The sequence below is a fragment of the Thermodesulfobacteriota bacterium genome (assembly GCA_035559815.1).
GTDB lineage: Bacteria > Desulfobacterota_D > UBA1144 > Nemesobacterales > CSP1-2 > DATMAT01.
Map to the genome: position 1 here is coordinate 1 of DATMAT010000034.1, position 115343 is coordinate 115343.

Below are 115343 nucleotides of genomic sequence, written 5' to 3' on the forward strand. Positions count from 1 at the left end.
GGTATGTGATTTGGACAGCATATGCAGAGTAAACAGACAAAAGAGGGGTAACCTGGTTTTGAAAAGGAGGTTTTATCTGTCTAAAAGCCTTGTTTTACGGGGATGGATTTCTTGATACCTGATTATTTTGGACAGCAGTGGGTCAAGGCAAATTAAAAATTTCTAATGAAGCATTAGCAACTTTTACGATAGGATGGACGATACGGCATCTTTTTCTCGGTCACAGTAGGAGTTCAAAATTTTAAACCCCTACCCGCTTCTGTCCCCGCAGATATGATAAGGTAATCATGGAATATTTAAGTAATATTAGATAGCGGAAGAAGAATACGCATAATTGACGGAGATGAGCAAAATTAAATTGCTGCACGAACCGAAAGAAAGACCGATGAGCATGGCCGTTCTATTATCCGGGTCCGGAACGAACTTCGTTGCCTTACACCGGGAGCAAAAGAGGTTAGAAGGGCTGGGAGACAAAAACTATGGAAGAATCGATGTGGTTTTTACCAATATGCCTGGCTGTAAGGGAGCGGAGATAGCCAGAGAGTTGGGGATACCGGTCGTCAGCCTGAGCTCAAAATCCTATTTTCAAATCCTAGAAAAGAACCCGGACGACGATGAAATTAGAGATTTTTATGACGCTTCCGTCATCAGTCTTTTAGAGGATGTCTGCACGCCGGACCTGGTAGTTTTATCTGGTTATAGGAGAAGATTGGGCAGCTTATTCATGAATAGATACAGGGACAAAATAGTAAACCTATATCCCGGAGACACGACAAAAACTTACCGGGTAAGGGGAGTTGATGCGTCCATTCAAGCACTCAGAGCCGGTGAAAAGGAGATTAAATGCACCGTATTTCTGGCAAGAGAGGGTGAGCGGTTCGGGCCGGCGATAGTTCAATCACCACCCATATCGCTCGAGGAATTCAGTGAAAAGGATTCAAGAGAGATGCAGGAAAAAATAAGGAGAGAGGGGGAATGGAAGATATTTCCATATACCGTTCATCACCTTATTGCTAAGGGAAGGGTGGGCATAGACGAGGAAGACAGCATTTATATAGACGGCATAAAAATGCCGAAGGATGGGTATCAATTCGTGAATATAATTTCCTAAAGCTCAATCTTAATCGAATTACCATCGGTGATAACTTTGTATGTTTTTATGGGATAAGAGGATTTGGTTAAACAATGGCCGGTCTTCACATTAAACATATATCCATGGTTCGGGCACATGATAGTATCGCCGAAGACCGGGCCGTAAGTAAGTGGATACCCCTTGTGCGGGCATACGTTACTCATAGCGTAGAGCTCTCCGTCAAGGTTGAATATTACGACCTCAGCCCCGTTGACCGTAACCACCTTCCTCTGCCCCGGCCCGATTTCTCCGAGTTTTGCTACCTTGACTAATTTTTTACTTGATTGCTTTTTTTCACTTCTTCTAGCCAAGATAGATTTATATTAACACAAGAAACGGTATGTGCTTTTATCCCCACAAAGTAGAAATACAAGTGAAGAATAGAGACAAACGCCCACCCGCCCATACATCCACACACCCACACCATTTGACTTCAATACTAACTCCTTGCCTTACTCCCTAAAAAGATATAAATTCTAGTATTCAAAAAAGTTAATCAGGAGGATGACATGGCAAAGCTTGTAGAAGTGGCTAAAACAGATGATATCGAGCCGGGCCAGGGCATGCTCATAGAGGTAGAAGGAAAAGAGATAGCCTTGTTTAACTGCGACGGGACTTTCTATGCAATTGATAACGAATGCACCCACGTCGGCGGCCCGCTATGCGAGGGAGAGCTGGAAGGGGACAGGGTCATTTGTCCCTGGCATGGTGCCGAATTCAACGTGAAGACGGGGGAAGTGCTAGGGCCTCCTGCACAAAAAGGGGTCAACGCATACAAAGTGCATGTAGAGGGGAATACGATAAAGATAGAGGTTTAAACAATCTACCGATGATCGGTCATGATAGAAAGATAATTGGTCGATGCTCGAAGCTTATACTACAAGTGCAGTTCCTCGAACAAGTCCCCGGAAGGTCTATCCCTGGACAGGTCCTTTGCATGTTTAAGCTCCTCCCTAAACTTGCCTTCCAGAATCAGGTCGGAAAGAGCAGTTCCTGCGCCGTATGAAATCATCAATCCCCTTCCGGTGTGTGCGCCGCATTCATATATATTTTTGAACCCAGGAACTTTCCCCAAATAACCGGAACGGTCCGGGGTTTCCGCATATAGTCCGGCCCACCCTCTCAAGAATTTAACCCTCTCGAATTTGCTGATCCGCTGGTATAGGGGAAGCCAAATATGCCTGACGAAAAGGCTATCCTCCTCCAACCCACCGAAACCGTATTCGAGATTGTATCCATAAGGCTCGTCCATGTTGGAATAGCCGGCAAGTATATTCTCCGCATCCTTGTGAAAATAAACGTCAGACGTATCTATTAATATTCCATAAGAGGATAAATCCACTTCCGGGCACTTTATAACCACCATTTGTCTACGGCGCGGTTTAATCTCTTCGTCATTAAATCCGTAAAGCCTCGAGATTCGGGGAGACCAGGCCCCGGCGGTATTTATTAGGGTACCGCACTTGAACGAAATCTCTTCCTTGGAAGCTTCTACCTCTCCGTTGATCAAATACTTTTTGATTTGCTCGGATTCGTTATCGCCCGATTTTTTCAATTGGTCCGCGATTACCTCTCTTGCTTCACTATTATTAACCACTATCTTTTTGACAAAGCACCGGTCAAGAAACACAACACCCCTCTTTCTTGCCTGTTTCCGGTAATACTCTCTCAAGGAATAATGGTCGATTAGCCCTGCCTTTCTGGATATGGAAAGTCCGGCTATGCCTTCCAGGTTATCTACGAATGGTAAAAACTCCGGAACTGCCTTGGGGGGATGAAGCTCTACCGGAAGCCCGTATTCTTTGTAAAGCGGGTAATTCTTGTTTATCTCCTCCCACCATTCCCGGTCGTGCATCCAGAAGTATCCAAGCTCGCGAAACTGAACTTCATCTCGAATGGTTTCGTAGAAATCTATCGAGTACCTGCAGAGTTCTATATTCGCCCGGTTTCGCCAGGTAGCCCTTACCCCGCCGGCATTTTTTAGCGTGGATGAGTGTTCTCCCTCCAGGTCCAGGTCGATAACCGCTATACTAGCGCCTTGCCCCATCTCCTCCAGCCTCTGAGACAGCGCCATCGCCCCGGCTGACCCCAGGATACCCCCGCCAATGAAAAGGAAATCAAAACTATAATCTGACATTATTTACTCGTTTTCGATCGATCTCCGCCGAACAAATTTGGAATCACCCAATAACTACTAAGAAATATAACTTTTATCGAATATTTTATCATATAGCGGTGCTAGAACTTGTATTGTCCCAAACTTGCCCAAGATAAGAGATTGCTTCGCGGGGGAGCTGATGTACTTATTCCAAACCCTATGCAGCGAGTGGAAGTACTCAAGGCCTGCCATAATAACCCCCCGAAGGGATAAATTCCACGACCGAAGCAATCTCATTCCTACAAACTACTGTTAGCAGGACTTACATCGCTTATTCGAACAGATATGATTTGGACAGCGTTTACATAAAACGTAAAAGAAAAAAGGGAACCTGATTTGAAATTAGCCTTTTATACATCTAAAAGCCTTATTTCATAAGTATAGATTTTTTGATTTCCGATTATTTTGAGCATCGGTGGTATTGCCCATTTAACCAAAACAGGATAAAGATTTTATTGACAAGGGTTCATTCCTCGTGGGACAATTGTTATTGTAGAAAAAAGATAGATAAGGGATAAAGATGCAAGAAGATACCAAGACCAGCGATAGCAATTTCAGGATAGCCGTCCTGATAGACGGAGAGAATGCCCAGCCCAACCTCTTAGGGCATATTATGAGCGAGGTGGCAAAAAAGGGGATTGTCACCATCAGAAGAATCTATGGAGACTGGACCAGCCCTCACATGAAGGGATGGAAGAGCATCCTCCACACCTACGCAGTCCAGCCTATACAACAGTTCAGATACACCTACGGAAAAAACTCTACGGACAGCTCTTTAATCATCGATGCAATGGACATTCTTCATGAAAAAGTAGTCGACGGCTTCTGTATAGTCTCCAGTGACAGCGACTACACTAGGCTGGCCACCAGGATAAGAGAATCGGGGGTTTTCGTGATGGGGATAGGTCAGAAAAAGACCCCGCAGCCCTTTGTGAAAGCGTGTGAGTTGTTTGTTTATACAGAAAATCTAGGTGATAAAGCGGATGTATTAACAGAGGAATCGGAGAAGGATTTGAAGAAAACAGGGGTTGCCACCAAGGAATTGATCGGCTTACTCAAAGAGGCGTTCAATATGGTAGTTCAGGAAGATGAGCTAGCCTATCTGGGTAAGATCGGTGAAGCTCTCCGAAAACTGGACCCGAGCTTCGACCCCAGGAGCTACGGCTTCAGAACTATGACCCCCTTATTCCGTTCCCTACCCGAACATTTCGAGATAGTCACCAAGGATGCCGGAAAATCGGTTTATATAAAACTAAAATAGCCTGACTTCGCAGATGACCTAGGCCTTTCTTTGGATTTCGAGCTTTTGGATTGCCTTCTCACTTTGCTCAGCTATCTTGCCCACCGGGAAAACAAAGAGATACTGGCCGGTGTCCCGTAGCACGTCGAGCGCCCGGGATGAGACTTTGTCGAAGAATTTGATGGAGGTACCGTCGGTGATCAAAACACAATTCTGGGGCTTTTTAAGAGCATCGGGCATCTTCTCCTTGAGAAACTCGATAACTCCCCTAAAGCGCTGGACCGAAACCCCTTGCCTTTGAAGCGACACCAACCACCTCAGCATAATAAAATCCTCGACCGAATATAACCTGGGTATTCCCCTACCCTGGCTTTTTCTTATGCTTGGAACTATCAACCCGATTTCTTCATAGTAATAAAGGCGGTCGAGGCCTAGTTTAACCCCTTCAAGCGCCTCCAGAAGCTCGATAACATCCTTACTTTTCAAGCCGTTAAGAATTTTTACCCTTGCTTTGGTTGTGTTCTTTTTGCCCACGGATGCCTCGGTAATAACCTGGAGCATTAAGGTCAATCTACATATGAGTCAATGAACCCCAATTTCATCTTCAAAATAGCACAAATAGATGGCCGATTCAATCCAATAGCCAATACCTAACCTATTCAATTACACTGTAAACTTTTTATACTACTTGAATCTAAAGACTTAAGCCTAAAAGTGAGGAGACTGTCATTAACAAGACACTGATTTTCGCTGCCATTTTGACCCTGACGTATCCTTTCCTACTCCCATCTAGCTACGGAGCTACCGAGCTAAAGCTGAACCCCAGCCTCGATTACTCCAGTGATTCAAACGACGGGCCTTTGATAACCAGGGTCAACATGGCCGACGGAAAGGTTAATCCCGGTAAGCCCGCCCACATAATCTTAATCATCGTGAGTGCTACAACTCCAAGCGCCAGGCGAGGAGGACCGTCGAGCTTTACCGGAGCTATGAGGGAAGGGTAGATTTCATAGCCATCCACCTGGATACTGAAATATCCGACGACCGGAAGAAGCTCAAGAGCCGTTTCTATCGCAATTACATTCCTCATGTAACCATAATTGACGGACATGGGAAGGTCCTTTATGACAGTAATGGGGAGGTCGGTACAGATAACCTTTCAAGAATACTAGATAGAGCTCTGCAGGACTCAGATGGAGAAGCACAAAATTAACTTTTTATCCACAATCCCTCCCTTCAAAGGAGTCTACACCGACTAAAGCCGAGGTGCTCATGACAGGATTGATCCCCGACTGGATTGGGTGTTCCTCTCTGTATGTCATCCCCGAACGCATTAATCGGGGATCCATAATTAAAATACTGGATTCCCGCTTCCGCGGGAATGACAGATCGGTGGAGTTCCACTCCCCGCCTAGGCCAGGACAAAGCTTCACGTGAATGACGGGAAGGAAAAAATCTCTGGAACCGAATAAAATTCCTCATAAGCTCCCTCACGGGAGTTTATCCTGAGGAAGCCGAAGGATTCAGGACAGGATTCGGAATGATAAAATTGGTCTACCTCATATTATTCAGGACAGGACTCCAATAGCACGTGAGACTGCTTACACTTTTATTAATGCCCTACGGTTTGGAGCTTCAATATAGTTTCACAAAATGACTCATGCAGTAAGGTACCTTCAGAAATTGGTTTATAAAAATCGTGCCACCCATCGTGTATATTTACAAAAGGATGAGAGTGAGGTTGAGACTATTCGCATATCTTAGAGAGGCCTTCGGTATCGACGAAGAAGAAATCGAAGTTGAGGATGGAACAACTGTCAGTGCACTTTGGGACCAATTCAAGGATAAGATTCCACAAAACCGTAACTTCCGCGTGCTCTTTGCCATAAACGGAGAATATGTAGAGAAGGACACCGAATTAAAGGAAGGCGATGAAATAGTCTTCATTCCCCCTGTAAGCGGTGGATAACCGGGAGAACGCCATTCCCCAGAAGCCATTAAGGAAATAGCAGAAACCTCTCCCTTTCCCAGGACCTATTCCCGAAGAGAGGAGTAAACCTCCTTGGAATAGACTAATGGACAGCGGTTTGCCGGTTTCGGTATGGGCTTTTGATTTTCCTATACTAAAACAGTGGGAAAACCTGCTCAGATCGCCGAGTCGGGCACTGCCTCAAGCACCTCTATTTTCCCCGCAACGAGATGCATACCGTATATTCCGTTCGGGTTTACTATCAGGCTGGGTAGCCCGTTCCGGAAGTAAGTATTTTTACTGTTGGGAGGCAGGGTAACCGGTATAACCACCGTTGCACTGTATGGTTCTGTAGGGTAATAGGATAGGTAATAATCTATCTTTACTTTGAGTCCCTTATAAGCCACGTCGGTTGGGTTCTCGATTGTCACATTATGCATAGTAGCCATTCCCCAAGCCGCATAGAAGGAATAGTCAGTGATATTAATACCTGGAACATTTTTCCCTTCCTGCTCCGCCCTGACCTTACCCTCAAGAAAAACTGAAAGCACGGAAAAGATGATAAAAGCCAATAAAAGGATTGATCTAACCTTATTATGTCCTTTGCAACTCATTTTTGTTTCCTCCCGGCATAGTTTTTTCAATAGACAGGCAAAGTATATACCGTCGAGAGAAAAACCACCATCCCACCTAACGAACTGGAAACCCACCAATTTTTGTCGGCTCCATAATCCTTAGATGGATCGAGGTAGGAGCGAGTCGGCATAAAATAGTCTTACATGACGAAAATTGTCATTTGATTCCGCCTGGTTTATAGGTCCCAGAAACTTGTTTAAAGAAAATAAGGAACACCTCTTTAATTCCCCCTGCTTCGACTTCCTCAGCACAGGCTTAGCAAGGGGGGTAGAAAAGCTGTTTGAACGGATAAGATTTGGACATAGATCATATAATTAGAAGGTCCTGACTAGGAAGTAAACCGCGAAACTGATCAAAATCATTTACTTCCTGATTTCTCGAAATATTCCCCTTCCAGCCACTTAATTAGACACTCGTGGGAGCAAGCCTAACCCAGATCAGTCCGTGTCGGTCAATCCGCCCGAAGCACAAAAATTTATATGCATAGAACCCTGGTACTTAATCTGCCGCAATTTGTAGCATTCTTCTATCCCTTTTATGTATCCAAGTCCTTGAAAACATTCAAGCGGTGATTAAATTAACTAATGGCATGTAATTTGCATAATAAATTATCGTGACGTTTAAATTGCACAAGGAGGTTCAAGTAAGATGACAATAACAATCGCTCCTTTTACGGTCGACCCGGGTTACGATTTCACGGCACCGGTGGCTAGATATGGAAAGGAAGAAGAGTTAAAGAAGGCACAAGGCCCGATTACATACTGGAGAATATATATAGACGACAAATACGTGTCCTATACTTCTAGCAAGGAATTGGCCGAGAAGACTAAGGCCTGGATGGAAAAGTGGTTAAATGGAAAGTCTTGAATCGTGGCGAGGTAAGCCAAAGATGCTAATGGTAGAAGAAAAGGGCTGGCTTAAAAAACCACATCCGGGAATAATATTCCGAGGTGTGCTTCCGCCGCTTTTTTCGATAAACAAAAAACCGGAGGTAATGAATTACATAGATTTAAACAAGTACCAAAACTATCTGTAATAAATTAACCCCCTAATCCTCACCGCTCTGTAACCGGGTTTATCCCGCTTTCCTAAGAACATTTAAATCCTAAAAATTACCGGAACCCACCAAACCTCATAAACTGCAATAGTCAAGAATTAATGTCGGAGGCGCCGAGAGAAGCTGCATCTTCCCGATAAATTGTCACCACTGTCATTCTCAGCAGTGAAACCCCAAAAAATCTAGACCCTTCGCTGCCGCCCAGGATGGCAGAAAAAAATGTGAAGAGACTCCCCGACAAGTCTATTCCTTCGCGGGGTTACACCGGGTTTATCGAACGTGCTGACGGTTCGACGGAGTTTATGCTGAGTTTGCCGAGGCGCTCACCATGAAGGAGGGGGAAAAACTCAAAGTATTATCCCTTCACCCTGAGCGGAGACGAAGGGTGACGGAAAGACCCGTGGTTCGACGGAGTTTATTACTTCGCTCGGTACTCAGAGGAACATTTGGACAATTGAGGGTTTTCCGTTACATCCGACTCGCTAACACAGTGTCTGTTTGGTTAAATACTGACTATTACACATATCCATAAATATCTCCAGGACCAGGCAAACCTTGGAGAAATTATGTATTTTATTAGAGACTAAAGACCGGGGTTTGTATAGATGAAATTTGGTGCTCACGTTTCCATCGCCGGAGGGATAGAGAAATCGCCATCGCGGGCCCGAGAACTCGGTTGCGAGTGTTTTCAAGTTTTTACAAGACCGCCCCAGGGTGGAAGCCCTTCCAGGCTCGACCAGGAGACGGTTGACGCCTTTTTCGAGGAATGCTCCCGGTACAAACTTTTTGATTATTACATACATACGCCCTATTTCATAAATCTGGCCTCGGAAAACAAAGAGACATGCTGGGCATCGGTCTCCATAATCAAGGAAGAGCTGGCAAGAGGAAGCATAATAGAAGCAAAATACGTCGTGACCCACATCGGGAGCGGGAAGGTATCCGGTAAATCAAAGGCGATCATGAAGGTTACAGATGGGTTAAAAAGGGTTTTAGACGGACACTATAATAAAACTAAACTACTTCTGGAAAATTCCGCCGGCCAGGGAAGTATAATTGGCGATACCTTTGAAGAACTAGCCGAGATACTGGAAAAGGTGGGGAATCCCGATTTAGGGATATGCCTGGACACCGCGCACCTGTTTGCATCCGGCTACGACATTAGAACCGAAGAGACGTTCAGAGCCACACTAAGACGGTTTTCCTCGATTGTTGGCCTGGACAAGCTTAAACTGCTCCACGGCAACGACTCGAAGGTTGGGCTTGGGGAGAGAAAGGACCGGCATGAGCACATAGGCAAGGGCAGGATTGGAATCGATGGCTTTGCAACTATAGTTAATAATCCTCATCTTAAAGACATAGACCTGATAATCGAGACCCCTCTCGAAAAGGTGGGAGACGATATAATGAATTTGAAGAAGTTGAGGAGCCTTAAGAAAAAGTAAATTCCAAGGACAAAAGGTATTCTTGAATGAAAGCACTATCCATAATCGCCCTGATAATCGCCGTCCTTACTCTGGCCATAACCGGCTATCTTATAAGGGAACTGCAAAATGAGCAGAAACTCATAGCCGAAGATGTGTTGAAACTAAAGCAGGAAATGGCAAAGTCCTGGCAGCATGCGCCGAAATCCGCAGGGGAAGAGTGGCCCAAATATCACCATGCCACCGGTACATTAAAGCTCATTACCGGAAACCGAGTTGTTATCGACCAGGATGAGATGCCCGGATTTATGAGGGCCATGATAATGAGCTATGAGGTCGAGAGCCCGGAACAGCTCAGCACTCTCCGGCAAGAAGACAGGGTGAAACTAAAACTCAAGGAAACGGAAACAAGCCTCACCGTAGTAAGCATAGAGAAACAGTGAAACCTTATAATCGCCGGATCACATTGCCTGTTTCCTTAGGCGGGCCTATAATTTCGTCGTAGTCTTTTAAATGAACCACCCTGGAGCAAGACACAAGGAATTCTCAAGTTACGGGAAGGTCGAATGAGGGTTATTCTGATCTTCGTTGCATTAATCGTCCTGGCAGTGGTTGGTACGACCTACTGGTTCGGTGTAGAGGCGGAGAAGACGTACAAAAACATCCAGGAAGGGCTTTCCCAATACGGGAATGTCGAGATAATTAAAAGAAAATATAACCGAGGTTGGTTCAGCTCAGAAGCCGAGACGGAATTGGGAATACGGGTAGGGACTAAAAAAATAGCAAGTTTAATATTAAACGACCGCATCAGCCATGGGCCAATACCTATAAGGGAGCTGATTGGCCGGGATTCCCGGCTGAAACCGGTACAGGCAATAATCAACAGCACCATAAGGACCATCCCGGGGACCGGGAATGAACTAACCGATTTATTAGCCGAGATGCCGCCGCCCCAGATAAAAACAACGGTCGAAATCAAAGGTCACGGGGAAAGCCTAATATCCATGCCGCCATTCGCCCATCAAGACCGGGAGGGAAACGGCTCTATAAAGTGGCAAGGGGTTTACGGCTCGGCTAAGTTCAGCCCGAACTTTAGACAAATAACCACCGATATCAAATCTCCCGGTCTCGAATTAACCAGCGATGAATTTGAATTATCCATAAAAGGGATTGAATTTGATTCCCAACTCCGTAGCCATGTACCCGACCTCTATAACCCGACCGGTGATATGAATCTTACGATCGGGAATGTGAACGTAGAAAACAGGAAGCCCCAAGAGCGCTACTCGATTGAGCAGTTGAAACTCTACGGCGGGACTGAGCTAACCGGGGACAACCTGGTTGCCAAGAGCACATTCTCTTTTGAGAATCTCAATACCGGGGCGGAAAACTATGGGCCCGGTTATTATGAAATAATCATACGGAACATCGACCCCTCGGCATGGGCAAAGCTTCAAAAGATGCTCAGGGAAACCCAGGGTATGGATACATCCAACGAGACGGAGCGGGATTTACTCATAGGTAAGATAATAGACATTCTGCCTGACCTTATCAAAAATTCCCCGGAGGTCGAGCTGGCCAAACTGAGCTTAAAAACGGACAAGGGAGAAGCTTCCGGCCGGGCAAAAGTAACCATAGATGGCAGTAACCCGAAGATAGCTAAAATCCCTTTCCTCCTCCTTATGTCCGTGAAGGCAGAGGCCGGGTTTACCATTCCAGAAGCCCTTACCGAATCTATACTCCAAAATCTAGCCCGAAAAAACCTGTTAGAGAAAATTGAGGACTTAGACGAAGTTCCAAAGGGTGAAGATATAAACGAGTTGTCAAAAGCCGCTGCCTCCGAGCAAGTCAAGAAGCTCATCGAGCAAAAGATACTAATACCCGAAGGCGAGAATCTTAAATTGGACGCAAGCTACGAGAGGGGCGTGTTTAAACTAAACGGCCAACCCATGGAAACGCCGTTTTCCGGATAGCCAAGATACCTCATATAAAGGGTGATCATTCCGTTTCCTTCTTAACCGGTGCATCGGCAAATGCACTAAACCTCTCCTCCAGTTCCCGATATCCTGTAACCCCGACGAGTTCTTCAAACTCTCTGAATGAGTAGCTATTGGTAAAACCTGATGTAGTGCCTTTTTCCCTGAGATGACGGAAGCAAGCCTCCATTGCCCTCGTGGCCGCGAATAACCCGGAGAGCGGGAATACGGCTATCTTGAACCCCAACCCTTCTAATTCCCCAGCGCTAAGTAAAGGGGTTTTCCCGCCTTCAACCATGTTGGCAAAAAGAGGGATGTCCGGAAACGACGAGGCTATCTTCCTAAGCTCATCCACCGATTGTGGGGCCTCGATAAAGACGATGTCCGCACCGGCATGGAAGTAGGCCCGGCCTCTACGAATCGCCTCATCCAGTCCGAGAGGGGCGCGTGCATCGGTCCTGGCTATAATCACCAAGCCGCTATCCTCGCGGGCATACACCGCCGCATGAATTTTCTCAACATGCTCCTCCATCGGAATTACCGCTTTCCCCTCGAAGTGGCCGCACTTCTTGGGCCACTCCTGGTCCTCCAATATTATTCCGGCCGCGCCAGCCCTGACTACATCCGTCACCGTTCGGATAACGTTAAGGGGGTTTCCATAACCGGTGTCGATATCCGCCACCAGTGGGACACTCACCGACCTGGCGATACGCTCGACGCTCCATAGCATCTCGGTTGCGGTAAGAAAGCCGTAGTCGGGTCTACCCAGCGTCGAGCCGGATACGCCGAACCCGCTGGTGAACACCACCTCAAACCCAATTCGCTCGGCGAGCCTGGCTCCGATACAATCGTAAACCCCGGGGAGAACCAGTATGCCCGGCCTCTTTAGTATTTCCCTTAGCCTATGTCCTTGAGTCAAAGCGAGAGCTCCAACGATTTATATCAGCTAGTTCTGAATACTAACCAGAAAGGTTGTCAGGTCAAGTCTTTTTCAGGTTGGCGATCATAACAATTCCTTCCCTATTCAGATAAGCAATCGTTAACCGGCTCGACGGCTGCGTCCGCAGCGACTTGCTGGCCGGGTCAGTCCAGTTGACGCTTGAGGTCGTCGAAGTCAAACCAGACATTTTCCTTCTCGATGAACCCCTCCCTGAGCTTAAAGACGTGGAGGAGCCGGAGGCGCACCCTACCGGCCTTGCCATCCAGTTTGAAAGGCCGTCCATCCACCAGATAGCCGGTCCAGATACTCTCGTCGACCAGAAAGTCGTCCCCGTAGAGGCGCATTACCGGCTCGACGCTGCCGTCTTTGAGGCAGGGAAACAACCGTTCATAAAAGCCACGAATCGCCGCTTTCCCTCGAAGCGGGCCATCCGGCCCCCCTATCAACTCGTGCTCGGCATCTTCTGTAAGGGTTCCAAGCACTCCCTCGACATCGTCGGCCGCCTCGTACATGAAGTGGTCGCTGACGAGCTTGTCCATCATCTCTCGGTTCATAGTTTTCATCTCATAACCTCCTGCAGTAGCCGGTTGAACTGTTATTAGCCTGTAAACATCCGTCATGATATCCCAAAAAGGATGTTATACTGCAAACCGCCGATTTATCCTATGCTAAAATAAGTGGAATTTCAAACCAGGAGCAAAAAGAAAAAACTGCTTGAAGACTGCCTAGAGTCCGGGCCAGAGGAGAATTTGCGAATGAAACCGGATAATGTAAGGAATTGTGAATGAGGCCTAAGATAAAAATTAGCACACTATTCGCAGCAGGAATTATTTGTTATATCATAGGGCTTTATGTTATAGGGTTTATGAATACCCCTTTCCTTTTTATCTTATTTTTTGCCATTGCCACGTTTTGTTTGTTAATTACTTTCTTCTTGCTCTTGACAGACCTTTTTTGGGAAATACTCCCACCGGATAAGGCAGGTGTTTATGGAAATGATAAGTGGACATATAGGGTATATATTCTGGCCTATCTTATTTTTTTCCTCATAGCTGGCTGGACAATCAACCACTACTTTTTGCCCTATAATAAATTTCATCCCGTAAGCTTACTGGGAAATGCGGGAATATTGCTTTTCTCAGCATTTTTAGGATGGAATCTGTTAAAGCCGAACGGGAAGAGTATATTAATAGGCACAGCTTCATTTATTTTGTTCGTCTCTCTACTGACAATCGTCGGTTCAATTAGCGATAAAGATGTCGTGCCATCTTCTCATGAAGAAATCAAGTCTTTGCCATACCTGACCTGGGTTCCCGCGGAGAAAACCATACAAAAATCCGGGGTCACTATTCACGACCAAAGGCAATCCTTTAAAGGCGTGAACATATATAACTCTACGAACTTGTCAAAAGCCTACCTTATGGATATGTCCGGAGACATATTACACACCTGGTCGGCAAAAATGAACGAAGATGACACCTGGCATCATATAGAGATGGATAATAACGGCGATTTATTATCCATCGTCGAGGACGCTATGCTCCTAAGATTAGATTGGAATTCCAATATCAAGTGGGTTGTGAAAATGCCTTTTCATCACGATATAGCTATTGCTCAAAATAAAGATATTTATGCCTTGAGAAGAAAAGAAGAGATGGTTTTCATATCCGGCTTGCCCGTGCCTATTCTTAATGATTATATCGTGGTCTTATCTCCGAATGGTGAGATTAAAAGAGAGATCTCTCTTTTTAAAGTTTTAAAAAAAGGAGTTCCCTTTAATGTGGTAACTAAAATATACCTTTGGATAATTAACCCTAAAAATCTATGGGAAATAGTCCGGCGAAAGTTAGAAGGTGATTATATTTTTTACGGTGCTGACCTCGTCGATATTCTTCATACCAATACTATTGAAATAATAAACAGAAGCATCAACGGGTTGTGCAAAAAAGGAGACATATTGATTGCCGTCCGGAATTTGAATCTTATCGGGATAATAGATTTGGAGAATGAAGACCTCATCTGGAGCTGGGGGCGGAGGAGGCTAAGCAAGCCGCACCACCCCAGTTTATTAGAAAACGGAAATATCCTGATTTATGACAACGGCCAGAAAAGAGAATATTCTCGCATAATAGAACTCGACCCGCTCACAAAAAAAATTGTATGGAAATATAGGGCAAATCCCCCAGGTCAATTTCACTCTCCGACCAGAGGGGCTAACCAGCGGTTGCCAAATGGGAACACCCTTATTACCGAGAGTGACAGCGGGCGTGTTTTTGAAATTACCAATAATGGACAAATCGTATGGGAGTTCTACAACCCGGAGATAGACACCGAGGAAGGGACAAGAGCGGCAATATACCGCATGTTGAGACTTACCCACCCTAAAGATTATGCTATCCTTGGTAGGCTAAAATAATATGTAATAACTAGAAGTTAACCAAACAGACACTGCCTTGCCAGTCGCATCTAACAGGACGATTTTAATTGTCCAAATCTCACTCTGAATACCAATCGAAGTAATAAACTCCGTCAAACCATGGGTCTTTCAATCACCCTTCGTCTCCGCTCAGGGTGAAGGGATAATACTTTGAGTTTTTCCCCCTCCTTCATGGTGAGCACTTCGGCAAAGTTTATGCTGAGGAATCGAAGCACTCAGCATAAACTCCGTCGAACCATGAGCACGTTCGATAAACTCAGCGTTAATTCCACGAAGTAACGAGCGGACTTGCATACGCTGAAGGTGATTGTGGTAATTTATTGGAAAAATGTAACTTATCCCGGCCTCGTCCGACAAATCAAATCTTGATTATTACCAATAACGCAGCTCCTTACATTTAGAGATGATATCCGGACATTACCGGGAATTAACCATATAATTCCGAAGCCACGAGGACATAGTGCTTATTAGGAGATAAAACAAGGTCGAAAATATAAGCCAGTTAAAGACCTCGTCTATACCGGAAAGCACCGGCCGAGGGATTAAACCCCTGAACCATATTGTCCAGCAAGAAACGATTATCCCGGTTAAAGTTAACACCGAAATAAATCTCCTTTCCGGGTCATCTTTCCAGGATACCAACTGCGGTATCGTAAAGATTAAAAACATAAGCCGGTAAGCCCAATTATTGCCCAAAAAAAATGTGCCGACGTAAATTCCTGCCCCGACCCTGAAGGCATCAATATAACTAACATCGTCCTGCGAAACTCCTTTTGAATTTATCTTATAGACGTGTAGCATCAAACAACCGGCCATAATTGTGGCGATGGGAATAAACGAGGGCAATAAACCTATAGAAAAGTAGCTTCTTGACCCATAGGCTAAAACACCCGAACCTTTTTGAGTGGTACGGAAGATCTGGGCTAAATCCGGCCAGTTAATGGCCAAATATAGCACAAAAGCTCCCACGAAACTCAGGAACATCAGCCAGAACCTTCTCCGGTCATATTTCAGGAAATAAGGCAGGGCGAAGACCGGATAGAATTTGATGAAAGAAGCAAACAACAAAATACTCATAGATATTATCGCGAAATTGGAGGTGGAAAGTGCTAAAGACACCAGAAAAAATATGAAAAGGTCGTGGTTGCCACGCTCGACTCCGAGCATAACCGCAGGAGAGAAAATAACCACGGCCAGTAGTAAGGCTGTCATAATATTGATCGCCTTGAACGATATGAAAACTCCCAAGAGGAAAAGGGAGATAAAAAGAATGCCAATGAAGGCGGTATGACTTTGATTGAGTTCTAAGTTGGAAATTATGTATTGAACCAGCCTTGGCTGATTCATTCTTCTTCCCCATGGGTCACCCGGATTTCTATATAACGGGTCATAATCGGCGGCCAAAGACTCCGCCCCTCCGGTCAAGTTTCTCAAGTCGGCAAAATTAAGCTCCATTAGCGGGATTCGCCAGATAGTCCAAATAGAACGATAGTCTTTGGAAAGGCCAAGAAAGGCAGAAGCCGCTATTACTCCCGTAACGATGAGGATAAGAGTAATCTTTCCTTTCATGGGCAATCAGGGAAATAGCGGCATCCCGCTGTAATATCCGGGTTTAGTCCCACAGTTAACCTCCAATTGGACTGTAAAAAAACGTATTATGCCGAAATCGCTGGATTTCCGTGATGCTACAACAAGTCCGGTATTACGTCAAGGCAAGGTTTTACTCCCTCACTTTTTGCCAAATCATTTATAATTACCATAACTCGTTTCGCCGGGGGGCAGAACAATAAGAGGGTTGTCAAAGAGCAATGAATAAAGGACATCACGGAGAAAGATATCTGTAAAATGTAAGAAAACTCAAACCTCATGGATTCGATACATGAAAAATAAAGACGAAATCGAAGAGTTAATGAACAAAGAATTAAGCAGGCTCTCCCATGATTTTGAGCTCGACCTGATTCGTCTTATCAAGACCCTTAGCCTCATCTCCCAGTCAAAATCTATTTTGGAGAAGCACACCGAATACCTTAGAGCCAGGTCAGCAGAGTTTCAGAAAAGTCTGTCTAGCTTTACCATAACCCTCCTTGAGCTGGAGAAAGAAATCGATGAATCAACCCAGATACTTTCTGAAGTAGGTAAGGACCCGAATTATAAATTAAATAAAAAAATTGAACGCTTAAGGGTTATTCTCGGAGATTATTTGGCTTATGCAAGAGAAATGAGCGACAATCTAAAGAAAACGAGCGAGGAGCAAATAAATAGCCTGGAATTGGCGCACAGGCTCTATACACAGGAGCTCTGTTCAAACCAGATAGAACTGGATTCCCGGCTAAAGGAACTCCAGAGCAACTTATCTAAGACATTTGCGGAGTTCGGAGCCTTAACAAACGAGAAGAAAATCACTCCCCTGAAATCAGAGGAAGGTGAGCCAAAGGGTATATCCCCTGCTGACAAACCACCGATAACACCCCCCGAAGGACAACCAAAGAACATTACAGGGGGAAATAAAGGAATAACAATTGGACTCGCATCTTTGATTTTTGTTGCACTCCTTTTCGGGCTATGGCTCTTCTATAATCAAAAGGAGCCCCAAGAAATCGGGGAAGAACTGAGGCCAGAGGCCGTACTACCGAAGGAGCCGTCAGAAGAAGTTGTCGTTGAATTTAGTGAAGAGAAGGAAAGAACAGGCGAAGAGACAATCAGCCAGGAAGAGATGAAGGAAATTCCGGAAACTAATCCGGCTGAGACAGAAGAAGTTGAGGAGAAAATCGAACAACCGCCTTCTCAGAAAAAACTCTTGACTGTCATCGGAGCAGGCGCTTACGTAAGGGGCGGGCCGGGAATAGATTATCCCGTTTTCTCCGTAGTTAAAGAAGGTGAAATATTTGAAAGGCTCGACGCGGAGCGCGGCAACTGGATAAAAATTCAGACCTGGGACGGAACAGTTGGCTGGATTTCGAAGAAGGTGGTGAGGGAGGTTAGGTGAATAAATTTGCGAATTTTTATCACCAATCGATAGAAGTAACTGTCAATTCCGAACCCTGCCCCGAATCCTTCCTAAATGAAACGAAGGAATAAAATCCGGTGAGGGAACTGGTGAGGAATTCAGTTAAGTTCCAAGGGTTCTCACTTTCTTGTCATTCCGAACGCATGTGAGGAATCTTAAATCATAACTAGGAAATATGCCCTAATTGCTAATTACCAAACACTACTCCGCTAAGATTTCTCCCTCCGGTCGAAATGACAGGTAAAGAAAAGTTAAAATTGTTAAATTGATTTCTTTTCCATTTGTAAAAACGATATTTCCGAAATGTGAGCCTGCTTTTTTGCATGCTCAATGGTCATGCTTACCAGATTGCCATTTTTATCTAAGTCAATATAAAGGTTTTCCGTAATCTCTTTCGTTTCAGCTACCGGTGCATCGGAAAATTCTATTAGCGCTGTATCCGTATCCGAAAAATATCCAATTTTCATCATTCTTCCTGCTTAATTATAAAAGCATGGAGAGGGTCGGGTCTCAAAATTCAATTTTTTCTACTTTATCATGGTAATGTCAAAAGTTGAGACCAGACCCCAAACCAAAAAACCAAACAAACATTCTTGTGTTTCTAGACCCATTCCGCTTTTTCAATTAAATGTTGCCATGCTTTTAGGTCTGTACCTACTTCCTCCTCTATCTTACGTGCTAAACAGTATTCTCCGATACTGTTGAAAATCTCCCAGTCATTGCAACTATAAAAATTAACGTCACGCATGGCTATATCTACAAACGCTAAAACTTTGCGCTTTAATTTATCATCTCTTCTTTCAATTTCGGAGAATAGAGAAAAACGACCTTCTATTCTATCGCCTTTCTTTGTAGGAAAAATTATTTGTTCCTGCCAGAAAGGAAACTTTTCCACAATTTCTTTTGTCTTTCGCTTGATAGGATTTGCTTGTTCCGCTCTGATTGTCATTTCTACAAAATACATATCCGACGCATCAGTCCCACCCCTTTCAAAAGCTTCAGATAGCTTTTGCGAGTGGTATGAATAATTTTTTTTGTAATATTGATGCTCAAGGGCCCGCCCAATAATTGCATCTATTACCATTAGCATATCCCTACTTTGTTTCAAAAGCTCAGACTCCTCAAATGATATTACTACAATGGGAATATCAGAGAGAAAGCAAGCTTCTAGTTTTCTTTCTATCTTTAATTTTCTATAAGGATCGTTCAGTGGAACTACTTTGGAAATATACTGAAGATCTTGCGAGAATCCTTGCCCAATTCCATCAAATTCAACAGCCAATATGGGTACTGCGGTATGCAATTCACACACAACAATATCGAATGCGGCTTTTAATAAATACTCTATGGCCTTTTTAGGCATGTCAAACGATTTAATTTGTCGGTATCCAATAACATTTTTTACAGGAATCTGAGGATATACTTCAACATACTTACTCCAACGTGACTTTAATTTCTTATAAAGCTTTTTCTCTTCTTCACTATCAAAAATCGACCGATTCATCTGTTCTATGTTAATAGTTGTAGCTAGAACTATTAATTTGACGAACTAAAGTTACTATAGTTACCGCAATATGGGGTGTTATGTGAACAGGCATATCACTTTTCCATCTGTTTAGGAGTATAAATAAAAACATTTTCTAATTAAAGGGACGCAACCATTTTATTTACAACATTCGATTTCGCTCCACCTTATCATGGTAATATCAAAAGTTGAGACCACGCCCAGACTCCAAACAAAAAACATTTTCCCTGGTGGCGTTCAAGACGAGCCTAGTAACTCCAGCACCGCTGCGGTATCGAAGTAGCCGTAGACCTCCTTGATGGTTTCGCCCTCTACCTGTATCACCCAGCAATAATCCTGGATATATGGTCGCCCGGAGTGGGTTGGGGTCTCCCCGTGCCACTGGACCACTACCGTGTCCCCCTCAGCAATAATCTTCTTCACCTGGCACCGGACCGGTCCTGTGAACAAGGCAAAGAGCGGGTGATAGACTTTCTCAAAGTATTCTGTCCGGCTCGTGTAAGTGCCCGAAATCGGGGTGTTCCCAATAGCTGTCCAGTGCACGTCCTCAGCCAGGGCATCGAAAAAGCTCTGCCCATCTTCTTGTTCCCAGCGGTGGAATAGTTGACTGACGAAGTCCTTGGCGGTCATAACTGTTTCCTCCTACTTAGATATGCATTCGTTCACCGGTTACGCTTGGGGCCGGCATTCCTGATTTAGCTGAGCGCCGATCAAGCGGTGAACTTTCAACGGGGTTAAGACTTTGTAGCATGGACACTGTTTAAAGGAAGTAATAGTGGACAGCTAGTTCACGCCAAAAGGGACGACTTATACTCCATCGCTACTTTTATGAAATCCCGGAAAAGCGGATGCGGATTTAGGGGGGTGGACTTGAATTCGGGATGGAATTGGCATCCTACGAACCAGGGATGATTTCGTATCTCAATAATCTCCACCAGCTTTCCATCAGGTGACATACCGCTTAGAACCAGGCCGTTTTTCTCAAACATTTCATGGTAACGGTTGTTGACCTCGTACCGGTGTCTGTGCCGCTCGGAGATTTCATCGGCATTGTAGGCGCTGTAGGCGAATGTATCTTTTTTCAGAACACAGGGATAAGCCCCTAACCTCATCGTTCCCCCTTTCTCCCTTATAGACTTCTGCCCTTCCATGAGGTCGATAACCGGATTAGCCACATCAGGGCCAAATTCACTCGTATGGGCATCTTTAAGACCGCAGATATTCCTGGCAAATTCGACGACGGCCATCTGCATTCCCAGGCATATCCCGAAAAAGGGCACGTTACGCTTCCGGGCAAAACTGACCGCCTGAATCTTTCCCTCAAAGCCGCGCTTCCCGAAGCCACCGGGAACTAGAACCCCGTGAACATCGCCGAGGAGCGCTTCCGCTCCCTTAGACTCTATTTCCTCAGAATCGACATACTTTATCACCACCCTGGAATCATTGGCGATGCCGCCGTGGGCGAGTGCCTCATGAAGACTCTTGTAGGCATCCTTCAAGCTAACGTATTTACCCACGACCCCAATGGTCACGTCGGAGCCGAGGTTGTTAGCCTTATCCGCAATTGCCTGCCAGTGCGATATATCCGGCCTTCTCGTCCACATATTGAGAGACTCGACTATAATCTCGTCAAGGCCTTCCTGGTGAAAGATAAGCGGAACCTCATAGATGGTTTCCACGTCCTTTGCGGTTATTACCGCCTCTATCCTGACGTTACAGAAGAGGGCGATCTTCTCCTTTATCCCTTTTGAAAGAAACCGGTCCGTGCGGCAGAGGATGACGTCGGGCTGTATTCCTATCTGTAGTAACTCCTTCACGCTGTGCTGGGTAGGCTTTGTCTTCAGCTCGCCGGCTGCGGAGATATAGGGGACATAGGTAAGATGAATAAACAAGGTGTTTGTCCTTCCCAGGTCAGACCTCAGTTGTCTCACCGCCTCAAGAAATGGAAGGCTCTCGATATCTCCGACCGTCCCGCCTATTTCTACGATAACCACGTCGTTGTCGTCGGCTACATCCAGAATCCTCGATTTTATCTCGTCGGTGATGTGGGGTATGACCTGTACGGTTTGACCCAGATAATACCCTTCCCTCTCTTTGGATATCACCGAGTTATAAACCTTCCCGGTGGTGAAGTTATTCTTCTTGGTCAGATTAGCATGGGTAAAACGCTGATAATGCCCCAGGTCTAAATCGGTCTCGGCGCCGTCGTCGGTGACGTAAACCTCTCCGTGTTGAAAGGGGTTCATCGTCCCCGGGTCGACGTTTATGTAAGGGTCTAATTTCTGTAGGGTTACCCGGAGCCCGCGGCTTTCCAGAAGCGCACCTATCGATGCGGCGGCGAGTCCTTTTCCCAGAGAAGACATGACGCCGCCGGTGACAAAGATGAATTTGGTTTTATTCATATTGAGGAGTTCACCTTCAAGAGATTTTCAAAGTCGGGGTGTGGGAGCATCCTGAAAATTAGATTAAAGAAAGAATTTCCATTAAATATATTCAAAACTAAACATTCTTGCAACTTGCCTTCTATTATTAAGATAAAATTCCGTATCCCGACTAAAGCGGTATAAACGTAAAACTTAATACAACCCAAGCTTTACTTTTACCTGTTCTCCTATAAAGTATCTTGTTTAAACCTCGAATCGAAGAAATATCATCATTATGGAAGCAGAAGAGCTGACCGAACAGATATCCAGGAGTATCGAAGAAGGAAACCTCGAAGAGGTCAGGAGCGTCCTATCTTCTATCCACCCTTCCGAGATAGCCCACGTAATTCACTCCATAGAATCGGATAAACGTTCCAAGCTGCTAAACACCCTGGATAATGAAACGCTTTCCCAAGTTATTCTGGAGATAGAGAGCGAGCAGAGACAAGAGATCTTAGAGGAGTTAGGCCTCGAGAAAATCGCAGACATCGTCGGAGAAATGGACTCGGACGATGCCGCGGACCTCATCGCCGAATTACCCGAGGACAAGGCTAAAACCGTACTGGCCAAGCTGACGCCCGAGGATGTCCGGGAAGTGGAGACCCTGCTCAAATACCCGGACGACACGGCCGGCGGAATCATGCAGACCGAGCTGGTCGAGGTTACCAACGACTCCACCGTAAAGGACACGATTAACTGGGTAAGGCTCATTGCCAACGATGTGGAGGACTTCCACGAGATTTATGTGACGGAGAACGGCGAGAGACTGCTGGGCGTGGTGCCGCTAGAGAAACTGATTCTGGCTAACCCGATGACCAGGGTGGGAGATATAATGGAGCCGGTCGAGGTTACGGTAACGCCTTTTATAGACCAGGAAGAGGTGGCCAACATATTCAAAAAATACGACATAGTTTCGCTTCCGGTTGTAGATGATGAGGGAAGGCTTTTGGGCCGCATCACCGCCGACGATGTCATAGACGTAATCACCGAGGAAGCCTCGGAAGACATATACCGTTTTGCCGGCGTCCAGGAATATCTCCATCCCATCTTTACACCCACCATAACCAGGATAAGACTGCGGGCCCCCTGGCTTCTTTTAACCCTTTTCGGAGAACTGCTCATTGCATTCGTGATCATTTACGCCTTCAAACCTACCCTGGAGAAGGTGGCCATCCTGGCCGCATTCATGCCGGCGATAATGGCCACCGGGGGAAACGTGGGGCTACAGACCACCACCATCGTGGTAAGAGGCCTGGGGATGGGGACGATCAACGTTGGACATTTGTTCAAACTGATTCTCTCCGAGGTCAAAGAAGGGTTTTTCCTGGGAGCGATATGCGGCACAGTGGCCGCTGTATTAGGCGCAATCATAAGCATGAACGAGCCCGAGGTCATAAGACTGGCTTTTGCCATCTTCGTGTCCATGCTCTCCGCTATCATCGCCACATCGTTCATCGGAGCCGCTGCACCTCTCGTTCTTTACAAGCTGAAGTTCGACCCGGCCGCCGCATCCGGCCCTTTTCTGACCATGTTTAACGATATCTTCGGGTCGGTATTTTATCTTTTCATCGCCATGTTGATTTTTTGATGAAAACAACTTTAGACCACAAAGACACGGAGAAAAAACTGTTTATAGGTTACCGTGTTACGGGTTAACTGGTTTAAAAATAAACCCGTGAACACGATAACCAGCAAACTCGTTAACAATTTCCTTAGTGTCATCGTGCCTTAGTGGCGAAGTACTCACTTTTAGGCAATAATATCTTCGATGCAAACATCCGAGGCCTTTATTCTCCGGAAATCCGAATACAGCGAGGCGGATTACATTGTCTCCGCTTTTACCCGGGACTTTGGAAAGATCCGCGGGCTGGCAAAGAACGCCAAGAAAAGTAGGAAGCGCTTCGGCGGAAGGCTCGAACCATTCGTTCATCTCCGCATCAGGTTCAGCCAAAAGCCGGGTGGTATGAAGTTTATCGAAGACGCCGAGATGATAAGAGTCTTCTCCAATATCATGGAAGACATCGAGCTATTCGCCTGGGGCAACTTCGTGCTGGAGAATGTAGATATAACCCTCCCCGAAGAGGAGCCGAACAATAATATATTCGAGCTACTTGTTCATACCCTATCAAGCTTGAGCAAGGACAACCACCTCCCCTCCAAGATTTTGAATTTTCAGGTCTCGCTCCTATCCTACTCCGGATATAAGCCCAATTTTGATAATTGTGCCGGTTGCGGAAAGCCGGTTGACGAAGGAGTCTTCAGCATAGCCAAGGGAGGGGTTCTTTGCAGTGAATGCAGAGGAGATAAATCAAACGGGTTTTTACTTTCTAAGAATTCTCTCTCAAGCATAGGCTCGAATGAGATGAATGCGGAAAGGGCCTTTGATTTTATCAGAATGCTCTACAGATTTACCGAGTACCATACCGGCAAGGAGATTAAATCGTCCAAATTCATAGAGGAGATGATGCGATGATAAAGGTTCCGGGCTTCCTCGGCTCTGGAGTATCCTCAGGGGTAAAGAAGAATGGCAAGAAGGATTTAGGGCTTATATTCTCAAAAATACCGGCAAAGGCGGCGGCCGTTTTTACCACCAATATAGTAAAAGCCGCACCGGTCCTGGTGGGAATGGAAAGGATCAAAAGCGGTTTGTGCCAGGCCGTCGTCATAAATAGCGGGAATGCCAACGTATCGACCGGGCAAAGGGGATTAAAGGATGCAAAGCTTACCGCAAAAACGGTCGCCGATGAGCTGAAAATCCAGGAAAACCTGGTAATTCCATCCTCGACCGGCGTAATCGGTGTATACCTTCAGATGGACAAAATCGTAAAGGCCATTCCTGAGCTTACATCAAACCTAAGCGAAGAGGGATTAATCCACACCGCGGAAGCCATAATGACCACGGATAAGTTTCCTAAGTATGCGTCGGCCCGGGTGAAGATCGACGGAGGAAAGGTAGGCACCATCTGCGCTATCGGAAAAGGCGCGGGGATGATCGCCCCCCAGATGGCCACGATGCTCTGCTTCATCCTTACCGATATCGACATGGAGAGTAAGACATTAAAGAAAGCTCTCCGAAACTCGGTGGACAACTCTTTCAACCGAATAATAGTCGACGGAGACACTTCCACGAACGACACGGTGCTCATGCTGTCAAATGGCTTCCTTGGGAATAAGCCGGTAAAAGAAGGGGATAAGAATTACAAGAGGCTCGAAAAAACCCTGAACGAACTGACCGGTGAGATCGCCGAGATGATAGTGCGGGACGGAGAGGGAGCGACGAAGGTGGTAAAGATAATAGTGAAAGGTACAAAGACCCAAAAAGACGCCGAGAAGATTGCCAGGGTTATAGGTTCATCACTTCTGGTGAAGACCGCTTTTTACGGGGAGGATGCAAACTGGGGTAGAGTGCTGGCGGCAGCGGGAAGAGCGGGGGTCAGGTTCAACCCTTCGAAGGTGGACTTATACTTCGGACAGCATAGGGTGGTGAAAAACGGGGTCGAGGTGATGGATGAGAGAGAGGTTAACCATGTCCTCAAAGAGCCTAATTTCCCCATTACCTTAGACCTTAAGGATGGTAAGTCGAGCCACTTCGTCATCGCCAGCGACATCACCATGGATTACCTGAAAATTAATGCGCACTATAGAACATAAGATCAACTACGGATTGCCGGACATGATACAAAGACGGCTTAGCTAGAGTCGAACTTTCAGGAAATATGGGAAGGATGGACGAAAAATCTTTTCTTCGGCCTGGGCAAGAAATGGAGCCTGGTGTCATTGTCCATAGCAATTCTCCTTGCCCGGGGAATTGTTCCTCCCGTGCTTTTTGTCTGGTCGTTTGTTAATTTGGTCTTTCTAGGAGCCCGCACTCTTGCAACATTCTTAATTTTTGGGGAGAGTATCTTTCTTCCGGCTTTAATCGTTTATCTTGGCTGGCAAACTACCCCGCTCTTTGCTGTTCCTCGCTATTACTCCTTTTCATTTCCATTAGGTGCGGCAATGTACATAGCCATAATACTCTCATCCGCCTACAAGGTTGTGAGTGGGAAAGGCGTCGCCTGGAAGGAGAGGGTTTATAGGTTGTGAGAATTAGCAATTTTTCCAATGCGGTAATCCTGATAAGGGCGAATCCTGTATTCGCCCTGTTTCTTATTAAGGGGTGAACACAAGGTTCACCCCTACAATAAACACTTCTTCCCTAACAGTGTCATGCCCAGTCTTTCTACCAACCCCACTTGATTAATCTCTCAATTCCTCACGCATATTTTATTAATCACTTAAGCGGATGTAAATCCGCTCATGCTGAGCCCCGAGCATCGTCGAAGGGTCGAAGTATGGTCTTTTGTTTAGTAAGGGAGGTGTTCGTCCTTCCCTCGGTTAAACCGGAGGATCTGCTCAGGACGAACGGAGCTTTATTTTGAACGTTTTTCCACCGGTTGCATGCATCCGCTCATACTGAGTCTAATCGAAGTATGAATTTAAAGCGTAAAACATTCGCCCTTCGATAGTTCGACAGGCCTGTCCTAAGCCTGGCAGGGCTCACTACTCAGGGCGAACGGATTCCCTTTTTCTCCTACTCGGCATGGAAAGGGAGTTGGATTCATCCTCAAGCATCAACCCCGACTATTTCATCGAGGCTCTTGATGCCTTCTTTCTCCATGTATTCCACTATGCCCCTGTTTATTCTTCCGGCCACAGTGGTGCCCTCGGCACGGATAGCCGTGACGACTTGAAGAAGCTTTGCCCCCGACCTTATCTTCTCCAAAGCCGTTTCCGTGTCATGAACCCCACCTACACCCATGATTTCGAGCCTGTCACCGGCCTGTTTATGAATATAAGCGATTTTAGCGGTAGCCATTTTTCTGAAGTCCCCATCGTTCCCGCTGAGCCCGCCGGGTTTCTTCCTCCACTTCTCGCCGTATTTCGCCTTGATGTCCGGATCCTCGGTGGTGTTGGTGGCGATAATTCCGGCCAGACTGTTGTTGATAGCCACATCGATTACATCATCAACCGCCTCATTAGTTAGCTCCGGTGAAATCTTAACAAAGACGGGTTTTGTACCCGTAGTCATTCCGGACAAGTTAGAAGCAACCTCTTTTATGGCCGCATTCACTGCCCGAACGATATCGGTAAGGGGTCCCTTATCCTGTAGCTTCCTCAACCCGGGCGTGTTGGGCGAGCTTACGTTAACGGCAAAGTATGATGCGTATTCATAGAGCCTTCTCACCACGACGGCATGGGCTTCAGGGGCGTTTTCTGCATCTACATCCCTATTCTTTCCGATGCTAATGCCTATCGGGATGTTACTGTTTTTATATCTCTCCAGGTTTTTGGCCACGGCCTCCATCCCCGGGCTGTTGAAACCGAGCCAGTTTAAAGCCACTTCTGGCGTAAGCATGAACTGCCGGGGCTTGGGATTACCCGGCTGGGGCTTGGCCAGGACTGAACCCACCTCCACTCCGGCAAAACCCAACTGCCAGAGTGCCTTCACTGCGCGGCCGGCTTTATCCCAGCCGGCCCCTACAATCAAAGGGTTCTCGAATTCAATACCGACTACATTAACCCGTAGCCTTTCGTCCTTGTATCTTCTACGCCCATGGGCAAATTGTTCCAGGATTTTTAGGGTAGCTGGAGAAACCTCCGCTAGGTGAAGGGCTTCACGCGCTATGTCATGCCACGTCTCTGAATCGAGTCTATCCAGAATAGGCCTGATTATCTCTTTGTACATAAAAGGAACTCGGCATACTGCAGGTCTGACCGAGAAATATTCAAAGGCTACGTTTAATTGTACCTGAGAAAGAGCTCAATTTAGGAAGGTGTTAACAGACAAGAATGTCTGTTCTACCAAAATATTTAAATTGATTTGTAACGGTAGGTAAGACATTCCTGTCTGACCTACGGGGTAATGATATCTTTCCCCCGTTTAAACAAATTAACTTCTACACATTAAACCTGAATAACATTATATCGCCGTCCTGAACCACGTAATCCCTGCCCTCGGAACGCATCTTTCCCAATTCTCTGGCTGCTGCCTCCGAGCCGAGTTTGATTAGGTCATCGAATTTTAGCGTTTCCGCCCTGATAAAACCCCTCTCAAAATCGCTATGAATAACACCGGCGGCCTGGGGCGCCTTAGTGCCGGATTGAATCGTCCAAGCCCTGACTTCTTTGGGACCCGCGGTGAAGTAGGTGAGGAGGCCAAGCTTTTCATAAGCTACCTGGATAAGCTTATCCAGGCCCGAGCCGGCGAGCCCAAGCTCGTTTAAGAATGGGCTTTTTTCCTCTCGGTCAAGCTCGGCAATCTCCGCCTCTATCTTGGCGCATACCACAATCACGTCCGAGCCTTCGCCTTGGGCATAAGCCTTCACCTTTTTAACCTCCGAATTGGCCGCCGCATCGGGGATATCGACTTCCGAAACATTGCAAACGTATAGGACCGGTTTTGACGTCAATAAGCATAATTCTTTTATAATCCTCTCCGACCCATTCTCCAGAGGAAATTTTCTTGCCTTGTTTCCCTTCTCCACGAATTCTCTTAGCTCCATCACCAAATCCAGTTCTTTTTTAATTGCCGTAGCACCGCTCTTTGCCTGAGTGCTGAGGCGTTGCTCCCTCTTCTCGATGGTCTCAAGGTCTTTCAGTATTAGCTCATCTTCGATGATTCTTATATCCCTTAGAGAATCGACCGAACACTCGACGTGCATGACGTTTTCATCCTCGAAGCAGCGCACCACGTGAAGAAGCAAATCGACCTCGCGTATACGCGATAAAAAGGCATTGCCCCTACCCTTTCCCTCAGACGCGCCCTTTACCAGGCCGGCTATATCCACTACCTCTAAAAAAGCCGGTGTTATCTTATGAGGCTTGACCAGTTCGGCAATTTTATCAAGCCTCTCATCAGGCACCGGGACCACTCCGACATTAGGCTCTATAGTGCAAAAGGGAAAGTTAGCCGCCTCTGCTCCGGCGCCGGTCAAGGCGTTAAAAAGGGTGGACTTACCCACGTTGGGCAGGCCTACAACTCCGCACCTAAGATTCATGCTTATCTTTCGGTTTCCAGGTCTTTAATGGATTTTTCCCGATTAGGGTGTGTAAATTTGAGGGATTAAAGCTACCCAAAGGTTTAAAACTGTCAAGCCCTTACTAGGGAAATCAAGGGGTGGATGACCGGACTTGAACCGGCGACCTCCAGGGCCACAACCTGGCGCTCTAACCAAGCTGAGCTACACCCACCATCAGATCTCGCGCCCAGAGGGATTCGAACCCCCGACCCACGGCTTAGAAGGCCGTTGCTCTGTCCAACTGAGCTATGGGCGCAAATGAATGATTTCATAGGGTTACAACACCCTATTAACTAATATCTTAGTTACTTTCTAGTTATTTTCCAGTTGGGCAGAGAAGAATTGTACCCAACCCCTTTTAGCCGTGCAAGAAAACCGTCCTAGAAGCAGGATTGGAGAACGGCCCAAGCTGCCGATCCTTTTCCGAAGATATCGGATGTATAACCTATAAAATTTGGATGGAAAGAGGATATCAATCCCCGTTGGCTGAAAAAGCGGGTTTTTCCAACCGGGCAGTAAATACGCTATCAAGAACCTTTTTTATCTTTACCAAATCTTCCCCCAGGAAATCCTTCACTTCAGCCCCTTCTCTTTTCTTTCTCATAATAAGAATAACCTCACTAAACTCATCGGAAGTACAAACCGGATAGGCGATCATCTTTTTAATCGAAACATCGCTATTTTTCATAGCAAGATATCTCAGGTAGGCGGAATCCATTTCCTCGTCGCATTGGTTCAATATAATCGGGCTTCTATGTATTAATGCCTTGCCTAACAAGTTTTGATTTATAATCGAGATCGTGGAGCCTCTTAGTTCATAGGGATAGGAAAACGCGAGCAAGCTGTCATATCCTATTTTTTTGAGTACGAAAATAGAGCCTTCTTCAAGGTTTAAGACCTCTGAAATCAGTCTATCCAGTTGGGTGTATCTCATTAGCTAATCCTAGACTAAATTAGATATATACATCTCCGGAAAAGACAATCCTACTTTAGTATGATTTTTTTGAAAAATGGGCTAGTTATTAAGGACAAAAACAAAGTTAAAGCCCACTATGATCAACGGTAATGAACAAAGTATCTTACTTGCCACTAAGGCAGAAAGAACACGAAGAAATTAACATTTTTCTTTCTGTCCTTTGTGTCTTTGTGGTTACCTTTATCAAAGATGGTCGGGGCGAGAGGATTTGAACCTCCGACCTCGGCGTCCCAAGCGCCGCGCGCTCCCATCTGCGCTACGCCCCGATTAAGAATTTGAAATTATACCCATGAATAGGAAAACAACAAGTTTGTCTTTAAACCCGCTCCGTATTATAGTATTACTTAAAATCCAGTTTTAACAATGCGTCGACAAATTGAGTGGATTGCCGGTTTTCGAAGCAGCGACGAATCGAGGGGTGGGTAGTTGAGGGTTCTTATCACTGGTGCTACCGGACAGCTAGGTCATGATTTGCTCCGTCTTTTGGAGACCACTAAAGATTACAAGGTCATAGCAACAGGGCGACCCGACCTAGATATAACCGACTACGCTAAAGTCAAAGGATTTATCAGTGAGGCGAGACCGGATATCATCATCCATGCGGCTGCCTTCACCTCCGTTGACCAGTGTGAAAGCCAAATGGATTTGGCTTTCAAGGTAAACGCCCTGGGGGCGCGAAACGTCGCCTCTGTCTCAAGCCATATCGGCGCCAAGCTCGTTTATATCAGCACCGATTATGTTTTTGACGGGGCTAAAGAAGGCCCCTACCGGGAATTTGACACCCCCAATCCTCTAAACATATACGGCCAATCTAAATTACTGGGTGAGCAGTTCGTGAAGGAGCAGACCAGCCGGTTCTTCATAATACGCACGGCGTGGCTTTACGGTATAGAGGGTAGGAACTTCGTAAAGACCATGCTTGAGTTAGGGATGAAGGGAGAAGAGTTAAGAGTGGTGAATGACCAGAGGGGCACGCCTTCATGCACGACCGACCTGGCTAGAGAAATCATACAAATAATGACAACCGAGCTTTATGGTACTTACCACTGCACCAGCCAGGGGGAGTGCACCTGGTATGATTTTGCCGTAGAAATATTCAGATGCGCAAACCTGGAGGTTAAGATAAGGCCCGTATCTACCGAGGACTACCCCAGGCCGGCAAGACGACCCAAAAATTCGGTATTGGACAACTATATGCTCCGGCTTCAGGGACTAGACACTATGCCGGACTGGCGGGATGCCTTAAGCCTTTTCATGCGTGAGAATAACATACTGGAGAGGGTTTTTCGATGAAGGCTCTGGTACTGGCAGGGGGTAAAGGAACAAGATTAAGGCCTCTAACTTATACAATGGCTAAACAGCTTTTCCCGGTAGCCAATAGGCCTGTGCTCTATTACGTCATGGAGCATCTAGAACAGGCCGGAATCAAGGAGGTCGGAGTAATAATATCTCCGGAAACCGGCCACTTGATAAAGGAGAGTTTATCAAAGAGGAACTGGAATCTTGATCTGACTTATATACTCCAGGAGGAGCCTTTGGGGTTGGCGCACGCAGTAAAAATTTCCAAGGACTATCTGAAGGACGAGCCTTTCGTGATGTATCTGGGCGATAACCTAATCGGTCAGGGTATCGAACAGGTGGTCAAATCCTTCACCGACTCTCAGGCCGATGCAGTCATTCTGTTGAAAGAGGTAGTAGACCCTAAAATGTTTGGAGTGGCCGAGGTGGATGCGAGCGGTCGGGTCCTCCGCCTGGTGGAAAAGCCCAAAGAACCGCCGTCAGACCTGGCCTTGGTTGGGGTCTATGTATTTTCCCCCACAATTCACGACGCCATTTCCAGAATAAAACCCTCCTGGAGAAACGAGCTAGAGATCACCGATGCCATCCAAAATATAATGGAATCAGGCGGTAAGGTGGAAAGCTTCAAATTAAATAGCTGGTGGCTCGATACCGGTAAAAAAGACGACCTCTTGGAGGCCAACAGCGTTGTACTGGATGAGTGTATAAAAAGAGAAATCAAGGGCCGGGTTGATTCGAGAAGCGCGATTACCGGCAGGATTTTTGTTGACCAAAACGTCCTAGTTGAAAACAGCAAGATCCGCGGCCCCGCAATTATAGGTGCTAAGACACTTGTCAAAAACTCCTTCATCGGCCCTTATACCAGCATAGGAGAGGGCTGCTTGGTCGAAAATTCCAGCCTGCAGCATTCCGTAATTCTGGATGGAGCAAGGATTTCCAACGTACAACGCTTGGAGGATAGCGTCATTGGCCGTAACGCCGTGGTTAGAAAGGGAACGGATAATCACCAGGCATTTCGCCTTATGATTGGGGACGATTCGGAAGTAATACTCTAGTGTAGGTTTGGGAGGAGCCATGGCCTTAAGCAAGGAGCTTATACACGGAGCCCAGGTAAAACAACTGAAACTCATCCCGGACGGAAGGGGTTTTCTCATGGAGATGCTGCGCTCAGACTGGAAGGAGTTTGACCGTTTTGCCCAGAGTTATATCACCGCCTGTTACCCCGGCGTTATCAAAGCATGGCACTACCACAAGAAGCAGTGGGACCATTTCGTATGCGTCTCGGGAATGGCTAGGGTGGTGCTTTACGACCCTAGGGAAGACTCGCCAACCAGGGGCCGGGTCAACGAATTTCACATCGGCATCATGAATCCGATGCTGGTTAAGATTCCCCCTTTTGTCTATCACGGATTTACCGCAGAGGGCGGACAATTAGGACTGATAGTCAACTTCCCAACCGAGCTTTACGACTATACCGAGCCTGATGAATACAGGCTACCCTACGATGACCCCTCTATACCCTACAATTGGGACGTAAAGCATGGGTAAGCTCAAACTCCTGGTCACCGGCGGTGCTGGCTTTATCGGGAGTAACTTCATCCGTTACGCCTTGAACGAACACACCAACTGGCAAGTTTGTAATCTGGACAAGATTACCTATGCCGGCAACCTGGAGAACCTGAAAGACCTGGAGGGCGACCCGCGCTACCGTTTCATTAAGGGAGACATTGCCGATCGCTCTCTCGTCGGTGAAATTTTTAAAGAGAGCCCCTTTGATGTGGTGGTTAACTTTGCCGCAGAGTCTCATGTAGACCGGAGCATCTTGGACCCCCTACCTTTCATAAAAACAAACGTCGAGGGTACCCAGGTTTTACTGGAGGCGGCAAGGACCCACGGTACAGAGCGGTTTGTGCACATCTCCACGGATGAGGTTTACGGTTCTATCGAAGAGGGAAGGTTCTCAGAAAATTCTACCCTTAGCCCTAACAGCCCTTATGCGGCCAGTAAGGCCTCTGCCGACCTGGTCTGTCGAGCCTACTACCGGACCTATGGCTTACCGGTGATTATCACCCGGAGCTCGAATAACTACGGCCCATACCAATTTCCGGAGAAGCTAATCCCGCTTATCATCAATAACGCCTTTCAGGGAAAACCCTTGCCGGTTTACGGCCGGGGTGAAAACATTAGGGACTGGATCTATGTAGAAGATAACTGCAGGGGGATCGCTTCCGTCATCGAAAAAGGCCGGGCTGGAGAGGTGTATAACATCGCCGGAGGCAATGAGTACCGAAATATCGAGGTGGTCAGACTGATATGCGCACTACTGGCGGAGAACTTAGCAAAGCCGGTTAAAGAACTGGAAAAGCTTATCTCATTCGTAGAAGACAGACCCGGCCATGATTTCCGCTACGCGCTAGACTCTACCAAAATTCAGAAGGAATTAGCCTGGAAGCCCCGGGTCAGTTTTGAAGAGGGACTTTCCCGCACCATACGCTGGTATCTGGAGAATAAAGAATGGATTGCGCGTGTAATCTCCGGGGAATATCATGACTACTACGCGCAGGTTTACGAGCGGGCGTGGAGACGGTAAGGGTTAATCAACATAGTAGTTTTTATCCCTTTTTAAAAGAACGGCGTACCCGTAAAAAGCCCGCCACAACTTTCTATTTGGCGCTAAGAACCTGGTGTAAGGTATTCAAAAGCGTGTCAGCCGTATAAGGTTTTGATAGAAAAGCACTTACATCCGTTTCTCTGATCCTAGTCAGTATGTTCCTCTCCATTAATCCGCTGGCGGCAATAATTTTAGCCCTCGGGTCGATCGTGAGGAGGGCACGAATGGTTTCTGGTCCATCCATAATCGGCATCACCATATCCAGAATAACCGCTTCTATTTTTTCTGCGTCCTGTGCATAAAGCGCCACGGCTTCTGCACCGTCGTTGGCCGTGATCACATTATAACCATGGGCCTCCAATGTCACCCTGGTTATCTCACATATAGAATTCTCATCGTCCACAACCAGTATCAACTGACCCTTGCCCGGTGGAAGCTCTTCCGTTTTCTTCTTCTCTCGGTCTAATGTTTCCGTCGTTTCGATTGCCGGTAGGTATATCTTAAAGCTCGTTCCCTTCCCTACCTCACTACGAACATTTATAAACCCACCGTGATCCTTGACAATTCTATAGGCCGTCGAAAGTCCCAGTCCTGTTCCTTTGCCTGCCTCTTTAGTGGTGAAGAACGGGTCGAATATCTTTTCCAAGTGTCCAGGAGGAATACCAATACCTGTATCGGAGACGGTCACAACGATGTATGGACCGGTTTTAGCTTCTATATTAATAATCGTATAGCTGTCATCGATGAAGAAATTCTCTGCGGATATGCTCAGTCTTCCCCCGTTGGGCATTGCATCCCGAGCATTCACACATAGGTTCATTAGGACTTGATTTAGCTGTGTCTTGTCTCCCGAGATTAGCCAGAGGTCCTTGGGGATATCGGTATTGATTTCGATCGATTTGGGAAATGTCTCTAACAAGATGCTTTTGGTTTCAGAAATAAGGTATCCGAACTGTATAGGAGTGCGGACCCCTTCAGAGCCCCTGGCAAAGGCAAGAATCTGCTTTATCAAATCGGCTCCCCTCTGGACACTGGCATCGAGAGTGTCAAGCCACCTTTTGCTGTGTTCATCGGTAAACTTCTGCCGAAGAAGCTGCAATGCCATCATTATTGGTGTCAGGACATTGTTGAGGTCATGGGCTATACCACCAGCAAGTGTACCTATACTTTCGAGCCGCTGCGCCCTGAGGAACTGGGCTTCCAGTTTCTTCTTCTCGGTGATGTCGGTGTTAACGATGAGTATTGATTTCGGTGTTCCATCGCTGTCACGCATGAGAGTCCAGCGACTCTCCACAATTACTTCTCTTCCGTCTTTTGTTACCTGAGGTAACTCTCCTATCCATTCTCCTCTTTCCATCACAATCTTTTGTGCTTCCATGAGCTCAGGTGAACCCTTTCTATACAGGAGTTCATTTGCATTTTTGCCTATGGCTTCTTCTGCTTTCCAACCGTATAAGCATTCTGCGCTTTTATTCCAGTAGATGATTCGGTGTTCCATATCTCGGACACCAATGGCGTCCTGTGATCGGTCGAGCAGGGCAGCTTGTTCTTTTATCCTATCCTGCGCCAGCTTTCGCTCGGTTACGTCACGTGTGATACTAAGAAGTGAAATGACTTCGTTTCGCTCATTGCGGAGCGGAACAGCGTGGGTTTCAAGCCAGCGGCGTGTTCCTTTTAGCCCGATGATTTCAAACTCAAGGATACCGGTGTGGCCCTGAAAAACCTCTTCCATAAGTCGACGGAATGCCTCACGGTGTTCTGGAGCAACTATAGGATATATCGATTTCCCTATGACCATCTCCACGCTATCTGCCTCGATCATGTTAATCCCCGCTGGGTTCATCTGAACGAGCGTGCCGTCGGGCGCTACCACCTTCACGCACTCTGGTTCGTTCTTGAAGATGGCTTGTAAACGCTCTTCCCTATCGCGTATTGACTCTACTAACCGTGCATTATTGATAGCAATTTCTATTTGTAGTGCCACGGCTTCCAGCAGTTTTAGTTCTTCTTCATTAAAGACATTTTTCTTAAGGGAGTTTATATTTATAACCCCTATTGTCTTGCCTTCATGGTTGATAGGCATGGATACATAGCTCTTCGTACCCATTTCCCTCCCAGCCGGGCCAATAACCATATCCTGGTCTACATCTGTAACGTACCTGGGTTTTCCTTCCATGATTACTTTCCACGTAAAGCCTTTGGGATAAGGGATTCTGCTCACTTTTTTGATCCACCAACTAGGATAGCCTCTGTAAGCTTTTAGAACCGCTTCTTCACCTTCTACCAGGTAGATGGAGACGTTGTCCACTCCATCTATGTTTTTGCTCATGACTTCAACGGCGTCCTCCAGAATCTCTGCTAAGTTAATTGACTGATGGATGGTTAGGGCCACGGCGCTAATGATTGTTTCGTAACGATTTTTTTTCTCCAACTCAAGCAATTTGTCTTCCAGCTTCTTGATGAGACGTTCATTGTACTCCTTAAGATAAACGGCCTCCTCTTCAACCGGAGCCGTAGGTGTGTTGAGCGTTCCCGCCTCGTAGCTTCTGATGACCTCTTTTAATATTCCTATAAAGACATCCGGCTCCTGCGGTTTGATGATGAACTTCTCTGCCCCCAGGCTAAGGGCGAATTCCTCATCCTTGGGGTCGGTGTAAGTAGCCGTATAAAAGACAAAAGCCGTATGTTTCAGCCTTTCATCCATCTTAACTTCATGGCAGAGCCGGAACCCGTCCATCCGGGGCATCAGGATGTCGGATATTATCATTTCAAACCTGTCCGCATGGAGTTTTTCCAGGGCTTCGATACCATCGGCAGCGGTATCAACCTCGTAGCCGCTACCCGAGAGCAGTTTTTCGAGCATGTAAAGGTTCTCTTTCTTATCATCAACAATCAAGATTTTCATTGCCTAACCCCTTATGTAAGCGATCAGCGGCCAGCAAATCTTTAACCGCCGAGAGTGCAAAGATTACATTCAAGGCTTTTTCTCTGTGTTCTCCGCGCCCTCCGCGGTAAACTTCAATTCTACTCCGGCAAAGAGCCATTCCGGAAGTTCCCCTACACACCCCTAAATCCCCTCTCCAGAGGGGACTTTCTTGGAGTAATCCCCTCTTCAAGAGGTGAATTTCTCGGGATAATCCCCTCTTGAGAGGGATGTCCCGAAGGGACGGGGTGCGTAAACCATCTTTACTTATTCCCATGTGCAGTTCCCTCAGCTTATAGCTGATAGCTGACTGCTATTAAATGTTCCTCTCAATCTCCGATACAAAGGTGTCCGGCTCAATGGGCTTTTCTATGTATCCCACACAGCCGGCGGCCAGCACCTTTTCTCTATCACCTACCATAGCATAAGACGTTACTGCTATGATGGGTATGCGGCTGATCTCGTCAATCCCCTTTATCAGTTTGGTTGCCTCATATCCGTCCATCTCCGGAAGCTGCATATCCATGAGTATAAGGTCGGGTCTTTCCGCTTTGGCTTTTTCTATTCCCTCAAACCCGTTTCTAGCTGCGATAACCTCATAGCCGTTCTTTTTTAGAAGAAAAGTGGCTAAATACAAATTCTGCTCGTCGTCCTCCACTATCAAAACCCTTTTTCTCATTTATTCCCTTACCTTTGGCCCAAGAGGTAACGTAAAAGTAAACCTGGAGCCCTTGCCGTACTCACTTTCGACCCAAATTCTGCCCCCCAACAAATCCAACAACTTCTTGCAGAGATAGAGTCCAAGCCCCGTCCCTTCATATCTCCGCCTCGACGACCCGTCCACCTGCCGAAACGCCTCAAATAGCAGGTCCATATTCTCCTTTTTTATACCTATGCCCGTGTCGGAAACGCTCACTTCAAGGTTGTTATTATCAGTCTTACAGGCAATCTTTATCTCACCCCTGTCGGTAAACTTCACCGCATTGTTGACCAGATTGAGGAGTATCTGGAAAAACTTCTTTCGGTCACTCCAAATTTCCGGGATTTCATCCGGTATCTCGGTTATGAGTCGCAAACCCTTCTGAGAAACCATAGGATCCAGACTCCGAACGACTTCGGAAATAACTTCATCAACCTTGAACTCACTCATCGAAACGTCTACCTTGCCTGATTCAATCCGGGAAAGGTCCAGGATGTCATTAATAAGACTCAAAAGGTGCTTTGCGGAGTTATAAACCATGGAGAGCTGTTTCTTCTGTTCTTCGTTAATCTCACCGGCCATACCCTGGAGTATCATCCCGGTAAAACCGATTATGGAGTTTAAAGGAGTTCGCAGCTCGTGGCTCATGGTGGCCAGAAATTCCGCCTTAAGGCGGTCTAGCTCTTTGAGTTTGATATTAGCCTCCGTTAGTTCTCTGGTTCGCTCATCCACCCTCTCTTCCAGTTCGCCGTATGCCCTCTCAAGCGCCTCCTCGGCAAGCTTGCGGTCGGTAATGTCTATCCCCATTCCTATGAGACAAGGTTTGTTATCTATCTCGATGCGTAACCCAGTAAAATAGTAGGGTGTTCTTCTTCCATCTTTGGAGACAAAATTCGCTTCAGCGCTGGACTCGCCATTTGTGAGGACCTCTTGTATCTTCTCTTCGATAAGCCTTCTCTCATCCCCAGTAAAGAAATCCAGGGGGCTCATTCCAGCTATCTCGTCGGCCGAGTATCCTGAAACGTGCTCAAAGTTCTTATTCCACCGCAGGAATTTTTGGGTATCGTCATAAAGGTAAAATATCCCCGGCAGGCTATTTATCATCGCTTCGGAGAAATCCCTTTCTCTCACCATTCTTTCTTCCATCAGTTTGCGTTCGGTGGTTTCGACCACAACGCCACGCATCCGAAGCGGCTGACCGTCCTCGGCGTAAGTAAATTCTCCTCGACCCATCACCCAATGCACAGTGCCGTCCGGCGTCAGGAGACCGACAAACATATAGGGACCAAGGCTATCAATCACCTTTCGCAGGAGTTTCTCGCTTTCTTTTATTGCTTCCTCCGCACGCTTACGCTCGGTGATGTCCCGGGCGACAGCAAAGGTGAGTTGTTCAGCAGGAAGCGGAAAAGTGGTCCATGAAATCCAGCGATATGAGCCGTCCTTGCACCGGTAGCGGTTCTCGAAATCGTATACGGGTTCGCCCGCTGACAATTGTGTGAGCGCTTGAACCGTCCGATCGCGGTCGTTAGGATGGACAAAATCCAGCCACGGACTGCCCAGCAATTCGGTCTCGCTCCAGCCGAGTACCCTGCCCCAGGACGGGTTTATTTGTTTGAAGAACCCGTCAAAGCCAGCTACACACAGCATGTCAATGGAAAGATTGAAGAGCCGATCCCGTTCGGCCATCGCCATTTTGTGCTCGGTGATGTCCATCATAACACCCTGAAGGTAGAGAGGCTGACCGGTAGAGTCACGCACGATAACCGATTCATCACGGAACCACACCACCCTGCCGTCTCGCGCCAGCAGACGGTATTCAGACCTGAACGGTTCACCTTTAGTATAGGCACGAGTGTATTCGGCCAGCACGCGCTCACGGTCATCAGGGTGCAGTTGTTTGGACCAAAGTGCCGGGTCTTCCAGCCATTCGGCCTGAGAGAAACCCAATTGCTCAATTCGCTTGCTGACATAGAAAGTACTGCCGATTTCGTCTAGCCTCGCCGTGTAAATAATGGCAGGAACTTGCTCTACCAGTGTGCGGTATTCGATTTCACTCTCGCGCATTGGCGCCTCGGCAGGTAATGGCACTTTCATTCTCAGCACCTCTCCCCTGGCAAGTAACCTAAAACATTCCGGGCTTAGTGCTACTATTTATCCTTTGGAGGGTAGGTGAGCCCCCTCCGGCAATCCTCAGTTTCTTACTCGGCTGTTTTTTTGACAGAGTTACCTATCCTCCAGGTATTTCCAGAATAAATCCTTCAGCCGGGTTTCCGCCTCCAAATTAAGCCCCATTTCCTGGGCTTTTTCTAAAGCGTCCTTCAAAGTCAGGCCGCTCTCTACCGCAAGATAGAGTATGGCCATTGCCGCCGCCCGCCTTCCCCCTCCGCAGTGAATGAAAACAGGACCGCTGTTTTCTCTGAGTTCCTTTATCTTCTCGAAGACGCTGTTCACAGTCTCGCTATTTACTTCTTCGATAACCGGGATATTGGCATACTCAAACCCCATTTCCCCGGCTTTGCTTTTTTCATCCTCCGGGCTGAGAATACTTTCTTCAGAAGATGTCCTGAGGTTGATGATGCTCTTAAACCCTTTTGCCTTTATGGCGCTCAAATCCGCTTCGCTGGGCTGGCCTCCGATAAAGATATCGTCGGTTACTTTCTTGGGCTGGTTTATGGCATCGTGCCACCAGGGCCCCCATTCCTGGTACTCCGGGCAGCCGGGCTTTGAGCATGTCTCTCCCCCGGAGTTCTGCCATGCCACCATCCCGCCCAGGAGGTTGGACACATTCGTGAACCCATTTTGCTCCAGTATGCTCGAAGCTATGCTTCCTCTGTGGCCGCTCCTGCAGGTTACGACGATGGGTGTTTCACTTTTTAAACCAAGCTCCTTGTATTTTTCCTGAAGCTGTCCCGCATGCATGTGAAGTGCGAACGGATAGCGGAAGGAGTTCCATTCAGAGTCCGTCCGGACATCTAGAACCACGACACCTTTATCCTCAGCCATCTTTTTCCGAAGCTCTCCTGCCGATATCTGGGGAATCTCCGCTATAGGATACCCCTCCATCAGCCAGGCCCGAACGCCGCCGTCCAGGTATCCGGCAATCCGGTCGTAGCCTACCCGTATCAGGTGTCTGACTATTTGTTCTATATCCTCCTTCCTCTCAACAATAAGCAAGATGGGCGTGTCGGGCGGTACGATATAGCCCACCCAGGTGGGAAAGGACGAGTCTAGCGGAATACTGTATGCACCCTTTATATGCGCTCCGCCAAAGGCTTCGGGGGAGCGCGTGTCTATGAGCACGGCGCCTCCGTCGAGTGATTTTTCCACTTCCTTGGGACCCATCGGTGCCGGTTGGGGAAGCGTACCCAGAACCTTGGGACCCTCTTTATTGATCTTTTTCATCCGGCGAAAATAAGCGGGGGCGGGCGGCTGCTCTTGAAGTATGGCTCTCACAAAGTCCCTCTTAGACATAGGCTTCAAGGCATAGTTGAATCGCCTCTCGAACCCGATAGTGGTGCTACGCTTGCTGCCCAGATTTTTCCCGCATAGTGACCCCTCTCCGTGGGCCGGGTAAACCTCAACCCAATCCGGTAATGCCAGGAGTTTAGTGTGTATGCTGTCGTAGAGCTTATCTGCAAGCTCCTCCGAGAACCTGTCTCCCAGGAGGTCGGGGCGCCCAATGTCCCCGACAAAAAGAAAATCCCCGGTAAATGCCATCCAAGGTTCTTCACTGCGGCTGGTATCGGTTAGCGTAAAAATCACGTGCTCGGGTGTATGCCCGGGCGTATGAATGACCTTGATTTTGTACTGACCCAAATATAACTCCATACCCTCGGTCATGGGCACATGCTCGAATTCGTACTGCCAATCCTTACCGCCATGGGAGCTCAGGTATATCTTTGCGCCAGTTTTCTGGGCAAGCTCCCTGGACCCGGAGACGAAATCCGCATGTATATGCGTCTCGAAGATGTGGGTGATGTTTACACCCTCTTGCCTAGTGGTCTCCAGATACAAATCTACGTCCCTGATCGGGTCGATAACCGCCACTTCTCCCGGAGACCTGTTTCCTACCATGTAGGACATTGCCGCAAGCCCTTCGATATAAAATTCTCTGAAAAACATTTCTTATCCCCTTATTATTGTCTTCAAATGAACTCTATCTTTTATTTTCTCATAAAATCGGGGTTGTATAAACTATGAATTTTGGGAATGGGTGCTGGCTGCTCTCTATAACTATAAAACACTGCTGTCCAAAATAACTAGGAACCAGTGGTTCACATTTGTGAAACAAGGCCTTTAGATGTATAAAAACGTCTTCTTAATATCCGTTCCCATCTTTTATGTTTGCTATGCAATCGCCGTCCCATCCCTATTCATTCAAATTGCCTTTGTAACCCAATTAATTCCTTCCCCCCTTTGTGGGGGTAAGGATGGGGGGTAATAAATACACCCCCACCTGTATCCTCCCCCCCATCAAGGGGGAGGATAAATATTGTTAGGACGGGGACCTGGGTTACAGAATAGACCGGGGACATAGGTTACACAAATCGATAAGAACCCCCGTCCATGCAAAAAAAACCAACTCGGATTTTCCCTCGGTTTTGGTTAATATTAATCTACGGAGGAATAATACATGAACATCGGAGACATAAAGTTCGACGAGAAGGGGCTGGTGCCGGTCGTGGTCCAGGACGCCGAAAACGGGCAGGTTTTGATGTTCGCCTATGCCAACAAAGAGGCGATTGAAAAGACCCTGGAAACGAGGAGGGCTCACTTCTGGAGCAGGTCTCGGAACAAGCTCTGGCGGAAAGGGGAGGAGTCAGGCAATTTTCAGGAGGTAAACGATATCTTTCTTGACTGTGACGGGGATACGGTCCTGCTACTGGTTAATCAAAAGGGAGTGGCATGCCATACCGGAAAGAGAAGCTGTTTCTTTACCCGCTTAAATGGAGATGAAAAAGATGCCCCATCATTCGGCAAAGCAGGCACGAAGAAAACTTTGGAGGATGTATATCAAATAATCGATGATCGGAAGCGAAATCCCAGAGATGGTTCCTATGTAAGCGGTCTCTTCGATAAGGGATTGGATGCTATTCTGAAAAAGGTTGGTGAGGAAGCCGGCGAGACAATCATCGCAGTCAAAAACAGGAATAAAGATGAAGTTGTTTATGAAGCGACGGATCTCTGGTTTCATACTCTGGTAGCCCTCGCTTACTTTGGAATAACCCCCGATGACATATACCAGGAGCTGGGAAGGAGGTTTGGCAAAAAGAAAGAGGCATACGGCCAAAACAAATCTGATTGAAGCTAACGGTTCTTTGTTAACCCGATACTAACGGTTCTTCTTGGGCCTGTCCTTTTCCTCGATATAATCGCTTATTACCGTCCTGGCCCTGACCTCCGGCGGAAGGTTCGACAGGTCCGGTTTTGGCATGTTTGTAGAAAGGTCGTGGGTGTAAGCAAAGCTGGAGACAACCCTCTCGATCTGCTTGGTCTCACCGCAGTAGCACTTAAGATTCTTCTCATCTTCCTTATCGTAAATAAGCTCGGCGAAGCGGTACCTTCTTGTATTAAAGAGCACCCTGGTATTTCCATCGTTGATATAAAAGTCGAGTTCGATGCCGTTTCTGTCCCTGTTCCCATGCTTAGCCAGAGTTTTGTTCTTGTCTAAATCGGTAACTTCAATGTAATGAATATTGTCATATTTCTCCACCAGATTAGACACCGTCTCCGGGTCGATTTTTTTCTGTAGTTTCTTGACCGAGTCCTCTATATTCTTCCTGCATTTGATGCACTCGTACTCGTATAAAGGCATTTTGGCTCCCCCCTATCTGTTGAAGTACTGGTTAAGATAATCGTATCCGACCCACTCGCTGGCTATTTCCTCATCCTTCTGCTGCTTGTATTCCAGGTGCCAGCGAAGCTCGTCCTTCGGTCCGGGCGCCCTCTTGCTCTTGTCGTCAAAAATAGCCTTGAACGTCGAATAAACCCGGCGGATCTTGCCGCCTTTGTTACAGGCAGGGCAAATTAAATCCTTTTCTTCCTCTTTGTCATAGATCAGTTCGGAGAATTTAAAGTTTTTTAATTCCAGATATAGGATTTTATTATTCTTCAGTTTATAACGAAACCTCCTGATGTAGGACTTCCCCTTTTCCCCGAGGGTAAAAACCATTTTATCCTTTTTATCGTCGTAAACCTCGATGTAATAGAACTTGGGGTTTTTTTTCATTATCTTTGAAGCATTTGACTTGGTCAGCTTCTCGACCAGCGCGGATATATCCGCGTTGAACTCGTCTATGCAAGCATCACACTCGTATTCAAATAGCGGCATGGCTAATCTCCCTCCTGTTATTAACTTAAAATATTAACAAATAATTTCTGATTCTTCCAGTTAGGAAGATTGTGAGTGGTTTTTACCCATTAACGAGCCACCCCCATTGGGGAGTATGTCCAGTGAACCGTTGGACAAACCAATCCTTCTCCGCATTCTGGCCGGCTCAAGCTGTTTGGGCCGCGGTCGAAGCGATAATCCCCAAACATTCATAGGGAATTTGACAAAGAGGGGTCAAGGATGATACTAGTTTCAACCCTTCTTGAGGAGAGAAACAATGTCTGAGCTGGTTATCGAAGAAAATGAAAGAACCTGCACCATCATATTTAACAGGCCGGAAAAGAGAAATTCACTGACTCCGGAGATACTCCTCCAACTGGGTTCTGAGTTAAACAGGCTAAAAGCTGAGCAGAAGGTGAGGTGCGTCGTTATCCGCGGCTCGGGGGACAAGGCTTTCTCCTCCGGCTACGATATATCGGCAATCGGTAAGATAAAGGATGATATGATGAGGGATTACCTGGATAACCACCCGCTCATGATCGCATCGAATGCCATAGAGCGTTTCCCCTATCCGGTGATTGCCCTGTTAAACGGCCACGCCTTCGGCGGCGGTCTTGAGCTGGCGGTTACCTGCGACCTTAGAATCTCAGCCGATCATGCCCTATTCGGTATGCCGCCGGCAAAGCTTGGAGTTGTTTATACCTATAGCGGGATCAGAAAGTTCATCAACTTGGTCGGACTGGGTTATGCAAAGGAGCTCTTTCTTACGGGGAAAAATATCAATGCGCACAGGGCAGAAAAAATCGGCCTCGTTAACTACACTTTACCGCAGCCTGAGCTTGAGGAGTTCACCTATAAGCTAGCCTCGGAAATCTCAGAAAACGCACCTCTCTCCATGAGTACGATGAAAGAAATGATGAACTCCTGGCAAAGAAATCAATTAATGAACCAAAAGGACGAAGCCTCGGTTAAGGATATGATCTCAAAGGTCCAGGAAAGCGAGGATTATAAGGAAGGCCAGAGGGCTTTCTCCGAAAAGAGAAAGCCAAAGTTCGAGGGAAGGTGATGTAGGATACAAGATACAGGATGCACGACGTAAGATGCAGGATAAATGACTAAAAAGTAATCAAATCACAAATATCAAATTACAAACAAATCAAAATGACCGAAAGCCAAAACTCCAAACAGTATGACCTAGAGGAACGAACTTTAAAATTTGCCAAAGAAGTAATCCAGTTTATCAAAAACAGCCCTCGAACTTTAGCTAATATCACATCGCCCTAAATCCTTGGATAACTAAGGCCTACCCATACGAAGCGTCGTAATAAACTCCGTGCGGAGTCATGCTGAGTCCTTCGCTAAACTCCGCGAAGCATCTATCTTTTCTAGATTTTTCACTTCGTTCAGAATGACAATTCTAGAAGTCTCTTCGCAATGTGTAACTTTACTAACCGTCTGAAAGAACAGGTTTTGTCTATAACAATACTTAATTGGAATTTGTTTGTGATGAGATTTGGTATTTCACAATCACAGGGCTTAGAACTTAGACCTTGGCCTCTTATTTATGCCCGTATTTCTCCCAATGAAATATCTCTTCGGCCGGTTTCCTTATCTTTTTCCTCTTTACCGTGAATTCTTCGGGATAGCCGAATGGAAGAATGGTCAGAATATGCAGTTTTCTGGGAATACCCAACATCTCCTTTACCTTGTCTCTATCAATAGCTCCGATCCAGCAAGTGCCCACTCCTTCGTTCCAGGCGGCAAGGGACATATTTTGCACCGCTCTGGCCCCGTCTATCTCATGCCATTTGTTGACCGGGTCGGTAACTACCACTACAGCAAATGACGCACCAGCTATAAACCTGCCGCTTGTGCAAAATTTCTCCAATCCTTTGATCGTTGCCTTATCCTTTATTATTACGAACTGCCAGGGCTGGAGGTTCATGGCGCTCGGGCCAAGTCTCCCCGCCTCGATAATCTTCCTAATCACCTCGTCCGGCACTTCTTTTTTAACATAGCTTCTTATATCCCTTCTCTTTCTTATGCACTCGAACGTGTCCATTAGATTTACCCCTTGTGGGACTAAAGTTGTGTTTAATAAAAGTATAACCGGTGCGTGACTCTTCTAGTTTCTAAGAAATTGACTTGCGGTTGTAGGGAACGCATATATCTTGGCCGAGTCTACACCTAGTCCTTCGGCTTTGTTCCGAGCTTGCCCTGTGCGAAGCGTGGGAACGAACTATTCCGGCGTTCTTAGTATAGAGGTGTTCGCCCTTCCCCCGGTTAAACCGGGGGACCTAGCTCAGCGAACGGTATAACTAGGGATTTAGCTTATAAACATTCGCTCATCCTGAGCCCGGTCGAAGGATGCTAATTTTGTTATTACGAATCCCATCCAGTGAGTCGAAGTGTCCAGTATAAAATTCGCAACCGAAATTATCCCATTTCTGGAAATAAGTTGTTTAACCAAGGCTTTCGTAGGCTAATTGGATGAACATAAACTGGACTACATTTACGTAAGCAACATGAAGATAGGAACCAGGTTTTAAAAAAGCACTTTTATCTTTCTAAAACCTTATTTTACAAGAGTGGTTCCATTAATTTATTGACTTCTAATTATTTTGGATAGCCCTATTAACGGGCGATTTTTTACCGTAGAGACGCATAGCAATGCGTCTCTACAAATATGAATTGATGAACGAAAAAACAGCCAGAGTGGTTGTCCACCCTGGCTGTTAAATAGGTTTAATCTCAAAGGGAATAGCTCTTCTCGTTATGCTGGCTCAGGTCTAGTCCCATTATCTCCTCTTCTTCAGTTACTCTCAGTCCCATGATAGCCTTGAGGACGGAAAGGATAATGAGAGTCCCAACAAAGGCAAAGACCCAAGTGGCTATCACGGCTATAACCTGAATGAGAAGTTGCTTGGGGTTGCCAAAGAATAAACCGTTGTTACCGGCGGCATTGATGGCGGTGGATGCAAATAGACCGGTGGCGATTGCTCCCCAGGTTCCCCCTACGCCGTGTACACCTACTACATCCAGTGAGTCGTCATAACCCATTTTGGTCTTAAGGGTGCAGGCGGTTGAACAAAGTATCCCCGCTATTAGACCGATGATTATTGAGGAAAGCGGCCCGACGAACCCGGATGCCGGAGTGATTGCTACAAGACCGGCCACTGCTCCGCTGGCAGCCCCCAGGACCGTTGGTTTACCCCGAAAGATCCAATCCATGAACATCCAGGAAAGCGCCGCCGCCGCGGTGGCGATATGAGTTACCACAAAAGCGCTTGTGGCTAGGGCGCCGGAGGCCAATGCGCTCCCGGCGTTAAAACCGAACCACCCCACCCATAGAAGAGATGCTCCGATGACGCTGAACGGCAGGTTGTGGGGCGGCATGGGCTCTTTTCCATAACCGATTCTTCTGCCAAAGAAAATGGCAGCGGCAAGGGCCGATACCCCAGAGCTTATATGAACGACTGTTCCACCGGCAAAGTCCAATGCTCCGAAATTCCGCATCCACCCGTTCACCCCCCAAACCCAGTGGGCTAAAGGATCGTATATGAACGTTGCCCACAGCAGTATAAAAATTATAAACGTGCTGAACTTGGCCCGCTCCGCAAAAGCGCCGGTGATCAGGGCCGGCGTGATAATGGCGAACATCATCTGGAAAATCATGAATGCCTGGTGGGGAATGGTAACAGCATAATCCGGGTTTGGGTCTAGCCCTACGCCTTTTAGTCCTACCCAATCCAGACCCCCTATAACGCTCCACTTGTCCGGCCCGAATGCCAGACTGTACCCGAAAAGTACCCATTGTATGGTAATTAGGCCGACAATAATAAAGCTCTGCATGATAGTACCAAGGGTGTTTTTTGAACGAACAAGACCGCCGTAGAAAAGGAATAAACCCGGAATCGTCATCATCAATACGAGGGCCGAAGATACGAGTATCCAGGCTGTGTCACCGGTATCTACTGCCAGTGGTGCGGATTCCTGAGCAAACGATAAATCCGCCAGAAAAATCAAGGTCAGAAATAAAACCGGGTACCCTAATATCGTTCTACTCTTTAGCACTTCCATTGCCTTCCTCCTTTTCAGAGCATATTAATTGCGAATCTTGTTTTTGTTTGAATGAACCACCCTACAGCAAGCTGCAGGGTATCCGAAAATTTCCCCTCCCTTGATGGGAGGGGATGAAGGGGAGGGTGAATCACCCCCACTCCTTCGGCTTCGCTCAGGACAGGCTTAATCTTCCCCCATCGAGGGGAAGGATGGATAAGGTAACCCTGTGGCAAGCCACGGGAAATTCTCAAGTTAAGCGGATTCATGTCCCTGACGTCTATACTCGACCTAGAGCATTGGTAGGGTAAATTGAATATATAAACGGTGATTGATTAGGGGTTAAAACCGGTCTCATTTTTACTCTCTCCTTACGGGGCGTTGCTATCTGTACTTTTCGCAAATAATGTGCCAGCTAAACATACGCTTATTTGTGAAAAATTGCGGTAGGAAAAAGAGGTTTTGCCTAAAACTTAGGCAGACGTGCTGATTTTTTAGTCAGAGATACCGCTGTCCAAAATAATCAGAAGCCAGCGGTCCACATTAGTAAAACAAGGCCTTTTGATACATAAAACGTCTTTTTAAAATCAGCTTACACTCTTTTATGTTTGCTATGCAGGTGCCAACTTAATTCTATTTGTTGAAACAGCTTTTTAACCCTACTCACCCTTCGTCTGGCCTAACCTCTCACTTCCTCAAGCATACATTGGAGCAATTCGGGGTGAGTCCTTCCATAAACTGGACAGGCCTGTCGAACCATGAACGGGTTTTTACTTCTCTTTACCAACTGATGCTAATCCGTTCATACTGAACTTGTCGAAGTATGAATTTAAAGCATGAGGTGTTCACCCTTCCACCGGTTTAACCGGGGGACCTGCTCAGGGCGAGCGGGTTTCTACTAATCGTTTCAGCGGATGTAAATCCGCTCATTCCTTCCCCGATTTAATCGGGGATCGACTCAGGACAGGCTCTGAGTCTAATCGAAGGATGATTTGGAGAAGGGTGAATTTGTCCTTGCACCTTTCAGCCCAGCTCAGGGCAGGCTAGGCTTAGGGCAAACGGATTTCCCCCGTTCTCCTTCTCCTCAAATTGGGGCAAAAGAATAAATACTTTCTTGCCGTCATGGCGTGCCCCCTTCTTTTAGCAGTGTTGGAATCTATCAAGATTCCTCCCTCTGGTCGGAGTGACATTTGAGTCAGGCCTATCGTTTTTGGAGAGATTCGGCTTGAGACAAGACCGACTAACCCGCCGGAATTCTATCCAGCTTTCAGGAAAAGGCCTCGTTCAATTGTTTTATCTGCTCTTTAGACAACCGCCAACCGGAGGCCAGGCAGTTTTCAACAGTCCGGTCCACACTATTAGACTTGGGTATGGCTATGACGTTAGGGCGGGCAGTGCACCAGTTGAGTGCCACCTGGGCCATAGTTTTACCAACCTGGTCTGCTATTTGGCCCAAGACCTTCATACCTTTATTTCTTGAGAGCCTGGACTTCACCGCTAAATTACCGTTGTCTAGGGGTGTATAAGCCAGGATTGTTATTCGGTGTCTCTCGCAGAAGGGTATCAGGTCTTTTTCTATCTCCCTGCTGTTGAGGTTGTAAAGCACCTGGTTCGAGACAATCGGATATTTGCTCATGGCAGCCATTGCCTCTTCTAACTCATCAACGTCAAAATTACTTACCCCGATGTATTTGACCATTGCGGAATCTACCAGTTTTTCCATGGCCCGCATAGTCTCCCGGATTGGGACACTGGGGTTGGGCCAATGTACCTGGTAAAGATCGATACAGTCTATTCCGAGCCTCCGCAAACTCCCTTCCGCCGCCCGGAGCACATCGTCGTAGCGGAGGTGTCCGCCGGATACCTTTGTGGCGATGAACACTCGATTGCGGATACCCTTTATAGCCACACCCACCACCTCCTCGGTATTATATCCTTCCGCCGTATCAACCAGATAAGCTCCCAATTCAATTCCCCTGCGCAAGGGTTCCACCCCACCCGAATAATTCCAGGTACCGAGCCCGATTTCAGGAACCATTACTCCAGTACTTCCAAGAGGCTTTAGCTTCATCGAGATCACCCTTTTTCTATGAATAGGCTTCGGTACATGATTATTAAAGCTAACTAAAACCGGTTAGATTTCAAAAAAGTATCAATAGCGAAGCTTAAAAACGGTAACTCATCTCAAGCAGGTGGCGGTTCAGTCCATTTCCGCCAAAGATCCCGCCGTCAGAAATATGGAAAAATCGATATCCCAAAGCCAGGTTCCATGGAAGTCTATAGCTTACACCTCCGTGGGCAATAAACTGAAAGGGGCCCCCGAAGCTATGGTCGCCCACTTTTTCCTCACTGATTAGAGCAAAACCTACACCGATATCAAGGGTAACACGACCTCCGGGACTGCTGAAGGATGTGACCGGACCAAGGGTGGCCAATAGGGCTGTGTCGCCTTCCTGTATTAGGACCCCAACGGAGCCGTTAATCCCGGTACCAAGTATCCATTCAAAAGGTGTTCTCCAACTCCATGGCAACCCATAATTGCCAAAAACTTCGAAAGATTCGAAATCAAACTCCTCACGAGGGTTTGATATACCGACACGTATGCCCAGATCCATAACCGTTTCATCACTTGCACTGATTTCCATAGGATCAATTAGCATGAATAGCAGTGCCAATATCAACCAGGTCGCATTTACATTTAATCGAATGATTCAATCTCCTAGCATCCGAGCTAATATGAGATGACTTGTACGCCAAGGCTTTAAGTTTTTAACTCAGCCTATCAGTCGAACCATATCTTACGATTTCGCCGTCGTGAAAGTTAAGTTATCTAAGAAAGAACAAAATCTAGCTATCATGCTAGATGTCATCAGTTTTTAAATAATATTATTTGATTGTCGCTTGCAGTCAATTCTAAGGCGATGAAAAGTAGGCAAGGTTCTTATCTTGAGAAGCGTGTCCGATCAATAAGAGCGCGCTTTTCAGTGATGATGAAAGCTTTTTGGAGAGACCAGGAAAGAATCGTCCGTCCTGGCCTCTTTAGAATCAATCTAAATGACCGATAAACATCCTCTGTGTGGAGACGACCCGCCGGGCCGTCTCCGGTAACGAAACTGAATGTATCGAATTAGTATCTGAAAGATTGTATTACCTGTGGTGAACCGAGTAGCCCTCTTGCCGGGGTAGTAGTCCCTTGGCACCAATTCCGCTAGTCCCCTCTTTGGCCGGCTTGGCCGCACTTTGTTCGGCCATGATATCCCTTTCAGCCAGTATCGCCATGAAAGGTGCGGCTATGTAGTCAAAGCTTCTTAGTAGCACTCCTATCAATAGAATGAAGTGTACGCCGACTTGGGGGAAGAGCGATAACATAACTCCGGTGAAGAGCAACATGGCAACGCCAATCATCAACTCGGTCTGAGCGGAGTTAAGAGCGGCTAAGCCTAATGGAAGGCTCTTAAACTTGTTCGTCCTCTGCCATGGGATTTGCTTGGTGAATAATCCCATTATGCTAGCCATTATGTAAGTGTGGTTAAGTGCCCTGCTGGCGACTAAGGCGCCGATGCTGTCCCTGAGCGAGCACTTCAAAAAGACCCGATATATGAGCAAAGATAACGCTAGAGTGCCCGTGAGCAATACGGAAGAGGAAATCCATAAGGCATTGGGTATGTGCACTACCTCTCCATGCATGGTCATCGATATGATCGCTGCTATTGCGACCGGTATCAGTAGAAAACCCAAACCAATATTCAAATAGCCTAACCCGTGATTAAGGTGGTGAATCTTTTGTAGAGGAGTAAGCGCCGAGGTCTTGGCAATAAGTTTTGGAAGGTAGAGCTTGATGTGACGCTTAAGCTCCTGGACTGGTCCATAGGTCCAGCGGAAGCGTTGCTTCTTATAGCCGTTAAAGGTTTCCGGTATAAGCCCGCGGCCAAAGGTAACGTTGGTATAGACAGAGGAATAACCGAGGGCATGGATACGGATGGACAACTCCGAGTCCTCGGTGGCACACCACTCGGCCCAGCCTCCGGCCTCTTCGAGCGCCTTCCGGCGAATTAAGCACATGGTCCCCACGGTGAGGGCGCAATCCCTCTCGTTCAGGCTGGGCATAGTAGTCTCGAAGAAGGATTTATACTCCCAATAGCACATTTTCTGGTAGGTACTGTTTTCCCATTCCCGGTAATCATGCGGGGTTTGCACGAATCCAATCTTAGGGTCCTCAAAGTATCCGACCAGGCGGTCTAGGAAATCCGGCTCGACCTGGTAGTCGCTATCGACGACGCCTATGATCTCGGCATCTGGTGCTGTATGTTTGAGGGCGAAGTTAAGCGCCCCGGCTTTTGCCCCCTGTAAGGGGTCGACATGGAAGAAGCGAAAACGCTCGCCGAGTTTACGGCAATGTTCCTCGACCGGCTTCCATAGATTGGGATCCTTGGTATTGTTATCGATTACTAAAACCTCGTAATTTGGATATCTAAGGTTGGAAATCGTATCTAGGGTTGCAATTACCACGTCCGGAGGTTCCGAATAAGCCGGCACCTGCAGACACACCTTGGGGTAATGCCGGAGCTTCCCCGGGGGCAACGGACTACGCGGCCTGCGCCAGGTTTTTCGGCAAAGCACTTCCCATTGTTCGAAGGTTGAAATTAGGCCGACAAAAACATTCAGGACTAGAAGAGGGTAACCCACGAGCATTAGAGCCCGGGTTATTGTGCTTACTTGGACGCTGAAGATAAACCATGTCCCCCAAGCCAAACTGAAAATAGCGAGTAACAAATTGGATGTTAACAAAAGCCTTCCGGCTACTGTAAAGTCCCTCAACAACCGGTGGGCAATGAGGCTGGCAACTAACCCCAGAGCCGACAAAGCGAGCACTTCCCCGCTTTGACCGGTGATAAGCCATGCACCAAGAGCGCTAACTAAGTTGACCTTAAGATAAGCTAAAATCCTGAAGTAATCCTGCCCTTGACCAAGAAGGTTTTGGGCTGTAATAAGCAAAACCGAGACGCCAAAAGAGAAAGCAGAAAAGACTAGACCGACTGTGACCAGGTCGCCAAAGTCAAACATATATAACCTCCGATTGATGAATCGTGTTTAAGGTGTAATGGGAAAAACCTATGCACGCCCGTATTCCTTGTTGAGATTACGTTTCTTAACGGCTACGTTTTCGGGATGAGTTCCTTATCAACCTTATTTAAGGGCTAATAGAGTTAGCAAAGCTCGTACCAGGTACTTCTGCAAGATTCTATTTTTTGAATATCTAATGTTTTCTCGGAATTATAAAAATAAGCAAGAAAATACATTAAGGGAAAGCTACGCTCCTCTGTGCAATATCACACAATTTACACAGTGCAGCCTTGCGCAAGAAATATAAATGGTATGGGCGGCTAAACCTTTTATTCCTAAAAAAGAGGGAAAGATGTAGTATAAATTCCACTTAAAACGGAATTGAACTGCCTGTTCCCGGTTATATATAATTGACCCTAAAATCTTTATCATTCAAAAGAGGAGGTTGATAATGAGACTAGAAGGTAAAACGGCGATAGTAACCGGCGGCGGAGAGGGAATTGGCAAAGCCACCGCGCTTCTCTTCTGCAAGGAAGGAGCTAGTGTAGGAATTATGGGAAGAACCAAATCAAAACTGGACGTGGTGGTAAAAGAAGCGGAGGGGCCGGGAGAGATCGTAGCCTACCCGGGTGACGTATCTCTAGAGAAAGACGTCAAGAAAGTGGTCGAGTCCTTCCATAAGAGATATGGGAAAATCGACATACTCTTCAATAACGCCGGGATCATGGAGCCGGGCACAGTCGTTACAACTTCAAACGACGTTTGGGACAGGACTATAGATATCAACGTCAAGGGGGTGTTCCTGATGAGCAAGTACGTGGTCCCCTATATGATAGAAAACGGCGGAGGCTCAATCATAAATAACTCATCCGTCCTGGGTATAGTGGGTATGGAAAACGCCGTGGCTTATAACGCCTCCAAGGGTGCGGTGAGGCAGATAACCAAAAGCATGGCGCTTGACCATGCCAAGCAGGGAATCCGGGTCAACTCGATTTGTCCCGGCTACATTAAAACCAAGATGGACGTGGAATTCATGGGTAATCCCCCCGATGCCGAGGAACAACTGGACAAGCTGGCTGCAAGCGTGGTCCCGATACCTAGGAGGGCGGAGCCGATCGAGGTTGCTTACCTGGTGCTCTACCTAGCAAGTGATGAATCAAAGTATGTAACCGGTTCCGACCTAGTGATAGACGGAGGATGGACAACGTATTAAGTCATCGAGGTTCCTCTAATAAAAACATGAACTCGATTGAGTCTTTGTAGGACTCCGTGAGCTACACCGAGCGATTATCCCTATTTATAGATGTCATTCCCGCGGAAGCGGGAATCCAGTCTAAATGTAGTGCAATGGATACCCGATAAAACTTGTCCCCGCATGTCCTAAACGGGGAGCGTTCGGGTATGACAGAATAGTCGAAGCTCGGCATAGTAGGGAACGCAGGTCTGCGTTCCTTACATCATTACTTAAAATACACAGGCACACGGCTCTGAGGAATTGGGATAAATGGAGTCCCGAAGGCTTACCCCCGTGATCAAATCCTCGTCCAACCCCATCTAAAACTCACCGCCTTCCCAGGTCTTGGGCTAACTCAACCAGATGCCCGTCGGGGTCTCGAACGTAGGCGGTACGCTGGCCCCAGGGACGGGTGGTCGGTTCCATGGCCGGGCAAGCACCCTTTGAGACCAGTTCTTCAAAAGCGGCATCTACATCAGGCACCTTGAAACCAATCTCAAAGCCGGGCGCATCATGGGGAGGAGGTTGAAGCGGCAAGCCGAGGGTTTTGGACATAGCGTTCCTGGTATAAAAGGCTAAACGTGTGGTTCCCGTATCCAGTTGAGCATATTCGCCTGCCCGATGTCCCAGGCGGAGCCCTAGGATTCCGGTATAGAATTGTAAGGCCCTGTCCAGGTCATCGACGATTAGGACTATATAATCTGGCTGGTTTAACTTCATTATCAGGTTCTTTGAAGCCCGAGGTTATTGAGGAAACTCTTGACCTTTGTGGAAAGCGAATCTCCGACCTTGACCTTAATATACAGGTCGCCCGGTTCTCCACCGTCTTTTCCCGGAGACCCCAGACCCTTTAGCCTCAATTTCTGGCCGTCTTTAATACCTGGGGGTATCTTCACTGCCAACTCTTTCTGTTTTCCGTTGTTCCTGTAGGAGTAAATAAGTTCCACCCCTCTTCTAGCTTGCTGGGGGGTGATGTGGATAACATCGTACATATTGGTGCCCTTTTCCGGAATCTTTATCCCGGTGATTTTCTTGAGCGCATACTCGGCCAGCTTACCCACCACGCCGGAGAAAATCGGTGATTTTAAGGAGCCACTAGCCCCGTCCGCCCGTTGCCGTACCCGGGGCCTGCCGGCGGAGTCGAAGACGAAGAAGCCGCGCACGGAGAAACCGGGTCCTCGAAATTCGAAGGTTTGGGATTTAGAACCGTAAAGGTCCCGGAAGATCTCATCCGCGTTTCTGAATCCGAATTTCTTGGCAAACTCGTCGAAGATGCGGTTTATGTCCGAGCCCCTGAAGATGTCATCCTCGTTGTAGGTTTGCCTGAAACGGTCATAACCGGAAGAGCCGTATTGGGTGTACAGGGCATCGTACTGTTTTCTCTTATAAGGGTCGCTCAAGACAGAATAAGCCTCGTTTATCTCCTTCATCCTATCGGAGGCGGATTTACGGTTGTTGTTCCTGTCCGGATGGTACTCAAAAGCGAGCTTACGGTAGGCCTCTTTTATCTGCTTTTGAGAAGCCTTACTGTCCACCCCTAGTATTTTGTAATAATCTTTCTGTTGCATGATTGAATCCTTTCGGTTTACCGTCCCCTACTTGCTTTACCTATACTAGCAGTAACGCTGTTTTGGCAACATTAGAGGCAATTAATCGGTTAATGCCATATATTATATCTGTAAGTGGCAGATTAGGACAATGCCCCTACATTCCTAAAACGTGATAATCACGATTTGATTTATCGAGATAAATTACATTTTTCCAATAAATTACCACAATCACTTTCAGCGGATGTAAGGTCTGCTCGTTCCTTCGTGGAATTTGCACTGAGATGCTCAGGACGGGCTCCGAGCCTGCCCTAAGTTTATCGAAGGGCAATCGAAGGATGAAGTCTCTTGAGGTGTTCATTCTTCGACGGTGCTCAGAATGAACGGTTGTTATTTCATTAATCATTTTAGCGGATATATATATATCCGCTCATTCCTTCGTTTTACTCAGGACAAGCTCTGAGCCGGGTCGAAGGATGGGTTACTGAGGTGTTTGCCCTTACACCCCTACTCAGAATAAACAGAGGGTTTTACTAGAAAAGACTATTAACAGACTAGAACGAACGTGAAGAATCTTAATAAAGTATCGACTCTCCGCGGAGTTTATTCCTTCGCTTCCTGAGGACAAGCTCTGAATGTAATAAAGGACTCAGAATGACAGTTAGACAAGTAAAAGTGCCCATTAGATGCGACTCGTTAGGCAGTGCCTGTTTGACTAAATCCTGTTATTACACTTTAAATACTATTTGTCCGATACCTTAAAATTACTTCAGGTATATTTTATAAGACTTGTTTCAGCGTCATGCTACGTGTTTTTACCTAGTCTAGAACAGGGCCGAGTCTTGAGTAAGAAGAAAACCCTTTTCTCTCTACTTATAAAATACAGGTATTCGGTAGTGGCCGGGCTCTTTGCGCTCACCATCGTGGACCTCTGCCAGCTTTCTATCCCACTCATCATAGAAAGGGTTGTTGACACCCTGACCCTCAAGGATTCGGGCATTGATGATATCACCAGATACGCCCTCTACCTGTTGGGACTGGCCGTAATAATGTCCATCTGCCGGTTTTTCTGGAGATATTTCCTGATGGGCGCCGCCCGGAGGATAGAACAGTCGCTCCGAAATGAGTTCTTTTCCCACCTCCAAAGGCTTTCATTTGACTTCTTCTCCAGGAGAAAAACCGGAGACCTCATGGCGCACACGGTAAACGATATCGAGACCATAAGGATGGCCTGCGGGCTGGGGATAATCATCGCCTACGACGGGGTGCTCCTCCTGGTCTTTATCATTGCCACCATGTTCTATGTATCGCCAACTCTGACGCTATACGCCTTCATTCCCTTCCCCATTCTGGCTTTCGTAATATTAAAATTTGGCAAGATGATAGAAGAGCGGTTTGAGAGGGTGCAGGCCTCGTTCTCCGACCTGACCGAGAGCGCCAGGGAATCATTTACCGGCATAAAGGTGATAAAGGCATTCGTCCGGGAGAACGAAGAAGCCAAGGACTTCGAGTCTTCGAGCACAGATTATTTAAGCAAGAATCTACATCTCATAAAGGTCTGGGGGGTGTATCAGCCGCTTATCACCTTCATCGGTGGTTGCGCCATAGCCATATTCTTATGGGCCGGTGGAAGAAGCACTATAGCTACGGACATTACCCTTGGCGACTTTGCCGCCATCCTGGCCTATCTAACCATGCTCGGCTGGCCCATGATGGCCATGGGCTGGGCCGTCGACGTGATCAAGCGAGGAAACGCCTCGATAAAGCGTATAAATGAGATACTGCTCATAGAGCCCAGGACTGAGGAATATTCTAACGCCATCGAACATAAGGTGGACGGCAACATCGATTTCAGTAACTTGAGTTTCTCCTATAACGGCAAAAAGGCTTTGAATGGGGTTACCTTATCCATACCCAAGGGGACTGCATTCGGAATTACCGGTGGGACAGCCTCCGGCAAAACCACCCTATTTCAGCTTCTGCTGAGGGTATTGGACATACCGGAGGGACGAATATTCGTTGACGGGATCGACGTCAAGGATATTAAAAAGAAGAGTTTGAGAGAGGGAATTATCTATCTGCCCCAGGAAACCACGGTATTCAGCGGGACTATCAGGGATAACATTTCGTTCATGAATACCGAACTATCGGAAGAGCAAATTATAGAGGCGGCTAAGCTTTCCCAAATCTATGACGAGATAATGGAATTCCCAAACAGGTTTGACACGGTAGTCGGAGAGAGGGGACTAAGTCTTTCCGGGGGGCAGAGGCAGAGGGTAGCACTGGCTAGAGCCATCCTCCTAAACCCCCGGGTGCTAATACTGGATGATGTTCTTTGCTCTCTTGACCTGAAAACGGAGAAGCAGGTGCTCGAAAACCTGAGAAACATAATGAGAGGGAAAACACTGGTGGTGGTATCAAGCCGGGTCCCGTCGATAAGCGGTTTTGACCGGATTGCCGTCTTCGAAAAAGGCAGGGTGATAGAAATCGGGAATCATGAAGAACTCATGGAAAAAGACGGCATATACGCCCGGCTCTACAATGTGCAGACGTTTAATTAGGGTTCAGGGTTTAGGGGCTAGGGTTTAGGGTTGAAAATGTTTTTCTGGGAACTCTAAACTCGTAACTCGAAACTGGTTAGTTGGAGAGACTACATTGGGCTTAATGGGTAGCGGAGAGGAAAAAAGAGAGGGTAAGACCTACGATGTAAAGATCATAAGGTGGCTCCTCGGCTTTGCTAGACCTTATAAAAGGTTCATGGTTCTTTCTCTTCTTTTCATGGTCTTAACTGCGGGGCTCGAGCTTGTCGTTCCCTATCTGACCAAGATCGCCGTGGACAGCTACATATTCCCTTCCTGGAGGGAGGCCAGGTTCTCCAATGGACAAGCGGATAAGGAATTCGAGGACCAACTTAAGAAGAAATATCCAGAATCGGTTATTCGATTGAGCGACCATTCCTATCTAGTGGATACCTCAAAGGTGGGCAGAGAGGATAATACCAACCTGGAGAAGCTCGGATATATCACGGAAGACAGGTATCTGGCTATTAATGTAAGTGAACTGAGAGCGGAAAAAATGGATGAGGCCCGTGAAATAATAGACAAGCATTCGAGCCTATTCAAATCGGTCGGGCGGGTGTATTACGCAGAATACTCTTCCCTTAAAGACCTGAGTGACCAGGAAATCAGCACGTTAAGGAGCGAAGAGATTAGGCAGATTACCCTTCTTGCTCTGGTCCTGTTTGTTTGCCTTTTCCTGGTATTTGTCTTCAGCTCACTCTACACCTATTTTCTTAATTACTCCGGCCAAAAAATCATGCATCAGATCAGGCTAACGGTCTTCTCTCATATCTTGTCCCTACCCCAATCATTCTTCGATAAAAGCCCGGTGGGGAGGCTTACCACCCGCGTTACCAACGATGTCAATGCCATAAACGAGATGTACACGTCGGTCCTGGTTCAGTTCTTCAAGGACATCATCGTGATTATCGGGGTTCTGGGAGTGATGTTCTACATGAACCAGACCCTTACCTTTTTTATCCTGATGCTCACCGTCCTCCTGGCCATAGTGGCTGCTCTTTTCCGCATGAGGCTAAAGACGGTGTACCGCAATGTCAGAAGAACAATAGCAAAGCTGAATGCCTTCGTTCAGGAAAGTATAAGAGGAATAGTGCTGATAAAACTATACATAAGAGAAAAACAAAATTTCGACCGGTTCAGGGAGGTTAACAGAGAGAATTACAATGCCAATATGGACCAGCTCTTTGCCTTTGCCACGTTCAGGCCGATCATAGAATTCATCAGCATCTTTGCCATAGCGCTAATATTGTGGTACGGCGGTTGGAGCGTTTTAAGGCTGGAGCTTACGCTCGGAGCGCTTCTGGCCTACCTCGCCTACATAAGAATGCTTTTCGGCCCGATTGTAGAGCTTGCCGAAAGATACAATATATTCCAGTCCGCATCTGCGGCATCCGAAAATTTGTATGACCTGATGCAGTTGAAGCCGGAGGAAAGGAAGGGGATTAAATTAGGAGAGATTCAGGGGAAATTAGAGTTCAGGAATGTTTGGTTTTCATACAACGGAGATGATTGGGTGCTAAAAAACGTTTCCTTCACCGTCGAGCCCGGTGAAACCGTTGCGCTGGTCGGACTCACCGGGTCAGGGAAGACTACCATAGTTAACCTCATCCTTAAATTTTACGAGGTACAGAAAGGGCAGGTCCTTTTTGACGGTGTGGATATAGGAGAATACAGCCCTGAGTTCATAAGGTCGCATATATCTGCGGTGTTCCAGGACCTTTTCCTGTTCGGGAAAAATATCTCGGATGACCACAACGGAAAGTCGGAAGAGTTTTGGTCGTCTATGAAAAGCGACGTCCTTGAACGAACAAACGGCGGCTCGCTATCATCCGGGGAAAAACAGTTGGTTTCTCTTAGTAAGGCATTCTCCAAGGACGTGAAGGTGTTGATACTGGATGAAGCCACTTCTCATATAGACGCACAAACGGAGTTAAAGGTGCAGGAGGCTGTCAAGAAGGATTCTGGTAAGAGAACAACCCTAATTATTGCCCACCGGTTATCGAATGTGAGAGAGGCAGACCGGATTCTCGTAATCCATAAAGGGGAGATTCATGAGGCAGGAACCCATCCGGAGCTTCTTAAGAGACGGGGGATCTATTACAATCTCCACAAATTACAGAGCGAGATTAGTAGACTTTCTTCATAGACGGCTGATTTCTCAGTTAGCAATTAATTTTTAATGGTAAACAAACTCGTCTAAAATAAGAGATTGCCACACCGCTAAAAGAAAGGATAGAATTTTTTGAGGTGTTCGCCCTTCGACTCCGTCCTTCGTCAAGCTCAGGATAGGCTCAGGACGAACGGGTCTTTTATTCCTGATTAACAGCGGATGCGAGCATCCGCTCATTCCTTCCCCGATTTAATCGGGGATCAACTCAGGACAGGCTCTGAGCCCAGCCTGCCCTGAGCCTGGTCGAAGGGTCGAAGGATGCCAATGTACTTATTCGGAACCCTATCCAGCTAGTCGAAGGGATAAATTCCACGACCGAAGCAATCCGTTGAAAAAGACGCTTATGTTATTAGTCCTTTCATAGGTTATTTGAAAGGATACGATTTAGGGCACAACATTTTGTGTTTCCACTTTTACTTGTATCATGAATCATGCATCCTGTATCCTGTATCTTGCATCATGGATCGTCTTATCATGCACTTTCCGTCCCTCTCAGAGCAGAAAGAAAAGGTAATCGCCCACTTGAGGAAGCGTGAGAATTTTGACCTCGACGACCTCAGCTTCGTTGTCTCACCATATCGTATAAGCCCGATCGGAGCACACATCGACCATCAGGGCGGTCCCGTCCTGGGAATGACCATCGACGCCCGTACCCTGTTCGCTTTTATTCCAAACGAAGAGCCTAAAGTCCGGCTGTACAGTACGAACTATCCTGGAGTGGTCGAATTTAAGCTCGATAGGATAAGGGCTACCAGGAAAGACGGCTGGGAACGTTATGCAAAAGGGGCGGCCAAGGTGTTGTCCGAAGAAAAAAAGCTGAATACCGGTCTAATCGGAGCTGTATGCGGCACCTTGCCGGCAAGCGGCTTGAGCTCGTCTGCCTCGGTCGGACTGGCCTATCTGCATGCGTTGGCCAAGCTTAACAACCTCGAATTCGGCCCCGGGGATTACATTGAATTAGACAGACGGTTAGAAAACGGATACCTCAAGCTACAGAACGGCATTCTTGACCAATCGACCATTGTTCACGGGAAAAAAGACAATCTTCTTTACATCGATACCGTCACCGCCGATGCTGAATCGTTCGCTCAGCCAGATTACGAGAATGATTTTGTCATCTTTGTGGTTAACTCCGGCACCTCCAGGGAGCTGACCTCTTCCGGCTTCAACACCCGAGTAAAAGAGTGCCAAAACGCCGCCATGTTACTGGGGATTATGGGAGGCATAAAATCGGCAAAGATTTTGGCGGATGTTCCTCCCGAGGTATTTCATGATAAATCGGCGAAGCTGCCCGAGGACTTGAGACGACGCGCTTACCACTATTATTCCGAGGTAGAGCGTGTGAAAGAAGGATTTAACGCCTGGAAAGAAGCCAACTGGGAGACCTTCGGACGACTGATGAACGAGTCCTGTCTAAGCTCTCTGGAAAATTATGAGAGCGGGAGCCCGGAGTTGAAATATCTTCATGAAATCGCTAGCAAGACTACGGGCGTTTATGGAAGCCGGTTTAGCGGCGGAGGTTATGGTGGCTGTGTTATCGGCTTCGTAAAATCCGATGTGGCAGAGGAGGCGGCGTCCCAAATATATGAAACCTACATAAACAAATATCCGGAAGTGAAAGAAACGGCTGCGGTATATCTGGCTAGGTCAGACGACGGGGTAAGGTTTTTATGATAGCAATACTCCTATGCGCCGGCTTCGCCACCCGGCTTTATCCACTGACCAAGAACTTTCCCAAACCCCTGCTCCCGGTTGCCGGGAGGCCGGCGATCGACTACCTGATGGACCAGGTCATAAATCTGCCCGGTATAGAGTCCATACACGTCGTAACCAATGCCAGTTTCTTTGACCATTTTGCCCAGTGGCGGGACAAATGGCTACCGGATATCGAACCACATGGTATTACACTTAACCTCCATAACGACGGAAGCATGGACAATGAGAACCGCCTCGGTGCCGTAGCCGACCTTGCGTTCGTCTTACGTTCTTTAGAAATAACCACCGGAGCGCTCGTCGCAGCCGGGGATAATATATTTCGCTTTTCGTTAAAACCTATATGGCAACAATTTCTTGACGATGACAAAAATTATTTGCTGGCATTGCCCGAAAAAGACCCAAACAGAATTAAGCGCACCGGTGTTCTTGAGCTCGGCCCGGATGACCGGGTGGTTAGATTCCATGAAAAGCCCAATGACCCTCCGTCGTCCTGGACCTGCCCGGCAATATACTTTTTAAAACCTTCCGCACTTTCCAGGGTAGATGAGTACCTTGCTCAACCCGATGCCCGGGATGCGCCCGGATATTTCATCTCTTATCTAGTTACTAGGGAGCCGGTGTATGCAATCAAGGTAATGGGTAAGTCAATAGACATAGGCACAATAGAATCTTATGAAGAGGCAAACGCAGTTCTAAGCAGAGAGCCGGTGATTTTGGATGAGGCAATCAAAGGGTCCAATGACTGATAAAAAGGAACCCTCTTTAATTCCCATCTTAGTAAGCCTGTGCTGGGCAAACTCGAAGGATCTGTACAAACAAATCGAAATGAAAGTATAAAAGCAATTATTCCTCCCCCCCCTTGCGTGGGAGGCCTGTACTGGACTTGACAAAGGGTCTATGGTTCGACTGAGTTTATTCCTTCCCCGATTAGATCGGGGACCAGCTCAGGACAGGCTTTGAGCGCAGCCGAAAGGCTCACCATGAAGGCAGGTCTAAAACTCCAAGCAATACTATGCCCTTCACCCTGAGCGGAGACGAAGGGTGAGTATAGTTAAAAAGCTATTTCGACAAATAGGATTAGGATAGCACTTGCATAGCAGACATAAAAAAAGAGGGTGACCTGATTTTAAAAAGACGTTTTTATCTATCTAACTGCCTTGTTTTATTAGTATGAACCTCTAGTTTCTAATTATTTTGGTCAGCAGTGATATTCGGACAACCAGCTTATTTTATCCAACACTTTACTAGCTTAGATTTCCCGCTTATCATATTAGCGAAGTTTCCCCCAATCGGGAGGTAGAAATAGATGGCCAGAGTAACTATCGAAGATTGCCTGGAGAAAGTAGAAAACCGGTTTGCCCTGTCCATAGCGGCGATGAAAAGGGCAAAGCAGATCGCCAAAGGCGCTCAGCCCCTTTCCGAAGAGACCGACAACAAACATGTGGTGCTCGCCCTGAGGGAGATTGCCGAAGGAAAAGTGAAGGTTGTTTACCCCCCAGGACATCAACGCCCTTAGTTAATGTTACAAGACATCCTTCTTAGCTTCATTCCCCTATTCGTGGCCATAGACCCGATAGGGGTAATGCCCATGTATCTCTCTCTGACTAGAGGATTAGACAACAACGATAGAAAAAAAGTAGTCAGGGATTCAATACTGACAGCCTGTATTCTAGGGGTTATATTCGTCCTGGCCGGAAAGTTCATATTCAAGATTTTAGGAATAACGGTTGCTGATTTCGCCATTGCCGGCGGGCTTTTACTCTTCATCTTTTCCATCCTAGATTTGCTTAAAGAAGAAAGCCTAGAGGCCCGAAAAGTCACACATAGCTCCCTCGGAATTTTCCCCATCGGAACACCACTCATTGTGGGCCCGGCAGTGCTAACTACCTTGATAATTCTAGTCGACACTCAGGGGTTCGTTGCAACCCTAATAGCCTTTGGTGCAAATCTAATCATATTAGGAGTCGTACTCTACAAAGCGAATATCATTTTGTCATTCCTTGGCCAGGGCGGCGCAAGGGGTTTTGCCAAGGTTATGAGCATACTGCTTGCAGCGATAGGTATTATGATGGTAAGGCGGGGCATTATGGAGCTTATTTCGGGCAACTAGCATCGAACACAATTTCCCAAGACTATTTTGCCGTACAAGACTGATCCTAGTTGACGAATAGATAGCTACCGCGGGAATATAAATCCTTTAAAAACGTACGGAACGCAGATCTGCGTTCCGTACAAAAAAGCAAACATAAAAAATAAAGGTTTTTCATATTCTTCTGCAGAAACCGGGTTAGTTCAAACGCGAGATATATTGTTTATCCTTTTAGCCCAGGCCAAAACTCTTGCTTGTCTATTCAGTTATATCTGGTTAATGTTTTATTCATTTTTCATACTCCAAAATGAGCCACCCCGCGGCAAGGAGGCCGCAGGGTATCCGAAAATTTCGATTTTGCTGGATATGCGAGTAGGCATAGATACAGGCGGCACTTTTACCGACTTTGTTTTCTTCGACGGTGAACATTTGGGCACACACAAGGTGCTCTCAACGCCTCACGACCCCTCTCAGGCAATCGTCGAGGGGCTTACCGATATCTATGGAGATAAAGTCAAGGACCTTGAGGTCGTGCACGGCACCACCGTCGCTACCAACACCCTTCTGGAAAGAAAAGGGGCAAGAATAGCCTTAATAACCACGAAGGGATTCGAGGACCTGATCGAGATAGGAAGGCAAAACCGGGAAAAACTCTACGACCTATTCTGGGAACCCCAAGAACCCCTGGTAAAGAGGGAACTCCGGTTCGGAGTTCGGGAAAGGACGTCATTTGACGGGAAAATACTGGTCAAGGTAAACCAGGAAGATATTAAAAGCCTCCTCAAAAAAATTAAGAAATTAAACGTCCAAGGAATCGCTATTTCATTCCTCCATTCCTACATAAACCCGAGAAATGAAGAGAAGGTGGAAAGGCTTATTCGTAAAACCGGGATCCCCATATCCACATCCTCAAAGATTCTTCCAGAGTTTAGGGAATATGAAAGGACATCCACCGTGGTAGCTAACTCTTATCTCCTTCCCAAAGTCAAATCGTATATGGAGAAGCTTAGTAAGAGTCTACCTCGATGTAAACTCTCGGTGATGCAGTCTAGCGGGGGCGTTATCTCGCCGGACCAGGCTGGGGACGAACCGGTAAGGATTATTTTGTCCGGCCCGGCAGGCGGGGTAGTAGGCGGGTTCAATATCGCCAAGACAATCGGCTTTGACAAGGTAATTACCTACGATATGGGTGGCACCTCCACCGATGTTTCGCTCTGCGACGGAGGACTAAGATTTACAACCGAGACTAATATAGATAATATCCCTATAAAGATTCCGATGGTTGACGTTACCAGCATCGGGGCAGGGGGCGGGTCGATTGCCTACCTTGATACCGGAGGATCCTTGAAGGTAGGACCGGTAAGCGCCGGGGCTGACCCGGGACCGGCCTGCTACGGCAAGGGTCTTGATGCAACCGTAACCGATGCGAACGTGGCCGTGGGAAGAATCGACCCGGACTGGTTTCTGGGAGGGCGGATGAAGATATTTCCGGAAAGGACAAGAACCGCCCTTAGCCGGATGGCAAATAAGATGAACCTTTCGACCAGGGAACTAGCCGAGGGCATAATAAGGGTAGCTAACGCCAATATGGAGAGAGCCCTCCGAGTAATATCTATAGGTAGGGGCTTTGACCCCCGTGAATTTGCACTTCTCTCGTTCGGAGGAGCGGGCGGGCTTCATGCCTGCGAACTGGCCCAGGCGTTGGAAATAAGGACGGTTATTTTTCCGAGAGACCCGGGGGTATTATCCGCCCTTGGAATGCTCATGGCAGACTCCTTCAAGGACTACAGTGTCACTACTATTCTTACCGGGAAAGAAGCGACCAAGAGAGCCGTTGATAAGACCTTCAGGACGCTTGAGGAAAAAGCTAATAAGGACTTTCCCGGTAAGAGGCTCCAATTTAAGCGATTTCTCGATGCCCGTTATAAAAGGCAATCCCATGAGATCACCATCCCTTACAGCATCAACTTCACCGAGGTTTTTCACAGGACCCACCACCAGATGTACGGCTACAATAAACGGGAGAGCGAGGTGGAAATAGTTACCCTGAGAATTAGGGCTATAACTAAGACAGAAAAACTCGAACTTCCCAGGATTAAAACCGGAAGAAAGAAAATCGATTCGAGAAAGAAAAGGCTATTCTTCAACAACAAAGAAATCACCATAAACTCTTACATGAGAGAGGACTTCTTCCCCGGTTTTAAATTTGCCGGGCCGGCCATAGTCCTGGAAAACACCTCCACGCTTTTCATACCGCCCGATTTCCGGTGTGAAGTGGACGAATGGGGAAATATATTGGCCAGGATGTAATAAAATTCATATAATTTTGAAAAAACTTGTCCAAAATAAGAGACTGCTTCGCCGTAAAAAGAAATGATAGGTTTTTTGAGGTGTTCGCCCTTCGACTAAGCCTTTAGTGAGCTTGTCGAACTACTCAGGACGAACGGGTCTTTTATTCCTGATTAACAGCGGATGCGTGCATCCGCTCATCCAGAGCCCCGTCGAAGGATGCCAATGCACTTATTCGGAGCCCTATCCAGCTAGTCGAAGGGATAAATTCCATGAACGAAGCAATCCCATTTCTAAAAACTAATGTCATCAGGACATACAGGGCTTAGGTGAACGGATATAATTTGGACACATTTACATAACAAACACATAAGAAGGCAACTTGATTTGAAATTAAGCTAAATCATCGTTAGCAAGGGGAAAATAATCCAATGAAACATCCAAAAACCTTTATTCTCGGTGCCGGAATGACCGGACTTGCCGCAAGCTGGGTATCGGGACTTCCGGTGTATGAATCGGAGACCGTCCCCGGTGGGATATGTTCGTCCTACTATCTCTCGCCCGGTGGGGATAAACCCATCTATTCGACTCCGGAAGACGGGGAATATTACCGCTTCGAAATAGGGGGAGGCCACTGGATATTCGGGGGAGACCCAGCGGTGCTCCACTTCATCCGGTCACTCACCCCGGTGAAATCATACCACAGACGATCCTCCGTATTTTTCAGCAAAAAGGGGCTATACGTTCCATACCCGATACAGAACCACCTGGGCTATCTGGGTAAGCACATGGCCAAAAAGGCACTCGACGACCTGATGTCCGGCCCTAAGGGCGATGCTAAAACCATGGCCGACTGGCTGGAGCAAAGCTTTGGTAAGATGCTGACCGAGCTCTTTTTCGCTCCTTTCCATGAAAAATATACGGCCGGACTCTGGACCCAAATCGCTCCCCAGGATGCCTATAAATCGCCGGTGAATATGTCTCTTGCCATCAAGGGGGCTTCCGACGATACCCCGCCGGTCGGATATAACGTCACCTTTGTCTATCCCATAGAGGGCCTCAACACGTTAGCCCAACGTATGGCCCAAAACAGAAATGTTAAGTACGAAAAGAAGGTGGTGCGGATTGATATAAATAAAAAAGAGGTTTCATTCTCCGACGGGTCCGGCCAGAAATACGAAAACCTGATTTCGACACTGCCGCTCAATAAAGCCATAGAAGCGGCCGGCCTTGAGCCGGATGAAAGGCCGGATTGCCATACCTCGGTTCTGGTGTTGAATATAGGTGCAAGGCGGGGGCCACTATGCCCGGATGACCACTGGCTCTACATTCCGGACAGCGACTCCGGTTTTCATAGGGTCGGATTCTACAGTAACGTCGATGTCTCTTTCCTCCCCCACTCTTCCAGAGAATCTAATGACCGGGTAAGCATTTACGTCGAGCGCGCCTATAAACATGGAGAGAAACCGTCAAACGATGAAATAAAGCAATATTCTCAGAACGTAGTTAAGGAGTTGGAAGGGTGGAAATTCATTGAGATGGAAGAAGCTATCGTCGACCCCACCTGGATCGAGGTGGCCTACACCTGGTCCTGGCCGGGCTCCAATTGGAAGACAAAAGCACTGGGGCTTCTGGAAAAGAACGGTATCTTCCAGGTCGGCCGCTACGGACGGTGGATATTTCAGGGCATTGCCGAGTCCATAAAAGACGGCTTCTTCGTGGGAGCGGCGGTAGGGAAGAAGTAGTTAGATTGCAAATCCGGCCTGACGTATAATCTTACATCCATTCCCAGAAGGGATAGTTCAAACTTCAAAAGCTTGATGACCGACGACACTAAGCCTAATTTTTTGATCATCGGTTGTGGTAAATGCGGCACGACCACCTTGGGCAACTTGCTCAACCAGCATCCCGAAATTTTTGTCGTTTCCTCGCCCAAGGAACCTAATTTTTTCTCCCACGACCGGAAATACGCAAAAGGATGGGATTGGTACCAATCGCTTTTCCGAAATACAAAGGGCGCTTCATTGGTGGGAGAAAAAAGCGTTTCCTATTCCAGCGAGGAGTTTGAAGACCGTGCCTGCCAGAGAATACAAAAGCACGTGCCAAGTGTCCGCCTGATTTACATAGTCCGCAATCCACTCGATCGGGTCGAATCGGCTTATCGTCAGATACATGATGTCGCCTCCAGGCGTGGCAAATATTTTCCGCATTCGATAGAAGGAGCGTTGAAATACCGTCCTCAGCTATACACAAACGCACTTTACTGGCAGCGCATCAACAAGTTTCGCTCTTATTTCCCCGACGAACAAATATTAGTGCTGTTCCTCGAAGACCTAAAGACAGACCCAGGGACAGTACTCACAAAATGTTTTAACTTCCTCGGAGTAGACTCCAGGCTTCCGGCTGAGGGGCTGAATAAGCGTCTCAACACTGCTGATGAAAAATACTACAGCAACTGGCTGATGAGGTTTATCATCAACCATAAAAGCCTAAACTCCTGTTGGATAAGGCTACCGAAGAAAGCGAGAAGAAAGGCCCAAGTAATAATGCGAAACCGTTTCGAAGTACCATTGAAATGGGAGCCATCCGCTCGTGAATTCGTACTGAGCCAAGTTGCTGAGGACTCCAGGCAGTTCCTCAAGTTTTACGGAAAACCCTCAGATTTCTGGGGCCCCGATTTCACGCGCAAAGAAATAGGCTTTGACCCGGGATTGGGAGACGAAAATATCGAAGCCCTAAGGACCGCTTAGATTCGGTTTGATTAGAATTTATGAATGCACCCTTACTATTTTTAGCTCCTCTTATATCTAAGGCTGCTGACATAAACTATAGGCAGAAGCAGTATTCCGACGGCTTCTCCTAGCAGGGTTGAAACAATCAATTTCCAGATGTTTTTCCGGCTATTTTGATTCTCGATAAATCGGTTATTTCCCGGGTCAAAATCATATGCCCTCTTGGCAGCGAAAGAAAAAGGAGAGGGATAATTGGGGTTCACTGCAATGTCGTAGTTCTTGAGGAGTAATTTGAAAAAAACAACTATATTATAAAGAAGCCCATATTTTTTTTGGGAATTCAATTCAATTATGTCGTCAAAACTATCTCTGTAAATATCTAACCTGTCGTCAACCATGATTAAGCTCAGCTTAGAGTCCGGAAAAGATTCTCGTAGCTTGTTTAAGGTAGAAAATATTTCATCCCTGCTCCCGCCATTCAGAATAAGTATGTTCTTGCCTTCTTCGGGAAGCCTATATAACGAGCCCTGCTTTTTTTCGTCATTGGTAATCTGTACCCTCCCACCCCAAGCCCCGGTTATAAAATCCCAAATACCCCTAAACCCCACGAGCATCAAATCGGGTCTGCCGCACATACCCCAGAAGAGCAGCACCTTAGAACGAAAACGGAGAAAATTAAAGAAAATCAAGGCTCTCCTGACATAATTGGCGTGTTTGGAATATGCTAATAAGCCATTCCGGCTTCCGTAGTAGTAATCTATGACCGGACTTCTCTTCTCAGTGAACGCCGGATGATAGACAATAGAATGTAAAACTGACACTACCCTAAAACCATTTTTCCTGAATTGGAGTCCCCAATCCATATCGTCCCAGAAGAAGAAAAACCTTTCATCCATGAGACCTACCTTGCTTAAAGAGCGGACTCGGACCAGGGCCGAGCAGATGGCTACATAATCAACATCTTCGATTTCAGTCTTGGGTTTGAAGTCTTTCTTGTTCCTGAATAAAGGGTTAACATCGATCGTATCCCACCTGAGGAATGCCCCGGCCTCGACCGTAATCTCCTTTCTCACGCTGTCAATTATCCTCGAGCCAGCTAATCCTATGGTCTCATCACCAGCCATAGCCTTCATCAATTCTTTGAAGGAGTTTTCTTCAACCTGAGCGTCATTATCCAGGAGCCAGATATATTCAAAATCCCCTTTTCTTAGCGCATATTTTATCCCGGCGTTGAACCCCGCCGTCCCCCCTTTATTCTCTGAGTTCGTTATTACCTGTACTTCCGGGAATTGAAGCCTGATTGCCTCTACCGACCCGTCGGTGGATGCATTATCCACGACGATGACTTCCTCATTTTGAGAAAACGTGTCTTTGAGAGAATTGAGGAGCCCAAGAACCGCCTCTCTCCTGTTCCAATTCACTATAACCACTGCTGTTTTTGGATAATCCCGCATTTAAATAGAGGCTTATAAAGTTAAATCCTTCGGAGACGAACTAAACTCTCTTTTGAATCCGAGACCTATGCTTAAAAAACCGGATAGGCCGTCTTGGAATGCGGCGCCTCCCTTAAAACAAAACCCCATCAACCTCCCTACCTATTCCAACCAGCCGGACAGGTCACGGTTTATCAAGTCCTGTAGCATCAAGATATCATGCCTATAAACTCCGATTAAATGTTTTTTGGTGTCCGGTTCCATACTGTCCTTTCTAGAGTTCTTATTCTTGAAATAATTAACCAGCTTTTCTGTCTTTTCCTTACCGATGGTATTCAAGAGCAAAGGACGGCTTATCTTCTTGAGGGGATGGTCGTAATTTGAAAGAAAATTCTGCAATTTTCTACTACGGGGGGTATCGGTTACATTGTGTTTAGCACTCACGTCAGGAATGAATGAAGGATCGACCTCAAGAAATTCGAACATATCCCTTATCGCCCCCAAGAGATTTTTGCTTATTTCCTCGTAAAGATATATCCTGACCTTCTCATTTCCGAAAGCTTCTAGATAAGCTTTGACCTGCCTGTGATAAAAGCCGACGTCGATATAATCAAACCCCCACCACCAATTCTCGCCCTTTCTTCGGTTTATTACCTCCGGTCTTATGGCTTCATCGAAATTCAATTGCTCGACTCCATCCCTTAAGTGATGCTTATAGTTGGAGAACGCCCTCTCCGCCGGGTTTCTTAGTATTATGATGATCCTAGGGACCGGCTGTACATACCTCAGTATATTACGTATTGAATTCTCATAAAAATATAGATAGGCAACACAAACCTCACCAACAGCTTTTTCTGTGGCCGCCTCTTCGAAAATACTCATGTAATCATCCCAATTCTCGATGATGTTCTTGCCGTAGAAGGAACCCTTGCCCGAGAACATATCCCTCCTTAAGCCGGCGAAAAAGAAATGTTCCTTTTTCATGGGGAGATATACGTCCGGGTGTTGTTTGAGATAGTGGTAAAGGGAGGTAGTACCCGCCTTTGCCGCACCCACGACTAAAAAATTAGGAATGTGCCTCATAAACCAGCTTTGTTGTACCTGAAGCTTTTGAGATAAATTAGCGGAGTAACCAACAAAGATGCTAGTTCACCTAACAGCGTGGATAGAATTAGTTTATGAACATTGGAGAAATCCCTGTCGCTATCCCTCAACATCCCAATAGACAAATCATAAAAATACGATTTCCTGACGGCGAAAGTAAAAGGAGACAGGGTTGGAGAAACTACTACATCAAAACCGGAGAAAAGTATTCTAGTAAAAACCCGGACATTGTAGAATATGCTGTTTAGTCTTTTGGAATCCATGGAAATCATATTACCGAAGTACGGCTTGAATACATCCTCCCGGTCACTTCGGACCAGTAGTGTAACCGTCGCTCGTGGAAACACCTCCTCAACCTTTTCATTCAGCCTCAAGATGCTTTCTTTTATGTCCCCGGCTACTACTAAGACACCCTTTACACTTTCATCTTTGGCTACGACCCTTTCCGGTATCTCCGTCTCATATTCTTCCTCGTTAAGATCGTACCTTCCCCACCGGTTACTACAGAAATCCCTGAGAGCGTCTAAGGTAATAAATCTGCGTTTTATGTTTTCTCTCTTTTTTCTATTCAATAGTCCGAAGATCACTCCTTTGCTTAGGTATCTAAAGTAATTATAAAATATCAGAAACCTCTTGAGCATACCGGTGTGCTTCGTGTACACCAGAAGGGAATTCCTGATGCCGTAATAATCGGTATTCCGTCCCCTCCTTTTCTCGGTAAAGGAAGGATGGTAAACAACCGATTGCGGGACCGCCATTACTTTAAAACCGTTATCCTTGAAAGTAAGACCCCAATCCATGTCATCCCAGAAAAAGAATAATCTTTCATCCATGAGACCAACCTTATCGAGTGATTCCACCCTGACTAAAGCGGAACAGATAGCCACATAATCCACTTCCTTTGGATTTCGTTCATCTATACCCCTTTTATTCCGGTAAAATGGGGTCACCCCTATAGTATTCCACTTGAACGACCCTCCAAGTGCAACGGTCATATCTTTTTCCTCAGTATCGACGATCCTGGACCCGGCTATGCCTATCTCACTATCACTCTCCATAACTTTTACCAATTCGACCAAGGTGGTTTTCTCTATCACCGCATCGTTATCCAAAAGCCATACATATTTAAACCCGCCCTTTGCCAGGGCGTACCTGATTCCGGTGTTGAATCCCCCGGTTCCGCCCAGGTTTTCGGGGTTTATTATGAGCCGGGTGTTGGGATACTTTTCTCTTATGATATCCGGCGAACCATCTGTAGATGCGTTGTCCACGACTACAATCTCGTAATTGTCATAATCTATATTCCGTAAATGCCCCAATAGATTGAGCACGTAATCCTTCTTATTCCAGTTAACTATAACTATAGCCACTCTTGGATTAAGAGACATCTCCTCGCCTTTTATTATATTGATTAACTAAGAAACCGAACAAGAATTTTTCACTAATTCTTTGATAGCTATTTGCGGACTCATTACATCTTATCTTACCGCTAATAGAAAGGCAACCATAGTTGGGACAAGGCTATCGGTGAATATGAGAAATAATATTCTAGGTTAGTTTAGGTCTAAAGAATGAGATAAAATTAATAAGGTTAATTCTCGCAGGAGATATTGATTTCCCCATCCCAGCACGTGTCAGAACCAGGGCCTCCGTTCAAATCATCGGTTTGAGGGCCCCCGTCCAGAAGGTCCTTTCCTTTATTTCCTTTAACGGTATCGTCATCCCCTTCCCCTTTCAGTATATCGTTTCCAAGCTTTCCCCTTAGCTCGTCGTTCCCTGGCCCGCCTAAAATCACCTCCCTACCCTTATGACCGACCAGCAGATCATCCCCCTCCCCTCCATCGATGCAGTCATTACCGGCAAAGCCCCTTATTGTATCGTTGCCCTCAAGACCGCATATTATGTCCTCGCCGGGAGTGCCGTCAATCACATCATCGCCATCCGTACCCAATATTGCATCAGGATCGCTACAATCGCAGCCCAAAATGCTATCAACTGCTATCCTGGCATCAACTCGTGGGAATCTGCGTCCGTTTCTACTATCTAGTATAGGTTTGCCTGCAGTTTTCATTATGACCTTTAACTCGTCCGGGGTGAGGTCAGGATTAGCCTCAACCATTAGCGCGGCGACGCCGGCTGCATGAGGAGTGGCCATAGAGGTACCGGACATGTTAGTAGTACCGCCTCCTAGCTTTGAGGAGGTGATTTCCTGTCCGGGGGCCAGCATGTCTAGGATGGGGGATGCATTGGAAAAAGATGCTACCTGGTCGGTTGTGTCGCTTGTAGCACCAACGGATATAGCAGAAGATATACAGGCCGGAGAGCTAATCCTACTTGCCGAAAAATCATTGCCCGAGGCGGCAAAAGTAGCCACACCGTTTGCATTTAAACTGTTTAAAGCCTGGGTGGTCAAAGGATCTGAGGAATCGCAATTACTGGAAAAGAGGCCGCCTCCGAGACTCATATTTATAACCTTTATGTCGAGGTTCTTATCCTGGACCTGGCTTAAGACCCAGTCAAGGCCGTCCAGTACGCCGGAACTGCAGCCCGAGCCGCTATCTGAAAGCACCTTTACCGCAACAATCCCCGCATCGGGGGCTACACCTTGTGGTGAAGTTATGATCCCGGAAACGTGGGTTCCGTGACCATTACCATCTTCGGCTGAGTCAGGGCCGCCAGGGCAACAAGACGAACATCCAGATGAAGGGTTTTGACAGGTGCAGCGTTGAGCAACCAAGTCGTCCATCAGTTGAGGATGGTCAGTGTCAATTCCAGTATCGAGAACAGCTACGATTATGCCTGTTCCGGTCAGACCGTCAGTCCGGTCATGCACCTTATCGGCGTTGATACGGGGCACGCTCTGGCCTAGTGTCGCAAAGACCTCGGTGGGAGTATAAACCAGTGCCACGTCGGGATGCGCAGATAGTTTGGCCAGACCGCTTTTAGTGACCTCACCAGCAAAGCCATTAATATTTTCCCACCTTGATCTCAGTCTGAAATCATTGACGTTTAGGCTCGATAAAACCCTGTTCTGTGTCCTGTTTATCATTAACTTCCGGGTTATAAAATCTTCCGGGAAAGAGACGGGAGTAGCTAGAGCCACTATAACCATGGTCATTCCGTCAGGGCTCGATTCCAATTCCTTAAAAACGTTGGCCCTGATCTTATCAACCACCTGTGCTTGGCCATGAAAATTAATGCTGAAGAAAAAAACGATAAAGAAAAACATAAAGGTTACCGGTGTAAGAATTAAAAAACTCTTTTTGCTCAATATCAATCTCCTCAGCGAAAAAGAAGAGGTTTTATCTTAGGTTGTATTATCTTTGTTTTGGTTAATTTATGAAGTGTAGAGATATTAATATAAGCTGAACAAAAAATAAAGGGGGGAATCACTTTTAACAAATGATACCCCCTTAAAATCTATTTAGATTAGTTCTCGCAAGAGTTATTTATTTCACCGTTCATACAGGTGTCAATGTCCAGGCCGCCATTCAAGTCGTCAGTACCAAGGCCTCCATTGAGCGTGTCCATTTTTTGATTTCCCCGTAATATGTCGTCTCCATCTTCTCCCTTCAGTATATCGTTTCCCTTGCCGCCGTTGATCGTATCGTTATCGTCACCGCCCTCGATAGTATCATCGCCAACATTCCCGCTCAAAACATCGTTACCCGGGCCACCGTAAATGACATCCCTGCCCTTGCCGCCACTAATAGTATCATCGCCCTCTCCGCCATCAAGACAATCATTCCCACCAAAGCCGTTTATAGTGTCGTTACCCCCAAGACCGCATATCACGTCATCCCCGGCTGTACCGTCCAGAACATTATCGTTATCATCGCCGAGTATGGCATTAGGGTCATCACAATTGCATCCGGCTGAAGCGGAAGATGATGATACCGACCATCCCAGGTCCTCGAATAGAGCCAATGTAAGCTCGGCATCGAAATTTGGGCCAGTATAAGAGGGCTCCATCATCTCGTTAGGGGAAACCGCTGTATTGTAATGTGCCACCGACGAGCCGGGCTGCACCGGATTAGGGGCGTACATTTGTACCCGGCCGCCTATCCCCAGTCCATTTGTTAGCTTCCCACCGGCATCAGCGGTTACGTTAGACCCATTCCATAACAGCCTAGTACCCGATGTTATGGCGGTAAGTCTTTGAGATGTGGTCATATTAATCAGGTCCTTAATGCCATTCGCCGGGTCGTTGTAAACTAAATTACGGTCATATATACCGGGAGTACCCAAACTGCCGTTATCGCCTATCAAGTCGATGAATCCAAGACCATGTCCAAGCTCATGTAGTACGACGGTGAAGAAATCAATATGACCTCCGGAATTACCGTCTAATCCATAGTACCAATTCACATTTCCCAACACGCTGGAATTATCCACGTCGCTGTTGAATCTCGCTATTATCTCCGGATTTGCAGAGCCATTCAGGTCCGTGCCAGCAATAGAGTTGGCCAGGGCCACCGGATATAAGGTGTTCGGAACCGGCTGATTGGCAAAGTTGTTATGCACGCTATATGCCCCGGCAGACCCCAGAATTGCGCTGTTTGAGCTGCCCCCCATCGAGTCAAAGGTGGCCCCTACTTTAATTACAACGTTACTTTGTAGAAAACCACCCCAGAAATCGGCAGCGGCCTGAAAAGCGTTAAGGCGCGCCTGGCCCCGTGTCGTTGCGTTATTCCCTCCGACAGGGGTGAATGAGGCGGGGTCGTTAAACCCCTCGTTTGGACCGTCATTGTTAACAACAATTATGGTGGCGGCGACGGACGGAAGGTATGTAAGTACAGAAAAAGAGACTGTAAGCATCGCCAGTACATATAGTTTTGAGAGACGAAATAACATTGCTATAATTACCTCCTAACTAAAAACTTACTCTCGTTATTTCCACCAAAAATTTACTCATCCCCATGTTTGGCATGATTCTGCTTGGAACAGTCTGTGGATAATTTTCCATTCCCGTCTATGGCCGCCCTTGAAAAATAGTGATAACTTTCCGGCAGGACTATCATCACCCCGCCACCCGGAGCCGGCTCTTCGAACAGCTCTTCCGAGACGCTTGACGAACCGATCCCTCTGGTAACAGATATATCCTCTTCTTCCACAGGGGTTTCGATAAATTCTCCGGTTTCCGGGTCTATAAAGACCTTATATCCAGAGGATGTATCACTGGGAATGGCAGGAGTCCTGTAATCAGGTTCTCTCTTTTCAGGTGAGACAATAATTTTATTTTCATCAATTTTATTTGCCTGTGGCGTCTCCGGATACACGTCAGAACCAAGGCTAAACGAGAAAAAGGTTAGGCCGAAGATTAAACCTGCTGTTAACCTATGATTAAGAAAAAAAGAAAATAAACTCATTCTAGATTACCTCCAATCATTCCTGTTCCATTGATAATTTATGATGACACTTATAGGTGGCAAGTATCATGCCCCAAGCAAGCCTGGATTACTCTTGGCGAAATAAGTTAAGGATTTATTGCTATTAGGCTATTCATAAAGTAAGTTGATGGTTTAGTTAACTTTAGTTCATAAGGTACAAATAACAGGTTACAATTGCCATAAAATGTCAGTTATGACAATTTTTGTCCATTGCTTTCCGCCACTATTGCCCCTTCTTTAATAAAGATGGTTCTATCCACTATTTCCTGCATTTGGCGCTTATTATGCGATACCAAAACTATTGTCTTTTTATTCCTTATTTCCTGAATTCTATCGAAGCACTTTTCTTTAAAAGACTCGTCACCCACTGCAAGAATCTCATCCAAGAGCAGTATCTCCGCCTCACTATGGATGGCGATTGAAAACCCCAGCCTCGCGTTCATGCCCGAGGAATACTTCTTCACCGGCATGTCGATGAATCGTTTTCCAATCCCCGAAAATTCAATTATGTCCTCTATTTTCTCCTTAATCTCCTTTATGGTCATCCCGATAATGGTACCGTTCATGTAGATATTCTCTCTCCCGGTTAAATCCGGATGAAACCCTGCACTAACCGATATTAACGGGGCAACCCTACCCCTGACAATGACCTCGCCCCGGTTAGGATAGGTAACCGACGCTATCAGCTTTATAATAGTGGTCTTCCCTGAACCGTTTGGCCCATATAAACCTACACACTCTCCCCTCCGTAAAGACATGTTGATGTCTCTCAACGCCCAAAATTCCCCCTCCCTCAGGTTCTCATTGGCATCCCTTCTATCATTTATACCCAAAAGGTTATTGATAAGGTCTTCCCTCAGGGATCGATGGAGCACCTCTCTTACCGAGTATTTCTTCCAGACATCTTTGAGCTCAATTACTGTATCAGATGACATCGGCGAAGGCCCGCTCTGTCCTTATGAAAAATCTATAGGATATATAATAGAGAATAACCAAGATGACACCGACGAAAACGAACTGCCATAGAATCACTCCCCGGCCTTCGATCATACACCTTCGCATATTCTCGATTATAAATGTCAGGGGGTTTAAAAGCAGAATGAGCTTGAGTTTAATACTGAGACCGTCGATCGAGTACAGGATAGGAGAAGCGAAAAAAAGGAGCCTGATGAAAAACTCCGATGCCAGCCTCACATCCCGATAATAGACGTTAATGCTGGAAAGTAAGAGGGACATCGACACGGTGAAAAAAAAGAGCAGCATCACCAGCGGGATAACCCATAACATGGTCCAGGTTATGGGGATCTTGTGTATGAACAATATCAGGGGAAACAAAAGAAAAGCTATGAAAAAATCAAAGAGAGCAGCCAGCACCCGGGATATGGGTATAATCTCGCGAGGGAAATATATTTTTCTGATCAGGCTGTGCTGGCCGGCCAGGCTATTTATGGATTGATTAATAGATGATGAAAAAAAGGTCCAGGGCAATAGACCGGCTAAGAAGAAAACCGCTTTAGGATAGTCCTTTATTCTTATGTCCATCACGTATGTAAAAATAAATGTAAGCAGCGCCATCATGCTCAGGGGTTGAATTAGAGCCCATAGCACCCCAATGATAGAATGACGGTAACGAATGGTGAATTCCCGCCAAACATAGATAAAGAATAAATCTTTGTATGGATAGAGCCTCTTGAATATCTCCATTTAGCCAGTATCACCGCATCGATCAGGGACCAGATATATTATGCCTGTATAACTCATCACCAATGACCATTCAATTATACTCGATTTTTCTCCCAATCATCGAGTAAAAGACGCCAACCAAGAACCCCAGGCTAAATCTGCCCTGCATTCTCACTTTTTGACTTATCGGGAATAGCAGAAGGGGTAAATACCTTGACCCGTTTGCCAGAAGCATGAGCCATATAATTAACGGGTACCGGTGTCTTAGCTTGGCAAAGGATAACCCGACAGCCCGAGCCTTATTGGAGTCGGTCATTATGAGTGGAGGATGAAGATAATTGAGTCTATTAGACTGATAAAATCTCCTGCCCGAGGCCATAAACCTCACCACGAACTCCACGTCCTCCTGTCCGGTTATCTCCGAGATAAAACCTTTTAGTTCTTTTAATACATCCCTCCGGTAAGCCATACAACGGTTTGTAGGGAAATAGGGCTGGTGATAACAATACTTTCCCTCTAACACGCAATAACTGGCAGTACCACGGGGTATGACAGCATCAGCCCCGGAATCTTCGAACTCTTCGACTAAATTCGAGAGGAAGTCCCTTTGCAAGATCACCGTATCATCGTCGAGGAATAATACCAGCCTTCCTTTAGCCTTGGAGAGCCCGTAATTTCTGGAGTAACCCATCTGCCCATGGTTCTCCGAGAGCGAAAAATACCTCACATTGTGCAGCATTGGCTTAAAAACCTCCGAAATCTTTTTGCCCTCATCGCTTCCTCCCCGGTCCTCAACCAAGATCACCTCGAATCTCTCCTGGGGAAAATCCTGCTCGGCCAGACTGTGAAGGACATTCTTCAGGATGTTTATCCTTCCGTAGAAGTTTATTACACAAGATATATCGTAACCTAAGTCCCCACCCTCAATATCAGCACTTCCCTCTAAGGGGAAAGGAAACAGCCTATAAGCCGCCAAGAGTAGGCTTGTCCTTAGATTCATGGTTTTCTTCACTTTTGGTTACATTTGTAATTGCTCTACGGGAAAAGTCAAGCGATTAGTTGGCTAATTGCCATCTTTACTTTAGAATATGGATTGGAGAATATCTTATGGGCGGGTCGAGGGACAGGATCATAATTAAGCAGGGCGATATTACCGATATGGAAGTAGAAGCAATCGTGAATGCGGCCAACACGGAACTGGTTCTGGGAAGCGGGGTCGCCGGGGCCATAAGAAAGAAAGGCGGAGACACAATTCAAGAAGAATGCGATAACATCGGCCGCATCCCGCTCGGGCAGGCGGTAATTACCGGAGCGGGGAAATTAAAGTCAAAATACATAATTCATGCAGCCGGAATGCACCTCGGCGGCCGGGTAACCGAAGAATCTTTAAGGGAGTGTACTATGAATTGCCTGCTAAGGGCTGATGAGAAGGGAATTAGGACCATTGCATTTCCAGCGATTGGGACTGGGGTAGGAGGTTTTCCGGTCGCTGAATGCGCTAGGGTCATGATCGACACAGTCATAGACCATATTAAAAGATATCAAAATATCGAAACGGTTTATTTTGTCCTTTTCGATGAGAAGAACTTTAAAGTTTTTGATGACTGCCTGAAAAGCAAGCAAGGACATTGAAACTCGATTCATTTCGATGAGACGCATGGCGTGCGTCTCATCCAGGGTGAGTGTTTGACTTACCAACACACTATAGAAGAGTTGGAAAGAATAATTAACGGCAGAAAGACCGTTAAGGCGAGCAGAGAGGGGATATTCACCCCGGCCTCGGTGATGCTAATACTGAGACCGGAAGAGAACGACTATTCGCTACTTTTTATCAAGAGGCCGGAGAATTCTGAAGACGTATTTTCCGGACATATGGCCTTTCCCGGAGGGAAGATGAAGGAGGAAGACGGCAGCAAACTAGAGACTGCTATACGTGAAACTTTTGAGGAAACCGGGATAAACCTGAGGGAAAGCGGGAGGGTTATCGGCGAATTAGACGATTTCAACCCGAATAACCCCCGGGGCAGTCATTACATCGTCACCCCCTACGTGGCCTTCTTGACAAAAGATACGGAGATAAGGCCGAATGAAGAGGTAGCCGAAATCATATGGATCCCTATCTCCCATCTCAAAAATGAGAAAAACGTAGAGGTCAGGATAGTGGAGAAGCAAAAGATGCAGATAAAAGATTTCGTTTTTTACTACCGGGACTACGTGATTTGGGGAATAACGGCAAGGGTTCTGCATAAATTTCTTTCGATAGCCGGAAATCTTTTTTAGTATTTATATGTAATAGTCAGAATTTGAGATTTCGGTCAATGTAAGCATAAGTATCTCTTTCAACGCTGTCATTCTGAATCGAAGATGAAGAATCTAGATAGTATTAGATGCTTCGCTTTGCTCAGCATGACAACGTAAGCCGCTCGTGGATTCCGTCATATAAGAAGGGCTCCAGGGTGACATTTATAAAAGTGAAATCAATCTACTAGACACAACTTGCTAAGGCGTTGTCCGTTTGATTAACTCCTGGCTATTACAATTATATCAACCCGATGTTATAGATTTTTACACTCCATGATGATAAAATTCCATGCAAGCATTTCCGGATAGGGAGAGATAGATGAGAGGAGTAAACAAAGTAATTCTAATTGGCAACCTGGGACGAGACCCAGAGATAAGATACACCACCAGCGGTCAAGCCGTGGCTAACTTTACCATGGCTACGACTGATGTAAGGACGAACAAAGACGGCAACAAAGTAGAGTCAACGGAGTGGCATCGCGTTGTCGCCTGGGGAAGGCTGGCGGAAATATGTGGTGAGTATTTATCCAAGGGGAAAACGGTTTATATAGAGGGAGCTCTCAGAACCCGTTCCTGGGAAGACAAAGAGGGGAAAAAGAGGTGGACGACAGAGGTTGTAGCCCGAAACATGCAAATACTAAGCCCCGCCGGAGAGAGAGCAGATTCAACTTCCGCCACCGCTGAAGGACTCGTTGATGATTTCGAGGTCGGCGATGAGCCGTTTGGCTCGGATGACGATGTTCCTTTTTGACAAGGGAGCTTCTCAAAAGTTTGACTATTTCTATCCCCCCTTGAAATCTAGCACCAAAAACAAGTATCCAACATCGACGATATGGCCGAAGAAAGCAAAAAGCGTACAGGTATTATCAGAACGGTGGAGAAACCATGGGGTTATGAAATATGGTGGGCTTTAACGGATAAATACGTCGGAAAGATCCTTCATATAAACAAGGGCCACAGCCTGAGCTATCAATACCATAAAGTAAAGGATGAAACTATTTACCTCCACACCGGCGAGATGATACTGGAGATCGAGGAAGTGGGAAAACCCAGAGTAACATTGAGGATTCTGCCGGGAGAAGCTATAAGGATTACACCCCTTACCAAACATCGCATGACCGCGGTCGAAGATTGCGATGTTTTGGAGGTATCCACTCCGGAAGTGGAAGACGTGGTTAGACTGGAGGATAAATACGGGAGGTCATAGGTGATAAAATGGATGTCGCTGTGATTGTTCTTGCCGCGGGCAAGGGTAAAAGGATGAAATCCATACTTCCGAAGGTAATACACCCCATTCTGGGGCGTCCGATGATAAGCTATGTCCTGGATGCGGTAATGAAAATAAATCCTAAAAAAATAGCGCTCGTCGTCGGACACGGTGCAGAAAAAGTCAAGGGGGTAGTTGCCGATAAGCACGTGGAGTGGGTTCTACAGGAAGAGCAACTGGGAACCGGCCATGCCGCCAGTTGTGCCAGGAAGGTGTTAGCCGGGTTTAAGGGCAACGTACTTATACTAAACGGTGATTTTCCCCTTATTACCCCCAAGACCTTAAAGAACTTTATCACCGGCCACAACAAAAGCAGGGCCAGCGTGTCCATTCTCACCGCTATTCTCGACGATACCGAAGGGTATGGACGGGTGGTAAGGAGCCAAAAGGGTGAAGTCTTAAGGGTGGTAGAAGAAAAAGATGCTACCCCTAGCGAAAAAAAACTAAAAGAGATAAACTCAGGCGCTTATTGTGTCGAATCTCCTTTTCTCTGGCGAGCGCTTGAACGCATCGGAGCCGGGAATAAACAAGGGGAGTATTATCTTCCGGATGTGGTCAACATCGCTTCCAGCCAGGGGAAAAAGGTAAAGGGTTTCGTCGTAGCCGATAATAGAGAGCTACTGGGAGTGAATACCCGAGCCGATCTGGCAGAGGCCGAGGAAATCCTCAGAAGAAGAATAAACCATAGCCTCATGCTGTCCGGCGTGACAATGGTATGCCCGGAGTCTACCTATATCTCCCCAAACGTTTCAATCGGAACCGATACGGTGATTCGTCCTTACACATTCATCTATGGCCATACTAGGATAGGAAAAGGATGCGTCTTAGGCCCGTCGGTATGGATCGAGGATTCAAAAATAGGGAATGAAGTCACCATAAAGTTCTCTTCGTACATAACCGGTGCCGATATCGAAGACAAGGTAACTATAGGTCCGTTCGCCCATCTCCGCCCCCAGACGAAAATACTTTCCGGGGCTAAGATTGGAAATTTTGTGGAGGTAAAGAAATCGAGAATCGGGCTCAATTCCAAGGTTCCTCATCTCTCCTACATCGGGGACGCCACCGTGGGAGCAGGTGTAAACATAGGGGCGGGGACAATTACCTGCAACTATGACGGCTTCCAAAAGCACGAAACCTTGATTGAGGACCAGGTCTTCATCGGAAGCGACACCATGCTCGTTGCCCCACTAAGGGTAGGCCGGGGAGCCACCACCGGTGCAGGTTCAACCATAACCAAAGACGTCCCCCCCGGGGCGCTGGCAATAGGAAGGGCGAGACAGGTAGTAATCGAAAATTGGAAAAGAAAGCCAAAGGATAAGAAGGAAAGAGAATAGCCTGTTCAAGCAGCAGCTTATATTCGGTGCTTAAGTCGAACATCTAAGAACGAAGCCCTTTTGAGCAAATAATTCCTCTTGATGTTCGAGGCTAATCAATCACACGATATCCGCGATTTGAAATTAACATATCCCGCTAATTGATAATTTAGTAAATTGCTCGATAGAATCTTATAAGTTTCTTTTTTTCAGGTAAATTAGAAAATGCTACTTTAAGAGGAGGGGTGGCATTTTATGAAAGTCCTGGTAATTGGTGGAGGAGGGAGGGAGCACGCCCTATGCTGGAAGATAAGGCAGAGCCCTCTTGTCAGTCGGGTCTATTGCGCACCGGGAAACGCCGGTATCTCCAGACACGCAGAGTGTGTGAATATCAAGGTCTCGGATATTGACGGACTGGTACGCTTCACCAGGGCTGAGGAAATCAACCTGACTATAGTAGGCCCGGAACTGCCGCTGGCATTCGGCATAACCGATAGATTTCTGGAAGAAAAGCTCAGGATCTTCGGGCCGACGAAGGCGGCGGCGGAGATAGAAAGCAGCAAGGTGTTCGCCAAGAACCTTATGAGAAAATACAAAATCCCCACAGCATTCTACTCCACGTTCTATAATTTTGAGGATGCGGTGAGATGGGTAAAAGAGGTCAAGCCGCCTCTCGTGGTAAAGGCAGACGGGTTGGCCGCCGGAAAAGGAGTGGTAATATGCCGGACAGAGAAAGAGGCGGTGGAGACCCTTGACGCTATGATGAGGAGTAAAATTTTTGGGGAGGCCGGGGATAGAGTGGTTATAGAGGAATTTATGGAGGGGGAAGAGGCCTCATTTTTGGCCTTCACCGACGGAGATACCGTGCTTCCCATGGAGTCTTGCCAGGACCACAAGGCCCTTTTAGACGGAGACCAAGGACCAAACACTGGAGGAATGGGTGCATACTCCCCTGCCCCAGTGGTTACGGCAGAGGTACGCCAGAAAATCATGGAAAGGATCATGATACCGGCTGTGAACGCCCTCAAAGAAGAAGGCCGAAAGTACAAGGGTATTCTCTATGCAGGGCTGATGATTAAAGACGGAGAGCCCAGCGTCCTGGAATTTAACTGCCGGTTTGGGGACCCGGAGGCACAGCCCTTGATGGTAAGGATGAAGTCAGACATAGTCCCTTTAATCAACGCGGTTATAGACGAGAGGTTATCCGGACAGGTAATCGACTGGAAGGATGAATCGTCCGTTTGTGTAGTGATGGCTTCGCGCGGCTACCCCGGTGATTACAAAAAGGGGATTGAGATCAAGGGTATTAAAAACGTAGAAGTCATCGACGGAGTCTTTGTTTTTCATTCCGGGACTGCTTTTGAGAACGGTAAAATAGTGATAGATGGGGGAAGGGTGCTCGGGGTTACTGCACTGGGTAGTACGATCAGCGAGGCCATTAATCTAGCTTACAAAGCGGTCGAAAAAATAGATTGTGAAGTGCTCTATTACCGAACAGACATAGGAAAGAAAGCACTCAAGCATCTTTAGCCATCCTTAAACTTCAGTTGTTGAATTTGTGCTTAGAATTTGTTACACATATTTTAATAACGTATGGAGGTAAGGTAAATGGCAGAAATATGGTACATGGAGATGAACGCCGAAAATCTAGACGGACAAGAGCCCAGATACAGACTGGAGTTCACAGAATGCATAGAACTGCTTAAGCTATCTCCAGAACGTTGGAAATGTGGGCCCGAGAAAATACCAAATATAAAGACTGGTAATCCATTTATAGACGAAAGTGGATATGTTGGAGTCCTAGTCATAGTCAGTCAGGATGAAATAGAAGCTCTGGCCATTAAAGGAGAGTGGAAAGCCGGTTGGTATCATTCTCCCTTGACATTGGTGGGAACCGAGAAAGCTATGGCCAGAAAAAAATAAGATAAATTCCATCAGCTTGTAATTTTCATTTTTATTCCGAACGCCTACCGTCGTTGACAAGGTTTTTAAAAAAGGGTTATATAATGGCGACTGAGTTCTAGCTTCATACCCTATTCCGATATTCAATCGAAAAAAGAATGGCAAACCGTGACCAGAGCCAGCCAGATAAAAAAGCCGAGTCCGAAGCTTTAAACAGCCAGAGGGACAACTTATGCCGCTACTAACCGAGGACCACGAGGAGATAAGAAAATCCGTCCGCAAATTCACAGACGAAGAAGTTATACCGGTTGCACAGGAATTAGACCGTCAAAATAAGGAAATTCCTGGAGATATCATCCATAAAATGGCCGAGCTTGGCTACTTCGGGTTGATATTTCCCCCGGAGTATGACGGGGCAGGGTTAGATTATATAAGCATGGCTATCGTCGCAGAAGAACTAAGCCGAGGATGGCTGAGTGTGGGAAGTGTAATGACCAGGAGCATTATCACCGGCACCTTACTTCTTATGCATGGAACGGAGGAGCAAAAAAAGAAGTATCTTCCGGGCATTGCTAGTGGAAAACTCATGACCGCCGCTGCCTTTACCGAGCCCGACTCCGGTTCGGATACCGGAGGCATGAAGCTCCGCGCCACTAAGAAGGGGAACGGTTACGTGCTACACGGAGAAAAAACCTGGTGCACTTTTGCCAATCGGGCCCATCTACTCACGGTAATAGCCCGTACCGACCCGGACATATCCAAGAGGCACCGTGGGCTAAGCATCTTCTTAGTAGAAAAGGAAGCAGGGGATGAGATAAAACACCCGAACATCTCGGGAGGGCCTATTCCTACCGTGGGCTATCATGGCATGCGTTCTTACGCCTTGAGCTTCGATGAATGCTACGTCCCGGCCGAAAACCTGATCGGTCTCGAAGAGAACAAGGGTTTTTATCAATTGATGTCCACCTACGAATCGGCCAGAATCCAAACCGCCGCCCGCGCCGTCGGGGTGGCGCAGGCCGCCTTTGAAGCCGCACTAAAATACTCCAAAGAGCGCACTCAATTTGGCCAGCCTATCTGCAACTTCCAAGCCATAAGGATGAAGCTTTCGGAGATGGCATCCAGGCTCGAAGCGGCCAGACAACTGGTTTACTACGCCTGTGACATGAAGAATACGGGCAAACGCTGTGACCTGGAAGCGGGTATGGCCAAGGTTATCGCCGCGGAGATGGTCGAATATGTGACCAGGGAGGCAATGCAGATCTTCGGAGGCTACGGGTATTCCAAGGAATATCCGGTGGAGAGATACTGGAGAGACGGAAGGGTAATAAGTTTGTTTGAGGGCACCACTGAGATTCAGCACGAGGTTATAGCCAGACGACTTATTGAATTAAGTTAAAAAGAAATTCATTACCCGACCAAGAATTGAGATGAAAAGATACATTGGTAAAAACTGAGCTTTGTGATGCAGGATTCAAGATGCAGGATGCACGATAAGTCATGGATCATGCATCGTTCGACTGAGCTCACGACGAAGTCTTGAATCATTCTATCCGTGAAAACTCGTGGTTATCGGTGGCTAACTGGTATTAATAAATTAAGGAGGGGATTATCTTGTTCGTCTTAGATGGAGGAGCCAGGGTGGTTGTTCCCAGGACCGAGCTAACCTATCCTGGACACAATTTAAAATTACACCAGAATGCGGCAGACCCGGTGAAATCCCCGGTCGACCATGTGATGGCCGACCTGGAGGATGCTTGTCCCTATGAATTCAAGGGAGATAAGAGCAGGCAGGTTATGGTGGAAGCACTTAACACAATAAACTTTGGAAAGAAGGTCGTCACCGTGAGACCGAATAACCTCCGGTCCGAATTTTTCTATGGGGATATGGAAGCGGTGATGAGCGGCGCAGTGGATAAGTTTCACGGCGTAATAATTCCCAAAATCTACGGGCCCGAGGATGTAAAGCTGGTTTCAGACCTATTAGACCAGTTAGAAGCAAAATATGGTTGGAAAACGAAGGTGGCAATAGAAACCCTCATCGAAAGACCGCGAGCACTCGAATACGCCTACGAAATAGCCACCGCCTCACCGAGGATGGCCGGCCTAATCTTCGGAATTGCCGATTATGCGGCGGAACTGGGCGCCGACCCCGACTTACTGCTGGATAGGCAGAACGAGGTCTTTTACTACGAGAAGAAAGCCACGGTTACCGCGGCCAAAGCGGCGGGGCTCCACGCAATTGATAACGTCTACCTAAAGATTTGGAGAAAAGACGACCCGCCGGAAGTGGTGAAGCAAATCGACGAAGGCCTCAGAAGAAAGAATGAGGGCGCCGCAGCCATCGGGATGGACGGAACCTGGGTAATCCATCCTCAGCAGGCGCAAATCGCAAACGAGTGCTATACCCCCACCAAGAAGCAAATTGAGGAAGCAAAATACCAGCTCGGTTTCTATCATGAAATGGGCGGCGGCTCCATGTTCGACCCGAAGACCGGACAGATGATAGATGAGGCAACAGCCAAGATAGCCCTTATGAGGATATCCAAGGCGTACATGGCCGGCCTAGTCGACAAAGAATACGTCGACTCGATGGCAGAGAAAAGTAAATCTATCACCGGATACGATATACGTCGCTCTGGGGAGAGAAAGTAACATGCTCCGGATCTCACTACAGTCATCCCTGGCCTACTAACTATGAATTAAATTATGAATTAATTTAAGATACGTGATAAAAGGAGACGTGCCCCTTTTTCCCAGTCAAATTCTCTATTGTAACAATTACAGTGGCGATAGCTGTAGTAGCGACACGCTGCAGCGTGCCCCTACAGTCGCAAGATATGGCTCAATTCGCTCGCAGTGGTTAGGAGTACTTCGATGGAATTTACACTGAGTGAAGCATGCCCTGAGTGTAACCGAAGGATGAATGTGCTCGGAATGAAAATATAGTGGATTAGAAAGTCCTGCCTTCCGTCATTGCCACACACCGCTGTCATGCCCGAATGCATTAATCGGGCATCCATTTTTTAATATTCTGGATTCCCACTTTCGTGGGAATGACCAAGCGGAGGATTCCTGCTTAATATTTGCCGTACTGACAATTTTGCCCTCTACCTATAGGTAGATAGTGCTTTCCAACCCAGGTTAAATCCAGTCCGAAAAATGGAAGGTACGGTCTAGAATGGCCCGCCGTGTAAGAATGTTTCGCAGAATTCACACAGGATACATTCGATTCTCTCAATCAAAGGATATCAAACTATCTTTTAATCAACTTAGCGATTGCCGGAATGTTCTCTATATAATCTTCGGAAAGAATTTCTGGGAGAATCCCGCTCGTCTATAACCTAGACGAATTGCCTGAGAAACCTGACGCTGTTCTCGAAAAACAACCGGATATCGTTTATACCGAATTTAAGCATGGCAATTCTTTCGATTCCCATCCCGAAGGCAAAACCGGTATATCGCTCCGGGTCGTAGTTAACGCTCTTGAATACCTCCGGGTCCACCATCCCGCACCCCCCTATCTCCAGCCAGCCGGAGTTTTTGCACACCCGGCATCCCTTGCCCTGGCAAAATACGCATTGAATATCCACTTCGGCACTTGGCTCGGTAAAAGGAAAGAAGCTCGGTCTCAGCCTGACTCCAATATTAGAACCGAACATATGCCTTACGAATTCATTAAGCACTCCTTTTAGATGTCCGAAATTCACATTCTCATCGACTAAGAGCCCTTCTACCTGATGGAACATGGGTGAATGGGAAACGTCGCTGTCGCACCTATAAACCTTGCCCGGCGCTATTATCTTCACCGGTGGTTTCTGCTTTTCCATCACCCTGACCTGAACGGGAGAAGTATGCGTTCGTAAGACGATCTCGTCGGAGATATAGAAAGTATCCTGCATGTCCCTGGCCGGATGGTCCTTGGGAATATTGAGCGCCTCGAAATTATAGTAATCGAGCTCCACCTCCGGCCCTTCAGCCACCTCAAACCCCATCCTCTCGAATATAGTAATGATTTCTTCCATGACTTGGGTTATAGGGTGTTTCGCTCCTAGTGGAAACCCCCTTCCGGGAAGGGTGACATCCACACGTTCGGTGAGAAGTATGTGCCTTTTCTTATCCTCCTTGATCTCCTCTAACCTATTTTCAAAGAGGTTCTCGATGAAGTTCTTAACCTCGTTTATGAGCTGTCCCATCTGCTGCCGCTCCGATGCCGGAACGTCACGCATTCCTTTAAGCATCTCGGTTATAGCACCCTTCCTCCCCAGATACTTCGCCTTCACGTTTTGAAGGGCATGCTCATCGACGGCTGAGTTTAATTCATTCTCCGCCTCGGTTTTTATTCCTTCTAGTTTTTCTTTCATCCTAGACTCCTAGTTTTTAGCCACAAAAGCACTAAGACACAAAAACAAGAATTCAGTAGGCAGTAGCTAGTAGGAAAAATTCTGAATTCTGACTCCCTGGCTTCTGGATTCCTCATATTCCTCCTTCGTGTCTTTCTGTCTTAATGGTTAGAAAAACCCTAATTCCCTGCCACCGAAACTACGGTTATGGCGATCATGGCCACTCCTATAGCCCCCTTTGTGATCGTTCCAAACACCCTTCCGAAGAAAGCCCCTCGTCCTGATTGTATGGCCTGGTCGAAGCCCTTTTTCTTGAGAAGCTCGACAAAGAAAGCCCCGGCGAATGCCCCCAAGAACGCCCCTATGACCGAGCCGATTCCAAAAAGAAAAGGCGCACCCAGGATAGCGCCGATAATCCCGCCAGCGATAGAGCCGACGATTGCACTCTTACTGGCCCTCTCTTTTTTTGCTCCGGCTATACCCAGAAAAAACTCCAGCAGTTCTCCTAGGAGAGCTAAAGCCGCCAGGACTATTATAACCTTTGTGGTAATCTCGTTAAATCCCTTGTACCATCCGTAAAGAATGGAATCGGCCAGGATAATGAAAGTGCCGGGGAGGCCAAACAGAAGAGAGGCAAGACCTATGAATGCAATAATTATGAATACGATAAAGACCAGATAATCCATTCATTATTATTTACCTGGGAAAATATATTAATCCAAATCTTTCAGCAATTTCTTCATCAGTGGATATTTTGTGGTAGTATTTACCGGCTCCGTTGTTTAACACGTTATCTAAATACCTATCTTGAACAGTAAACTTCAAAACGCTCCATAGATAATAAAATCGGATATGAGGCTAGTTTATGGAATTTATAAAAGACGTTATCGACATCTTACTGCACTTTGATAAATATCTCGATTTGATAATAAGGACTTACGGCACCTGGACCTATGTTATTCTTTTTCTCATTATATTCTGCGAAACAGGGCTAGTAGTAACTCCTTTCCTCCCAGGGGACTCGCTTCTTTTCGCCGCAGGAGCATTCGCCGCTCTCGGCTCGCTAGATCCAGTTCTTTTAGTTATTCTTCTCAGCATCGCCGCAATACTGGGTGATAACGTGAATTACTGGATAGGGCACTTTATCGGCCCGAAGGCATTTACCAAGGAGAAATCACGCTTTCTTAACAAAGAATACTTGGAACGGACACATCAGTTCTACGAAAAATACGGCGGAAAGACCATTATCATTGCCCGATTTATACCAATACTACGCACCTTTGCCCCCTTTGTGGCGGGTATAGGAAGTATGACCTACAAGAGATTTACTATCTACAACATCACGGGAGGAATTGTCTGGATTGTGACTTTTGTGCTCGCCGGTTATTTCTTCGGCAACATTCCTTTCATCAAGAAAAATTTTGAGATAGTCATACTGGCCATCATTATAATATCCTTCCTGCCGGGCATAATCGAATTTCTACGCCAAAGATCTAAATCTAATTCCAGAGCATATTAGCTCGTTCAGGTTCGAATAAAAAGCACCAGCGATTCATGCCATATCCCCACCCGTTCCATCGCCTATACTCTAGGCCGACTTCCGAGCAAAGCCTCGAATTAAAGCAATTACAATGCAAATTCCAGTCGCATCCGAAAAGAAGTTTTGCACAGCCAATTCGCCGCTATAAGCCTGCCAGTTTGTGTTCGTGACAAAGCTGACGGCGGTATTCAGAGCCAGATGCCAGGTAAATCCAGGAAACCTCTGTGGATTAAGTGGAAGAACCCCCTGAAGTATGAGGATTCCGAAGAGTATCAGTATCCCCAAACCGTTAAAAGTAAGCATTGCCAGAGCGTAGCCCTTCCAATCCATCTCTTCATCGCTTCTTATGCCCGCTATTCTATAAACCAGATTTTCCGAACGCCTAAAAACCGGGCTTGGAAATGTATGGTCACCCTGATAGACCCTAGCCATATAAGTACCGAATGGTTTCACTAGAAGAGTCGCAACAATCAAAACCAAAAACATCACCAAAAGATCAAGTAATACATCTATTCTCTGCATAATTTATTCTCCACATGCTAAAAGAAAGTTGATCAGGCTCAAGCAGAATCCTAGACACATGATTCCGCATTTGCCTAAACCGAGAATGGAGTTGCTCAAAGCGGGAATCATCATGATAGGTATGATCCCCAAGATATTATGTATCGCATGGAGAGCCGCCCAGAAATGATCACCTTATATTGGAGATTGGCTGGGACAGGAATGAAGAAATGTACTCCACTTTCATCCCTGAGTGAATTTGCAAAGGGTTTTTCATTTTGTTCCTCCTGACAACGCCTACGAGGTTAGCTGACGGGCTCGGGTCGGAAGGATTAACCCTACATCGCTTCTGGATGATTCGCCCCTAAATCCTGGTTCCCCCGCTTTTCCTTTTGTGGAGAATTCGGCGATTGCATTTTAAGGTTGTTTAGCATAGTATATTTGCCATTTTTGTCAAATCCACTTTGCACAAACTGTGGTAATTCGAATGCTTAGTAACTCGGCTGTTTTTATCTTAGTATCTCCGGTATACTCAAAGACTTCTTGGATGCAACTTTTTTGAATCTACTCCAAGGAAATGTTGAATCAGAATTATGCTAAACTAGAACAGAGAACCCTGACAACCCAGTAGAAATTAAGCTTAGAAAGTTTGTGTCAAAAAAGAATAACAAAGCAAACTGCCGAGAAATTATTACGGTAAAAAAGACCACACACGGGTTTCGAGTACTTTTCTACTGAGGCGACCATTTACTCTCAAATAGATTTTTATGTGAAAGTATAGACTCAGGAAAATCAGAGGTTTAGCCAATGATCTCTATAGAAATCTTACTATTAGGATCCTCCATCTTACTATTACTGAGCATACTTGCCAGCAAGGCTTCGGATAAAATAGGCGTCCCAGCCTTACTACTCTTTCTACTAGTAGGAATGCTTGCCGGTTCGGAGGGACCGGGAGGCATCGAGTTTGATAATCCCTGGCTGGCTCAATCCCTGGGGGTTACGGCTTTGTCTTTCATACTCTTTGCCGGCGGACTTGATACAGATTGGTCAAGCATCCGCCCGGTGTTATGGAAGGGACTTTCCCTCTCAACTCTTGGTGTATTAATCACGGCTTTGCTTGTCGGATGTTTTGCCGCATTCGTACTGGACTTCTCCTTACTCGAAGGCTTATTGCTGGGAGCAATAGTTTCTTCAACAGATGCTGCCGCCGTCTTCGCTGTGTTGAGATCAAGAAACGTCAGCCTAAAAGAACAACTAAAGCGACTGTTGGAGCTGGAATCGGGAAGTAACGATCCGATGGCTGTCCTTTTAACCATCGGCCTAATTAGTCTCTTGATTAACCCTACCGAATCCGTGCTTGATTTGGTTCCGATGTTTATACAACAAATCGCTCTCGGCGCTTTAATGGGTTATGCCATTGGCAGAGGAATTATTTTAGTGGTCAATTATTCGAGACTGCAATATGAAGGTCTCTATCCGGCGTTGACGCTGGCATTAGTTCTTTTCACCTATGGAGCGACTGCATCTTTAGGTGGTAATGGCTTTCTTGCGGTATATATCGCCGGACTGGTCGCGGGGAACAGCAACTTCATCCATAAGAAAAGTTTGATAAGATTTCACGACGGACTAGCCTGGCTTATGCAAATCACCATGTTTTTATCACTTGGTCTCTTAGTCTTCCCGTCACACCTTGTGCCGGTTATAGGGGTGGGAATGTTATTATCGTTATTCCTAATTTTTGTAGCCCGTCCGGCAAGCGTATTTCTCACCCTGCTGTTTGCCAAAATTAATATCAGAGAAAAAACCATGATTTCGTGGGTTGGGCTACGGGGAGCGGTTCCGATTATTCTGGCTACCTTTCCCCTGGTTTCCGGGGTTTCCCAGGCTGAGATGATTTTCAACCTGGTTTTCTTCATCGTGCTTACATCTGCTCTTATTCAGGGGACATCCATACCGCTCATTGCCAGGCTCCTTAAGGTAGACGAGCCGATTCCGGAGAAGCCCAAATATCCGATTGAATTTGAGCCTGCTGAGAATATTAAAGCGGAGATGGCCGAGTTGGAAATTCCAGATGATTCGACAGCCATCGGTAAACAAATTGTAGAATTAGGCCTACCCCCGAACACGCTGATTATGTTGATTAACCGAAAGAACGAATTCATCGTCCCAGCCGGTGGGACGATCATTGAACCTGGTGATAGGATGCTTCTGCTAGCGGATAAAAATACTCTTGAACAAGTAAGTTCGATACTAAAATCCGATAAGTCAAAAGAGGTTGCCTAACCGTACCAATATCAAATTCATTCAGTCGCCTAGCTCTAGGTGAGCACCCCTTTCCTGTGCTTCCAGTAAATCACAAAGGCACTGGCCACAAATATTGAGGAATAGGTACCGACAATTACACCCACGATGAGCGTAAACGCAAAATCATGGATTACCGCGCCTCCCAGTAGAAAGAGAGCGGCTAGGACAAGGAAAACGGTTAATCCGGTCAAAATTGTCCTGGACAAGGTCTGACTGACCGCTTCATTCACGAGCTGTCTAAATCCAATCTTCGTGGCTTTTCTCAAATTTTCCCTGATTCGGTCGAAGATGATGATCGTGTCGTTCACCGAATAACCGATCACCGTCAGGAGCGCGGCGACAATGGCCAAGGTAAACTCCTTATCCATTATGGAGATTGCCCCCAGGGTTATCAATACATCGTGAACGATCGCAATAACCGCACCCAATGCATATTCAAACTCAAACCTGATCATGAGGTATAAAAGTATCCCCACACAACCAAGCAAGACCGATATTACTGCCTTCTGTATAAGCTCCCTGCCGACATTGGGACCGATGTAATCTATCCTAAGAATGCTGGCTCCTTGAAATTCAGGAACGTTCTTAATCAGGTCTTCAAGCTTGTTCTGCAGTTCCTGGATCTTATCGAAAGCTATGACCTTGGGAGAAAACCTTATGAGATAATCGTTATCCTGGGGCAACCCCAGTTGCTGGACAGCTTCGGCGGTGTATCCAGAGGAGCTGAGTATGTTTCTTATCTGGTCCGATTTTATTTCTTTTGCAAATTGTATATGTACCTCCGTCCCACCGACAAATTCCACACCCCAGTTCGGGCCTTTATGATAAACGAATGAGATAATACCTATAAGAATCAACCCCCACGAGATAAAAACCGCCTTCTTCATCTTACCCACAAAATCAATGTACGTACCGGGTTTGATTATGTCCAAGTTACTAAAACCTCCTGATTTTCAAAAGAATTCAGAAGCCGGAAGTCAGGAGCCGGAAGTTTTCTTCCGTATTCTGACTTCTGACTCCTGGATTCTCTTCTCAATTTCATCATATGCTCAAGGCCTCCACCTTTTTCTCTCCGTAAATCAGGTCGGTTATTACCCGCGCCACGATCACATTGCTGAAGACGGTGGAAATTATTCCTATACAAAGAGTTGCCGCAAAGCCCTTAATAGGTCCGGTGCCAAACCAAAATAGTATGAGTCCGGTGAGAAGGGTAGTTATGTTCGAATCTAACACCGTCCAGAGGGATCGGCTGTATCCCGCCTCGATGGCCGCCAGGGGGGACTTTCCTACTCTCAGTTCCTCCTTGATTCTCTCGAAAATGATTATGTTTCCGTCCACAGCCATCCCCATGGTCAGGACCAGACCGGCAATACCGGGAAGGGTGAGTGTTACCCCGAAAGAGGAGAGAAATCCGAGTATAAACAACATGTTAAGGATAAGGGCAGTATCCGCCACTACTCCCTGAAGCCTGTAGAATACGATCATGAAGAGGAGAACAGCAACGCCCCCTACGATCATAGATAGCTTTCCCTTCTCGATCGAATCCCTACCCAGCGAGGGGCCGACGGTTTGCTCTTGTTCGACATCTACCGGAACAGGCAACGCCCCGGAGCGAAGCACTAGAGCCAAATCCTTTGCCTCGTCGACGGAGAAGTTCCCGGTAATTCTCCCCTGAGACGAGATCCGCTCCTGAATGACCGGGGCCGACTTAATCGTTCCGTCGAGCACGATGGCCAGCCTCTGTCCCACGTTTTCCCCGGTGAGTTGTCCGAACCGGCTGGCTCCTTCTCCCCTAAAGCTGAATCCTACAGCCGGCCGTCCAAACTCGTCGAATATCAGTCTGGCGTCGGATAGATACTGCCCGGTTACCTGAGCCTCGCTCTCGGTTATGAAGAATTCTTCATTCTCCTGACCGGTATCGCCAGGATGAAGCTGGAGCCCTTGAGAAGCAAGCTCTTCAGGGGTGGTAACGTTGTACTTGGCAAGAAGGGTTTCCTCGGTCGGGCCGGCATCCTTTACAATCTTGAATTCGAGCACAGCGGCGCGTTTTATTATGTTTATTATCCTTTCCCGGTCTGCGGCGGAAGCTCCGGGGACTTGAATTAAGATTCTATCGGCACCTGCTCGCTGTATGATCGGCTCGACTAAACCAAACTCCAGCACCCGGTTTTCTATCGTTTCCTTCACCTGGTCGATGGCTCTTCTTTGCAATTCGGTAATGTATCTATCTTTGAGCGTGAGACTAAGAGATAGGTTATTCTCGCTAATATCGGCAATATCCTTGTAGTTAGACTCTATAACCCTTCCTTTCTCCAGGTCGTCCTTAGAGAAAAAACTGATAGTGAGCGTCTTATCATGGTTGTCGAATCCCTTCACCAGGACCTGTTCTTTATTCAGCTCATCGGTTATAGACTCTTTCATGTTTGAGAGCTCATGCTCTACCGCTTTATCGGCCTGCACGCCGAGGAGGAGAAAAACCCCTCCTTTTAAATCGAGCCCTAGCCTGATTCCGCGGTCGGGGAAAATCTTACCCCACCAGCTAGGTAGCTTGTCACCCAAGAAAGTGGGCATCATAAAAATCATGGAGAGAAAAGTTATTACCAGTATGACGGTGATCCATCCTCTAGAGGCCCTTCTCATTTCTCGGATTTTTCCTCCTTTCCCTTTTTCTCTTCTTCATCTTGAGCGGCCAAGCCCGATACACCGGCGCGGGAGAGCCGCACGTTAACCCCCTTAGCAATCTCGAGCGTGATGACGTCTCCGGTGATATTCAGAATCCTCCCATATATGCCGCCAGAGGTAATCACTGTATCTCCCCTTTTCAGGTTCTTGAGCATCTCCTGCCTTTCCCGGCCCTGTTTCTGCTGGGGCCTCAGGATCAAGAAATAAAACAGCACGAAGATTAATACGAACGGAAGGATAGCAGCGATAGGAGAACCGGCAGCGCCTCCTTCTCCTCCTTGAGGCATCGGACACCCTACCAAAAATACCAAGACCGGTAGAATTAAAATTATGATTTGCAAGATTATTCTGAACCTCCCTTAGAATGGAGTATTGATTTAAAACCGGAGAACTCCCCCCTCATCAGAGCTTCCCTTATCCCTCTCATCAACCATCCGTAATAGTGCAGGTTATGAAGGGTAAGAAGACGGGAGGCCAGTATCTCCTTAGCCTGATATAGATGCCGGAGATACGCTCTGGAAAACGTCCTGCAGGTGTAGCATTGGCAATCTTGGTCAACAGGAGTCTCGTCCTCTCCGTACTGGGCATTTTTTATAACCATTTTTCCGTGGTTTGTAAAGAGAGTGCCGTTTCTAGCATTCCTGGTGGGGAGTACACAATCAAAGAGGTCAACCCCCATCGACACCGCTTCCACGATATCCTCGGGCATCCCCAGCCCCATGAGGTACCGGGGCTTATCCGGAGGGAGATGGGACAAGGTTTTATAAGCGATTTCATATGTTTCCTCCTTAGATTCACCTATGCCCAAACCTCCCACGGCATAGCCGTCAAAGCCTATCTCCAATAGCTCACAAGCCGATCTCTCCCGGAGCGATGAGTAAACGCCTCCTTGAATGATTCCGAAGAGCGCCCTCTCTTGGTCCTTCCTCGCCTCTTTACAGAGCCTGGCCCAGCGTGTAGTCAGTTGGACCGAGTTTTCCATATATTCATAAGACGAGGGAAACGGAGGACATTCGTCCAAACACATCATGATATCGGTTCCCAAGGCTTCCTGTATCTCCACACATATACCCGGACTCAAGAAATGCTCACTGCCATCCAGATGAGAACGAAAGAGTATACCGTCTTCCCTGATTTTCCTGACTTTAGAGAGACTAAGCGCCTGAAACCCACCGCTATCGGTCAGAATGGAACGATTCCATCCCATGAACCGGTGTATCCCCCCCAGCTCCTCCACCTTCTTATGACCAGGTCTCAAGTACATATGATAGGCATTAACCACCAGCAGCTCGAACCCCATGTCCTCCATCTCATCCGGTGTCATCGCCTTTACCGATCCCTGAGTGGCCACGGGCATAAATGCCGGGGTCGCCACCGTGCCGTGAGGGGTATGAATCCTTCCTGCCCTTGCACCCGTATCTTTGTCTTTTTTTATAATTTCGAACTTAAACATATTTAGTGAATGATTTCGGATTGCAGATTGCGGATTTCGGATTGAACATTAGTTATCCTTTAAATCCGCAATCCGAAACCCCAAATCCGCAATTAATTAGATCCCCAGAACATCTCTCATGGTGTAAATTCCGGGAGGTTTGCCCACAACCCACCTTACTGCTCGGATTGCTCCTCTGGCAAAATTGTCTCGGCTAGTTGCCCTGTGGGTGAGCTCGATTCTTTCACCATCTCCCAAAAAAAAGACCGTATGCTCCCCAATTACATCCCCTCCGCGCACGGCTTGTATCCCTATCTCTTCCCTTTTTCTCTCCCCGGCCTGGCCATACCTCCCAAACCGGGCTACCTTTTTAAAATCCCTCCCCAGAGCCTCGGCAATCTCTTCTCCTAGCCTGATTGCAGTGCCGCTAGGTGAATCAACCTTATGTCTATGATGAACCTCGGTTATCTCCACATCAAATTCATCCCCAAGATAAGCGGCAACCCTTTTTGAAACCTCGAACAGGACGTTGATTCCAACACTCATGTTGGGAGAAATTACACAAGGAAAACTGCGGGCAAGTTCCTCGATCTTGCCTCTTTCATCCTGACTCAAGCCAGTAGTACCTATGACCATCGGCTTTCCGCTTTTTGAAGCATACTGGGCGTGCTCAAGCGTCGCTCCCGGGCTGGTGAAATCGATAACGGCGTCCGCTTCATCGGCGGCGTTCTCTATACTATCGGAAATAAGCAAATTGAGTTTACCTGCTCCCAGTACAACTCCAGCGTCTTTTCCCAGGTCCGGATGTCCTTTTTTTTCGGTTACCCCTACTACCTCTATCCCCTCTTCTAGTTGAAGTAGGGAGAATATTCTCCCTCCCATCCTTCCGGCAACGCCGGTAATAGCCACTTTTATCATTTATTTAAACTCTAAGCTCTTAAAGTTGCCGGGCCCGAGACCTTGGCTGGTCGTATCATCCAGCGCCTGGCAGTTTGAGATGCAGTTACCAGAGGTAATCTTCCACTTATTATCCAAGGCAGCCAGGACGTACTGAATTTCTATCTTTCTTTGAACCTGATTCTCAGAGTTAAGGGGTTTGAATTGCACTCCAAGCTCCGCAACCACAAAAGCCTGGCTGCCCACTATTCTAACTCCCTTGATCTCAAAATCTAGCAAGCTCCAATTGTATTTTTTTACCAGCCCTTGCTCCATGGTTATCCGGTAGCTCTCCTTGTCTAAATTGCCGGCGTATCCCGGTGATATGAAGTCATAGGTTTTCACAAAATCCGATTTTCCCAGCGCGTCCAGATAACCATCAACAACCTTGGCCGGGGAAGTGGAAGGCAGCTTTAAACCAGACGACGGAGACTTGGAAGCACCGACACAGGCGGATAGCCCCAGAATGAAAGCAAGAGTAAGGAGAGAAAACAACTTATTACTCGGCATTCGATTATCCATCGCCTTAAACTCGGCAAATAGGATAAGTGTAATTGGGTCAAATTTCAAGGAAACAGATTAACCGGCCTGGGGCATCCCTTTATTTCTTGACAAAGTATGTCTATAGTTGATGCTTTTTACGGTATGAGTGAGCTTCAAGAACCGCGCCCGGTTAAGCTTATCATCGGTCTTATATACAGCCAGAATGCTAAGATCGATGAATGCATAGAAAGACTCAGGGACAGCTTCGGCGACATCGACTTCATCAGTGACCGGTTGCCCTTTCAATTTACCTCATACTACGAAGAGGAGATGGGAAAAGACCTTTCCAGAAAAATCATCAGCTTCAGAAAGCTGATAAGGCGGGATGAGTTAGCGGACATAAAGGTATTCACTACTAAGCTCGAAAGAACCTTTTCCATAACCGGCAAGAGGACAATAAACATAGACCCCGGGTACATAGCCTACGAGCACTTGATTCTTGCGACGGGAAAGGGATACTATCACCGCCCCTATTTGGGCAAGGGAGTTTATGCAGACTTGACCCTCGTATTCAGGAATAAAGAGTTTCAGACACTGGAATGGACTTATCCCGATTATGGAGGTGAAGACTTGAGAAGGTTATTCAAAGAGTTAAGGGAAAGCTATACCCGGCAACTGGCGAAGGAGCTAGGCCAATGAAAAGCATGACCGGGTTTGGAAAAAGCGAAGAGGAGAGCAGCCTGGGGAGAATAGTAATCGAGGCCAGGGCGGAAAACCATAGATTCTTGGACGTCAATTTCCAGTGTCCTGACACAATCTCGCCGATTGAATCCGACCTAGCCCAGATAGTGAAGAAATCCATAGTACGGGGAAAAGTCCGGGTAACTATTGCCGCGGAATCATCGAGAAATAAGCTTACGGTCATAAACACAAGCCTGGCCAAGGAGTCACTGAAAACACTGGAAAACTTGAAGCGAGAGCTGGGGATAGAGGAGGAGACGAAGCTTCACCACCTCCTCATGATAAAAGAATTCTTTTCCTCCGAGGTAAAACCCGCGGCCAACAAAGAAGACTACTCCCGGATAAAAGAAGCGCTAACCAGGGCTATAGAGAATCTCGACGGGACCAGGGTGTCGGAGGGTAAGAAACTGGAGAGGGACCTTAGACAAAGAATCGGAAAAGTGGAGAAGCTAATCGAGCAAGTCAGGAGAAGAAGAAAGAACAACACTAAAGAGGTTCAGGTCAAACTGAAGGAGCGCTTGAGAAAACTCTTAGAGGACACCCCAATTGATGAGACCCGTTTATACCAAGAGGCTGCTTTACTGGCGGAACGAAGCGATATCACCGAAGAGATAGTCAGACTCAAGGCGCACATCGGTAAGTTCAAGGAAATCCTGAAAAAAGAGGGGTCGATCGGGAGGGAGCTCGATTTCCTGCTCCAGGAGATGAATCGTGAAGCCGGTACCATTTCCGCAAAATCCAAGGATGCGGAAATCTCACACTTCATAATAGAATTTCGCTCCGAGCTCGAAAAGATGAGAGAGCAGGTGCAAAACGTAGAGTAGGCCAGAATAAGGCAAACTCCGAGTCACAAGCATCAAATGACAAACAAATTCAAAATCGCAATGAACCACCCTGCAGCAAGCTGCAGGTATCCGAAAATTTCCCCTCCCTTGATGGGAGGGGATGAAGGGGAGGGTGAATCACCCCCACTCCTTCGGCTTCGCTCAGGACAAGGCTTAATCCTCCCCCTCTATGGAGGAGGATGGATAACCCTGTGGCAAGCCACAGGGAATTCTCAAGTTAAAAACATTTTAGGTTTAGAATTTCGAACTTAGGATTTGTTTGAAATTTGTGATTTGAAGTTTGGTTATTGTTTTCCCGGCGTCTTAGTGTCTTGGTAGCAGTAATGGGAATTTGGCATTACTTAACCTCTTTCTCTTTCACTTCACCGTCGGCCGTGAATACCTTTACCTTCCCTTGAACCACAGTCTCAAGATGTACCGGCCTGGTCCAGATCTTACCTATCTGATTCAGCACATCCTTTGCCCAGTCTAGCTTCAAATCTACCCCCTCATGCCGGTGAACCAGATAGATTTCTCCTCGATTCATGTAATTGCCATCTACTACCTCAATGATTGGTCTGCCGCAATTGGTGAGAAGAAATAATAGTTTCTCTTTTATTTTTTTAAAATCCCGGCTTTCAATCTCATACATGCTGGTAGAGCGGTTGTAAGCGTAGGTAAAAAGCCCGTGCTCACGACAGAAATCCTCGGTGAGAAATTCGTCGATAAAGGTAATATCACTATAAAGCCGCCTAACCTCAAAGATCTTTTCTCTCCCCAAGCCCAGCTTTTTGTCCCAGCTTCTTTTCTCTTCGATATCATCGCACTCTTCGTAGTCCTTCCCAAATTTGCCCTTGTTCCATCTGTCTTCAATATCCCTGAATAGCTCCACCCCCAACTTGTAGGGATTAATGGCCCCAGGGCTGGTGGCTAGGGTTCCGGAATGGTGGTCGGCATAGTCTATTACCTCTTTATCGGTAACAACCCTCTCCGTTAATAGCTTGGAATGCCAATAGGAAGCCCATCCCTCGTTCATAATCTTTGTTTGTATCTGCGGGGCGTAGTAATAACTCTCCTCCCTGACCATGGAAAGCACGTCTCTTTGCCACTCCGGGAGCGGGGCATTCTCCAGGAGGAAAAGAAGCAAATCCCGTTCCGGGGACTCCGGGAAATTTCTCTTCCTGGCTTTTTCCTCCTCGGCTTTTCCTATCTGCCATTCGATAAAATCGGCCGGGTTTATGTAGTCTTCCAGATATTCACTCGGACTTCGAAGCTTCGGGGAAGTCTTTCTTTCCGATTCATCCTCTTCCAGGACGCTTTTTTTTCCGCTCCTCCGGTTTATGAAGGTTGAATGAATGTCGATCAGGTCTTCAATCGAGAGACACGCATCTATGAAGCTCTCTACCTCTCCGTATCCGTACTTATCGATGTATCGGCGGATTCTTACGGCGTGGTTGGCCATCTCGTCTAGCATTTTTCTGTTGGTACCGGAAAAACAGAAATTGTTCTTGAAGAAATCGGAGTGTCCGTAGACATGGGCTATCACCAGCTTCTGGTCGATATCGGTATTACCCTTGAGCAGATAAGCATAACAAGGGTCGTTGTTTATGACCATCTCATAGATGCGGTGTAAGCCGTAGGAGTAGCTCTTTGAGATCCTCTCGTACTCCATGCCAAAACGCCAGTGTGGGTATCTAACCGGAAACCCACCGTAGGAGGCGAGCATGTTCATCTCCTCGAAATCAATCACCTCGAAAATGACCTCGAAGAAATCAAGCCCGTATTCGAGGGCATGTTGCTTTATGACATCTACGTAGTTTTGTAGTTCGGAAGAAAGCATTACCTGCCCTTTCCCAGGAACTGTTTTATGGAATCGTATATCGCTTCTTTGTCCGGAATCTTCGATAAAACTAGGTTCTCCTTCTGGCCCAGGTTATCTTCCAAGTCATAGTAAAATTGCCCGCTCCCATAGGGGCTTTCCACCTGTCCATAGCAGAAAAGATTGACCGAGGGTAAAAAGGCTTCTTCCAGTATTTCGATACATTCGTGTGTATCATCACGTGACCAATTGTCCCCGTCTGAAAAATGAAATATATATATATTCCACTCATCGGGGGGATAGTGCTCGTCGATGATCTTGCGGCAGAGCTTGTACGCCGAGGATATTATGGTCCCGCCGCTTTCCCGGATACGGAAAAAGACATCACGATCAACCTCATGCGCCACGGCGTCGTGGACGATATACCTGGTATCCACGCCCTTATACTGGTGCTTGAGCCAGGTATCTATCCAGAAGGATTCCACCCGCACTATTTCCTTCTGCTCACTACCCATCGAGCCGCTCACATCCATCATATAGATCACTGCAGCGTTGAAAGCGGGCTCCTCCACTGGCTCTCTCGACTTATAGCGCTTGTCCTCGGAGGTGGGAATTATCACCGGGTTCTCCGGGTCGTAGGAGCCGGCTATGATCTGGCGTTTAAGGGCTTCTTTAAAAGTACGCTTCAAATGTTTTAGGGACTCGGGACCGGTAGTGTGGATATTGGTGTACCGCCCGGTATAGCTCTTTATGTTTCTCCTACCACGCGGCTCTACATTCGGTAGCTCTAGCTCCTCCCCCAAAATCCTGGCGATTTCGTCGAGGGTGAGTTCGACCTCCAGTATATGCGCCCCCGGTTGATTCCCGGCATGCCTGTCTCCGTCCGTCTCACCGATAGCAACGGGAGTCCCCTCCTCCCCTTCACCCTGCCCTACCCCGCCGGTCTTCTGGGGCGAATGGACGAAATGAGGTATTTCTATTTGCGGAACGGGGATGCTCACCAGGTCTTTCCCCTTTTTCCCGATAAGCTCGGAATGAACGATGTACTTCCTCAGATTCTCCCGGATTTTTCCCCTCACGATTTCTCTGAAGCGGCCCCAGTCTTGTTCAATCTTGAGGATCAATTCCCTCTCCTTCCTTCGATCAGGAATAACCTTCCACTGCCCAAAAATGTAGGGGTTCAAAATTTTGAACCCCTACATTCCCCTATTTCCTGCGTTCTCTATAATCCTTTATGTCCCCACGGGCAAATATACTGGCCACGTAGGTAAGGACGTCCGTCGCACATGATTCACAGTAGTCATAGTCGCGGATAAGCCTGCTCTTGACGATTTCTATCTTTTCTTGCGTGGCTTTGTCCACGACGTTGGTTACCAGGCTGGTGAGTTTGATCGAATCCTTCTGGTCTTCGAACAACTTGAGCTCCAGAGCGCGCCTGAGTCTCTCGTTAGACCGGTAGTCGAATCTCTTGCCCTCGAGCGCCAGGGCGGCAATGTAATTCATGATCTCCCTCCGGAAATCATCCTTCCTGGACTCGGGGATGTCTATTTTCTCCTCGATAGAACGCATGAGCCTCTCGTCCGGCTCCTCGTCTTCGTCGGTGAACAGGTTCTTGACCTTCTCCCTACGGACGTAGGCTTTCACGTTATCGATATAGTTGGCGCATAACCTGGCGATTGATTCCTCGTCGGCGGCAATGGCCCGCTGAACCTCGTTCTTGATTATCTCTTCATACTCCTGTCTTACCAGGGTGAGAAGCTCTTTATATCGCCTCCTCTGGGACTCGTTGGAAATAAGCGAGTGATGAGCCAGTCCGCTTTCGATCTCGCTCATGACCATGAAGGGATTCACGCATTTCTTGCTCAAATCGCTAACCAGGGCGTTCGAGATTTTATCCTGGATATATCTCGGTGAAATACCCTCCATCGCCTCCCGTTCCGTCTCCTTCTTCAGTTCCCTTATCGTATCTTCGGTAAAGCCGGGAATCACGCTTCCGTCGTAGAGCTTCAGCTTCTGCATGAGGGTAATTCCGGCCTTCTTCGGCTCTTCCAAGCGGGTGAGTACCGCCCACATAGCGGCGATTTCCAGCGTGTGAGGGGCGATGTGTTTACCCTTTATCCTGTCGGAATTGAAATCCCTTCGGTAAATCTTTATTTCGTCGGAAAGCTTGGTTATGTAGGGAATGTCGATCTTTATGGTACGGTCCCGGAGGGCCTCCATGTATTCATTATTGACCAGCTTTTTATACTCCGGCTCGTTTGTGTGTCCAATTATCGCCTCATCTACATCTACCTGGGCGAATTTCTTGGGCTTGATCTTGTGCTCCTGGGTGGCTCCGAGTAGGTCATAAAGAAACGCCACGTCCAGTTTCAGGATCTCGATGAATTCGACGATGCCTCGATTGGCCACGTTCAGTTCCCCGTCAAAATTGAATGCCCGGGGGTCGGAATCGGACCCGAATAAGGCTATTTTTCGGTAATTTATATCCCCGGTCAGCTCGGTTGAGTCCTGGTTTTTCTCGTCCTTGGGCTGGAAGGTCCCTATCCCAATTCTATCCATTTCCGAGAATATTAATCTTTTGACCCTCACATGGGAAACGACCTTCTCCCAGTCACCCATGTATTTCTCCATGAGCTGATTGTAGTAAAACCTGCATACCGGACAAAGGTCTCCCTCTATCCTCAAATATTCCTCGTCGTCTTTTCCGCGATTTATCTCCGAGAGAATCCTCTCTCTTACGCTGGACGGGACCAAACGGAGTGGCTCCTCGTGCATGGGGCAATCTACTTTCTCCGTCGAGCCGTTTTCGTTCTCCACCAGCCAATAAAATGAATATATAGCTCCCTCCGGAGTCTTAGTATATTCTTCCAGTCCGTGCTTGAAGAGCCGGACGATAGTGCTCTTCGAACTCCCCACCGGGCCGTGGAGAAGAATAATTCGTCTTTCCGGGCCGTAGCCCCGCGCCGCCGCTTTTATCACGTCGACCAGTTTCATGAGATATCTGTCCAGCCCGAATATGGCATCTCTCCCGTGGGAAATCGGGTCATCGAAGAATTTATAATGTATTAGTTTCTGCTTGAACTCGGTGTATTCTTCCGTTCCATAGGAAGTGATCATATCGTAAATCCTCTGAAACGCCGTCCGAACAACCTTTGGGTTTTGATAGACCAAATTGAGATAATCATCAAAGCTTCCTTCCCAATGGAGCTCCTGAAATCTTCCGGGGTGAAGTGATTCTTTAATTATAGAAGCGAGCTTACTTCTTTCTCTTCCTTCTACCTCTTCTTTCATTTTGAATACACCCCCCTTAACACTTTTTTATCGAAAAGAAGTCATAAAAATAGAAATAAATATATAAAATAGAAACGGACAAATAATAAATTAAGTAGAATCTCTTTTTTGTTACTACTTTTGTACCGCCCGTTATCGACATCATTCTTTTGACAAAGAACGTTCAGGGCTACTCATTCAAGAATCAATAAAAGTATAAAGAGCCAGCTAAGACATTGTCAATACTTTTTATGCTTATATACCCACTCGACGATAATTAGATAATTTTCTTTGACGTAAAATCTGACCGATATCCTCGTAGGAACAGCTCTAACAATGGCTGGCTGTGTCCACTTTCCCACCATAACGAAAGAAGGTTGAAACCACAACGGCGCTATGTTATGATTCCGCACCTATTCAAATAACTGCCGAAAAACCGTACACAAGGAGCGGAAGGAAATGAGTATTCTCGTGAACAAGAATACCAAGGTAGTGGTTCAAGGAATCACCGGAAGCGCCGGACTTTTTCACGCCACTCAGTGTCGTGAATATGGAACAAAAATAGTCGGAGGCGTCACGCCGGGCAAAGGAGGGACAGAGATAGAAGGTTTTCCGGTTTTTAACACGGTTTCGGAAGCGGTGAAAGAAACCAGTGCGAATACGTCTCTCATATTCGTTCCCGCACCGTTCGCCATGGATGCCATTGTTGAGGCAGTAGACGCCGGGATCAAGCTGGTTATCTGTATAACCGAAGGCATACCCACCATGGATATGATAAAGGTAAAAAAATACATGGAAGGAAAACGAGCAAGGTTAATTGGTCCGAACTGCCCCGGTGTTATGACGCCGGGCGAAGCAAAAGTAGGAATCATGCCCGGATACATTCATCTTCCGGGGAGAATAGGGATAATCTCTCGGAGTGGAACCTTAACCTACGAAGCAGTATGGCAATTAACCAACCTGGGTATAGGTCAGTCGACAAGCGTAGGAATAGGCGGAGACCCGATTGTCGGCTCCAGCTTCATCGACATCCTAAAACTGTTCGAGAAGGATAAAGACACGGATGCAGTAGTGCTGATAGGAGAAATCGGTGGAAGCGCCGAAGAAGATGCGGCCGCTTTCATTAAAAAGAGCTTCAGTAAGCCGGTGGTAGCGTTCATTGCCGGGGCAACAGCCCCAAAAGGAAAGAGAATGGGCCATGCCGGCGCTATAATTTCAGGCAGTTCCGGCACGGCAGCAGACAAAAGGGCGGCTTTAGAACGCGCCGGGGTAAAGGTTTGTCCAAGCCCGGCTGAGATTGGAGAGACGCTGAGGCAGGCAATCAGTTGAGAGGAGTTCGCCCTTCGACTAGCCCAGGACGAACGGGTTTGTTCTATTTTATAAAGCTTTTTCAGCGGATTTAAATCCGCTCATACTGAGCAAGTATGAATATAAAACGAAGGAGTTTCCCTTAGACATTGCTCTGAACAGGCTTTCCCCGTCGAGTAGAAAGGATGAAATTATTTCTCTGCGCTCAAAGGGGAAAGAAGTTACTCATTTCAGAAACATAGTGGAAGTAACTATCATGCTCACCCAAGCTTTACCGCTTCCTCGATGAGCATAATCGGGATATCGTCCTTGATGGGATATAAGAGCTTGCACTGGTCGCAGATCAGACCAGAGCCGTCCTGGTTTAATCGGATATCCCCCTTGCACTTGGGACAGGCAAGTATCTCCAGTAACTTTTCGTCTATGGGCATTTTCAACTCCGTTGACCTTATCTTGGTTTTTTACATTTGCCATCCCCGTCTTGACAAACTGGATTCCCACTTCCGTGGGAATGACCAATCAGAGGATTCACGCTTAAACTTGTACCCGCATGTACCAAGCGGGTAACTTGCGGGAATGACATAAAGATATTCGTAAATTTAGTAATTCGAAAATATCTTCCCTTGATTGTAAGTACAAGAGATTGGTTATCTATACACATCCAAATTCTCCTTAAGCCACTCATAATGCCTCTTTAACCCCTGTTGAATATCAAACCTTGGTGAATAGCCAAAATCCCTTTTTGCCTTCGACACATCGGCATAGGTGTGCTTTGCATCTCCCCTCTGAGGCTCTTTATACTTTAGGTTAGCTCTCTTGCCGGAAATCTCCTCGATGATTTTGATCGCCTCGATGAGTTTTATCCTGCTCCCTCCGCCTACATTATAGCTTTCACCCTCTTTCCCTCGATAGTAAGCCTGTAAATTTGCTTCAACCGCATCATCTATAAAGGTAAAGTCCCTGGTTTGCTCTCCGGTGCCGTATATTTCTATTTCTTTTCCCAGTAGAATCGCGCTTATGAACTTATGAAACCCCATATCCGGGCGCTGCCTCGGCCCATATACCGTAAAATATCTGAGCGATACCACAGGAATGCCGTAACCTTTGAAATATAAGGAGGCCAGATGCTCTCCGGCTAATTTAGAAACGCCATAAGGAGAGACCGGGTTTGTAGGGGTAGTTTCCTTGATAGGAAGTTCGTCCGCGTCTCCGTAGACAGAAGAAGACGAGGCGTAAATAAACTTCTTTATCCCCGTATCCTTACACGCTTCGAGAAGAACCTGGGTTCCCATTATGTTGTTATCCACGTATTGATTGAAATCCTTACCCCAGCTAGCCCTCACACCGGGAATGGCCGCTTGATGAAACACCGCCTCTATAGAGTATAGAATTTCCCTCAAATTTAGGTTCAGTATGTTGCCCTCTACAAACCTAAACTTAGGGTTATCTTTCAATTTCTTCAAGTTGTTTTCCTTGATTCTTTTGGGATAATAATCGAGAAAAGAGTCAATGCCGATTATATCGAACCCCTCCCCGATAAGTCTTTCCGCAAGATTAGAACCTATGAAACCGGAAACCCCGGTTATTAATAACGACAATTTGCTCTTTACCTCCTTGCCTGTTTCAGCGGAGTAGAATACCATATAATATTAAAGTTTTTTCATCTTAGAAATCCATATTTGAGCTTTAACCCAAAATATACAAAGAAAAATTGCTCTTGATCCTTGCTGTTATAGTATTCCTCAAGCTGTCATTCCCACGGAAGTGGGAATCCAGTTTTTATTTATGGATCCCCGATAAAAGAATTCGGGGATGACAGAAAGGGCGGACACCCGCTGTTCCCCGGTTAAACCGTGGGACTGGTATGACAAAGGTCAAGTAGTCGATTAATTTTGCACCCGCATGTTTTACACGACGTCGCAAACGTAGAAGATTTGCAAAATGAGTTTAAGGAAATAGAAACGCGTTGATACTATTAATACATAATAAACCCAAAACAAGTTATAACAAGGCAATTTCCACTACTAGAAAGTAAACTATAACCCCATGCGAATCCTAATAATTAGAAGAGGGGCCGTCGGAGATACGGTTGTCACCCTCCCTACCCTGGGAATACTAAGAACCTGTTACCCGGATGCATATATAGAGGTAATAGGTAACCCGGATTACTGGGAGATTGCACACAAAAGATACTATGTAGATGCAGTTTCCAAAGGCGATGCCAAGCTTACCCCCGAGCTTTATTCAAGGGGAGGAGAAATAGGTAAAGGTCTTTCTCATTACTTCTCTTCCTTCGACCTGATCATAGGATACGTAAGCGACCCGGACGGAACACTCTCAGAAAACCTCAGGAAAACCGGTGCAGGAAGAGTGGTTACCCGTTCGCCTTTCCCCAAGGGAGATGAGAGGCACGCAGCCGATTATACCGCGCTTGTTCTCACCGAAATCGGGCTGGAGGTGAATCCTCCGCTATTTCCCAAGATTCATTTGAACGATGAAGACCTGGCTTTCGCATATCAATTCCTTTCTTCAATAGAACATAATCAGGCAGAGACGCCATCAATGGCGTCTCTACGAATAGAGCAATTTTCTCATTCGGCGCATAAACCTTTTGTAGCAATACATCCAAGGACATATGGTATTAAGGGGCTGCCGATTGAAACATTCGTTAAGATAGGGAAATGGGTTGAAAACACAATCGATGCGAAGACAATGTGGATTACCGGTCAGGCCGAGGAGGAGAACATAGATATTATCAAATTGAACTTTCCCTCGTCCATACTTTTTCATCTCCAGCCCCTTCCTAAAGTCGCCGCCGTTCTCCGACTCTCCCGCTTCTATATCGGATGCGACACCGGAATCTCCCACCTTGCCGCCGCCGCCGGGGCGCCGGTCATTGCCCTATTTGGCCCTACCAACCCGCATGTCTGGGGCCCAAGGGGTAGCAAGGTCTGGATAGTAAAGGCTGATGACATGGCCGAATTTGAGGATGAGAATCTAAAAGAGATAATCTATAAATTCGACGGAATAGGCGATGTAAAGGAATACAGAATACTTCCTTATCGACCTGAAAAATAATCACGTTCAAATTACGGGCATAAGTTTGTATTCCGAACATAGGCAACATTCTATTAAAAGGTAGGGAACGCATACCTGTCCAGCAAAGTCGAAGGATATGCGTTCCTTACAAGGCTTATGGATTCACTTAAATAGGTGCAGGATTGAGCGGTCGCCATGTACCACAATATAAGCAGTCCTCCAAAAACAAACACTCGACTAAAATCACACTTGACAGGGATTTGTAGGAGTGATAATAGAGATTATATACAGATAAATCCTGCCAAGCCTGGAAAGAAAACTGTTTTTTATAGCTCTGGCCTGGGGAATATCACTCCGCTCTTTCTTCTACTTTTAAATGGGAAGCATTTATAACATAGCAACTAGGAGGATGAAATGTCCAAAAAGTCCACCGTCGGAATCAAAAAGAAATCACCCAGGCGGGCCCTCTGCGTAGGTATAAACGACTACCCATACGAGGGGAATGACCTAAACGGCTGTGTCAACGACGCCAATGCCTGGGCCGGGCTGCTGACAAAGCAATACGGATTTCCGAAGTCAGACGTCAAGGTACTGCTCGATTCGGAAGCGACTAAAAAGAACATAATGAAAGCGCTAAAGAGATTGATGGCCGGGGCAAGGCCGGGAGACATACTGGTTTTTACCAACTCATCGCACGGTTCTTATGTCGCCGATACAAGCGGAGACGAGGAGAAGTATGATGAAATACTCTGCCCTTATGATATAGAGGACAACCATATCCTCGACGACGAGCTAAGAGAGCTAATAGCCAACTTAAAATCCGGGGTTAATATGACGGTTATTTTGGACAACTGTTTTTCCGGTACGGCCACGCGGGCGGCTGTCGCCGAAATAATTCCCGGCCTGAAAACACCGGATGACCGGCGGGTGCGTTTTCTTAGTCCGGCCCTTCGCGGGCTGCCGGTGCTCCAAAATCCCTGGAGTGCCAAGCCCAATTCAAAGATGAAACAGCCAGAGTCGAAGATGATGGAGATCCTATTGAGCGGATGTACAGACAAAGAATACTCATACGACGCATTCTTTGACGGTGTTTACCACGGCGCCTTAACCTATTACGCCATACAAGCCATAAGGCAGGCCAATTATAAGCTAACCTACTCTCAGTTGCATAAGCGTATCGTCAATCTAATCAGCGACTATCCGCAACACCCTCAGCTCGAGGGGAAGAGTTCAAACAAAAAGAGGCAAATATTTAGCTGATATCTACCATAGGAATGACCCGGCGGGTCGTCTCTACGATATAATTTGAACTACAGAAAAACCAGCGGACACCAACCATAATAACAAAACGGGGAGGCTTTTATGACCGGTTCAAGGCAAAAGGCACTGTCAGAAATCGCCAATTTGGAATGGGAAGAGTTTGAAAAACGCCTTCTAACCACCACCAGAGGGAGAAGGAGGGCTGGAGCGGATGAAACGGCAATGCGGCAATACTTCGGGGACGAGGAATTTGAGGAACTGCAGAAGCTGGCCTACGAGGCCCAACGGTCAAGACAGAGGGCCCCGGTCCTGGGAAACCTGGTACTCCTTCCCGGCATTATGGGGTCCTATCTGGTCACCGTAGACAACGATGACGACGAAGACCTGGTCTGGGTAAATTTCTTTAGACTTATAAAAGGAGACATCAAACGGTTAAAGCTATCCCCGGATGGCCATAGTGAGGCCAATCCAAAATACCGGGTAAAGACCAGCATCATACACAAGGGCACATATGCCCGTGCAATGCTCAAGTTAAGTGCACGCTGGAACGTAAAACCCTTTGCCTTCGATTGGCGGAAGGACATAGACCTATCTTCCAGGGCGCTGGCTGACTTCATCGAAGAGAAGTTCAAGGACGAGCCGGTGCATCTTGTGGCACACTCCATGGGTGGGTTGGTGAGCCGGAATTTCATACGTCTCCATAAAGACCTATGGGAAAAGATGCGTGATGGAAATGGTGTCCGGGGGGGACGGTTGGTCATGCTGGGGACGCCCAACTACGGCTCTTTCGCCATCCCGCAGACGATGACCGGGGTGGAAAAGATGGTCAGGCTGTTAGAAGCGGCCGATCTAAAAAATAATCTTAAGGAACTACTTGAAATCATCAACACCTTTGTCGGCAGCTACGAGATGCTTCCAGCTCAAAGCAAGATCCCCGAGCCCACCCAGGCTATCTATAGGGCAGAAACCTGGGGGAAATTCCCCGTCTTCGAGAATCATCTCAAGCGCGCTCTGAAGTTTCATTCCGACCTGGAGACAGAAAAAACTATAGACCCCGAGCGCATGACTTATATAGCCGGTTGCAACAGGGAGACCCTCTCCGGGCTTGAAATCGTCGAACCGGGCAAGTTCAAGTATTTCATAACCTACGACGGCGACGGTCGTGTTCCCCACCGGCTAGGCTTGCTGGAAGGGGTTAAGACATATTACGTCGAGGAAGACCACGGGAGCCTACCCAAGAACGACAAGGTGATTACCGCAATAGACCAACTGCTCGAACGCGGAGAAACTTCGGTCCTGCCCGACCGCCCCATCACGGCAAGGGTTACGCTACCGGAGGGAGCCACCTGGCATCGCTCATTAGGAGAGTATCTGGTCAGGTCTGAAGTGGAGAAAATCGCCAGGCAGGCAGAATACGACTACGACAATGTTAGCCCCGATGACCTTCGAATTGCCGAAGAAACGGTGATGAGAGCGGCTATCGGTGAGAACCGGCCTGTCAAAAAGCCGGCTCACAGAAAACCGGCACCACCGGTGAGAAAGAAACCACTCCGCATCGATGTTGTCTTGGGTGATGTCACCAAAGTTAGCGCGCCGGTGGTTGTGGTCGGTCATTACAAAGGCGTGACTCCGATCAGCGCAATCGGCGCATTAGACAAGAAGCTAGGCGGCTGGATCCGCCAAGCCACGGAGCACTCCATGCTCGCCGGAGAATTAGGACAACTATACTTCATTCCGGTGATGCGCAATCAAATAGCCGCAGACACCGTCCTGGTGGCGGGCATGGGGCAGGAAGGAAAATTCAGCCGGGACGACCTGAGCTATTTGATGTTGAACGTAACCCAAGCCATATCCACCCTGGAATTGGACAGTTTTGCCTCGGTGATTATCGGGGGCGGTCAGGGCAGTCTGGAGCTGGACGATGCTCTCAAAGCCATCCTGCTTGGAATATCCGAGGCGCTTGAACGAATGGGCGATAAAAAGAAGGTAAGACGTATCACCTTTGTCGAGTTTGATTCCAAGCGCCACAAAGATATCGCCGATATTCTAACCAGTTACAAGGATGAGAACTTCCCGCCAAATCTGGAGATCAAGGTATTTCGAAGGGCACTCCCCGGGGCAATAAAGAAGCCTAAGGCAAAAACGATTGATCGTTCCCAAGATAGACGTGCCGATGAATTTGGGCCCCGAATAACCATCGAACGCGATGGGGATGTCTTTCGCTTTTCCGCGCTCACTCGAACGGCCGTGATTCCGGTTCGGGAGGTAGAGATACAGTCTTTTTTCTCCGAGGGTATGTCAGACCGGCTGATGTCGTCAAGCACAAAAGGGGAACAAGAAATGTTCGGGCAGCTCCTCCACAGCTTAATACCCGAAGAATTTCATGCCTTCTATGACACGGTAGAACCATTGACACTCATCCTGGATCGAAGCACTGCCTCTTTACCCTGGGAAATGGCTTGTTTTGACGGGCCTAGAGGCACTAATTTTTTTGGGACTGAACTTCGACTCACCCGTCAATTTCGCACGTTACTCTCTCCAGCACCGGCTATAGCGCCTAAGCTCAACGATAGACTCCGGGTTTTAGTGATCGCCGACCCGGCTCCGGACAGGCTCCACCTGCCCGGAGCCCAAGAGGAAGGACGAGAAGTTGTCAGAATACTCAACCAGGTCAGGAACGAATGGGGTCTTAAGATCGAAGTTATAGACCGGATCGGTCCGGCTGAGTGTGAGCCGGTCGAAATACTTGCCCTCCTGCATAATGAGGAGTTCGACGTCGTACACTTCGCCGGACACGGCATCTTTGATCAGGAGAAGCCCTCGCGTAGCGGCTGGGTGTTCGGGCTGGATAAAGGGCAGCCGGAAAAACTCCGCACCCTGTCCGCGCTCGAAATATTTCGCCTAAGGCGGGCTCCTCGTCTGGTCTTCTCCAACGCCTGTTTCTCAGCCGTCGTTTACCGGGGTAAACCCCTGACCGCCGAAGAGATGAATCGTAACCTGGCCGGGTTGGCCGAGGCATTTTTTGAACGAGGCGTCCTAAATTACATAGGCGCCGGCTGGCCGGTGCAGGATGACCTGGCTATCGGTTTCGCCACCGAATTTTACACCCAGGCCCTAATCGGCAGACCGGCAAAATCGCTTGGGTCAAATAGTAACCTTTTCAG

At 47.0% G+C, this 115343-nt stretch carries 100 protein-coding genes, 3 tRNA genes, 1 pseudogene and 1 riboswitch (1 of these 105 running past the window's edge); of the genes and pseudogenes, 48 read left to right on the forward strand and 56 right to left on the reverse strand.

Annotated features, from left to right (window positions below; all coding sequences use genetic code 11):
- Positions 1-343 precede the first annotated feature (343 nt).
- A complete protein-coding gene (locus VNN20_09465; GenBank protein HWP92411.1) occupies positions 344-1111 on the forward strand; it encodes a formyltransferase family protein in 768 nt (255 codons plus the stop codon).
- Here the strand turns inward: VNN20_09465 and VNN20_09470 are convergent.
- Positions 1108-1443, reverse strand: coding sequence for a Rieske 2Fe-2S domain-containing protein (locus tag VNN20_09470; protein HWP92412.1), 336 nt, complete (start codon positions 1441-1443; stop codon positions 1108-1110). The genes VNN20_09465 and VNN20_09470 overlap by 4 nt on opposite strands.
- 198 nt (positions 1444-1641) lie before the next feature.
- Between VNN20_09470 and VNN20_09475 the strand changes: the two genes are divergently transcribed.
- Complete coding sequence (locus tag VNN20_09475; GenBank protein HWP92413.1) at positions 1642-1950, forward strand: non-heme iron oxygenase ferredoxin subunit; 309 nt, start codon at positions 1642-1644, stop codon at positions 1948-1950.
- 59 nt (positions 1951-2009) lie between these two features.
- Here VNN20_09475 and VNN20_09480 read toward each other — a convergent pair whose 3' ends face one another.
- Positions 2010-3269 carry an FAD-binding oxidoreductase gene (locus tag VNN20_09480; protein HWP92414.1) on the reverse strand — a complete coding sequence of 420 codons (1260 nt, stop codon included), beginning with the start codon at positions 3267-3269 and terminating at the stop codon, positions 2010-2012.
- A gap of 541 nt (positions 3270-3810) precedes the next feature.
- Here VNN20_09480 and VNN20_09485 point away from each other — a divergent pair.
- Entirely contained in the window at positions 3811-4551 is a 741-nt protein-coding gene (locus tag VNN20_09485; protein ID HWP92415.1) for an NYN domain-containing protein, read from the forward strand.
- An 18-nt stretch (positions 4552-4569) separates the two neighbouring features.
- On the opposite strand, the gene VNN20_09490 is transcribed toward VNN20_09485, so the two are convergent.
- Together VNN20_09490 and VNN20_09495 are read right to left on the reverse strand one after the other, a co-directional pair.
- Positions 4570-5091, reverse strand: coding sequence for a hypothetical protein (locus VNN20_09490; GenBank protein HWP92416.1), 522 nt, complete (start codon positions 5089-5091; stop codon positions 4570-4572).
- A 271-nt stretch (positions 5092-5362) separates the two neighbouring features.
- Positions 5363-5641, reverse strand: a complete 279-nt coding sequence (locus VNN20_09495) for a hypothetical protein (GenBank protein ID HWP92417.1) — start codon at positions 5639-5641, stop codon at positions 5363-5365.
- 630 nt (positions 5642-6271) lie between these two features.
- Here VNN20_09495 and moaD point away from each other — a divergent pair.
- Positions 6272-6499 (forward strand): molybdopterin converting factor subunit 1, encoded by a 228-nt coding sequence (gene moaD / locus VNN20_09500; GenBank protein ID HWP92418.1) that lies wholly within the window; start codon positions 6272-6274, stop codon positions 6497-6499.
- Between the two features lie 176 nt (positions 6500-6675).
- On the opposite strand, the gene VNN20_09505 is transcribed toward moaD, so the two are convergent.
- Positions 6676-7113, reverse strand: a complete 438-nt coding sequence (locus VNN20_09505) for a hypothetical protein (protein ID HWP92419.1) — start codon at positions 7111-7113, stop codon at positions 6676-6678.
- Positions 7114-7783: 670 nt separating this feature from the next.
- Here VNN20_09505 and VNN20_09510 point away from each other — a divergent pair.
- From VNN20_09510 to VNN20_09530, 5 genes are all read left to right on the forward strand, one after another.
- Positions 7784-8002: a hypothetical protein gene (locus VNN20_09510; protein HWP92420.1), complete on the forward strand. Its 219-nt coding sequence runs from the start codon at positions 7784-7786 to the stop codon at positions 8000-8002.
- A complete protein-coding gene (locus VNN20_09515) occupies positions 7989-8171 on the forward strand; it encodes a hypothetical protein (protein HWP92421.1) in 183 nt (60 codons plus the stop codon). The genes VNN20_09510 and VNN20_09515 overlap by 14 nt, the downstream gene beginning before the upstream one ends.
- A 626-nt stretch (positions 8172-8797) precedes the next feature.
- Positions 8798-9637 (forward strand): deoxyribonuclease IV, encoded by an 840-nt coding sequence (locus tag VNN20_09520; GenBank protein HWP92422.1) that lies wholly within the window; start codon positions 8798-8800, stop codon positions 9635-9637.
- Between the two features lie 26 nt (positions 9638-9663).
- The gene (locus VNN20_09525) at positions 9664-10059 is read left to right on the forward strand and encodes a copper-binding protein (GenBank protein HWP92423.1); all 396 of its coding nucleotides are present in this window, start codon (positions 9664-9666) and stop codon (positions 10057-10059) included.
- A gap of 123 nt (positions 10060-10182) precedes the next feature.
- Positions 10183-11589: a YdgA family protein gene (locus VNN20_09530; protein ID HWP92424.1), complete on the forward strand. Its 1407-nt coding sequence runs from the start codon at positions 10183-10185 to the stop codon at positions 11587-11589.
- 25 nt (positions 11590-11614) lie between these two features.
- Here the strand turns inward: VNN20_09530 and VNN20_09535 are convergent, their stop codons facing one another.
- Both VNN20_09535 and VNN20_09540 read right to left on the reverse strand, forming a co-directional pair.
- Positions 11615-12511 carry an oxaloacetate decarboxylase gene (locus VNN20_09535; protein ID HWP92425.1) on the reverse strand — a complete coding sequence of 299 codons (897 nt, stop codon included), beginning with the start codon at positions 12509-12511 and terminating at the stop codon, positions 11615-11617.
- Positions 12512-12675: 164 nt separating this feature from the next.
- Entirely contained in the window at positions 12676-13095 is a 420-nt protein-coding gene (locus VNN20_09540; protein HWP92426.1) for a nuclear transport factor 2 family protein, read from the reverse strand.
- Positions 13096-13316: 221 nt separating this feature from the next.
- On the opposite strand from VNN20_09540, the gene VNN20_09545 reads away from it, so the two are divergent.
- On the forward strand, positions 13317-14948 hold the full coding sequence (locus VNN20_09545; protein ID HWP92427.1) for an arylsulfotransferase family protein: 1632 nt from the start codon (positions 13317-13319) through the stop codon (positions 14946-14948).
- A 438-nt stretch (positions 14949-15386) separates the two neighbouring features.
- Here the strand turns inward: VNN20_09545 and VNN20_09550 are convergent, their stop codons facing one another.
- Complete coding sequence (locus tag VNN20_09550; GenBank protein HWP92428.1) at positions 15387-16538, reverse strand: hypothetical protein; 1152 nt, start codon at positions 16536-16538, stop codon at positions 15387-15389.
- A 310-nt stretch (positions 16539-16848) separates the two neighbouring features.
- On the opposite strand from VNN20_09550, the gene VNN20_09555 reads away from it, so the two are divergent.
- The gene (locus VNN20_09555; protein ID HWP92429.1) at positions 16849-17955 is read left to right on the forward strand and encodes an SH3 domain-containing protein; all 1107 of its coding nucleotides are present in this window, start codon (positions 16849-16851) and stop codon (positions 17953-17955) included.
- Between the two features lie 281 nt (positions 17956-18236).
- Here VNN20_09555 and VNN20_09560 read toward each other — a convergent pair whose 3' ends face one another.
- The 4 genes from VNN20_09560 to VNN20_09575 form a co-directional block, all read right to left on the reverse strand.
- Positions 18237-18446 (reverse strand): DUF2283 domain-containing protein, encoded by a 210-nt coding sequence (locus VNN20_09560; protein ID HWP92430.1) that lies wholly within the window; start codon positions 18444-18446, stop codon positions 18237-18239.
- Between the two features lie 131 nt (positions 18447-18577).
- Positions 18578-19480, reverse strand: a complete 903-nt coding sequence (locus tag VNN20_09565) for a DUF2726 domain-containing protein (protein HWP92431.1) — start codon at positions 19478-19480, stop codon at positions 18578-18580.
- A 258-nt stretch (positions 19481-19738) separates the two neighbouring features.
- The gene (locus tag VNN20_09570; protein HWP92432.1) at positions 19739-20131 is read right to left on the reverse strand and encodes a nuclear transport factor 2 family protein; all 393 of its coding nucleotides are present in this window, start codon (positions 20129-20131) and stop codon (positions 19739-19741) included.
- Between the two features lie 158 nt (positions 20132-20289).
- Positions 20290-21903, reverse strand: a complete 1614-nt coding sequence (locus tag VNN20_09575) for a CTP synthase (protein ID HWP92433.1) — start codon at positions 21901-21903, stop codon at positions 20290-20292.
- Positions 21904-22159: 256 nt separating this feature from the next.
- Here VNN20_09575 and mgtE point away from each other — a divergent pair, with 256 nt between their 5' ends.
- The 4 genes from mgtE (at position 22160) to VNN20_09595 (ending at position 26010) form a co-directional block, all read left to right on the forward strand.
- A complete protein-coding gene (gene mgtE, locus VNN20_09580; protein HWP92434.1) occupies positions 22160-23512 on the forward strand; it encodes a magnesium transporter in 1353 nt (450 codons plus the stop codon).
- 180 nt (positions 23513-23692) lie between these two features.
- The gene (gene recO, locus VNN20_09585) at positions 23693-24397 is read left to right on the forward strand and encodes a DNA repair protein RecO (protein HWP92435.1); all 705 of its coding nucleotides are present in this window, start codon (positions 23693-23695) and stop codon (positions 24395-24397) included.
- Positions 24394-25575, forward strand: coding sequence for a bifunctional glutamate N-acetyltransferase/amino-acid acetyltransferase ArgJ (argJ, locus tag VNN20_09590; protein HWP92436.1), 1182 nt, complete (start codon positions 24394-24396; stop codon positions 25573-25575). Before recO ends, argJ begins: the two co-directional genes overlap by 4 nt.
- Before the next feature lie 126 nt (positions 25576-25701).
- Positions 25702-26010, forward strand: coding sequence for a hypothetical protein (locus VNN20_09595; protein HWP92437.1), 309 nt, complete (start codon positions 25702-25704; stop codon positions 26008-26010).
- Between the two features lie 520 nt (positions 26011-26530).
- Here the strand turns inward: VNN20_09595 and VNN20_09600 are convergent.
- The 6 genes from VNN20_09600 to VNN20_09625 all read right to left on the reverse strand — a co-directional run bounded on the left by VNN20_09600 (position 26531) and on the right by VNN20_09625 (position 30227).
- The gene (locus VNN20_09600; GenBank protein ID HWP92438.1) at positions 26531-27652 is read right to left on the reverse strand and encodes a quinone-dependent dihydroorotate dehydrogenase; all 1122 of its coding nucleotides are present in this window, start codon (positions 27650-27652) and stop codon (positions 26531-26533) included.
- 211 nt (positions 27653-27863) lie between these two features.
- Positions 27864-28964, reverse strand: coding sequence for a redox-regulated ATPase YchF (gene ychF, locus VNN20_09605; GenBank protein HWP92439.1), 1101 nt, complete (start codon positions 28962-28964; stop codon positions 27864-27866).
- A gap of 118 nt (positions 28965-29082) precedes the next feature.
- Positions 29083-29157: transfer RNA gene (locus tag VNN20_09610), tRNA-His, on the reverse strand.
- A gap of 10 nt (positions 29158-29167) precedes the next feature.
- A tRNA-Arg gene (locus tag VNN20_09615) sits at positions 29168-29241 on the reverse strand.
- A gap of 216 nt (positions 29242-29457) precedes the next feature.
- Positions 29458-29919, reverse strand: coding sequence for a hypothetical protein (locus tag VNN20_09620; protein HWP92440.1), 462 nt, complete (start codon positions 29917-29919; stop codon positions 29458-29460).
- 232 nt (positions 29920-30151) lie between these two features.
- Positions 30152-30227, reverse strand: a tRNA-Pro gene (locus tag VNN20_09625).
- Between the two features lie 160 nt (positions 30228-30387).
- Between VNN20_09625 and rfbD the strand changes: the two genes are divergently transcribed.
- Genes rfbD through rfbB form a run of 4 tightly spaced genes read left to right on the forward strand, consistent with a single transcriptional unit; the run spans position 30388 to position 33850 of the window.
- Positions 30388-31254, forward strand: coding sequence for a dTDP-4-dehydrorhamnose reductase (gene rfbD, locus VNN20_09630; protein HWP92441.1), 867 nt, complete (start codon positions 30388-30390; stop codon positions 31252-31254).
- Positions 31251-32315: a glucose-1-phosphate thymidylyltransferase gene (locus VNN20_09635; protein ID HWP92442.1), complete on the forward strand. Its 1065-nt coding sequence runs from the start codon at positions 31251-31253 to the stop codon at positions 32313-32315. Before rfbD ends, VNN20_09635 begins: the two co-directional genes overlap by 4 nt.
- 19 nt (positions 32316-32334) lie before the next feature.
- The gene (locus tag VNN20_09640; GenBank protein ID HWP92443.1) at positions 32335-32808 is read left to right on the forward strand and encodes a dTDP-4-dehydrorhamnose 3,5-epimerase family protein; all 474 of its coding nucleotides are present in this window, start codon (positions 32335-32337) and stop codon (positions 32806-32808) included.
- Positions 32801-33850, forward strand: a complete 1050-nt coding sequence (gene rfbB / locus VNN20_09645; protein ID HWP92444.1) for a dTDP-glucose 4,6-dehydratase — start codon at positions 32801-32803, stop codon at positions 33848-33850. The genes VNN20_09640 and rfbB overlap by 8 nt, the downstream gene beginning before the upstream one ends.
- Positions 33851-33923: 73 nt before the next feature.
- On the opposite strand, the gene VNN20_09650 is transcribed toward rfbB, so the two are convergent.
- The 5 genes from VNN20_09650 to VNN20_09670 all read right to left on the reverse strand — a co-directional run bounded on the left by VNN20_09650 (position 33924) and on the right by VNN20_09670 (position 41616).
- Positions 33924-36776 carry a response regulator gene (locus tag VNN20_09650; protein HWP92445.1) on the reverse strand — a complete coding sequence of 951 codons (2853 nt, stop codon included), beginning with the start codon at positions 36774-36776 and terminating at the stop codon, positions 33924-33926.
- Positions 36757-37071, reverse strand: coding sequence for a hypothetical protein (locus VNN20_09655; GenBank protein HWP92446.1), 315 nt, complete (start codon positions 37069-37071; stop codon positions 36757-36759). The genes VNN20_09650 and VNN20_09655 overlap by 20 nt, the downstream gene beginning before the upstream one ends.
- 39 nt (positions 37072-37110) lie before the next feature.
- Positions 37111-37473: a response regulator gene (locus VNN20_09660; GenBank protein HWP92447.1), complete on the reverse strand. Its 363-nt coding sequence runs from the start codon at positions 37471-37473 to the stop codon at positions 37111-37113.
- Complete coding sequence (locus VNN20_09665) at positions 37474-39588, reverse strand: PAS domain S-box protein (GenBank protein ID HWP92448.1); 2115 nt, start codon at positions 39586-39588, stop codon at positions 37474-37476.
- Positions 39589-39717: 129 nt separating this feature from the next.
- A complete protein-coding gene (locus VNN20_09670; GenBank protein ID HWP92449.1) occupies positions 39718-41616 on the reverse strand; it encodes a rhodanese-like domain-containing protein in 1899 nt (632 codons plus the stop codon).
- Between the two features lie 511 nt (positions 41617-42127).
- Between VNN20_09670 and hisIE the strand changes: the two genes are divergently transcribed.
- Positions 42128-42799, forward strand: a complete 672-nt coding sequence (gene hisIE / locus VNN20_09675; protein HWP92450.1) for a bifunctional phosphoribosyl-AMP cyclohydrolase/phosphoribosyl-ATP diphosphatase HisIE — start codon at positions 42128-42130, stop codon at positions 42797-42799.
- A gap of 27 nt (positions 42800-42826) precedes the next feature.
- Here the strand turns inward: hisIE and VNN20_09680 are convergent, their stop codons facing one another.
- Together VNN20_09680 and VNN20_09685 are read right to left on the reverse strand one after the other, a co-directional pair.
- Entirely contained in the window at positions 42827-43309 is a 483-nt protein-coding gene (locus tag VNN20_09680) for a hypothetical protein (protein ID HWP92451.1), read from the reverse strand.
- A 12-nt stretch (positions 43310-43321) separates the two neighbouring features.
- Positions 43322-43825 (reverse strand): hypothetical protein, encoded by a 504-nt coding sequence (locus tag VNN20_09685; protein HWP92452.1) that lies wholly within the window; start codon positions 43823-43825, stop codon positions 43322-43324.
- 277 nt (positions 43826-44102) lie between these two features.
- Here VNN20_09685 and VNN20_09690 point away from each other — a divergent pair, with 277 nt between their 5' ends.
- Positions 44103-44891: an enoyl-CoA hydratase-related protein gene (locus VNN20_09690; GenBank protein HWP92453.1), complete on the forward strand. Its 789-nt coding sequence runs from the start codon at positions 44103-44105 to the stop codon at positions 44889-44891.
- 492 nt (positions 44892-45383) lie between these two features.
- Here VNN20_09690 and VNN20_09695 read toward each other — a convergent pair whose 3' ends face one another.
- The 5 genes from VNN20_09695 to VNN20_09715 all read right to left on the reverse strand — a co-directional run bounded on the left by VNN20_09695 (position 45384) and on the right by VNN20_09715 (position 52948).
- Positions 45384-45887: a nitroreductase family protein gene (locus VNN20_09695; protein HWP92454.1), complete on the reverse strand. Its 504-nt coding sequence runs from the start codon at positions 45885-45887 to the stop codon at positions 45384-45386.
- Between the two features lie 689 nt (positions 45888-46576).
- Complete coding sequence (locus VNN20_09700) at positions 46577-47905, reverse strand: ammonium transporter (protein HWP92455.1); 1329 nt, start codon at positions 47903-47905, stop codon at positions 46577-46579.
- Positions 47906-49151: 1246 nt separating this feature from the next.
- Positions 49152-49955, reverse strand: coding sequence for an aldo/keto reductase (locus VNN20_09705; GenBank protein ID HWP92456.1), 804 nt, complete (start codon positions 49953-49955; stop codon positions 49152-49154).
- A gap of 94 nt (positions 49956-50049) precedes the next feature.
- Positions 50050-50529, reverse strand: a complete 480-nt coding sequence (locus VNN20_09710; GenBank protein HWP92457.1) for an acyloxyacyl hydrolase — start codon at positions 50527-50529, stop codon at positions 50050-50052.
- A 502-nt stretch (positions 50530-51031) separates the two neighbouring features.
- Complete coding sequence (locus tag VNN20_09715; GenBank protein ID HWP92458.1) at positions 51032-52948, reverse strand: glycosyltransferase; 1917 nt, start codon at positions 52946-52948, stop codon at positions 51032-51034.
- A gap of 451 nt (positions 52949-53399) precedes the next feature.
- Between VNN20_09715 and VNN20_09720 the strand changes: the two genes are divergently transcribed.
- A complete protein-coding gene (locus VNN20_09720; protein ID HWP92459.1) occupies positions 53400-54161 on the forward strand; it encodes an SDR family oxidoreductase in 762 nt (253 codons plus the stop codon).
- Between the two features lie 348 nt (positions 54162-54509).
- Here the strand turns inward: VNN20_09720 and VNN20_09725 are convergent, their stop codons facing one another.
- Positions 54510-54902 (reverse strand): VOC family protein, encoded by a 393-nt coding sequence (locus VNN20_09725; GenBank protein HWP92460.1) that lies wholly within the window; start codon positions 54900-54902, stop codon positions 54510-54512.
- Positions 54903-54904: 2 nt separating this feature from the next.
- On the reverse strand, positions 54905-55750 hold the full coding sequence (locus VNN20_09730) for a DnaJ domain-containing protein (GenBank protein ID HWP92461.1): 846 nt from the start codon (positions 55748-55750) through the stop codon (positions 54905-54907).
- Between the two features lie 821 nt (positions 55751-56571).
- Here VNN20_09730 and VNN20_09735 point away from each other — a divergent pair.
- The 7 genes from VNN20_09735 (at position 56572) to VNN20_09765 (ending at position 66593) form a co-directional block, all read left to right on the forward strand.
- A complete protein-coding gene (locus VNN20_09735) occupies positions 56572-58290 on the forward strand; it encodes an ABC transporter ATP-binding protein (protein ID HWP92462.1) in 1719 nt (572 codons plus the stop codon).
- A gap of 103 nt (positions 58291-58393) precedes the next feature.
- The gene (locus tag VNN20_09740) at positions 58394-60454 is read left to right on the forward strand and encodes an ABC transporter ATP-binding protein (protein ID HWP92463.1); all 2061 of its coding nucleotides are present in this window, start codon (positions 58394-58396) and stop codon (positions 60452-60454) included.
- A 498-nt stretch (positions 60455-60952) separates the two neighbouring features.
- Positions 60953-62152, forward strand: coding sequence for a galactokinase family protein (locus VNN20_09745; protein ID HWP92464.1), 1200 nt, complete (start codon positions 60953-60955; stop codon positions 62150-62152).
- Positions 62149-62940, forward strand: coding sequence for a nucleotidyltransferase family protein (locus VNN20_09750; GenBank protein ID HWP92465.1), 792 nt, complete (start codon positions 62149-62151; stop codon positions 62938-62940). The genes VNN20_09745 and VNN20_09750 overlap by 4 nt, the downstream gene beginning before the upstream one ends.
- Positions 62941-63500: 560 nt before the next feature.
- The gene (gene rpoZ / locus VNN20_09755) at positions 63501-63710 is read left to right on the forward strand and encodes a DNA-directed RNA polymerase subunit omega (protein HWP92466.1); all 210 of its coding nucleotides are present in this window, start codon (positions 63501-63503) and stop codon (positions 63708-63710) included.
- A 3-nt stretch (positions 63711-63713) separates the two neighbouring features.
- The gene (locus VNN20_09760; protein HWP92467.1) at positions 63714-64304 is read left to right on the forward strand and encodes a MarC family protein; all 591 of its coding nucleotides are present in this window, start codon (positions 63714-63716) and stop codon (positions 64302-64304) included.
- A 345-nt stretch (positions 64305-64649) separates the two neighbouring features.
- Positions 64650-66593 carry a hydantoinase/oxoprolinase family protein gene (locus VNN20_09765; protein ID HWP92468.1) on the forward strand — a complete coding sequence of 648 codons (1944 nt, stop codon included), beginning with the start codon at positions 64650-64652 and terminating at the stop codon, positions 66591-66593.
- Between the two features lie 142 nt (positions 66594-66735).
- Here the strand turns inward: VNN20_09765 and VNN20_09770 are convergent, their stop codons facing one another.
- Positions 66736-66882, reverse strand: coding sequence for a hypothetical protein (locus tag VNN20_09770; GenBank protein ID HWP92469.1), 147 nt, complete (start codon positions 66880-66882; stop codon positions 66736-66738).
- A gap of 121 nt (positions 66883-67003) precedes the next feature.
- On the opposite strand from VNN20_09770, the gene VNN20_09775 reads away from it, so the two are divergent.
- Both VNN20_09775 and VNN20_09780 read left to right on the forward strand, forming a co-directional pair.
- The gene (locus VNN20_09775) at positions 67004-68317 is read left to right on the forward strand and encodes an FAD-dependent oxidoreductase (GenBank protein ID HWP92470.1); all 1314 of its coding nucleotides are present in this window, start codon (positions 67004-67006) and stop codon (positions 68315-68317) included.
- A gap of 75 nt (positions 68318-68392) precedes the next feature.
- Positions 68393-69322 (forward strand): sulfotransferase, encoded by a 930-nt coding sequence (locus VNN20_09780; protein HWP92471.1) that lies wholly within the window; start codon positions 68393-68395, stop codon positions 69320-69322.
- 41 nt (positions 69323-69363) lie between these two features.
- Here the strand turns inward: VNN20_09780 and VNN20_09785 are convergent, their stop codons facing one another.
- The 9 genes from VNN20_09785 to VNN20_09825 form a co-directional block, all read right to left on the reverse strand.
- Positions 69364-70758, reverse strand: coding sequence for a glycosyltransferase family 2 protein (locus VNN20_09785; protein ID HWP92472.1), 1395 nt, complete (start codon positions 70756-70758; stop codon positions 69364-69366).
- A gap of 141 nt (positions 70759-70899) precedes the next feature.
- Positions 70900-71820: a sulfotransferase domain-containing protein gene (locus VNN20_09790; GenBank protein HWP92473.1), complete on the reverse strand. Its 921-nt coding sequence runs from the start codon at positions 71818-71820 to the stop codon at positions 70900-70902.
- On the reverse strand, positions 71817-73229 hold the full coding sequence (locus VNN20_09795; GenBank protein HWP92474.1) for a glycosyltransferase family 2 protein: 1413 nt from the start codon (positions 73227-73229) through the stop codon (positions 71817-71819). Before VNN20_09795 ends, VNN20_09790 begins: the two co-directional genes overlap by 4 nt.
- A 203-nt stretch (positions 73230-73432) precedes the next feature.
- The gene (locus VNN20_09800; protein ID HWP92475.1) at positions 73433-75112 is read right to left on the reverse strand and encodes a S8 family serine peptidase; all 1680 of its coding nucleotides are present in this window, start codon (positions 75110-75112) and stop codon (positions 73433-73435) included.
- A 158-nt stretch (positions 75113-75270) separates the two neighbouring features.
- Complete coding sequence (locus VNN20_09805) at positions 75271-76695, reverse strand: hypothetical protein (protein HWP92476.1); 1425 nt, start codon at positions 76693-76695, stop codon at positions 75271-75273.
- A 53-nt stretch (positions 76696-76748) separates the two neighbouring features.
- Complete coding sequence (locus VNN20_09810; protein ID HWP92477.1) at positions 76749-77210, reverse strand: hypothetical protein; 462 nt, start codon at positions 77208-77210, stop codon at positions 76749-76751.
- Positions 77211-77422: 212 nt separating this feature from the next.
- Entirely contained in the window at positions 77423-78166 is a 744-nt protein-coding gene (locus tag VNN20_09815) for an ABC transporter ATP-binding protein (GenBank protein HWP92478.1), read from the reverse strand.
- On the reverse strand, positions 78156-78935 hold the full coding sequence (locus tag VNN20_09820; GenBank protein ID HWP92479.1) for an ABC transporter permease: 780 nt from the start codon (positions 78933-78935) through the stop codon (positions 78156-78158). The genes VNN20_09815 and VNN20_09820 overlap by 11 nt, the downstream gene beginning before the upstream one ends.
- A 70-nt stretch (positions 78936-79005) precedes the next feature.
- On the reverse strand, positions 79006-79914 hold the full coding sequence (locus tag VNN20_09825) for a glycosyltransferase family 2 protein (GenBank protein ID HWP92480.1): 909 nt from the start codon (positions 79912-79914) through the stop codon (positions 79006-79008).
- 107 nt (positions 79915-80021) lie between these two features.
- Between VNN20_09825 and VNN20_09830 the strand changes: the two genes are divergently transcribed.
- The 9 genes from VNN20_09830 to VNN20_09870 all read left to right on the forward strand — a co-directional run bounded on the left by VNN20_09830 (position 80022) and on the right by VNN20_09870 (position 88352).
- Positions 80022-80546, forward strand: coding sequence for a macro domain-containing protein (locus VNN20_09830; protein ID HWP92481.1), 525 nt, complete (start codon positions 80022-80024; stop codon positions 80544-80546).
- Between the two features lie 30 nt (positions 80547-80576).
- Positions 80577-81194, forward strand: a complete 618-nt coding sequence (locus VNN20_09835) for a CoA pyrophosphatase (GenBank protein ID HWP92482.1) — start codon at positions 80577-80579, stop codon at positions 81192-81194.
- 340 nt (positions 81195-81534) lie between these two features.
- Complete coding sequence (locus tag VNN20_09840) at positions 81535-81966, forward strand: single-stranded DNA-binding protein (GenBank protein ID HWP92483.1); 432 nt, start codon at positions 81535-81537, stop codon at positions 81964-81966.
- Positions 81967-82047: 81 nt separating this feature from the next.
- Positions 82048-82422, forward strand: a complete 375-nt coding sequence (locus tag VNN20_09845) for a cupin (protein HWP92484.1) — start codon at positions 82048-82050, stop codon at positions 82420-82422.
- 8 nt (positions 82423-82430) lie between these two features.
- A complete protein-coding gene (glmU, locus tag VNN20_09850) occupies positions 82431-83816 on the forward strand; it encodes a bifunctional UDP-N-acetylglucosamine diphosphorylase/glucosamine-1-phosphate N-acetyltransferase GlmU (protein HWP92485.1) in 1386 nt (461 codons plus the stop codon).
- Between the two features lie 234 nt (positions 83817-84050).
- The gene (purD, locus tag VNN20_09855) at positions 84051-85325 is read left to right on the forward strand and encodes a phosphoribosylamine--glycine ligase (GenBank protein HWP92486.1); all 1275 of its coding nucleotides are present in this window, start codon (positions 84051-84053) and stop codon (positions 85323-85325) included.
- 78 nt (positions 85326-85403) lie between these two features.
- Complete coding sequence (locus VNN20_09860; GenBank protein ID HWP92487.1) at positions 85404-85718, forward strand: hypothetical protein; 315 nt, start codon at positions 85404-85406, stop codon at positions 85716-85718.
- Between the two features lie 211 nt (positions 85719-85929).
- Positions 85930-87096, forward strand: coding sequence for an acyl-CoA dehydrogenase family protein (locus tag VNN20_09865; protein HWP92488.1), 1167 nt, complete (start codon positions 85930-85932; stop codon positions 87094-87096).
- Positions 87097-87311: 215 nt separating this feature from the next.
- Positions 87312-88352 carry a CoA ester lyase gene (locus VNN20_09870; GenBank protein HWP92489.1) on the forward strand — a complete coding sequence of 347 codons (1041 nt, stop codon included), beginning with the start codon at positions 87312-87314 and terminating at the stop codon, positions 88350-88352.
- 689 nt (positions 88353-89041) lie between these two features.
- On the opposite strand, the gene pheS is transcribed toward VNN20_09870, so the two are convergent.
- Together pheS and VNN20_09880 are read right to left on the reverse strand one after the other, a co-directional pair.
- Complete coding sequence (gene pheS / locus VNN20_09875) at positions 89042-90061, reverse strand: phenylalanine--tRNA ligase subunit alpha (protein HWP92490.1); 1020 nt, start codon at positions 90059-90061, stop codon at positions 89042-89044.
- A gap of 158 nt (positions 90062-90219) precedes the next feature.
- Positions 90220-90726: a DUF456 domain-containing protein gene (locus VNN20_09880; protein ID HWP92491.1), complete on the reverse strand. Its 507-nt coding sequence runs from the start codon at positions 90724-90726 to the stop codon at positions 90220-90222.
- Between the two features lie 179 nt (positions 90727-90905).
- Between VNN20_09880 and VNN20_09885 the strand changes: the two genes are divergently transcribed.
- Positions 90906-91559, forward strand: a complete 654-nt coding sequence (locus VNN20_09885) for a DedA family protein (GenBank protein HWP92492.1) — start codon at positions 90906-90908, stop codon at positions 91557-91559.
- 78 nt (positions 91560-91637) lie between these two features.
- On the opposite strand, the pseudogene VNN20_09890 reads toward VNN20_09885, so the two are convergent.
- Positions 91638-92066, reverse strand: a pseudogene (locus VNN20_09890) (potassium-transporting ATPase subunit KdpA).
- Between the two features lie 294 nt (positions 92067-92360).
- Positions 92361-92500: riboswitch (cyclic di-AMP (ydaO/yuaA leader) on the reverse strand.
- A gap of 388 nt (positions 92501-92888) precedes the next feature.
- Here VNN20_09890 and VNN20_09895 point away from each other — a divergent pair.
- On the forward strand, positions 92889-94364 hold the full coding sequence (locus tag VNN20_09895) for a potassium/proton antiporter (GenBank protein HWP92493.1): 1476 nt from the start codon (positions 92889-92891) through the stop codon (positions 94362-94364).
- A 35-nt stretch (positions 94365-94399) separates the two neighbouring features.
- Here VNN20_09895 and secF read toward each other — a convergent pair whose 3' ends face one another.
- The 6 genes from secF to VNN20_09925 form a co-directional block, all read right to left on the reverse strand.
- Entirely contained in the window at positions 94400-95317 is a 918-nt protein-coding gene (gene secF / locus VNN20_09900; protein HWP92494.1) for a protein translocase subunit SecF, read from the reverse strand.
- A 109-nt stretch (positions 95318-95426) separates the two neighbouring features.
- Complete coding sequence (gene secD / locus VNN20_09905; protein ID HWP92495.1) at positions 95427-97025, reverse strand: protein translocase subunit SecD; 1599 nt, start codon at positions 97023-97025, stop codon at positions 95427-95429.
- Positions 97022-97354, reverse strand: a complete 333-nt coding sequence (gene yajC, locus VNN20_09910; protein HWP92496.1) for a preprotein translocase subunit YajC — start codon at positions 97352-97354, stop codon at positions 97022-97024. Before yajC ends, secD begins: the two co-directional genes overlap by 4 nt.
- Positions 97355-97410: 56 nt before the next feature.
- On the reverse strand, positions 97411-98520 hold the full coding sequence (tgt, locus tag VNN20_09915; GenBank protein ID HWP92497.1) for a tRNA guanosine(34) transglycosylase Tgt: 1110 nt from the start codon (positions 98518-98520) through the stop codon (positions 97411-97413).
- Positions 98521-98616: 96 nt separating this feature from the next.
- Complete coding sequence (gene dapB, locus VNN20_09920) at positions 98617-99417, reverse strand: 4-hydroxy-tetrahydrodipicolinate reductase (GenBank protein HWP92498.1); 801 nt, start codon at positions 99415-99417, stop codon at positions 98617-98619.
- On the reverse strand, positions 99418-99945 hold the full coding sequence (locus tag VNN20_09925; GenBank protein HWP92499.1) for a hypothetical protein: 528 nt from the start codon (positions 99943-99945) through the stop codon (positions 99418-99420). It lies immediately after the preceding gene.
- 135 nt (positions 99946-100080) lie between these two features.
- Here VNN20_09925 and VNN20_09930 point away from each other — a divergent pair, with 135 nt between their 5' ends.
- Together VNN20_09930 and VNN20_09935 are read left to right on the forward strand one after the other, a co-directional pair.
- Positions 100081-100617, forward strand: a complete 537-nt coding sequence (locus VNN20_09930; protein ID HWP92500.1) for a DUF4416 family protein — start codon at positions 100081-100083, stop codon at positions 100615-100617.
- Positions 100614-101483 (forward strand): YicC/YloC family endoribonuclease, encoded by an 870-nt coding sequence (locus tag VNN20_09935; GenBank protein HWP92501.1) that lies wholly within the window; start codon positions 100614-100616, stop codon positions 101481-101483. The genes VNN20_09930 and VNN20_09935 overlap by 4 nt, the downstream gene beginning before the upstream one ends.
- Before the next feature lie 358 nt (positions 101484-101841).
- Here VNN20_09935 and VNN20_09940 read toward each other — a convergent pair whose 3' ends face one another.
- From VNN20_09940 to VNN20_09950, 3 genes are all read right to left on the reverse strand, one after another.
- The gene (locus VNN20_09940) at positions 101842-103323 is read right to left on the reverse strand and encodes a SpoVR family protein (GenBank protein ID HWP92502.1); all 1482 of its coding nucleotides are present in this window, start codon (positions 103321-103323) and stop codon (positions 101842-101844) included.
- Positions 103323-104426, reverse strand: coding sequence for a DUF444 family protein (locus VNN20_09945; GenBank protein HWP92503.1), 1104 nt, complete (start codon positions 104424-104426; stop codon positions 103323-103325). Before VNN20_09945 ends, VNN20_09940 begins: the two co-directional genes overlap by 1 nt.
- A gap of 82 nt (positions 104427-104508) precedes the next feature.
- A complete protein-coding gene (locus tag VNN20_09950) occupies positions 104509-106593 on the reverse strand; it encodes a serine protein kinase (GenBank protein ID HWP92504.1) in 2085 nt (694 codons plus the stop codon).
- A gap of 438 nt (positions 106594-107031) precedes the next feature.
- Here VNN20_09950 and sucD point away from each other — a divergent pair, with 438 nt between their 5' ends.
- Positions 107032-107901, forward strand: coding sequence for a succinate--CoA ligase subunit alpha (sucD, locus tag VNN20_09955; GenBank protein HWP92505.1), 870 nt, complete (start codon positions 107032-107034; stop codon positions 107899-107901).
- A 239-nt stretch (positions 107902-108140) separates the two neighbouring features.
- Here the strand turns inward: sucD and VNN20_09960 are convergent, their stop codons facing one another.
- Both VNN20_09960 and VNN20_09965 read right to left on the reverse strand, forming a co-directional pair.
- Positions 108141-108311 carry a Trm112 family protein gene (locus VNN20_09960; protein ID HWP92506.1) on the reverse strand — a complete coding sequence of 57 codons (171 nt, stop codon included), beginning with the start codon at positions 108309-108311 and terminating at the stop codon, positions 108141-108143.
- Between the two features lie 216 nt (positions 108312-108527).
- Positions 108528-109478, reverse strand: coding sequence for an NAD-dependent epimerase/dehydratase family protein (locus tag VNN20_09965; GenBank protein HWP92507.1), 951 nt, complete (start codon positions 109476-109478; stop codon positions 108528-108530).
- 448 nt (positions 109479-109926) lie between these two features.
- On the opposite strand from VNN20_09965, the gene VNN20_09970 reads away from it, so the two are divergent.
- From VNN20_09970 to VNN20_09980, 3 genes are all read left to right on the forward strand, one after another.
- Entirely contained in the window at positions 109927-110958 is a 1032-nt protein-coding gene (locus VNN20_09970; protein ID HWP92508.1) for a glycosyltransferase family 9 protein, read from the forward strand.
- A gap of 375 nt (positions 110959-111333) precedes the next feature.
- Entirely contained in the window at positions 111334-112179 is an 846-nt protein-coding gene (locus VNN20_09975) for a caspase family protein (GenBank protein ID HWP92509.1), read from the forward strand.
- 102 nt (positions 112180-112281) lie between these two features.
- Positions 112282-115343, forward strand: the 5' portion of a protein-coding gene (locus VNN20_09980; protein HWP92510.1) for a CHAT domain-containing protein. The gene runs 244 nt beyond the window's last position; only the first 3062 of its 3306 coding nucleotides appear in the window; its start codon is at positions 112282-112284; the stop codon falls past the right edge of the window.

What these genes read in the sequence shown, in the direction of transcription:
- VNN20_09465 (HWP92411.1), top strand. Translation starts at nt 344, where the DNA reads ATGAGCAAAATTAAATTGCTGCACGAACCGAAAGAAAGACCGATGAGC.
- VNN20_09475 (HWP92413.1), top strand. Translation starts at nt 1,642, where the DNA reads ATGGCAAAGCTTGTAGAAGTGGCTAAAACAGATGATATCGAGCCGGGC.
- VNN20_09480 (HWP92414.1), bottom strand. Translation starts at nt 3,269, where the DNA reads ATGTCAGATTATAGTTTTGATTTCCTTTTCATTGGCGGGGGTATCCTG.
- VNN20_09485 (HWP92415.1), top strand. Translation starts at nt 3,811, where the DNA reads ATGCAAGAAGATACCAAGACCAGCGATAGCAATTTCAGGATAGCCGTC.
- VNN20_09490 (HWP92416.1), bottom strand. Translation starts at nt 5,091, where the DNA reads ATGCTCCAGGTTATTACCGAGGCATCCGTGGGCAAAAAGAACACAACC.
- VNN20_09495 (HWP92417.1), bottom strand. Translation starts at nt 5,641, where the DNA reads ATGTCCGTCAATTATGGTTACATGAGGAATGTAATTGCGATAGAAACG.
- VNN20_09505 (HWP92419.1), bottom strand. Translation starts at nt 7,113, where the DNA reads ATGAGTTGCAAAGGACATAATAAGGTTAGATCAATCCTTTTATTGGCT.
- VNN20_09510 (HWP92420.1), top strand. Translation starts at nt 7,784, where the DNA reads ATGACAATAACAATCGCTCCTTTTACGGTCGACCCGGGTTACGATTTC.
- VNN20_09515 (HWP92421.1), top strand. Translation starts at nt 7,989, where the DNA reads ATGGAAAGTCTTGAATCGTGGCGAGGTAAGCCAAAGATGCTAATGGTA.
- VNN20_09520 (HWP92422.1), top strand. Translation starts at nt 8,798, where the DNA reads ATGAAATTTGGTGCTCACGTTTCCATCGCCGGAGGGATAGAGAAATCG.
- VNN20_09525 (HWP92423.1), top strand. Translation starts at nt 9,664, where the DNA reads ATGAAAGCACTATCCATAATCGCCCTGATAATCGCCGTCCTTACTCTG.
- VNN20_09530 (HWP92424.1), top strand. Translation starts at nt 10,183, where the DNA reads ATGAGGGTTATTCTGATCTTCGTTGCATTAATCGTCCTGGCAGTGGTT.
- VNN20_09540 (HWP92426.1), bottom strand. Translation starts at nt 13,095, where the DNA reads ATGAAAACTATGAACCGAGAGATGATGGACAAGCTCGTCAGCGACCAC.
- VNN20_09545 (HWP92427.1), top strand. Translation starts at nt 13,317, where the DNA reads ATGAGGCCTAAGATAAAAATTAGCACACTATTCGCAGCAGGAATTATT.
- VNN20_09550 (HWP92428.1), bottom strand. Translation starts at nt 16,538, where the DNA reads ATGAAAGGAAAGATTACTCTTATCCTCATCGTTACGGGAGTAATAGCG.
- VNN20_09555 (HWP92429.1), top strand. Translation starts at nt 16,849, where the DNA reads ATGAAAAATAAAGACGAAATCGAAGAGTTAATGAACAAAGAATTAAGC.
- VNN20_09560 (HWP92430.1), bottom strand. Translation starts at nt 18,446, where the DNA reads ATGATGAAAATTGGATATTTTTCGGATACGGATACAGCGCTAATAGAA.
- VNN20_09565 (HWP92431.1), bottom strand. Translation starts at nt 19,480, where the DNA reads ATGAATCGGTCGATTTTTGATAGTGAAGAAGAGAAAAAGCTTTATAAG.
- VNN20_09570 (HWP92432.1), bottom strand. Translation starts at nt 20,131, where the DNA reads ATGACCGCCAAGGACTTCGTCAGTCAACTATTCCACCGCTGGGAACAA.
- VNN20_09575 (HWP92433.1), bottom strand. Translation starts at nt 21,903, where the DNA reads ATGAATAAAACCAAATTCATCTTTGTCACCGGCGGCGTCATGTCTTCT.
- mgtE (HWP92434.1), top strand. Translation starts at nt 22,160, where the DNA reads ATGGAAGCAGAAGAGCTGACCGAACAGATATCCAGGAGTATCGAAGAA.
- recO (HWP92435.1), top strand. Translation starts at nt 23,693, where the DNA reads ATGCAAACATCCGAGGCCTTTATTCTCCGGAAATCCGAATACAGCGAG.
- argJ (HWP92436.1), top strand. Translation starts at nt 24,394, where the DNA reads ATGATAAAGGTTCCGGGCTTCCTCGGCTCTGGAGTATCCTCAGGGGTA.
- VNN20_09600 (HWP92438.1), bottom strand. Translation starts at nt 27,652, where the DNA reads ATGTACAAAGAGATAATCAGGCCTATTCTGGATAGACTCGATTCAGAG.
- ychF (HWP92439.1), bottom strand. Translation starts at nt 28,964, where the DNA reads ATGAATCTTAGGTGCGGAGTTGTAGGCCTGCCCAACGTGGGTAAGTCC.
- VNN20_09620 (HWP92440.1), bottom strand. Translation starts at nt 29,919, where the DNA reads ATGAGATACACCCAACTGGATAGACTGATTTCAGAGGTCTTAAACCTT.
- VNN20_09635 (HWP92442.1), top strand. Translation starts at nt 31,251, where the DNA reads ATGAAGGCTCTGGTACTGGCAGGGGGTAAAGGAACAAGATTAAGGCCT.
- VNN20_09640 (HWP92443.1), top strand. Translation starts at nt 32,335, where the DNA reads ATGGCCTTAAGCAAGGAGCTTATACACGGAGCCCAGGTAAAACAACTG.
- rfbB (HWP92444.1), top strand. Translation starts at nt 32,801, where the DNA reads ATGGGTAAGCTCAAACTCCTGGTCACCGGCGGTGCTGGCTTTATCGGG.
- VNN20_09650 (HWP92445.1), bottom strand. Translation starts at nt 36,776, where the DNA reads ATGAAAATCTTGATTGTTGATGATAAGAAAGAGAACCTTTACATGCTC.
- VNN20_09655 (HWP92446.1), bottom strand. Translation starts at nt 37,071, where the DNA reads ATGGGAATAAGTAAAGATGGTTTACGCACCCCGTCCCTTCGGGACATC.
- VNN20_09660 (HWP92447.1), bottom strand. Translation starts at nt 37,473, where the DNA reads ATGAGAAAAAGGGTTTTGATAGTGGAGGACGACGAGCAGAATTTGTAT.
- VNN20_09665 (HWP92448.1), bottom strand. Translation starts at nt 39,588, where the DNA reads ATGAAAGTGCCATTACCTGCCGAGGCGCCAATGCGCGAGAGTGAAATC.
- VNN20_09670 (HWP92449.1), bottom strand. Translation starts at nt 41,616, where the DNA reads ATGTTTTTCAGAGAATTTTATATCGAAGGGCTTGCGGCAATGTCCTAC.
- hisIE (HWP92450.1), top strand. Translation starts at nt 42,128, where the DNA reads ATGAACATCGGAGACATAAAGTTCGACGAGAAGGGGCTGGTGCCGGTC.
- VNN20_09680 (HWP92451.1), bottom strand. Translation starts at nt 43,309, where the DNA reads ATGCCTTTATACGAGTACGAGTGCATCAAATGCAGGAAGAATATAGAG.
- VNN20_09685 (HWP92452.1), bottom strand. Translation starts at nt 43,825, where the DNA reads ATGCCGCTATTTGAATACGAGTGTGATGCTTGCATAGACGAGTTCAAC.
- VNN20_09690 (HWP92453.1), top strand. Translation starts at nt 44,103, where the DNA reads ATGTCTGAGCTGGTTATCGAAGAAAATGAAAGAACCTGCACCATCATA.
- VNN20_09695 (HWP92454.1), bottom strand. Translation starts at nt 45,887, where the DNA reads ATGGACACGTTCGAGTGCATAAGAAAGAGAAGGGATATAAGAAGCTAT.
- VNN20_09700 (HWP92455.1), bottom strand. Translation starts at nt 47,905, where the DNA reads ATGGAAGTGCTAAAGAGTAGAACGATATTAGGGTACCCGGTTTTATTT.
- VNN20_09705 (HWP92456.1), bottom strand. Translation starts at nt 49,955, where the DNA reads ATGAAGCTAAAGCCTCTTGGAAGTACTGGAGTAATGGTTCCTGAAATC.
- VNN20_09710 (HWP92457.1), bottom strand. Translation starts at nt 50,529, where the DNA reads ATGGAAATCAGTGCAAGTGATGAAACGGTTATGGATCTGGGCATACGT.
- VNN20_09715 (HWP92458.1), bottom strand. Translation starts at nt 52,948, where the DNA reads ATGTTTGACTTTGGCGACCTGGTCACAGTCGGTCTAGTCTTTTCTGCT.
- VNN20_09720 (HWP92459.1), top strand. Translation starts at nt 53,400, where the DNA reads ATGAGACTAGAAGGTAAAACGGCGATAGTAACCGGCGGCGGAGAGGGA.
- VNN20_09725 (HWP92460.1), bottom strand. Translation starts at nt 54,902, where the DNA reads ATGAAGTTAAACCAGCCAGATTATATAGTCCTAATCGTCGATGACCTG.
- VNN20_09730 (HWP92461.1), bottom strand. Translation starts at nt 55,750, where the DNA reads ATGCAACAGAAAGATTATTACAAAATACTAGGGGTGGACAGTAAGGCT.
- VNN20_09740 (HWP92463.1), top strand. Translation starts at nt 58,394, where the DNA reads ATGGGTAGCGGAGAGGAAAAAAGAGAGGGTAAGACCTACGATGTAAAG.
- VNN20_09745 (HWP92464.1), top strand. Translation starts at nt 60,953, where the DNA reads ATGCACTTTCCGTCCCTCTCAGAGCAGAAAGAAAAGGTAATCGCCCAC.
- VNN20_09750 (HWP92465.1), top strand. Translation starts at nt 62,149, where the DNA reads ATGATAGCAATACTCCTATGCGCCGGCTTCGCCACCCGGCTTTATCCA.
- rpoZ (HWP92466.1), top strand. Translation starts at nt 63,501, where the DNA reads ATGGCCAGAGTAACTATCGAAGATTGCCTGGAGAAAGTAGAAAACCGG.
- VNN20_09760 (HWP92467.1), top strand. Translation starts at nt 63,714, where the DNA reads ATGTTACAAGACATCCTTCTTAGCTTCATTCCCCTATTCGTGGCCATA.
- VNN20_09765 (HWP92468.1), top strand. Translation starts at nt 64,650, where the DNA reads ATGCGAGTAGGCATAGATACAGGCGGCACTTTTACCGACTTTGTTTTC.
- VNN20_09770 (HWP92469.1), bottom strand. Translation starts at nt 66,882, where the DNA reads ATGACATTAGTTTTTAGAAATGGGATTGCTTCGTTCATGGAATTTATC.
- VNN20_09775 (HWP92470.1), top strand. Translation starts at nt 67,004, where the DNA reads ATGAAACATCCAAAAACCTTTATTCTCGGTGCCGGAATGACCGGACTT.
- VNN20_09780 (HWP92471.1), top strand. Translation starts at nt 68,393, where the DNA reads ATGACCGACGACACTAAGCCTAATTTTTTGATCATCGGTTGTGGTAAA.
- VNN20_09785 (HWP92472.1), bottom strand. Translation starts at nt 70,758, where the DNA reads ATGCGGGATTATCCAAAAACAGCAGTGGTTATAGTGAATTGGAACAGG.
- VNN20_09790 (HWP92473.1), bottom strand. Translation starts at nt 71,820, where the DNA reads ATGAGGCACATTCCTAATTTTTTAGTCGTGGGTGCGGCAAAGGCGGGT.
- VNN20_09795 (HWP92474.1), bottom strand. Translation starts at nt 73,229, where the DNA reads ATGTCTCTTAATCCAAGAGTGGCTATAGTTATAGTTAACTGGAATAAG.
- VNN20_09805 (HWP92476.1), bottom strand. Translation starts at nt 76,695, where the DNA reads ATGTTATTTCGTCTCTCAAAACTATATGTACTGGCGATGCTTACAGTC.
- VNN20_09810 (HWP92477.1), bottom strand. Translation starts at nt 77,210, where the DNA reads ATGAGTTTATTTTCTTTTTTTCTTAATCATAGGTTAACAGCAGGTTTA.
- VNN20_09815 (HWP92478.1), bottom strand. Translation starts at nt 78,166, where the DNA reads ATGTCATCTGATACAGTAATTGAGCTCAAAGATGTCTGGAAGAAATAC.
- VNN20_09820 (HWP92479.1), bottom strand. Translation starts at nt 78,935, where the DNA reads ATGGAGATATTCAAGAGGCTCTATCCATACAAAGATTTATTCTTTATC.
- VNN20_09825 (HWP92480.1), bottom strand. Translation starts at nt 79,914, where the DNA reads ATGAATCTAAGGACAAGCCTACTCTTGGCGGCTTATAGGCTGTTTCCT.
- VNN20_09830 (HWP92481.1), top strand. Translation starts at nt 80,022, where the DNA reads ATGGGCGGGTCGAGGGACAGGATCATAATTAAGCAGGGCGATATTACC.
- VNN20_09840 (HWP92483.1), top strand. Translation starts at nt 81,535, where the DNA reads ATGAGAGGAGTAAACAAAGTAATTCTAATTGGCAACCTGGGACGAGAC.
- VNN20_09845 (HWP92484.1), top strand. Translation starts at nt 82,048, where the DNA reads ATGGCCGAAGAAAGCAAAAAGCGTACAGGTATTATCAGAACGGTGGAG.
- glmU (HWP92485.1), top strand. Translation starts at nt 82,431, where the DNA reads ATGGATGTCGCTGTGATTGTTCTTGCCGCGGGCAAGGGTAAAAGGATG.
- purD (HWP92486.1), top strand. Translation starts at nt 84,051, where the DNA reads ATGAAAGTCCTGGTAATTGGTGGAGGAGGGAGGGAGCACGCCCTATGC.
- VNN20_09860 (HWP92487.1), top strand. Translation starts at nt 85,404, where the DNA reads ATGGCAGAAATATGGTACATGGAGATGAACGCCGAAAATCTAGACGGA.
- VNN20_09865 (HWP92488.1), top strand. Translation starts at nt 85,930, where the DNA reads ATGCCGCTACTAACCGAGGACCACGAGGAGATAAGAAAATCCGTCCGC.
- pheS (HWP92490.1), bottom strand. Translation starts at nt 90,061, where the DNA reads ATGAAAGAAAAACTAGAAGGAATAAAAACCGAGGCGGAGAATGAATTA.
- VNN20_09880 (HWP92491.1), bottom strand. Translation starts at nt 90,726, where the DNA reads ATGGATTATCTGGTCTTTATCGTATTCATAATTATTGCATTCATAGGT.
- VNN20_09885 (HWP92492.1), top strand. Translation starts at nt 90,906, where the DNA reads ATGGAATTTATAAAAGACGTTATCGACATCTTACTGCACTTTGATAAA.
- VNN20_09895 (HWP92493.1), top strand. Translation starts at nt 92,889, where the DNA reads ATGATCTCTATAGAAATCTTACTATTAGGATCCTCCATCTTACTATTA.
- secD (HWP92495.1), bottom strand. Translation starts at nt 97,025, where the DNA reads ATGAGAAGGGCCTCTAGAGGATGGATCACCGTCATACTGGTAATAACT.
- yajC (HWP92496.1), bottom strand. Translation starts at nt 97,354, where the DNA reads ATGCCTCAAGGAGGAGAAGGAGGCGCTGCCGGTTCTCCTATCGCTGCT.
- tgt (HWP92497.1), bottom strand. Translation starts at nt 98,520, where the DNA reads ATGTTTAAGTTCGAAATTATAAAAAAAGACAAAGATACGGGTGCAAGG.
- dapB (HWP92498.1), bottom strand. Translation starts at nt 99,417, where the DNA reads ATGATAAAAGTGGCTATTACCGGCGTTGCCGGAAGGATGGGAGGGAGA.
- VNN20_09925 (HWP92499.1), bottom strand. Translation starts at nt 99,945, where the DNA reads ATGCCGAGTAATAAGTTGTTTTCTCTCCTTACTCTTGCTTTCATTCTG.
- VNN20_09930 (HWP92500.1), top strand. Translation starts at nt 100,081, where the DNA reads ATGAGTGAGCTTCAAGAACCGCGCCCGGTTAAGCTTATCATCGGTCTT.
- VNN20_09935 (HWP92501.1), top strand. Translation starts at nt 100,614, where the DNA reads ATGAAAAGCATGACCGGGTTTGGAAAAAGCGAAGAGGAGAGCAGCCTG.
- VNN20_09940 (HWP92502.1), bottom strand. Translation starts at nt 103,323, where the DNA reads ATGCTTTCTTCCGAACTACAAAACTACGTAGATGTCATAAAGCAACAT.
- VNN20_09950 (HWP92504.1), bottom strand. Translation starts at nt 106,593, where the DNA reads ATGAAAGAAGAGGTAGAAGGAAGAGAAAGAAGTAAGCTCGCTTCTATA.
- sucD (HWP92505.1), top strand. Translation starts at nt 107,032, where the DNA reads ATGAGTATTCTCGTGAACAAGAATACCAAGGTAGTGGTTCAAGGAATC.
- VNN20_09960 (HWP92506.1), bottom strand. Translation starts at nt 108,311, where the DNA reads ATGCCCATAGACGAAAAGTTACTGGAGATACTTGCCTGTCCCAAGTGC.
- VNN20_09970 (HWP92508.1), top strand. Translation starts at nt 109,927, where the DNA reads ATGCGAATCCTAATAATTAGAAGAGGGGCCGTCGGAGATACGGTTGTC.
- VNN20_09975 (HWP92509.1), top strand. Translation starts at nt 111,334, where the DNA reads ATGTCCAAAAAGTCCACCGTCGGAATCAAAAAGAAATCACCCAGGCGG.